This window comes from Actinomadura sp. NPDC000929 (assembly GCF_040492065.1).
Taxonomy (GTDB): domain Bacteria; phylum Actinomycetota; class Actinomycetes; order Streptosporangiales; family Streptosporangiaceae; genus Spirillospora; species Spirillospora verrucosospora.
Genome location: NZ_JBEUPA010000010.1, coordinates 1 through 103,945, shown reverse-complemented (window position 1 = coordinate 103,945; position 103,945 = coordinate 1). Strand labels below are relative to the sequence as shown.

General features: G+C 72.0%; 91 protein-coding genes, 2 tRNA genes and 2 pseudogenes. 42 read left to right on the top strand and 53 right to left on the bottom strand.

Translation table 11 applies throughout. From position 1 onward, the window contains the following. The first annotated feature begins 302 nt into the window (after window positions 1-302). Together ABWI04_RS06430 and nucS are read left to right on the top strand one after the other, a co-directional pair. Window positions 303-1,427, top strand: a complete 1,125-nt coding sequence (locus tag ABWI04_RS06430) for a HEAT repeat domain-containing protein (RefSeq protein ID WP_353831739.1) — start codon at window positions 303-305, stop codon at window positions 1,425-1,427. Window positions 1,428-1,460: 33 nt separating this feature from the next. Further along, entirely contained in the window at window positions 1,461-2,141 is a 681-nt protein-coding gene (gene nucS / locus ABWI04_RS06425) for an endonuclease NucS (protein WP_345184112.1), read from the top strand. A 53-nt stretch (window positions 2,142-2,194) separates the two neighbouring features. Here the strand turns inward: nucS and ABWI04_RS06420 are convergent, their stop codons facing one another. Then, window positions 2,195-4,021, bottom strand: a complete 1,827-nt coding sequence (locus tag ABWI04_RS06420) for a serine/threonine-protein kinase (RefSeq protein WP_353831738.1) — start codon at window positions 4,019-4,021, stop codon at window positions 2,195-2,197. Window positions 4,022-4,180: 159 nt separating this feature from the next. On the opposite strand from ABWI04_RS06420, the gene ABWI04_RS06415 reads away from it, so the two are divergent. The 4 genes from ABWI04_RS06415 (at window position 4,181) to ABWI04_RS06400 (ending at window position 6,731) form a co-directional block, all read left to right on the top strand. After that, entirely contained in the window at window positions 4,181-4,621 is a 441-nt protein-coding gene (locus ABWI04_RS06415; protein ID WP_353831737.1) for a YybH family protein, read from the top strand. A 209-nt stretch (window positions 4,622-4,830) separates the two neighbouring features. Further along, window positions 4,831-5,238 carry a DUF3224 domain-containing protein gene (locus tag ABWI04_RS06410; protein ID WP_345182556.1) on the top strand — a complete coding sequence of 136 codons (408 nt, stop codon included), beginning with the start codon at window positions 4,831-4,833 and terminating at the stop codon, window positions 5,236-5,238. Window positions 5,239-5,269: 31 nt separating this feature from the next. After that, the gene (locus ABWI04_RS06405) at window positions 5,270-5,857 is read left to right on the top strand and encodes a TetR/AcrR family transcriptional regulator (protein WP_345182558.1); all 588 of its coding nucleotides are present in this window, start codon (window positions 5,270-5,272) and stop codon (window positions 5,855-5,857) included. A gap of 52 nt (window positions 5,858-5,909) precedes the next feature. Next, window positions 5,910-6,731 (top strand): site-2 protease family protein, encoded by an 822-nt coding sequence (locus ABWI04_RS06400; RefSeq protein WP_345182561.1) that lies wholly within the window; start codon window positions 5,910-5,912, stop codon window positions 6,729-6,731. Here the strand turns inward: ABWI04_RS06400 and ABWI04_RS06395 are convergent. Next, window positions 6,728-7,351, bottom strand: a complete 624-nt coding sequence (locus tag ABWI04_RS06395) for a TetR/AcrR family transcriptional regulator (protein ID WP_345182563.1) — start codon at window positions 7,349-7,351, stop codon at window positions 6,728-6,730. The genes ABWI04_RS06400 and ABWI04_RS06395 overlap by 4 nt on opposite strands. A gap of 82 nt (window positions 7,352-7,433) precedes the next feature. Here ABWI04_RS06395 and ABWI04_RS06390 point away from each other — a divergent pair, with 82 nt between their 5' ends. Continuing rightward, window positions 7,434-8,255 (top strand): SDR family oxidoreductase, encoded by an 822-nt coding sequence (locus ABWI04_RS06390; RefSeq protein WP_345182565.1) that lies wholly within the window; start codon window positions 7,434-7,436, stop codon window positions 8,253-8,255. Between the two features lie 24 nt (window positions 8,256-8,279). On the opposite strand, the gene ABWI04_RS06385 is transcribed toward ABWI04_RS06390, so the two are convergent. Beyond that, window positions 8,280-8,840, bottom strand: a complete 561-nt coding sequence (locus tag ABWI04_RS06385; RefSeq protein WP_353831736.1) for a PadR family transcriptional regulator — start codon at window positions 8,838-8,840, stop codon at window positions 8,280-8,282. Between the two features lie 95 nt (window positions 8,841-8,935). Here ABWI04_RS06385 and ABWI04_RS06380 point away from each other — a divergent pair, with 95 nt between their 5' ends. From ABWI04_RS06380 to ABWI04_RS06365, 4 genes are all read left to right on the top strand, one after another. Further along, entirely contained in the window at window positions 8,936-9,553 is a 618-nt protein-coding gene (locus tag ABWI04_RS06380) for a hypothetical protein (RefSeq protein ID WP_353831735.1), read from the top strand. Window positions 9,554-9,590: 37 nt separating this feature from the next. Beyond that, window positions 9,591-10,949 carry a carotenoid oxygenase family protein gene (locus ABWI04_RS06375; protein WP_353831734.1) on the top strand — a complete coding sequence of 453 codons (1,359 nt, stop codon included), beginning with the start codon at window positions 9,591-9,593 and terminating at the stop codon, window positions 10,947-10,949. Between the two features lie 65 nt (window positions 10,950-11,014). Next, complete coding sequence (locus ABWI04_RS06370) at window positions 11,015-12,514, top strand: aldehyde dehydrogenase family protein (protein ID WP_345182573.1); 1,500 nt, start codon at window positions 11,015-11,017, stop codon at window positions 12,512-12,514. A 52-nt stretch (window positions 12,515-12,566) separates the two neighbouring features. After that, complete coding sequence (locus tag ABWI04_RS06365) at window positions 12,567-13,046, top strand: GNAT family N-acetyltransferase (RefSeq protein ID WP_345182575.1); 480 nt, start codon at window positions 12,567-12,569, stop codon at window positions 13,044-13,046. 14 nt (window positions 13,047-13,060) lie between these two features. Here the strand turns inward: ABWI04_RS06365 and ABWI04_RS06360 are convergent, their stop codons facing one another. The 3 genes from ABWI04_RS06360 to ABWI04_RS06350 all read right to left on the bottom strand — a co-directional run bounded on the left by ABWI04_RS06360 (window position 13,061) and on the right by ABWI04_RS06350 (window position 16,627). After that, on the bottom strand, window positions 13,061-13,495 hold the full coding sequence (locus tag ABWI04_RS06360; RefSeq protein WP_345182577.1) for a DUF8820 family protein: 435 nt from the start codon (window positions 13,493-13,495) through the stop codon (window positions 13,061-13,063). A 27-nt stretch (window positions 13,496-13,522) separates the two neighbouring features. After that, on the bottom strand, window positions 13,523-14,617 hold the full coding sequence (locus ABWI04_RS06355) for a DUF6745 domain-containing protein (RefSeq protein ID WP_345182579.1): 1,095 nt from the start codon (window positions 14,615-14,617) through the stop codon (window positions 13,523-13,525). Window positions 14,618-15,034: 417 nt separating this feature from the next. Beyond that, the gene (locus ABWI04_RS06350) at window positions 15,035-16,627 is read right to left on the bottom strand and encodes a GMC family oxidoreductase (protein ID WP_345182581.1); all 1,593 of its coding nucleotides are present in this window, start codon (window positions 16,625-16,627) and stop codon (window positions 15,035-15,037) included. A gap of 70 nt (window positions 16,628-16,697) precedes the next feature. On the opposite strand from ABWI04_RS06350, the gene ABWI04_RS06345 reads away from it, so the two are divergent. The 3 genes from ABWI04_RS06345 (at window position 16,698) to ABWI04_RS06335 (ending at window position 19,042) form a co-directional block, all read left to right on the top strand. Further along, window positions 16,698-17,312 (top strand): cob(I)yrinic acid a,c-diamide adenosyltransferase, encoded by a 615-nt coding sequence (locus ABWI04_RS06345; protein WP_353831733.1) that lies wholly within the window; start codon window positions 16,698-16,700, stop codon window positions 17,310-17,312. A gap of 119 nt (window positions 17,313-17,431) precedes the next feature. After that, complete coding sequence (locus ABWI04_RS06340; protein ID WP_353831732.1) at window positions 17,432-18,367, top strand: DUF4097 family beta strand repeat-containing protein; 936 nt, start codon at window positions 17,432-17,434, stop codon at window positions 18,365-18,367. Between the two features lie 108 nt (window positions 18,368-18,475). Beyond that, a complete protein-coding gene (locus ABWI04_RS06335; protein WP_345182587.1) occupies window positions 18,476-19,042 on the top strand; it encodes a DUF4913 domain-containing protein in 567 nt (188 codons plus the stop codon). A 27-nt stretch (window positions 19,043-19,069) separates the two neighbouring features. On the opposite strand, the gene ABWI04_RS06330 is transcribed toward ABWI04_RS06335, so the two are convergent. From ABWI04_RS06330 to ABWI04_RS06265, 14 genes are all read right to left on the bottom strand, one after another. Further along, complete coding sequence (locus tag ABWI04_RS06330; protein ID WP_353831740.1) at window positions 19,070-20,611, bottom strand: M28 family peptidase; 1,542 nt, start codon at window positions 20,609-20,611, stop codon at window positions 19,070-19,072. Between the two features lie 160 nt (window positions 20,612-20,771). Further along, the gene (locus ABWI04_RS06325; protein ID WP_353831731.1) at window positions 20,772-21,236 is read right to left on the bottom strand and encodes a DUF2550 domain-containing protein; all 465 of its coding nucleotides are present in this window, start codon (window positions 21,234-21,236) and stop codon (window positions 20,772-20,774) included. Window positions 21,237-21,258: 22 nt separating this feature from the next. Further along, on the bottom strand, window positions 21,259-21,645 hold the full coding sequence (locus tag ABWI04_RS06320; protein ID WP_345182591.1) for a F0F1 ATP synthase subunit epsilon: 387 nt from the start codon (window positions 21,643-21,645) through the stop codon (window positions 21,259-21,261). A 78-nt stretch (window positions 21,646-21,723) separates the two neighbouring features. After that, a complete protein-coding gene (gene atpD, locus ABWI04_RS06315; RefSeq protein ID WP_353831730.1) occupies window positions 21,724-23,154 on the bottom strand; it encodes a F0F1 ATP synthase subunit beta in 1,431 nt (476 codons plus the stop codon). 7 nt (window positions 23,155-23,161) lie between these two features. Continuing rightward, window positions 23,162-24,058 carry a F0F1 ATP synthase subunit gamma gene (locus ABWI04_RS06310; RefSeq protein WP_353831729.1) on the bottom strand — a complete coding sequence of 299 codons (897 nt, stop codon included), beginning with the start codon at window positions 24,056-24,058 and terminating at the stop codon, window positions 23,162-23,164. A gap of 5 nt (window positions 24,059-24,063) precedes the next feature. Beyond that, a complete protein-coding gene (gene atpA, locus ABWI04_RS06305) occupies window positions 24,064-25,698 on the bottom strand; it encodes a F0F1 ATP synthase subunit alpha (protein ID WP_345182598.1) in 1,635 nt (544 codons plus the stop codon). Window positions 25,699-25,739: 41 nt separating this feature from the next. Beyond that, on the bottom strand, window positions 25,740-26,561 hold the full coding sequence (locus ABWI04_RS06300) for a F0F1 ATP synthase subunit delta (protein ID WP_353831728.1): 822 nt from the start codon (window positions 26,559-26,561) through the stop codon (window positions 25,740-25,742). Then, complete coding sequence (locus tag ABWI04_RS06295) at window positions 26,558-27,115, bottom strand: F0F1 ATP synthase subunit B (RefSeq protein ID WP_345182602.1); 558 nt, start codon at window positions 27,113-27,115, stop codon at window positions 26,558-26,560. The genes ABWI04_RS06300 and ABWI04_RS06295 overlap by 4 nt, the downstream gene beginning before the upstream one ends. Window positions 27,116-27,147: 32 nt before the next feature. Next, window positions 27,148-27,381: an ATP synthase F0 subunit C gene (atpE, locus tag ABWI04_RS06290; RefSeq protein WP_089310093.1), complete on the bottom strand. Its 234-nt coding sequence runs from the start codon at window positions 27,379-27,381 to the stop codon at window positions 27,148-27,150. Between the two features lie 103 nt (window positions 27,382-27,484). Next, complete coding sequence (atpB, locus tag ABWI04_RS06285; RefSeq protein WP_345182604.1) at window positions 27,485-28,276, bottom strand: F0F1 ATP synthase subunit A; 792 nt, start codon at window positions 28,274-28,276, stop codon at window positions 27,485-27,487. Window positions 28,277-28,337: 61 nt separating this feature from the next. Then, window positions 28,338-28,562, bottom strand: a complete 225-nt coding sequence (locus tag ABWI04_RS06280; protein WP_185027641.1) for an AtpZ/AtpI family protein — start codon at window positions 28,560-28,562, stop codon at window positions 28,338-28,340. Window positions 28,563-28,649: 87 nt separating this feature from the next. Further along, window positions 28,650-29,066: a Cg1360 family ATP-synthase-associated protein gene (locus ABWI04_RS06275; RefSeq protein WP_353831727.1), complete on the bottom strand. Its 417-nt coding sequence runs from the start codon at window positions 29,064-29,066 to the stop codon at window positions 28,650-28,652. Between the two features lie 228 nt (window positions 29,067-29,294). Beyond that, window positions 29,295-30,461, bottom strand: a complete 1,167-nt coding sequence (locus ABWI04_RS06270; protein ID WP_345182608.1) for an MraY family glycosyltransferase — start codon at window positions 30,459-30,461, stop codon at window positions 29,295-29,297. A gap of 87 nt (window positions 30,462-30,548) precedes the next feature. Continuing rightward, window positions 30,549-31,628, bottom strand: a complete 1,080-nt coding sequence (locus ABWI04_RS06265) for a DUF2207 domain-containing protein (protein ID WP_353831726.1) — start codon at window positions 31,626-31,628, stop codon at window positions 30,549-30,551. A 238-nt stretch (window positions 31,629-31,866) separates the two neighbouring features. Here ABWI04_RS06265 and ABWI04_RS06260 point away from each other — a divergent pair, with 238 nt between their 5' ends. Continuing rightward, window positions 31,867-32,295, top strand: coding sequence for a hypothetical protein (locus tag ABWI04_RS06260; RefSeq protein ID WP_345182611.1), 429 nt, complete (start codon window positions 31,867-31,869; stop codon window positions 32,293-32,295). Window positions 32,296-32,379: 84 nt separating this feature from the next. On the opposite strand, the gene ABWI04_RS06255 is transcribed toward ABWI04_RS06260, so the two are convergent. From ABWI04_RS06255 to ABWI04_RS06245, 3 genes are all read right to left on the bottom strand, one after another. After that, window positions 32,380-33,543, bottom strand: coding sequence for a beta-propeller domain-containing protein (locus ABWI04_RS06255; RefSeq protein ID WP_353831725.1), 1,164 nt, complete (start codon window positions 33,541-33,543; stop codon window positions 32,380-32,382). Then, complete coding sequence (locus tag ABWI04_RS06250; RefSeq protein WP_345182613.1) at window positions 33,540-34,040, bottom strand: RNA polymerase sigma factor; 501 nt, start codon at window positions 34,038-34,040, stop codon at window positions 33,540-33,542. Before ABWI04_RS06250 ends, ABWI04_RS06255 begins: the two co-directional genes overlap by 4 nt. 88 nt (window positions 34,041-34,128) lie before the next feature. Further along, window positions 34,129-34,866, bottom strand: coding sequence for an AfsR/SARP family transcriptional regulator (locus ABWI04_RS06245; RefSeq protein WP_345182614.1), 738 nt, complete (start codon window positions 34,864-34,866; stop codon window positions 34,129-34,131). Between the two features lie 194 nt (window positions 34,867-35,060). Between ABWI04_RS06245 and ABWI04_RS06240 the strand changes: the two genes are divergently transcribed. The 8 genes and pseudogenes from ABWI04_RS06240 to ABWI04_RS06205 all read left to right on the top strand — a co-directional run bounded on the left by ABWI04_RS06240 (window position 35,061) and on the right by ABWI04_RS06205 (window position 41,764). Further along, window positions 35,061-36,998: a sensor histidine kinase gene (locus tag ABWI04_RS06240; protein WP_353831724.1), complete on the top strand. Its 1,938-nt coding sequence runs from the start codon at window positions 35,061-35,063 to the stop codon at window positions 36,996-36,998. Continuing rightward, window positions 36,995-37,675, top strand: a complete 681-nt coding sequence (locus ABWI04_RS06235) for a response regulator (protein WP_345182617.1) — start codon at window positions 36,995-36,997, stop codon at window positions 37,673-37,675. The genes ABWI04_RS06240 and ABWI04_RS06235 overlap by 4 nt, the downstream gene beginning before the upstream one ends. A gap of 82 nt (window positions 37,676-37,757) precedes the next feature. Next, window positions 37,758-38,093 carry a hypothetical protein gene (locus ABWI04_RS06230; RefSeq protein WP_353831723.1) on the top strand — a complete coding sequence of 112 codons (336 nt, stop codon included), beginning with the start codon at window positions 37,758-37,760 and terminating at the stop codon, window positions 38,091-38,093. 214 nt (window positions 38,094-38,307) lie between these two features. After that, entirely contained in the window at window positions 38,308-38,742 is a 435-nt protein-coding gene (locus ABWI04_RS06225; RefSeq protein ID WP_345182619.1) for a hypothetical protein, read from the top strand. Between the two features lie 106 nt (window positions 38,743-38,848). Beyond that, the gene (locus tag ABWI04_RS06220; protein WP_353831722.1) at window positions 38,849-39,103 is read left to right on the top strand and encodes a hypothetical protein; all 255 of its coding nucleotides are present in this window, start codon (window positions 38,849-38,851) and stop codon (window positions 39,101-39,103) included. A 19-nt stretch (window positions 39,104-39,122) separates the two neighbouring features. Further along, window positions 39,123-40,055, top strand: coding sequence for an ABC transporter ATP-binding protein (locus ABWI04_RS06215; RefSeq protein ID WP_353831721.1), 933 nt, complete (start codon window positions 39,123-39,125; stop codon window positions 40,053-40,055). Further along, window positions 40,052-40,792 carry a hypothetical protein gene (locus ABWI04_RS06210; protein WP_353831720.1) on the top strand — a complete coding sequence of 247 codons (741 nt, stop codon included), beginning with the start codon at window positions 40,052-40,054 and terminating at the stop codon, window positions 40,790-40,792. Before ABWI04_RS06215 ends, ABWI04_RS06210 begins: the two co-directional genes overlap by 4 nt. A gap of 79 nt (window positions 40,793-40,871) precedes the next feature. Further along, window positions 40,872-41,764, top strand: a pseudogene (locus ABWI04_RS06205) (IS5 family transposase). Here ABWI04_RS06205 and ABWI04_RS06200 read toward each other — a convergent pair. The 13 genes from ABWI04_RS06200 to ABWI04_RS06140 all read right to left on the bottom strand — a co-directional run bounded on the left by ABWI04_RS06200 (window position 41,761) and on the right by ABWI04_RS06140 (window position 55,888). Further along, complete coding sequence (locus tag ABWI04_RS06200) at window positions 41,761-42,552, bottom strand: L-threonylcarbamoyladenylate synthase (protein ID WP_353831719.1); 792 nt, start codon at window positions 42,550-42,552, stop codon at window positions 41,761-41,763. The pseudogene ABWI04_RS06205 and the gene ABWI04_RS06200 overlap by 4 nt on opposite strands. Before the next feature lie 91 nt (window positions 42,553-42,643). Next, window positions 42,644-43,504: a peptide chain release factor N(5)-glutamine methyltransferase gene (prmC, locus tag ABWI04_RS06195; protein WP_345182625.1), complete on the bottom strand. Its 861-nt coding sequence runs from the start codon at window positions 43,502-43,504 to the stop codon at window positions 42,644-42,646. A 160-nt stretch (window positions 43,505-43,664) separates the two neighbouring features. After that, window positions 43,665-44,729: a peptide chain release factor 1 gene (prfA, locus tag ABWI04_RS06190; RefSeq protein ID WP_345182626.1), complete on the bottom strand. Its 1,065-nt coding sequence runs from the start codon at window positions 44,727-44,729 to the stop codon at window positions 43,665-43,667. Between the two features lie 111 nt (window positions 44,730-44,840). Further along, window positions 44,841-45,059, bottom strand: a complete 219-nt coding sequence (rpmE, locus tag ABWI04_RS06185; RefSeq protein WP_121434040.1) for a 50S ribosomal protein L31 — start codon at window positions 45,057-45,059, stop codon at window positions 44,841-44,843. Window positions 45,060-45,243: 184 nt separating this feature from the next. Further along, the gene (locus ABWI04_RS06180; RefSeq protein ID WP_345182627.1) at window positions 45,244-45,891 is read right to left on the bottom strand and encodes a response regulator transcription factor; all 648 of its coding nucleotides are present in this window, start codon (window positions 45,889-45,891) and stop codon (window positions 45,244-45,246) included. 40 nt (window positions 45,892-45,931) lie between these two features. Next, window positions 45,932-47,317: a sensor histidine kinase gene (locus ABWI04_RS06175; protein ID WP_345182628.1), complete on the bottom strand. Its 1,386-nt coding sequence runs from the start codon at window positions 47,315-47,317 to the stop codon at window positions 45,932-45,934. Window positions 47,318-47,528: 211 nt separating this feature from the next. Continuing rightward, window positions 47,529-49,619 (bottom strand): transcription termination factor Rho, encoded by a 2,091-nt coding sequence (gene rho, locus ABWI04_RS06170; protein ID WP_353831718.1) that lies wholly within the window; start codon window positions 49,617-49,619, stop codon window positions 47,529-47,531. Between the two features lie 452 nt (window positions 49,620-50,071). Next, window positions 50,072-50,992, bottom strand: a complete 921-nt coding sequence (thrB, locus tag ABWI04_RS06165) for a homoserine kinase (RefSeq protein WP_345182630.1) — start codon at window positions 50,990-50,992, stop codon at window positions 50,072-50,074. A gap of 22 nt (window positions 50,993-51,014) precedes the next feature. Then, window positions 51,015-52,082, bottom strand: coding sequence for a threonine synthase (gene thrC, locus ABWI04_RS06160; RefSeq protein ID WP_345182631.1), 1,068 nt, complete (start codon window positions 52,080-52,082; stop codon window positions 51,015-51,017). Between the two features lie 58 nt (window positions 52,083-52,140). Beyond that, entirely contained in the window at window positions 52,141-53,427 is a 1,287-nt protein-coding gene (locus ABWI04_RS06155) for a homoserine dehydrogenase (RefSeq protein WP_345182683.1), read from the bottom strand. Between the two features lie 14 nt (window positions 53,428-53,441). Then, window positions 53,442-54,833, bottom strand: a complete 1,392-nt coding sequence (gene lysA / locus ABWI04_RS06150) for a diaminopimelate decarboxylase (protein ID WP_345182632.1) — start codon at window positions 54,831-54,833, stop codon at window positions 53,442-53,444. Next, a complete protein-coding gene (locus tag ABWI04_RS06145; RefSeq protein WP_345182634.1) occupies window positions 54,830-55,504 on the bottom strand; it encodes a DALR anticodon-binding domain-containing protein in 675 nt (224 codons plus the stop codon). The genes lysA and ABWI04_RS06145 overlap by 4 nt, the downstream gene beginning before the upstream one ends. Before the next feature lie 21 nt (window positions 55,505-55,525). Next, a complete protein-coding gene (locus ABWI04_RS06140) occupies window positions 55,526-55,888 on the bottom strand; it encodes a response regulator transcription factor (RefSeq protein ID WP_345182684.1) in 363 nt (120 codons plus the stop codon). Window positions 55,889-56,003: 115 nt separating this feature from the next. On the opposite strand from ABWI04_RS06140, the gene ABWI04_RS06135 reads away from it, so the two are divergent. Beyond that, a tRNA-Arg gene (locus tag ABWI04_RS06135) sits at window positions 56,004-56,075 on the top strand. Between the two features lie 1,411 nt (window positions 56,076-57,486). On the opposite strand, the gene ABWI04_RS06130 is transcribed toward ABWI04_RS06135, so the two are convergent. The 3 genes from ABWI04_RS06130 to ABWI04_RS06120 form a co-directional block, all read right to left on the bottom strand. After that, window positions 57,487-57,927 (bottom strand): DUF4259 domain-containing protein, encoded by a 441-nt coding sequence (locus ABWI04_RS06130; protein WP_353831717.1) that lies wholly within the window; start codon window positions 57,925-57,927, stop codon window positions 57,487-57,489. A gap of 47 nt (window positions 57,928-57,974) precedes the next feature. Continuing rightward, window positions 57,975-58,469, bottom strand: a complete 495-nt coding sequence (locus ABWI04_RS06125; protein WP_353831716.1) for a hypothetical protein — start codon at window positions 58,467-58,469, stop codon at window positions 57,975-57,977. Window positions 58,470-58,535: 66 nt separating this feature from the next. Beyond that, window positions 58,536-58,793 (bottom strand): hypothetical protein, encoded by a 258-nt coding sequence (locus ABWI04_RS06120; RefSeq protein ID WP_353831715.1) that lies wholly within the window; start codon window positions 58,791-58,793, stop codon window positions 58,536-58,538. Window positions 58,794-58,948: 155 nt separating this feature from the next. Here ABWI04_RS06120 and ABWI04_RS06115 point away from each other — a divergent pair, with 155 nt between their 5' ends. Continuing rightward, window positions 58,949-60,289, top strand: a complete 1,341-nt coding sequence (locus ABWI04_RS06115; RefSeq protein ID WP_353831714.1) for a hemolysin family protein — start codon at window positions 58,949-58,951, stop codon at window positions 60,287-60,289. Further along, a complete protein-coding gene (locus tag ABWI04_RS06110) occupies window positions 60,286-61,317 on the top strand; it encodes a hemolysin family protein (RefSeq protein WP_353831713.1) in 1,032 nt (343 codons plus the stop codon). Before ABWI04_RS06115 ends, ABWI04_RS06110 begins: the two co-directional genes overlap by 4 nt. Here ABWI04_RS06110 and ABWI04_RS06105 read toward each other — a convergent pair. The 3 genes from ABWI04_RS06105 to ABWI04_RS06095 all read right to left on the bottom strand — a co-directional run bounded on the left by ABWI04_RS06105 (window position 61,312) and on the right by ABWI04_RS06095 (window position 64,265). After that, on the bottom strand, window positions 61,312-62,448 hold the full coding sequence (locus ABWI04_RS06105) for a PP2C family protein-serine/threonine phosphatase (protein WP_353831712.1): 1,137 nt from the start codon (window positions 62,446-62,448) through the stop codon (window positions 61,312-61,314). The genes ABWI04_RS06110 and ABWI04_RS06105 overlap by 6 nt on opposite strands. 132 nt (window positions 62,449-62,580) lie before the next feature. Next, window positions 62,581-62,982, bottom strand: a complete 402-nt coding sequence (locus ABWI04_RS06100; protein WP_345182643.1) for a VOC family protein — start codon at window positions 62,980-62,982, stop codon at window positions 62,581-62,583. Window positions 62,983-63,128: 146 nt separating this feature from the next. Next, a complete protein-coding gene (locus tag ABWI04_RS06095; protein WP_353831711.1) occupies window positions 63,129-64,265 on the bottom strand; it encodes a transketolase-like TK C-terminal-containing protein in 1,137 nt (378 codons plus the stop codon). Window positions 64,266-64,682: 417 nt separating this feature from the next. Between ABWI04_RS06095 and ABWI04_RS06090 the strand changes: the two genes are divergently transcribed. The 6 genes from ABWI04_RS06090 to ABWI04_RS06065 all read left to right on the top strand — a co-directional run bounded on the left by ABWI04_RS06090 (window position 64,683) and on the right by ABWI04_RS06065 (window position 74,609). Further along, window positions 64,683-66,164, top strand: coding sequence for an SCO6880 family protein (locus ABWI04_RS06090; protein WP_345179644.1), 1,482 nt, complete (start codon window positions 64,683-64,685; stop codon window positions 66,162-66,164). Further along, entirely contained in the window at window positions 66,161-67,732 is a 1,572-nt protein-coding gene (locus ABWI04_RS06085) for a putative type IV secretion/conjugal transfer ATPase (RefSeq protein WP_353831710.1), read from the top strand. The genes ABWI04_RS06090 and ABWI04_RS06085 overlap by 4 nt, the downstream gene beginning before the upstream one ends. 73 nt (window positions 67,733-67,805) lie before the next feature. Continuing rightward, window positions 67,806-71,504: a WD40 repeat domain-containing serine/threonine protein kinase gene (locus tag ABWI04_RS06080; RefSeq protein ID WP_353831709.1), complete on the top strand. Its 3,699-nt coding sequence runs from the start codon at window positions 67,806-67,808 to the stop codon at window positions 71,502-71,504. A 60-nt stretch (window positions 71,505-71,564) separates the two neighbouring features. Continuing rightward, entirely contained in the window at window positions 71,565-72,254 is a 690-nt protein-coding gene (locus tag ABWI04_RS06075; protein ID WP_353831708.1) for a hypothetical protein, read from the top strand. 11 nt (window positions 72,255-72,265) lie between these two features. Beyond that, window positions 72,266-72,928, top strand: coding sequence for a hypothetical protein (locus ABWI04_RS06070; protein ID WP_353831707.1), 663 nt, complete (start codon window positions 72,266-72,268; stop codon window positions 72,926-72,928). A 319-nt stretch (window positions 72,929-73,247) separates the two neighbouring features. After that, window positions 73,248-74,609, top strand: coding sequence for a M20/M25/M40 family metallo-hydrolase (locus tag ABWI04_RS06065; protein ID WP_353831706.1), 1,362 nt, complete (start codon window positions 73,248-73,250; stop codon window positions 74,607-74,609). Between the two features lie 25 nt (window positions 74,610-74,634). Here the strand turns inward: ABWI04_RS06065 and ABWI04_RS06060 are convergent, their stop codons facing one another. After that, the gene (locus ABWI04_RS06060; protein WP_353831705.1) at window positions 74,635-76,224 is read right to left on the bottom strand and encodes an MFS transporter; all 1,590 of its coding nucleotides are present in this window, start codon (window positions 76,222-76,224) and stop codon (window positions 74,635-74,637) included. A gap of 205 nt (window positions 76,225-76,429) precedes the next feature. Between ABWI04_RS06060 and ABWI04_RS06055 the strand changes: the two genes are divergently transcribed. Together ABWI04_RS06055 and ABWI04_RS06050 are read left to right on the top strand one after the other, a co-directional pair. Further along, window positions 76,430-77,359, top strand: coding sequence for an RNA polymerase sigma-70 factor (locus ABWI04_RS06055; RefSeq protein WP_345179658.1), 930 nt, complete (start codon window positions 76,430-76,432; stop codon window positions 77,357-77,359). Window positions 77,360-77,526: 167 nt separating this feature from the next. Next, complete coding sequence (locus ABWI04_RS06050) at window positions 77,527-80,343, top strand: glycoside hydrolase family 2 protein (RefSeq protein WP_345179659.1); 2,817 nt, start codon at window positions 77,527-77,529, stop codon at window positions 80,341-80,343. 54 nt (window positions 80,344-80,397) lie between these two features. Here ABWI04_RS06050 and ABWI04_RS06045 read toward each other — a convergent pair whose 3' ends face one another. The 6 genes from ABWI04_RS06045 to zwf all read right to left on the bottom strand — a co-directional run bounded on the left by ABWI04_RS06045 (window position 80,398) and on the right by zwf (window position 86,995). Next, the gene (locus tag ABWI04_RS06045; RefSeq protein WP_353831704.1) at window positions 80,398-81,582 is read right to left on the bottom strand and encodes a serine hydrolase domain-containing protein; all 1,185 of its coding nucleotides are present in this window, start codon (window positions 81,580-81,582) and stop codon (window positions 80,398-80,400) included. A gap of 42 nt (window positions 81,583-81,624) precedes the next feature. After that, complete coding sequence (locus ABWI04_RS06040) at window positions 81,625-82,254, bottom strand: hypothetical protein (RefSeq protein ID WP_353831703.1); 630 nt, start codon at window positions 82,252-82,254, stop codon at window positions 81,625-81,627. A gap of 155 nt (window positions 82,255-82,409) precedes the next feature. Continuing rightward, complete coding sequence (locus ABWI04_RS06035) at window positions 82,410-83,063, bottom strand: response regulator (protein ID WP_345179664.1); 654 nt, start codon at window positions 83,061-83,063, stop codon at window positions 82,410-82,412. After that, on the bottom strand, window positions 83,060-84,271 hold the full coding sequence (locus ABWI04_RS06030) for a sensor histidine kinase (RefSeq protein WP_353831702.1): 1,212 nt from the start codon (window positions 84,269-84,271) through the stop codon (window positions 83,060-83,062). Before ABWI04_RS06030 ends, ABWI04_RS06035 begins: the two co-directional genes overlap by 4 nt. Before the next feature lie 142 nt (window positions 84,272-84,413). Next, window positions 84,414-85,517: a TnsA endonuclease N-terminal domain-containing protein gene (locus tag ABWI04_RS06025; RefSeq protein WP_345179668.1), complete on the bottom strand. Its 1,104-nt coding sequence runs from the start codon at window positions 85,515-85,517 to the stop codon at window positions 84,414-84,416. 107 nt (window positions 85,518-85,624) lie between these two features. Continuing rightward, entirely contained in the window at window positions 85,625-86,995 is a 1,371-nt protein-coding gene (zwf, locus tag ABWI04_RS06020) for a glucose-6-phosphate dehydrogenase (RefSeq protein WP_353831701.1), read from the bottom strand. A gap of 318 nt (window positions 86,996-87,313) precedes the next feature. On the opposite strand from zwf, the gene ABWI04_RS06015 reads away from it, so the two are divergent. Continuing rightward, entirely contained in the window at window positions 87,314-88,657 is a 1,344-nt protein-coding gene (locus tag ABWI04_RS06015) for a cytochrome P450 (RefSeq protein ID WP_353831700.1), read from the top strand. Between the two features lie 15 nt (window positions 88,658-88,672). Beyond that, entirely contained in the window at window positions 88,673-89,767 is a 1,095-nt protein-coding gene (locus ABWI04_RS06010) for a terpene synthase family protein (protein WP_353831699.1), read from the top strand. Window positions 89,768-90,240: 473 nt separating this feature from the next. Here ABWI04_RS06010 and ABWI04_RS06000 read toward each other — a convergent pair whose 3' ends face one another. Further along, the gene (locus ABWI04_RS06000; RefSeq protein WP_353831697.1) at window positions 90,241-91,020 is read right to left on the bottom strand and encodes an AraC family transcriptional regulator; all 780 of its coding nucleotides are present in this window, start codon (window positions 91,018-91,020) and stop codon (window positions 90,241-90,243) included. Between the two features lie 63 nt (window positions 91,021-91,083). Further along, entirely contained in the window at window positions 91,084-92,280 is a 1,197-nt protein-coding gene (locus ABWI04_RS05995) for an RDD family protein (RefSeq protein ID WP_353831696.1), read from the bottom strand. Window positions 92,281-92,665: 385 nt separating this feature from the next. Here ABWI04_RS05995 and ABWI04_RS05990 point away from each other — a divergent pair, with 385 nt between their 5' ends. Then, window positions 92,666-95,059, top strand: a complete 2,394-nt coding sequence (locus ABWI04_RS05990; protein WP_353831695.1) for a glycoside hydrolase family 5 protein — start codon at window positions 92,666-92,668, stop codon at window positions 95,057-95,059. 101 nt (window positions 95,060-95,160) lie between these two features. Here ABWI04_RS05990 and ABWI04_RS05985 read toward each other — a convergent pair. Then, a tRNA-Leu gene (locus tag ABWI04_RS05985) sits at window positions 95,161-95,246 on the bottom strand. A gap of 112 nt (window positions 95,247-95,358) precedes the next feature. Here ABWI04_RS05985 and ABWI04_RS05980 point away from each other — a divergent pair. The 3 genes from ABWI04_RS05980 to ABWI04_RS05970 all read left to right on the top strand — a co-directional run bounded on the left by ABWI04_RS05980 (window position 95,359) and on the right by ABWI04_RS05970 (window position 99,592). Beyond that, entirely contained in the window at window positions 95,359-96,678 is a 1,320-nt protein-coding gene (locus ABWI04_RS05980) for a M20/M25/M40 family metallo-hydrolase (protein WP_353831694.1), read from the top strand. Between the two features lie 79 nt (window positions 96,679-96,757). Beyond that, window positions 96,758-97,468 (top strand): hypothetical protein, encoded by a 711-nt coding sequence (locus ABWI04_RS05975; RefSeq protein WP_353831693.1) that lies wholly within the window; start codon window positions 96,758-96,760, stop codon window positions 97,466-97,468. A 135-nt stretch (window positions 97,469-97,603) separates the two neighbouring features. Then, window positions 97,604-99,592 (top strand): chaplin family protein, encoded by a 1,989-nt coding sequence (locus ABWI04_RS05970; RefSeq protein ID WP_353831692.1) that lies wholly within the window; start codon window positions 97,604-97,606, stop codon window positions 99,590-99,592. Window positions 99,593-100,051: 459 nt separating this feature from the next. On the opposite strand, the gene ABWI04_RS05965 is transcribed toward ABWI04_RS05970, so the two are convergent. Next, window positions 100,052-100,237, bottom strand: coding sequence for a DUF5703 family protein (locus tag ABWI04_RS05965; RefSeq protein WP_179845705.1), 186 nt, complete (start codon window positions 100,235-100,237; stop codon window positions 100,052-100,054). Between the two features lie 254 nt (window positions 100,238-100,491). Here ABWI04_RS05965 and topA point away from each other — a divergent pair, with 254 nt between their 5' ends. Together topA and ABWI04_RS05955 are read left to right on the top strand one after the other, a co-directional pair. After that, entirely contained in the window at window positions 100,492-103,182 is a 2,691-nt protein-coding gene (gene topA, locus ABWI04_RS05960; RefSeq protein ID WP_345179685.1) for a type I DNA topoisomerase, read from the top strand. Window positions 103,183-103,210: 28 nt separating this feature from the next. Then, window positions 103,211-103,945: pseudogene (locus ABWI04_RS05955) on the top strand (dTMP kinase); the annotation flags it as partial.

The following is a 103,945-nucleotide window of genomic DNA, read 5'->3' as shown; positions in this document are numbered from 1 at the left end:
GGCGGCGATCCGCTCGGCGCGCTCGGCCCAGTACTCGCGGGCCCGGCGCACCAGTCGCGCGTCCCGCTCGGCCCCGGCCTCCGCGCGCAGCGCGCGGGCCCGCTCGCTCATGAGCGACTGCATGATCTCGTGGTGGTACACGGCCCCTCCCGAATGGTCCGGGCCGATCGGCACGGCCCGACATCCAAGAGACTCTCGCTAAGGCCCCCGTCCCCACATGGGCACGACGCCTTATATCGCCCGGTCAGTGGTCTTAGGCCTGCTCAGGGCGGACGGTCCAGTGCCGGTGGCATGATCGCTGCATGGGCGAACCGCTGGCGGGGCTGGACGGCATCGACTGGGCGGGCCTCGACCACGCCTACGGGTCTGCGGAGGACGTGCCCGACCTGCTCCGCGCCCTTTCCTCCTCCGACGAGGACGAGCGGGAGGCGGCGCTCGGCGAGCTCTTCACCACCGTCTTCCATCAGGGGAGCCGGTACGGCGCGTCCGCCGCAGCGGTCCCGTTCCTGCTCGGGCTGGCGTCCCATCCCGGCACTCCCGAACGCACCTGGCCGCTCTACCTGGCGGCCGCGCTTGCCGTCGGGTACGACGAGGCGCATCTGCCGTCCGGCGTCGACATCGCGACCTGGCGCGAGGAGGCCGCGCGCCTGCGGGAGACCGGCGACCGGGACCACTTCGACTTCGCGTGGACGCTGCGCTCCGTCGAGGCGGAACTCGCCGCCTACGACGCCGTCCGCGCCGGTCTGCCCACCGTGCGGGCCCTCCTCGGTGATGACGACGCCGGAGTGCGGGCCGCCGCCGCGTACACGGCGGGCTGGTTCCCCGAGGAGGCGGCGGCCACCCTCCCCGCGCTGGAGGCGCTGCTCGAAGCCGAGCAGGACCCGGTCGTCATCGCGCATGCGCTCGTCGCCGCCGGGCTCCTGGAGGGCCGGGCGCTGCTCCCCCGGTTCCGCGAGCACCTGGCCGCCGCCGAGCCACTGCCGCGCTGGGCCGCCGCGATCGCGCTCGCCCGGCTGGGGGCGGCCGACGCACCCGTCATCGCCGAGCTGGCGGCCTCCAGCGCGTCCCCGCCCGAGGGCGAGGCGGCCTTTCTGGAAGGCGACCTGCGCCTCTACCCGGCCCTGACGCTGGCCGCGCTGGACGGGGCGCCGCCCGAAGCCGTCGACGCCGTCCTCGACGGTCTGTCCCGCACGTCCGGCGAGGCGTCGTTCCCGATGGCCGAGGCGGCGCTCCGGCTGACGTTCCGCACACCGGCCCTCCCTCTCCCCCGGTTCGCCGGCCTCGCCTCCGCGCAGCAGCGGACCGTCCGCACGATCGCCGAACTGCCGCCCGAGAGCTGGCGATGGGGAAATCTGCTGGAGATCCTCCGCGCTTGGGGCCTGCCCACCGACCACGACGAGTGCCGCCGGTACGCCGGTCTCGCCTGAACCAGGCCTGACGTCGCACTAAGGTGATGCACCGTGCGTCTCGTTATCGCCCGCTGCAGCGTCGACTACGCCGGCAAGCTCACCGCCCACCTGCCGATGGCCCTCCGCCTGATCCTGATCAAGGCGGACGGGAGCGTGAGCGTGCACGCCGACGACCGCGCCTACAAGCCCCTCAACTGGATGAACCCGCCCTGCTCGCTGCGCGAGGAGGTCTACGAGGAGAACGGCGCCATCGCACGCTGGACGGTCACGCACGGCAAGTCCGGCGAGCGGCTGATCCTCACCATCGAGGAGCTCGTGCACGACACCAGCCACGAGCTCGGCATCGACCCCGGCCTCCAGAAGGACGGCGTGGAAGCGCACCTTCAGGAACTGCTCGCCGAGCACATCACCACCCTCGGCGACGGCTACACCCTGATCCGCCGCGAGTTCCCCACCGCCATCGGGCCGGTCGACATCCTCTGCCGCGACGCCACGAGCGCCACCGTCGCCATCGAGATCAAACGCCGAGGCGAGATCGACGGCGTCGAGCAGCTCACCCGCTACCTGGAGCTGCTGAACCGCGACCCGCACCTGGCCCCCGTCCGCGGCGTCTTCGCGGCCCAGGAGATCAAGCCCCAGGCCCGCGTCCTCGCCACCGACCGCGGCATCACCTGCGTCACCCTCGACTACGACGCCCTGCGCGGCATCGAACACGAGGGCACCCTCTTCTGACGCCCCTCCCGGGCCGCGGTCACGCGGCCCGGGGCGTCCGGTGACGGTGCAGGTCACGCAACGGGCAGCCTGGCCGCGAACTCGGGCTTGAAGAGGTCCTTCACCTTCCCGTACGGGATGGCGAAGTCGTAGCAGCTCGTGCGGCCCAGATCGAACGCCGAGGTCGCCGGGCCGTCGTCCAACCCCGCGTAGATGAGATCGAACCGGTTCTTTCCGAAGAACGGCTGCGCCCACGGCGGCGACTCGGGCTGCCGGGCACTCGGGAAGAACGACGAGCGGTGGAAGGGGTTGAAGAAACCGCCCGATCCGGAGTTGCCGCGCATCAACTGCAGCTTGTCGTCTCCCTCCGGAAGCCCGTCCCACAGCCGTTTCATGCCGGCCACGCCGAATGAGGCGGGCTTGAAGACGTCGTCGGCCGTCAGCGCGCGGCCGGTGCGCAGGTCGACGGTGACGACGAACCCCGGAAAGTGTCCCGGCCCTTCGCCGCACCTGCGCTGGAACTTCGGAACGTAGCGCACCGACACGAGGTCCGGGCCGGTCAGCCCCTTGACGACGGTCGTGCTCAGCAGGTTCGGCCGGCCGCCGCAGGCGGCGCGCGCGGCGGCCGTCCTGCCCCACTCCTTGTAGAACGTGACGGCCTGGTCGAGAGGGACGCGCAGCGCCCTGTTGGCCGCGGTCTGGACCGCCGCGTTCTTCATCCCCTTGACCTGGGCATACTGGCCGCCCTTGACCTCCAGAACCCCGTCGGCGTACGTCCGGTTCAGGGCGGCGAGAGTGACCGCGGGCGCCTCCGCCGCCTCCGGGCGCGTCGTCTCGTAGGTGACCACACCGACGGTGCCCGCCGCGGTCGCCCCCGCGACGACCAGCGCGGCCTTGACCACGCTCGCCTTGGCGAGGAAGCCCGCCGCGGTGTTCCCGGCGCCCGCGGCGACGGTCCCGGCCGTTCCGGCGCCGCCCGCGCCCGCGGTCCCGGCGGCGGCGCCCGCGGCGGCGGTGCCCGCCGGCGCCGAGATCCCCGCGGCGGCGAGCGGGAACAGCATGGACAGCCCCGCCGCTGCCGCGGCCAGCGTGCGGACGCCGCGGCCCTCCCAGTCGTCCCCGTAGGCCGCGCGGGCGATGCTCTCGAGCTCGGCGACGAACTCCATGGCCCCGGCGTGCCGCTCCGCCGGGTTCTTCGCCAGCCCCCGGGCGACCAGCGGGCGCAGCGGGACGGGGAAGTCCTCCAGCGGAACGGGTGCGGTGAGGTGCTGCCCGCGCAGCCCCACGACGCTGTCCGCGCCGAACGGACGCCGGCCCATGACGCACTCGTAGAAGACGCAGGTCGCCGCGTACACGTCGGCGGACGGGCCGGCCTCGCCCGCCTGCCACTGCTCCGGCGCCATGTACGACGGAGTGCCCGACCGCGACGCCGAACCTGCGGCCGACGCGATGCCGAAGTCGATGAGCTTGCTGCGCCCGTCCTCGGGCACCACCACGTTGGCGGGCTTGTAGTCCCGGTGGACGACGCCCACCGCGTGCGCCGCCGCCAGGCCGAGCAGCGACCCCTTCAGGACGGTCAGCGCCGCCTGCGGATCCAGCCGCCCGTGCTCGGCCAGGACCACCTTGAGCGAGACGCCGTCGACCGCCTCCATCACGAGGGCGGCGCCGTGCTCGCCCTCCACCAGCTGGTAGAGCCGGGCCACGTGCGGGCTCTCCACCTGGGCCAGCATCTCGGCCTCGCGCCGCAACGCCTCCAACGGGGCCGCGTCCGGCCCGACGACGACGTACTTCACCGCGACCGGGAACCCGGTCTGCTCGTGCCGCGCCAGAACGACGCGTCCCTGCGCCCCCGCCCCGAGTTCGCGCACCTCGCGAAAACCAGAGATCTTCCACTCGCCCACGTGCTCTCCTCGCCGCCCCGGCCGTGTTGATCATGTGACGCGACCGCCCGCGAGGATGTTCGTACGCGATCGTCTCCGCGCGGGCATCACATTTCGGGCCGCTGCTCCGTCATAGGGGAGAAGGCCGAGGTTCCGCACTGATCGAAGGGGTGGGTGTCCATGAGCGCGCAGCACGAGGTCGACGAGGCCGGGATCCGCGGGCAGGTCGGCAAGATCGTCGAGGGGATCCGCGCCAAGGACCTGAAGGCCCTGGAGCGGCTCTACGCGGAGGACGTCGTGTCCTTCGACGTCGAACCGCCGCTCCAGCACGTCGGGATCGCCGCGAAGCTGAAGAACTGGACGAACGTGTTCACGTTCTTCGAGGAGGTGGATTACGAGGTCCGCGACCTGGCACTCACCGTGGGCGGGGACGTGGCCTTCGGGCACTGCTTCGGCCGGCTCAGCGGCACGCTGAAGAACGGAACGGCGACGAGCGGCATGTGGGTCCGGGCCACCTTCTGCTTCCGGAAGGCCGGCGACGACTGGCTGATCGCCCACGACCAGGTCTCCGTCCCCCTCGACATGGCGACCGGCAAGGGCGTGACCGACCTCCACCCCTGAGACGCGTTGACCGGCCCCGAACCCGCCGGCCGTGCCCCGCTGGAGGCCCTGATCGCCTTTCGGACCCATCCCGCCGAGCGGACGTCCGAGCTCGGCCTGACCAAGTTCGAACGGGCCCACCCGCCGGCCCCGGCCACCGCTGGGGCCGGTCCGTCTCGCGGGGACGTCGGCCTCGCCCGATGTCTCACGGGACGGGCATCATTGCGGGCATGACGTTTCAAGCCAGCGGCAGCTTCGACATCGAGGCATGGGACGCCGACAAGCCCTACGACGAGCAGGGCGGCAACCGGATGACCCGGGTCCACGTGGGCAAGACCTTCCACGGCGACCTCGTGGGGACGAGCTCCACCGAGCTGATCACGGTGGAGTCGCCGGCGGGGCCGGTCGCCTATGTCGGGATCGAGCACGTCCAGGGGATCCTGCACGGCCGGGAGGGGACGTTCGTCCTCCAGCACAGCGCGGGCAGCGAGGACGGCACGGCCGACACCCAGTGGCTGCGGTGGCTGATCGTCCCCACCTCGGGGACGGGGGAGCTCGCCGGGATCCGCGGCGTCGGCCAGATCTCCGTCACCGAGGACGGCGGGCACACCTGGGCGCTGGAGTACACGCTGGACTGAGCGCCGACCGGCGGCCGGTAATGTTCGGGTCATGCCCCCGGTCACCGGCGACGCCACGCGCGAGCGCATCATCGACGCGGCCGAAGTGTGCTTCGGCCGTTTCGGCGTGGCCAAGACCACGGTCGAGGACATCGCCGCCGCCGCGAAGCTGTCGCGGGCGACCGTGTACCGCAGCGTCACCGGCGGGCGGGACGAGCTGATCCTCGCCGTGGTGGTGCGCGACCTGCGGCGGTTCCTCGACCGGCTCGCCGAGCGGCTGCGCCGGGAGCGGTCGGTCTCCGAGGCGATCGTCGAGGGGACGCTGGACGCGCTGAACTACGTCCGCGAGGAGCCGGCGATCGCGCACTTCCTCGTCCCGGAGGCGGCGGGGCACATGCAGGCGGCGGTGGCGGGGGCGGCCGAGCACGTGCTCGCGCTGTGCTGCGAGTACGTGCGGCCCCATTTCGAGCAGGCGCAGCGCCAGCGGACGCTGCGCGCCGACATCGAGGTGGAGGGCACGGTCGAGTTCCTCTTCCGCATCATCACCTCGCTGATCGTGATGGACCGGGACCGGGACGCCGACGGGCTGCGCCGCTTCCTGCGCACCTACGTCGTGCCGGTCATCGCGGCGCCGGCATGACGACCTGGGACGGGACGCCGCGGAGACGGCGCGGCGAGAGGGGCCGGGAACGATGAATGGCACTGCGCGCGAGAGCCGGGGAGGCGCGGCGGTCCGGCCGAGCCCGGTGTTCCTCGCGGTCGTGGGGGCGACGATCCTGTGCGGCCTGATCGCCTGGCGCTACGGGACGATCCTGGACAGGCCCGGCCGGATCGCGGTGTTCGGGTTCGTGATCGCGGCGTGGGTGCTGTCGCTGTCCCTGCACGAGTTCGGGCACGCGTACATGGCGTTCCGCTCGGGCGACCGCAGCGTCGCCGACAAGGGCTACCTCACACTGAACCCGCTGAAGTACTCCGACGTGACGCTGAGCTTCCTCATCCCCGTCGTGTTCATCGTGCTCGGCGGCATCGGCCTGCCGGGCGGCGCCGTGTGGATCGACCGGCACGTGATCCAGGGCCGGCTGCGGCACAGCCTGATCTCGGCGGCGGGCCCGCTGTCGAACGCGCTGTTCGCCATCATGCTCGCGGTGATCTTCAAGAACTTCGCCGACGCCGACCACGCGCTGTTCTGGTCGGGGCTGGCGTTCCTGGCGTTCCTGCAGGTCACCGCCACGATCCTGAACCTGCTCCCGATCCCGGGGCTGGACGGCTTCGGGATCGTCGAGCCGTACCTGCCGCGCCGCCTGGCCGACCAGGCGAACGCCTACGGCGGCTACGCGTTCCTCGTCCTGATCGCGCTGCTGTGGCTGGGCCCGATCAACCAGGGCTTCTTCAACGTCATCTACTACCTCACCGACGCGATCGGCCTCGGCGAGTTCCCGTTCCGCGTCAACGGCTCGGTCGACCACTTCCCGATCGAGCTCGGGCACTACCTGTTCCAGTGGTGGAAGAGCTAGCCCGTCAGCCGGCGGACGATGCGGCGGAGCTGCTCGGTGTAGTGCTCCTGGAACTCGGGTGACTCGGGGTCCATCCCGAAGACGTGGCGGACGGCGAGCGGCTTGGTGACCGGCGCCGACACCAGCGCCATCACGGCGAACATGATCGCGGCCGGGTCCAGGTCGGCGGGCAGTTCCCCGGCGGCCTGGCGGCGTTCGATGTCGGACAGGTCCTCGCGGGGGCCGGGCGGGATGTCGTCCAGGTCCTCGGTGAGGGCGCGCCAGGCGTTCAGCCGCGTGCCGCGGGGATCGTCCAGGACGTGCCGCAGGTACCGGACGACGATCTCGTCGAACGGGGCGGCGGGGTCGTTGAACTCGGCCTCGCGCTCCAGCCAGCGGTGGTGGAGCGCGCAGTACAGGCCGTCCTTGCCGCCGAAGTAGTAGTTGATCAGCTGCTTGTTGACGCCGGCGCGGTCGGCGATGTCCTGGACGCGGGCGCCGGCGTAGCCCTTGGCGGAGAACTCCTCCAGCGCGGCGTCCAGCAGCAGGCGCCGCGAGCGTTCGGCGTCGAGCGCGCGCTCCTCGGGGGCGGGGGCGCGGCGCGCCCGCCTCGTCGCCGGCCGCTTCGTCGGTTCCGTCACGTTCCCCATGGTAGCCGGGCTGCTGAGAAGTTCAACCATCCGACTGTTTGACAACTTCATCCATCTGGTTGAAGCTGGCCGCATGATTCTCGTAACCGGAGCGACCGGCAACGTCGGACGCCATCTCGTCGGCGAACTGCTCACCGCGGGCGCCGCCGTCCGCGCCCTGTCCCGGGACCCCGCCACCGCCGACCTGCCCAGCGAGGCGCAGGTCGCCCGCACGGACGAGATGCCGCTGGACGGCGTCACGTCGCTCTTCCTCAACCCGGCCGTGTTCTGGAACGGCCTCGGCGACGTGCTGGCCCGCGCGGTCGACCACGGCGTCCGGCGCGCGGTGATGCTCTCGTCGGCCGCCGCGCTGGACGACGACCCGTCCAACCAGCTGGCGGTGCACCACCTCGCGATCGAGCGGGCGATCGAGGAGACCGGGATGGAGTGGACGTTCCTGCGTCCCGGCGAGTTCGCCTCCAACGCGCTGGCGTGGCGGGAGGCGATCGCCGCGGGCGAGCCCGTCCGCGAGCCGTACGCGGCGGCGCGCAGCACGCCGATCCACGAGCGCGACATCGCGGCCGTCGCGGCGAAGGCCCTGCTCACCGACGCCCTGGTCGGCGCCAGGCCGGTGCTGAGCGGTCCCGAGCTGCTCTCGCATCCGGAGATGGTCGAGCTGATCGGGGAGGCCGCCGGCCGCCCGGCGCGGTTCGAGGAGATCTCCCCCGAGCTGGCGCGGGAGGAGATGCTCGGCCGCCCCTACATGCGCGAGGGCCTGGTGGACGTCCTGCTCCGCCTGCGCGCCCGCGCCGTCGACCGTCCGATGGAGCCGTCCGGCGAGGTCGAGCGGATCACCGGCCGTCCCGGCCGGACGTTCAAGGAGTGGGCCGCCGACCACGCCCACGACTTCCGCTGACCGCGTCCCGCGGGGCCGCGAGCCTCAGTGCTCGCGGCCCCGCCCGCGCTCGGCGCCGCGCTCGCCGAGCGACTCGATCTCGCGCGAAGCCCACTCGAACCAGTCGCGGCGCATCGCGGCGAACCGCTTGCCGTACTCGATGACCAGCCGCCCGTAGACGGACAGGTCGTCCTCACCCCAGTCGACGTTCTTCTCCAGGGCGGTCAGCTCGTCGAGGTACTCCCCGAGCCCCGCCGCGTGCCCGCGCATGTAGCGCTGGGCCTCCTCCGGCTCGACCATGCCGAGGAAGAAGACGCGCAGCAGCGACTCGTCCTTGCGGCTCCCCTTCGAGGGGACGTCCACCAGCCAGTGGCGCAGCTCCGCGCGCCCGGAATCGGTGATCCGGTACGCCCGGCGGCCGCGGGGCCCCTCCTCGGCGACCTCGATCAGCCCGGCGTCGGCGAGCTTGCCCAGCTCGCCGTAGAGCTGGCTCTGCCGGGCCGGCCAGACGTTCCCCAGCGAGATCTCGAACATCTTCAGCAGGTCGTAGCCGCTGGCGCCGTCCATCTCGGCGATGAGCCCGAGCACCGCATGTCGCAAACTCATGCCCCGCACCCTAACCCTTCACAGTTGACATGTCGAAACTGGAATGTCTATCTTCGACATGTCAAAGTTGGAATGTGAAGCCAGGAGCCCCGGCCATGTCGAAGTACTACGCCCGTACCTTCCTCCCCTGGATCCTGCTCGCGGTCGTCAGCGGATTCGACGACCGCGCCGGGGCCGCCGCCGGGCTCGTCGCCGCGCTGGCCCTGCTCGGCCAGGACCTGCGCCGGGGCCGCCGCGCCGACTCGCTGATCCTGGAGATCTCGACCTCGGCGTTCATGGCCGCGCTCACCGCGCTCGCGTTCGCCGTCCCCGGCTCGCCGGCGCTGAACTACGGCGCCTCCCTGGCGATCGGTTGGCTGGCGCTCACCGCCTGGGCGACGCTGCTGCTCGGACGCCCCTTCACCGCGGGCGTCGCGCGCCGCCAGGTCACCGCCGAGATCGCCGCGACGGACGTGTTCCGGAGCGTCAACCGCGTGCTCACCTCCGTGTGGGCGGCGAGCTTCACCGTGCTGGCGGCCGCCCTCGGCTGCGTCCAGCACTGGACACCGGACGCGACGGCGCTGCTGGTCGCCGTGAAGGTCGCCGGTTTCACGGTCCCCGCCGTCTTCACCGCGCGGTACCCCGGGTTCGCGCGCAGGCGCCACCTCGACCGGCTCGGGCTACCGTGGGCGGAGGCGCCCGCCACGTCGCAGCCCGAGCCGTCCTCCCGCTGACCCCTCGCCGAGGAGCGGCCCGGAAAGGAGCACCGAGATGGGCGAGAACATCACCGAGCGCCCCGCCACCTGGCTGGACGGTCACCTGGCCCCCGTCCCCGACGAGACCGACGCCCGCGGCCTGGAGGTCACCGGCGCGCTGCCCCCCGAACTGACCGGCCGCTACCTGCGCAACGGGCCGAACCCCAAGCCCGGCGAGCCGAGCGGGCACTGGTTCACCGGCCACGGGATGATCCACGGCATCCGGCTGCGGGACGGCCGCGCCGAGTGGTACCGCAACCGGTGGGTGCGGACCGACGCCTACCTGAACGGGACGCCGTTCGTCCGCGACGACCTCACCTTCGACCGCCGCTCGGTGCAGGCCAACACCCACGTCGTCCCGTACGCGGGCCGGATCTGGGCGCTGGTGGAGGCCGGGTTCCCCTACGAGGTGACGCCCGAACTGGAGACCGTCGGCGCCTGCGACTTCGGCGGGCGGCTCACCACCGCCATGACCGCGCACCCGAAGGAGGACCCGGTCACCGGCGACCTGCTGTTCTTCGGGTACGGGGCGTTCGCGCCCCACCTCACCTACCACCGGCTGACGCCGGACGGGACGCTCGCCGAGAGCCGCGAGGTCGAGGTGGCGGGCCCGACGATGATGCACGACTTCGCGATCACCGAGAACCACGTCGTCTGGCTCGACCTGCCGGTGGTGTTCGACGTCGACCTGGCGATGTCCGGGTCGACCGGCATGCCGTACGTCTGGGACGACGCCTACGGCGCCCGGCTCGGCGTGATGCGCCGGGACGGCACGGCCGAGGTCACCTGGTACGACATCGACCCCTGCTACGTCTTCCACGTCGGCAACGCCCACGAGGACGCCGCCGGACGGATCGTGGTGGACGGGGCGCGCTACCGGCCCGAGAACTTCGCCACCCTCTGGGAGGACATCGGCGGGACCGTCGACCCCGCCACCGGCGCGGCGCGCTCGCAGAAGGCGCACCTGCACCGCTGGGTCCTCGACCCCGCGACCCGCCGCGCCAGCGAGGAGCCGCTCGACGACCGCGGCGTCGAGTTCCCCACGCACGACGACGCCCGCACCGGCAGGGAGCACCGCTACCTCTACACGGTGGGCGGCGAGTCGATCGTGAAGTACGACCTGCGCGGGCAGGGGACGTCCGCGCACGAGCTCGGCGACGAAGCGCACGTCGGCGAGGCGGTCTTCGTCCCGGCGGCGGGCGCCCGCGCGGAGGACGAGGGCTGGCTGCTGTCGATCGTCACCCGCGGCCAGGCGTCCGAGCTGCTGGTGCTGGACGCGGCGGATCTGGCGCCCGTCGCGAGCGTCCGGCTGCCGCGCCGCGTCCCGGCCGGATTCCACGGAAGCTGGATCCCCGACGCCCGACCCGGCACATAGGGTGGTTTACTAGCCGGTACTGCTGTGCAAGCAGTCACTTACCAGGCCCTCCCGGGAGGTTCCCCATGTCCGTGGCCACGGAGAACGCCGAGACCTTCGCGTCGCTGAATCCGGCCACCGGCGAGGTCGTCGCCGAGCACCCCGTCCAGGACGGCGCCGCCGTGGCCGCGGCGGTCGAGCGCGCCCGCGAGGCGGCCGGCTGGTGGCGCGCCCTCGGCTGGAAGGAGCGCCGGCTCCGGCTGCTGAACGTCAAGGGGTCGCTCACCCGCAACCTGAACCGGATGGCCGAGCTCATCCACCAGGAGACCGGCAAGCCGGTCCAGGACGCCCAGCTTGAGACGATCATGGCGATCACCCACCTGGACTGGGCGGCGCGCAACGCGCAGAAGGTCCTCGGGCCGCGCAACGTCTACCCCGGGCTCATGGCGATCAACCAGCGCTGCGTGCTGGAGTACCAGTCGCTCGGCGTCGTCGGGGTCATCGGGCCGTGGAACTACCCGATCTTCACCCCGATGGGCTCGATCGCCTACGCGCTCGCCGCCGGCAACGCCGTGGTGTTCAAGCCGTCCGAGTACACGCCGGGCGTCGGCGTGCTCCTCGCCGAGCTGTTCGCCGCGGTGATCCCCGAGCACCCCGTCCTGCAGACGGTCACCGGGCTCGGCGAGACGGGGGCGGCGCTCGCCTCGTCCCCGCACGTCGACAAGATCGCCTTCACCGGCTCGGCCCGCACCGCCAAGCGCGTCATGGCGGCCTGCGCCGAGAACCTGACCCCGATCGTCGCCGAGTGCGGCGGCAAGGACGCCTGCATCGTCGACACCGGCGCCGACCTCGACGCCGCCGCCGACGCCGCGCTGTGGGGCGCCATGTCGAACGCGGGCCAGACCTGCATCGGCGTCGAGCGGATCTACGTCGTGGACGAGGCCTACGACCGGTTCCTCGGCAAGCTGACCGAGAAGGCCCGCGACCTGCGTCCCGGCTTCGACCGCGAGGCCGCCTACGGCCCCATCACGATGCCGTCCCAGCTCGACGTCATCGAGCGCCACATCAAGGATGCGCTGGACAAGGGCGGCAAGGCGGTCGTCGGCGGCGCCGAGTCCGTGCGCAAGCCCTACGTCGAGCCGGTCGTGCTGACGAACGTCCCGGACGACTCGGCGGCGGTGTGCGAGGAGACGTTCGGCCCCACGATCACCGTCCACCGCGTGAAGGACATGGACGAGGCGGTCGAGAAGGCGAACAGGACCGGCTACGGCCTCGCCGGGACGATCTTCTCCGGCGACAAGTCCCGCGCGATGGACGCCGCCCGCCGGATGCGGTCGGGCATGACGTCCATCAACGCGTTCGCCGCCTTCGCCCAGGTCGCCGCCCTGCCGTTCGGCGGCGTCGGCGAGTCCGGCTTCGGCCGCATCCACGGCGCCGACGGCCTGCGCGAGTTCGCCCGCCCGAAGGCCATCACCCGCCAGCGGTTCGCGACCATGAACCTCACCACGTTCGCCCGCACCGAGAAGGAGATGGCGCGCGTCCTCGGCATGATCAACATGATCCACGGCCGCCGCTACAAGCGCTGACCCGGCACCGCCCCCGCCGGTCCCCGGCGGGGGCGCCGCCTAGACTCGGAGCATGAACGACCCCGCGCGGAGCCGCCTGGAGGTGGCCCTGGGCGCGCCGCCCCCGCCCCCGCCCGGTTTCCGGCCGTTCACCGACGCCGACGTCCCGGCCCTGGCCGCCCTGATGTGGGACGCCTACCGCGGCACTCCCGACGAGGCCGACGTGGGGAACGTCCAGGGCGCCGTCCGCGAGATCCACCTCACCATGGCCGGCGAGTACGGCACGTTCCTTCCCGAGGCGTCCTTCGTGGCCGACCATGAGGGCCGCCCGGTGGGAGGGGCTCTCGTCACCCTCTACAGAGCCGTCCCCTTGCTCGCGTTCCTCTTCACCGCCCCGGCCCACGCGGGCCGCGGCCTGGGTCAGGGGCTCGTCCAGGCCGTCATGCACGCCCTGGCCGGGCAGGGCCACGACACCCTCGCCCTGGCCGTGACCCGCCGCAACCGCCGCGCCCGCCGCCTCTACGACCGCCTGGGCTTCATCGAGACCGCCTGACCCAGAGGCGGCGCTCAGTCGGCCACGAGGCGCGAGCCCCAGCCGCCGGGGGCGTACTCGCGCTGGCGGCGGACGACGTAGCGGCCCGGCGCGCAGCCGGACGCGCCGTGCTCGGGGTGCAGCAGGTAGACGGTCGCGGACGCCTCGAAGACGCCGATCGCCAGGCCGCCGGGCTCCGACACCTGCGTCGTCCAGCGGCAGGTGCCGGGGTCGGCGACCAGCGTGTGCGGGTTGCCGCCCGCCACGCCCCGCAGCAGCTCGACGCCCTCGGGCGGCACGTCCGTCCACGTGGCGTTCTGCCAGGCCGACAGGCCCGAGGTCTCGGCCATGGGGACGACGATCAGATCGCCCTGCGCCTGGATCCCGTCGACGACGGGGATGCTCACCGACCGGTCGAGATGGTCGAGGACGGCGAGCCCGGTCTGCTGGGAGAGGGAGTCGAGAGTCACGCTTTCGAAGACCAAAGAGATCACCTTTCAGGTTCGGCGGACGAGTCGTGCGTACTGGCCGGCGGACAGCCCGTAGGTCCATCCGGCGGCGGCGAGCGGGTCGTCGAAGACGCCCGGGACGGCCAGCCCGTACCGGCGGCGGCTCCCGTCGCGCTCGACGGAGCCGTTGACGGCGAGCAGCACCCTGGCCTTCTCGCTCGGGTCGTCGGCCCCGAGGTCGTAGAGCCGCAGCTCCGAGCCGGGGTTGCCGGGATCCGGCGCGGCCGCGACGAGCCGCAGCCCGGCCCGGTCGATGTACTCGCCCCAGCCGATGTTCTCGACCGCGCACCGCCGGACCTCGATGTTGGCCTCCCGCGCGATCCGCTCGACGCTCGGATCCTCCGCCACCCAGGCCGGCACCCTCGTGCCGTGCCAGGCGTGCACGTCCCAGCCGTCGGCGTACCGGAGGGCGGGACCGTCCGAGCGGTGCAGGCGCACCTCGCCCTCGTCGCCCCAGACCTCCGTATGGATCTCGACGGGCCGCTCGGAGACGACGCAGACGTCCTCGCGCGGCCACCACCAGCCGCACGACCGGGCCGGCGTCGCCCACAGGTCGATCAGCCGGTTCTGTTCGGGCGTGAAGACCACACCGGAGGTCCGGCGGACCGCGTCATAGTTCGCGCTCCAGGAGGCGCACAGGGCCCCGTGCCAGGCGGTGCCCCTCTCGACCCTCTCGTGCGGGGACCGGAGCGCCATCCGGACCGTGTTCCTGGCCGAGCCGACGATCGGCATCCTCACCAGCTGCGACAGCATCGGGCCCAGCGACCGGGAGTTCCGCAGGACCTGAGCCTCCAGCTGCACGGACAACCCGCCGATCAGACGGCGGAAGCGTGCCGGAAGAGGCCATTCGGAAAGCCGGTCCGCGCTCTCGGGGGCCCGCGGCCGGACGCCGGGCGGGACGGTCTCCAGGGCCGCCAGCGGCGACGGGACCCAGTGGAAACGGGGTGGATCGAGACCGATCAGCCGGTACAGCTCGGATATGGCCGCCTCGGCGGCCGGACGGTCGGCGGGCGCGGTGGAGAGCAGATGCCCGAGCCACTCCGCGCGGACGGCGGCAGCTTCCCGCTGCGCGTCGCCGCTCACCGGACGAGGGCGGCAGCGCCCCTTTCATTGATCATGCGCAGGATGGTGACACATCGCGCTCCGCCTGTCCATACCCGGGCAGCCCGGACGCGTCTGAGCGTCCTACGCGGTCCTGCCGGCGGGACGGCCGGGTCTAAGGCGTCCTAGGCATGCCTAGATAAGGCGTCGTCCCGATGCTCAGGGTGGGGCCTTAGGACGAACCTTGTACATGTCGGGCCGAGAGGGCCCGGCGGGAACAAGGAGAAGCTGATGTTCAGCCAGGAGTTCATGAAGGTCGTCATCGAGGACCGCGTACGAGTGCTGCGGGCGGAGGGGAAGAACAGCCGCCGCGCCCGTATCGTGAAGGCGCTCAAGCGGTGAGCCCCGCAGCCTGCGTCCCAGCGGCCACGCCCCCGTCGTCTCCGACGGGGGCGTTCCTCATTTCCGGGCGCCCGCGGGCGCGAGGGGGGCGCGGCCCCGGATCAGGTCGGCGGCGCGTTCGGCGATCGCGATGGTCGGGGCATTGGTGTTGCCCCGCGGGACGGCCGGCATGACCGAGGCGTCGACCACGCGCAGGCCCTCGACGCCCCGGACGCGCAGTTCGGTGTCGCAGACGGAGTCGTCCGCGCCCATCGCGCAGGTGCTGGTGGGGTGGAAGAGCGTCGCGGCCTCGCGGCGGACGAAGTCGGCGATGGCCTCGTCGGAGTCGACCTGCTCGCCGGGGGCCCACTCGCCGCCGATCAGGGAGGCCAGCGGCCCGGTGGAGGCGATCTCGCGGGCCTGCCGGACGCCGGCGACCAGGATGTCCAGGTCGGCCTTGTCGGCGAGGTAGGCGGGATCGATCAGCGGCTTGGCATGGGGGCTGGCGGAGCGGAGGGTCAGCGCCCCGCGGCTCGCGATCGCCACCGCGGTGACCATGACCGACAGCAGGCGCTCGGAGGAGTCGGTGAGGCCCTGGTTGACGAACGGGGTCGGCAGGACGTGGTACTGCAGGTCGGGGGCGGGCAGGCCCTCCACCGTCCGGGCGAACCCCCCGGCCTCGGCGACGTTCGAGGCGTAGGGGCCGCGCGCCAGGGCCTGGTAGAGGGCGAAGGACCGGGCGTTCGCCAGTTCCCAGAGGGGCTTGGTGCGGGGCGTGGCGAACATGACGTTCACGAACGGGTGGTCCTGGAGCCGCTGCCCCACCGGGGAGTCGACCAGGACGTCGATGCCGAGGGAGCGCAGGTGGTCGGCGGGGCCGACGCCCGAGAGCATGAGGAGCTGCGGGCTGTTCACCGCGCCGCCCGAAAGGATCACCTCGGCCTCGGCGCGGGCCGACATCGTCTCGCCGCGCGCCTCGTAGCGGACGCCGACGGCGCGGCCGTCCTCGATCACCACGCGGGTGGCGAGGGCGTCGGTGACGACCGTGAGGTTCGGGCGGTGCTCGATCGGGTGCAGGTAGCCGGCGGCGGTCGACCAGCGGCGGCCGCGCTTGTGGGTGACCTGGTAGAAGCCGACACCGTCCTGGTCGGCGCCGTTGAAGTCGTGGTTGGCGGCGAGGCCGTACGCCTTGGCCGACTGCACCCACGCCCGGGTCAGGGGGTGCCGGTAGCGCAGGTCCTCGACGCGCAGCGGGCCCCCGACGCCGTGGTAGGGCAGCTCGCCGCGCTGCTGGTCCTCGGCGCGGACGAAGTAGGGCAGCAGGTCCTCGTAGCCCCAGCCCTCGCAGCCGTAGGAGTCGCGCCAGGTGTCGTAGTCGTGCCGGGCCCCGCGGATGTAGATCATCGCGTTGGTGGACGAGCTGCCGCCGAGCGTGCGCCCGCGCGGCCAGTACACGCTGCGCCCGGCCGCGTGCTCCTGCGGGACGGTCGCGTAGTCCCAGTCGTACGGGCCCTTGATCAGCGCGGCCACCGCGGCCGGGATGTGGATCTCGGGGGCGTCGTCGGGCGGGCCCGCCTCCAGCAGCAGGACCTTCACGGAGGGGTCCTCGGTCAGGCGGGCGGCCAGGACGCAGCCCGCACTGCCCGCTCCCACGATGATGTAGTCGTACACGGCGGCCTCCGGGGTCTTTCCGAAACCCTACCGAACGGGCTTCTGCCAGCGGCAGGGCTAGGCTGCCCCCATGGCGAAGAACAGGGACAATCCCGTCGTGCTCTCCCGGATCTACACCCGCACGGGAGACGACGGCACCACCGCGCTGGGGGACGCGTCCCGCACGTCCAAGACCGATCCGCGCCTCGCCGCGTACGCCGACGTCGAGGAGGCCAACGCCGCGATCGGCACGGCGATCGCGCTCGGATCCCTGCCCGAGGGGCTGGTCGCGCTGCTGACCCGCGTCCAGAACGACCTGTTCGACGTGGGCGCCGACCTGTGCGCGCCCGTCGTCCCCGACCCGCAGTACCCGCCGCTGCGCATCGAGCCGTCCTACGTCGAGCGCCTGGAGGAGGCCTGCGACGAGTACAACGCCGATCTTCCGACGCTGCGCAGCTTCATCCTCCCCGGCGGGACGCCCGGCGCCGCGCTCCTGCACGTCGCGCGGACGGTGACGCGCCGGGCCGAGCGGTCCGCCTGGGCCGCGATCGAGGCCCACGGCGACGCCGGCGACACGCCCGAGGGCGGCGTGAACGCGCTGACGGCCAAGTACCTCAACCGGCTGTCGGACCTGCTGTTCATCCTCTGCCGCGTCGCCAACGCCGAGACCGGCGACGTCCTGTGGAGGCCCGGCGGCGAGCGCTGAGGCGTCACGGGGGTGGGGCTAGCCCCACCCCCGGTTGACCGGCTCCCCTCCTGGCGGGCGCCACCGCGCTGGAGCAGGCTTGCCCTTGACGGGCCACGCCGACGACGGGGAGAGACCACGTGAGGACTCTGACAGCCACGGCCGCCGCGGCCGCCACGGCGCTGACCGCGGCGGCGCTGACGGGCTGCGGCAACGTCAGCGTCGGCCGGCACCAGCAGGACCACTCCTACTCCGCGCCCGCGGGCACCGCCGGGTTGAAGATCACGACGCACGGAGGGCGGGTCGAGGTCACCGCGTCCGACTCCCCCGGCATCAGGATCACCGAGCGGCTGCGCTGGTCCAACGACAAGAACAGGCCGAAGGCACGGCACGTCTCCGAGGGCTCCACGCTCGCCCTGTCGTCCTCGTGCGGCCGGAACGTGATGGGGTTCTCCGCGTGCGGGGTCTCCTACCGCGTCCAGGTCCCGCGCAGCACGTCCGTGCAGGTCGAGAGCGGGGACGGGGCGATCGAGGTGTCCGGCCTCGCCGGGACGGTGCGGCTGCGCAGCGCCAGCGGCGCGATCAGGGCGACGGACCTGCGGGCCGCGACGGTGTCGATCAGCGCCGACGACGGGGCGGTGCGCGTGACGGGCCGCGTGGCCACCGCCGACCTGCGCAGCGGCAGCGGCGCCGTCACGGCCGGGAACCTCACCGCCGACCGGCTGAAGGCCCGCGCGTCCGACGGCCGGATGGAGGTGAGCGGGCGCGTCCGCGTCGCCGACCTCCGCACCGGCAGCGGCTCGATCACCCTGGACGGGCTCGCCGCCGACCGGATCACCGCCCGGAGCGACGACGGCGGGATCACGATGCGGCTGGACTCGCCGCCCGCCGACGTCCGGGCCGTCGCCGGGAGCGGCCCGATCCGGCTGCGCCTGCCGGGCGAGGAGGGCTACGCCATCTCGCTGTCCGCCCAGGGGGCCAGGCGGATCGACCCGGGCGTCCGCCAGGATTCGCGGTCCGCGCGGCGCCTCGACCTGCGCACGCGCGACGGCGACATCGCCGTGACGCCAAACTAGGGCATCACCGTCATACCGGACTAACGGTCACGCCGAACTTGACTCGGTCCACGGTCTCCGGACGGTCATCCATGGCGCTCGCAGCCAGTAGCCCGATGGAGACGCATCATGACCGACTCACCCGACGGCCTCGCCGAGGACCTCGCCGACCTGCGCGCGGTCGTCGAGATCCATGGTCACGGTCTCGCCAGGCACGCGGAGGTCATCAAGGGACTCCGCGATCGGCTCGCCTCGCCCACGTCGATCGACGCCGAGGACCCCGCCGCCCGGCCCGAGGACGAAGGCCCGGTCGTGCCGACCTTCCTCCTGTACCTGGACGGCCCAGAGCACACCCTCGAACTCGAGACCATGGCCACCTGGGTCAACGTCCTCCTGGTCCCCGTCTACGTCACCCAGGTGAGCCCGCTCCGGCCGTGGTGCTCGCGCTGGTGGGAGCATCCCGAGGCGCTCGCCCGCCTCCACGCCCTCTGGATGGCCTGGCAGGGGCTCACCGACGCGCCGGCATGCGGGCACACCGGCCCGAGCACCTGGCACCGCGACCATCTCGACCCCACGCTCGCACGCCTCCGCGCCCCCGACGGCCCCTTCGCGGGGTGCATGACCGATCCCGAGCGGCCCGTCCACAACGCGGGCCCCGCCACCCCGGTCGAAGACTTCGGGTTCCCTTCGGTGTGACGCCGGGCCGGCCGGGCCCGCCCGCCCTCAACGCAGCAGGTACGGGCCCTGCCACAGCGGGGCGTAGGACGGGTCCACGGCCGCCGGGCCGAAGCGGGCGCCGCCGTTCACCGCGACCGTCGTCCGGGCCAGGTGCTGCAGCACGTGCGCGATCCCGTCGGCGTTGCTGTCGAGCATCCTGAGGTTGACGTTCTTCAGGCGGTCGCACCTCGCGTGATAGCACGGGTCGTACGCCTTGCCCGCCCTGCCGCCGAACACCTTGGCCTCGGCGGCGGTCTTCACCCCTTCGGCGCCGGTGTCCATCCCGCCCGCCGGGATGCCCCGCTCGACGAACGGCCCGTAGTCGGAACGCCCGTCGAACCGGCTCTCCGTGACCGGCAGGCGGCGGCCCTGGAAGTACTGCCGGAACATCCGCTCGATCGCCCCCGACCCGGCGGGCGCCCGCGTGCCCGCGCCGGTCGAGTGGTCGCCGTCGTAGACGCCCCGGGTGCCGTTCGGCGAACCGAGCATGTCGAAGTTCAGGTTCAGCGCGATCCGCGCCCGCTGCGACACGGGCAGCGACCGCAGGTACTGCTCCGACCCCTGCAGGCCCTCCTCCTCGGCCCCCCACCAGGCGAACCGCACCCGGTTGCGCAGGCCGTCCCGGCCGAGCTGCTTGATCTTGGCGGCGACGGCGAGCAGGACGGCCGCGCCGGTGCCGTTGTCGTTGATCCCCGGGCCCGCCGGGACGCTGTCCAGATGCGCGCCGGCGACCACGACGTTGTCGGCCCGCCCCTGCGGGGTGTCGGCGATGACGTTGGCCGACGCCCGCCTCCCGTGCACGGCGTCGGTCCTGACCCGCAGCTTCAGGCCGCCCTTCCGCGCGGCCTTCACCAGCGCGGCGCCCACCGCGTGCGTCGGCCCGACGACCGGGACCGCGGCCGGCCGCGACAGCGTCCCGTTCAGCGGCCCCCGCTCCCCCGGCTTGTTGAAGATCACCACGGCGGACGCTCCGGCCGCCCGCGCGTTGGCGGCCTTGGCCGCGAACGTGCAGGTCCCCCGCTGGACGAGCGCGATCGAGCCCTTCGCGAAACCCTTGAAGTCGCCGGCCTCGCAGCCGCTCGTCCCCTCACCCTTGGACGGGACGTCCACCGCCGCCGCCGGCGCCGTCACATCGCCCGAACCCGAGTACGCGAGGGTGAGGAAGTCGGCCTCCCGCCTGTAGGACGCCTTGGACGGCGCCGTCCGCGCGAACGCCGCGGGCGTCCGCTCCCGCCAGTACGGATAGGTGAACTTCTGCACCCTCGGCGCGAACCCGTACTTCTTCAGCCGCCCGGTGACGTACCGCACGGACACGTCGTAGCCGGCCCTCCCCGCCGCGCGGTCGCCGCCGTTGTAGTCGGCGATCTCCTGGAACGCGGCCAGGTGGGGCCTGATGTCCGCCAGCGTGACCAGCGCGGCGAGATCGGGACGCGCCGGCGCGGCCCCGGCCGTCGGCAGGGCGGCGGGCAGGAACAGGGCGGGCAGCGCCACGGCCGTGCCGAACGCGAGCCTGCGGACGGCGGGATGCCTGCGGCCGGTGAGGAGCATGCGCACGTGCACTCCAGCGGACGGAGAAGGGAGCGGACCAGCGCGATCCTCACCCCGCGCCCCGGCCGCCTCAAGCAGCGGCGGCACGGCCAGGCCGATTCGATACCGGGTTCTTACCAGCTCATGCCCGGCCCGTCCCCGATCGCGCCCGCCCGTCCCCTCATTCGGAGGAGTGCAGGTCGACCGGGAAGCCCGGCGGAGCCGCCTCCAGCCAGGCCAGGAACCCGGTCAGGGCCGCAGCGCCCATCGCCAGCTCCACCGCGAGGTCGCCGTTCCTGACCTCGATGACGCTCACGTCCGGCAGCAGGCCCTCGGCCTCCTCCCGGTCCGGGACGCGCCGGTTGGACACGACGAGGCCCCGGCGGTGGATCACCTGCCGGGGCCTTCTGCGGAAACCGAACACGCGGTGCCAGTGCAGGACATCGCCCTTGTAGCGGCCGATGCCGAGCCTCCACACTCCGGGGGCTCCGCCCTCCCGGGGCAGTTCGCGCAGGCTGCACTCCACGGTGCCGCCGCCGCGCGTGAACAGCCAGCGGCGCACCGCCATGGAGGCGAACAGCAGCGCCGCCCCCAGGACGAGCACGGCGAGCACCCCGCCGACGTCCAGTGCCAGGTGCTCGCCCAAGTCCCCCGCCGTTCGCCCGGACCTAGGCCTCGACGCCCGCCGCGCGCAGCCGCGCCCGGGCGCGCCGCTCCGGCGTCGTGTCCTCGCCCTCGGCGGACAGGGCCTCGTCGAGCGCCCGCTTGGCCTCGTCGACGTCGATCTCCTCGGCCCGCTGGACCTGCTCGGCCAGCACCGACACCTCGTTGGCGGCGACGGAGAAGAACCCGCTGCCGACCGCCGCCAGGACCGGCGCACCGCCGTCCGCGGGCTCGATCTTCACCACGCTGCCGTCGAGGAGGACGCCCAGCACCGGGGCGTGCCCCGGCAGGATGCCGAGCGAGCCCTCGATCGTCTGCGCGACCACCATCTTGGCCTCGCCGGACCAGACCTCGCGCTCCGGCGAGACCAGCCCGACCTTCAGGGTTGCCACGTCTTTCCCTCCGACTACTGGAGCGGATCCGGCGGGCCGGCCCGGGCGCGGAGCCCGGGCGCGGCCCGCCGGAGCGGACTACTTCTCCAGCTCCTTGGCCTTCTTCTCGACATCCTCGATGCCGCCGCACATGAAGAACGCCTGCTCGGGGAGATGGTCGTACTTGCCCTCCGCGAGCGCCTTGAACGAGGAGATCGTCTCGTCCTTCGGCACCGTCTCACCGGGCTGGCCGGTGAACTGCTCGGCCACGTACATCGGGTGCGACAGGAAGCGCTCGATGCGCCGCGCCCGCTGGACGGTGACCTTGTCCTCCTCGGAGAGCTCGTCGATGCCGAGGATCGCGATGATGTCCTGCAGCTCCTTGTACTTCTGCAGGATCCGGATCACTTCCTGGGCGACCTCGTAGTGCTCGTTCCCCAGGATCTGCGGGTCCATGATCCGCGAGGTGGAGTCGAGCGGGTCCACCGCCGGGAAGATCCCCTTCTCGGAGATGCTCCGCGACAGCGTCGTGGTGGCGTCCAGGTGCGCGAACGTGGTGTGCGGCGCCGGGTCGGTGATGTCGTCGGCGGGAACGTAGATCGCCTGCATCGAGGTGATCGAGTTACCGCGCGTCGAGGTGATCCGCTCCTGGAGCACGCCCATCTCGTCGGCCAGCGTCGGCTGGTACCCCACCGCGGACGGCATGCGCCCGAGCAGCGTGGACACCTCCGAACCGGCCTGCGTGAACCGGAAGATGTTGTCGATGAACAGCAGCACGTCCTGGTTCTGCACGTCGCGGAAGTACTCCGCCATCGTCAGCGCGGACAGCGCCACCCGCAGCCGGGTGCCCGGCGGCTCGTCCATCTGGCCGAACACCATCGCGGTGTCCTTGAGGACGTCCGCCTCGGCCATCTCCACCCAGAGGTCGTTGCCCTCACGGGTGCGCTCGCCCACTCCGGCGAACACCGAGGTGCCGCCGAAGTTGCGGGCGACGCGGCGGATCATCTCCTGGATGAGGACGGTCTTGCCCACACCCGCGCCGCCGAACAGACCGATCTTGCCGCCCTTGACGTACGGGCACAGCAGGTCGATGACCTTGATGCCGGTCTCCAGCATCTCGGTCCTGGATTCCAGCTGGTCGAACGGCGGAGCGCCGCGGTGGATGCCCCAGCGCTCGTTGACCTCCAGCGAGGCGGTCGGGACGTCCAGCGCGTCGCCGAGGGCGTTCCACACGTGGCCCTTGGTGATGTCGCCGACCGGAACCATGATCGACTCGCCCGAGTCGAACACCGGAGCGCCGCGGACGAGGCCGTCCGTCGGCTGCATCGAGATGGCCCTGACCATGTTGTCGCCGAGGTGCTGCGCGACCTCGAACGTCAGGGTCTTCGCCTCGCCGCCCAGGGTGACCTGGGCGTTGAGGGCGTTGTAGATCTCCGGAATGGCGTCGGCGGGGAACTCCACGTCGACGACCGGGCCGATGACACGGGCGACGCGCCCGGTCGCGGTCGCCGTCTCTACCTGAGCAGTCATACCCTTCTCACTCCCCGCCAGAATCGGCGAGCGCGTCAGCGCCACCGACGATCTCGCTGATTTCCTGGGTGATCGCAGCCTGCCGCGCCTGGTTCATCTGGCGCGTGTAGACCCCGACCAGTTCGTTGGCATTGTCGGTCGCCGACTTCATGGCCCGCCGGACCGACGCCTGGAAGGACGCCGCCGACTGCAGCAGCATGTGGAAGATGCGGCTCTCGATGTAGTTCGGCAGGAGCAGGTCGAGCGCGGCCTGGGCGGACGGCTCGAACTCGTACGCCGGCGGGACCTTGGAGGACTCGGCCTCCTCGATCTCCAGCGGCATCAGCCGGGTGACCCGGACGGTCTGGGTCAGCATCGAGACGAACTCGGTGTAGACCACGTGGATCTCCCCGACCCCGCCCTCGGCGTCGGTCTTGAGGAAGTCCTCGGCCAGCCGCCGCCCGATCCCCTCGGCGTTGCCGAAGTTCGGGCGGTCGCTGAACCCCTTCCAGGACTCGGCGAGGTCCCGGCCCCGGAACCGGTACCAGGTGATGCCCTTGTTGCCGACGACGTAGGGGACCGGCTCGCGGCCCTCGTCCCGCAGCGCCTGGATCAGCGACTCCGCCTCGCGGATGACGTTGGCGTTGTAGGCGCCGCAGAACCCGCGGTCGCTCGTGATGATCAGCACGGCGCTGCGGTTGTCGGCCGGCTGCTCCTCCAGCAGCGGGTGGTCGATCCCGACGTTGTGACTCACCAGCGCGGTCAGGGCCTGCGTGATCTGGTCGGCGTACGGCTTGGAGGCCGCCACCGCCTGCTGGGCCTTGACGATCCGCGACGTGGCGATCATCTCCTGGGCACGAGTGATCTTGGCGGTCGACTTGACCGTCTTGATCTTCTGCCGGAGTTGACGAAGCTGTGCGGCCATGGCCGTCAGCCCTTCTTGACGCGGGTGATCGTCTCCTGCTTGACGTCCTCGTCGTCGATCGCCTCGACGGGCTCCTCAGCGAGCAGCTCGCCCTCGCTGGTCTGGAAGCCCTTCTTGAACTCCGTGATGGTGTTCTTGAGGCTGGTGAGGCCGTCGTCGGACAGCTTGCCGGTCTCGCGGATGGAGGTCAGCAGGCCGCCCTCCTCACGCTCGACGTAGTCGAGGAACTCGCGCTCGAAGCGGCGGACGTCGGCCACCGGGACGTCGTCCAGCGCGCCGGAGGTGCCCGCCCACACGGACACGACCTCCTGCTCGACCGGGAACGGGCTGCCCTGCGGCTGCTTCAGCAGCTCGACCAGCCGGGCGCCGCGCTCCAGCTGGGCGCGCGAGGCGGCGTCCAGGTCGGACGCGAAGGCGGCGAACGCCTCCAGGTCGCGGAACTGCGACAGCGCCAGGCGCAGCGTGCCGGCGACCGTCTTCATCGCCTTGATCTGCGCGTCGCCGCCGACCCGGGAGACCGAGATGCCGACGTTGATCGCCGGCCGGACGCCCTGGTTGAACAGGTCCGTCTCCAGGAAGCACTGCCCGTCGGTGATCGAGATGACGTTCGTCGGGATGTAGGCCGACACGTCGCTGCCCTTGGTCTCGATGATCGGCAGACCCGTCATCGAGCCGCCGCCCATGTCGTCCGACAGCTTCGCGCAGCGCTCCAGCAGACGCGAGTGCAGGTAGAACACGTCACCGGGGTAGGCCTCGCGGCCCGGCGGGCGGCGCAGCAGCAGCGACACCGCGCGGTAGGCCTCGGCCTGCTTCGACAGGTCGTCGAAGATGATCAGGACGTGCTTGCCCTGGTACATCCAGTGCTGGCCGATCGCGGACCCGGTGTAGGGGGCGATGTACTTGTAGCCCGCCGGGTCGGACGCGGGAGCAGCCACGATCGTGGTGTACTCCAGCGCGCCGGCCTCCTCCAGGGAGCGGCGGACGTTGGCGATCGTGGAGCCCTTCTGGCCGATCGCGACGTAGATGCAGCGGACCTGCTTCTTCTCGTCGCCGGACTCCCAGTTCTCCTTCTGGTTGATGATCGTGTCCACGCAGACCGTCGTCTTGCCGGTCTGCCGGTCACCGATGATCAGCTGCCGCTGGCCGCGGCCGATCGGCGTCATCGCGTCGATGGCCTTGATGCCGGTCTGCAGCGGCTCGCTCACCGACTGCCGCTGCACGACCGTGGGGGCCTGCAGTTCGAGCGCGCGGCGCTCGGTCGTCTCGATCGGGCCCTTGCCGTCCAGCGGGTTGCCCAGCGCGTCCACGACGCGGCCGAGGAAGCCGTCGCCGACGGGGACCGAGAGGACCTCGCCGGTCCGGCGGACCTTCTGGCCCTCTTCGATCTTGCTGAAGTCGCCAAGGACAACGGCGCCGATCTCACGCACGTCCAGGTTCAGAGCCAGGCCACGGGTACCGTCCTCGAACTCAAGGAGTTCGTTCGCCATCGCGGAGGGCAGGCCCTCGACGTGGGCGATACCGTCGCCGGAATCGACGACGGTGCCGACCTCTTCGCGCGCGGCGGCCTCGGGCTCGTACGACTGGACGAAGCGCTCCAGCGCGTTCCGGATCTCGTCCGGACGGATCGTCAGCTCCGCCATGATTCCTCTCTTGCTCCCTATGGGGTCAGCTAGCCGGCGGGTCAGCCGGTGCCGAGCCGCCGGCGGACGTCGTCCAGCCGTCCGGCGATCGTGCCGTCGATGATCTCGTCCCCGATCTGGACCGAAAGGCCGCCGATCGCGGTGGGGTCGATCTCGATGTTCAGATGTACTTCGTGGCCGTAGGCGGCGGCGAGCACCGCGGCGAGCCGGGTCCGCTGCGCCGCCGACAACGGCGCCGGCGAGCGGACCAGGGCGACCAGCCGCTGCCTGCGCTGGGCGACCAGCTTGCCGTAGTCGGCGAGCCCGCTTTCCAGGCTACGTCCTCGCGGACGCAGCACGAGTTCCGTGAGCAGCGCCAGTGTCGCGTCGGTGACCTTGCCGTCCACCAGCGCGTTGACCAGCCCGATCTTGCGCTCGGCCGGCAGGCCGGGGTCGGCCAGGGCGCCGCGCAGTTCCGGCTCCCCCTCGACGACCCGGGAGAACCGGAACAGCTCGTCCTCCAGGTCGTCGATGCGGCCGGCGGCCTCGGCGCGGGCCGCCTCGGCGGTGACCGCGAGGATCTCCAGCGCGTCCGACATCTCCGACGGCGTGGACCAGCGCAGCCGGGCGACGTCGGCGACCAGCCCGAGAGCGGCCGGCGACACCTTGCCCTCCAGCAGGATCTGGACGAGCTGCGCCTTCTCGGCCCCGTCGCGCGACGGGTCGGAGACCGCCCGCCGCACACCGTGCTCGCGGTCGATCAGGTGCAGCACCGCGAACAGGTCGCCGCCGAGCCGCGCCAGGTCGGCGGAGGGGATCACGGCCTCCAGCCGTTCCTTGGCCTCGGCCAGCGACGCCCTGCTCACCGCTCCCGTGATGGTCATGATGTGATCTGCTCCTGGGTGCGAGCGCGTTCCTCGAGCTCCTCGAGGAACCGGTCGACGACCCGGCTCTGCCGCGCGCTGTCCTCAAGGGACTCGCCCACGACGCGCCCGGCCAGCTCGACCGACATGGCCCCGATCTCGGCGCGCAGCGACTGCAGCGCCTGCTGCCGCTCGGCCTCGATCTGCGCCTTGGCGTTCTCGACGATGCGGCGCGCCTCGACCTGGGCCTGCTCCTTGGCCTGGGCGATGATCTGCGCGCCCTGCTCCTCGGCCTTGCGCCGCTCGTTCGACGCCTCGACCGCGGCCGCCTTCTGCTGGGCCTTGTACTGCTCGAGGACCTGCTGGGCCTCCTTCTGCGCCTGCTCGGCCCGCAGGAGGCCGCCCTCGATCGCCTCGGTCCGCTCCTCCAGCGTCTGCTGGATGCGCGGCGTCAGGATCTTGCCGAGGACGATCAGCACGACCAGGAACGAGAAGATGCCGACGACCAGCTCGAACGGGTGCGGAATGAGAGGGTTGTTCTCCTCCGCCGCCAGGACGGAAGCTGCTGTGATCATGTCTGCAGCCCTTCCTCAGGTTCGGACGGCTACTACTTGATGCCCTGGAAGATGAACGGCGCGACCAGGCCGATCAGGGCGAGCGCCTCGGTAAGGACGAAGCCCAGCAGCATGTTGGTGCGGATCACACCGGTCAGCTCGGGCTGGCGGGCGATCGCGTTCACGCCCTGGCCGAAGATGATGCCGACGCCGATGCCCGGGCCGATCGCCGCGAGGCCGTAACCGATCGAGGTGACGTTACCGCTGAGGGCAGCGAGGTCTCCCATGTTCTTTCCCTTTTCTGTCGGCCGGCGGAAGCTCCGCCGGTCTGGGCTTACGAGGTTGTCCGATGGGGTCCGCGGAGCCGGGGCGTCGCGTGCCCCGCGGGTCTTAGTGGTCCGCTTCCAGGCCGCTCGAGATGTACATGGCGGCCAGCATGGTGAACAGGAACGCCTGCAGGAACTGGATCAGCAGCTCCAGCGCCGTCATGGCGATCGTGACGATCACACCGATGATGCCGACGCCGAACCCGGCGACCGTGGGCTTCTCGAAGAGGAACCAGAAGCCGACCAGGCTGAAGAACGCCAGGATCGTGTGGCCCGCGAACATGTTGGCGAAGAGCCGGACCGCGTGGGTGAAGGGGGCCAGGACGAAGGTCGAGAGGTACTCGATCGGCACCAGCAGGAAGTAGACCGGCAGCGGGAGGCCGCTGGGGATCATGTTCGAGAAGTACCGGATGCCCTGGTGCCGCAGCCCGAGGTAGATCTTGATGATGTAGACGAAGAGCGCCAGGACGATCGGGAACGCGATGTGCGAGGCGATCGGGAACTGGATGATCGGGACCACCGCGAAGATGTTCCAGACCCAGATCAGGAAGAACATCGACATCAGCATCGGCATCCACCGGTCGGTGTTCTTGCCGAGGAACGGGCGGGCGATCTCGTCCCGCACGAACATGTAGCCGACCTCGCCGAGGTTCTGCACGCCCCGCGGCACGAGCTTCGGCTTGGCGAAGGCGCTCCAGAAGAAGACGCAGATCACCAGCGACCCGACGACCGCGAAGACGACCGGCTTGGTGAGCCACGCGGGGCCGCCGGCGAACAGGGGCGGGAAGTCGAACAGCTCCGGTCCGGGGGCCTGGAACTCTTCTCCGCCGGAGGCGAGGACCGTCAGCGCGTTCACGCGGCGTTCCCTTCATCAATGTGGTGATGTTTCACGAAGGCTTCCTCGGCGGCGGGGCCGCTCAGGAGGAGTGGCGACCGAACTTCACGTAGACCAGGTAGACGGCGAGCACGACGCCGATGACCAGGCCGATCGGGACCAGCCAGGTCTGGTGCGTCCATTTGGACAGCAGCCACCCGAGACCGCCCCAGATGAGCATCCCGGAAAGGAGGTAGCTGGGCACGGACCAGGCGGCGTCGGCGAATTCCCGCTGGCCGTCTTCCGGCCGGCGTTTCTGCTCGCTCATCGCGCTCCGGACGATAGCAGGCCATGCCTGCGGTGGTCATATTGGAGTAGTCCGTCATGGTGGCCGGTACCGTCCGCGAGCGCTTCATCACGGACTCCGGTCCAGCACGTTCTCGGGGTCGTCAATGTAGGGCCTCCGCTGCAGGACGACGCGGAACTCGGCTCCGATCCACAGCAGCGCGAGCCCGATGACCGTCCAGCCGAAGACCTGGGTGTTGAAGATCGACACGCCGTCGATGGCCGTGACCAGCACCATCACCGCGAGGATCTTCACCGCGTAGCTGGCGAGGGCGGCCAGCATCATCGTCTGGGCCGAGAGGCGGGAGGCCCAGGAGACCACCAGCGCGCTCACCGAGAAGAAGGCGATCACCACGACGGAGGCCAGCGCCGCCGCGAGGGCGCCCTTGGCGCCCGCGGTCAGCAGGCCGATCACTACGGCACCCACCCCGACGACCGACGTCGGGATCGCGGCGCCGCGGAGCATCCGGGCGTCGGAGGTATGCATGAGGGCTCCGGCTGGTCACGTTCAGTGGTCGTCTCTTGTTCGTGAAAGGTATCACAAGCGTCCGGAATGTCCACAATTACCCTAGAGGTAATGCGATCCGGCGTGCGCGGCGCTACCGCGCGCGACACCCGCACGAGGGACTGTAGCCGAGCCCGCCCGGTGCCCACGCCCGTTCGGGGCCCGCGGAGCGGTCGGCGCCGCTCCCGCCCGAAGGCGTCCCGGCGCAGGTCAGACGGGCATCGAGGGGCGCTCGGCGGGCTGGTCGCCGGTGCCGGCGTCCGCGGCCTTCCCCCGGGCGGACCTGCGGCGACCGGGGATGCGGAGCATCAGCAGCACGCCCGCGACCGCCACCAGCAGGGTGACACCGAGGGTGATCCAGGCGGCGTCGAACAGCGCGAGGCCGACCAGCCCGGAGGCCAGCAGCCCGACCCAGAAATACATGATCAGCACGGCGCGGCGGGTGGAGTGGCCGAGCTCCAGCAGCCGGTGGTGCAGGTGCTGCTTGTCCGGGGCGAACGGGGAGCGGCCCTGGTTGGTGCGCCGCCACACCGCGAGCAGCATGTCCATGAACGGGACCGCCGCCACCGCCGGGATGAGCAGCACCGGGACGAAGAACGGGAAGAGCCCGTTGGCGAGGACGGCCGCGTCGAACTGCCCGGTCAGCATGATCGTGGAGGCGCTGAGCAGGAGCCCGATCAGCATCGAGCCGGTGTCGCCCATGAAGATCTTGGCCGGGCTGAAGTTGTGCGGCAGGAAGCCCGCGCACATGCCGAACAGGACCGCGGCGGTGAGGGTCGCGGCGGACAGCGTGGTGAGGCCGTGCGCCTTCGACAGCAGGTAGGCGTAGGAGAACAGCGCCAGCGCGGCGATCCCGACGACGCCGGCGGCGAGGCCGTCCAGCCCGTCGATGAAGTTGACCGCGTTGATCGTGGCGACGACGAGCAGGACGGTGAGCGGGACCCCGTAGGCGGGCGGCAGGGACAGCGAGTCGCCGGTGGGCAGCGGGATCACGTAGACCTGGATGCCCTGCATGATGAAGATCCCGGCGGCCGCGACCTGCCCGGCGAACTTGGTGAGCGCGTCCACCTCCCAGCGGTCGTCGGCGATGCCGATCAGCACGATCAGCCCGCCCGACAGCAGGAGCGCCTTGCTGACGCTGATCCCGCCGTCGCCGAGGACCTTGCGCATCTCGGGCAGGCCGGTGGAGACCACCAGCGCCGCCACCATCCCGCCGAACATCGCGAGGCCGCCCAGCCGGGGCGTCGGGATCACGTGCACGTCGCGGTCGCGCGGGACGGCCTGCGCCCCGAACCACACGGCGAACCTGCGCACCGACGGGGTCAGCAGGTAGGCGACGAGAGCGGCGACCAGGATCGTGAGCAGGTACTCCCGCACTCCCCTGCGCCTCCCTTCGCCGATCAACGATGCCTACGTGCCCCGTCCGGGGCTGAGTTCACCTAGGTAGACGACCCGCCGGAACGATCAGTTCACGTCGCGACCGACCAACTGTAGTCCTCCCGGACGGTCTTCCGCCGCAAATCGGGCACTACCGGTCCGCTGAACGCACATGATCCCGACTCCGACGATCACGAGCGCGAGGCCGGCGAGGCACCGGTCGCCCAGCGAGAACGCCCACGGGCCGCTCGCCGCGACGTCGTCCCCCGCGTCGGCGACGACGAGCAGCGCCCCGGCGGCCGCCAGGCCGGCGCCGGTCCCCCGCCGCGGCGCCGGACGGCGCGCGAGCAGGGGCACGGCGGCGAGCGCGAGGGCCAGCACGGCGGTGCCCGTCCAGTGGCCCGTCCATCGCGGCGGGACGTACCGGGGCGGCGGGACGGCGATCGCGCGCTTGGGCAGCCGGACCCGGATCCGCATCCCCTCGTGCGGGGCGAGCGCGTTCTGGACGAAGTCGATCGCGTACGGGCCGTCGCGGTCGCGCAGGCACCGGGTCGTCGCCCCGGGCGCGCCCGCCCGGCAGGTCGCGTGCCGCAGCGGCACCGGCGCCTGCACCCGGACCGCCGCGTTCCCGATGGGGACGTCCCAGCTCGTCCCGATGGCGTCCCACAGCAGGTCGTCGTGGTCGGCGCGGGGGGTGAACGCGCGGCGCACCTCGTACTCGATCACGTAGGCCTGGCGGCCGCGGACCTCGCGGTGCCGGTCGCCGACGCTGATCCGCACGTCGCGCAGGAACCGGGTCGTGCGGACGCGGGCCGGGGCGCCGGTGGAGGAGCTGCTGCTGACGTTGCGGACCTCGTAGAGGCGGTCGCCGCGGCGGAACGGCACGTGCCGGACGATCCCGTGCTCCCCCGCCTGGTCGAAGTCGTAGGTGATCGTCTCCCGGACGTACAGCACGCCGTCGGTGCCGATGGTGATGACGACGTCGTAGGCCGGGATGCTCTCGCCGCGGTAGGCCGGCTCGGGGGGCGGCGCGACGCCCGAGGACCCGGGCGCGGGCTCGGCGCCGGCCGGCCGGCCGGCGCAGGCGGGCAGGCCGAGCACGAGGAACAGCAGCAGCACCCCCGCGATGGTCGCGGAGCGCCGGACACGGCCACGCACGTCGGGCATGTTTCCACCGTTGCCATGATCGTGGCGGCGTAACGCGGTCGATGCGGCCGACCGGTAAGCCCTTTGCCCCTCGCGCGGACGCTCGGGGGCGTCTTGGACGCCTCCGGCGCCGGATCGGTTCGCCGGACGGCCGGATCCGTCCTGCCCCGGTCAGATGGACATCCCTACAGAAAACCGCTGGTAAGGGGCTGCTAGGTTATCGCTCGCTAACCCCCCCAATCCGAACACGGAGGGACCTATGCGGCGAATCGCTGCAGTCGCCCTGACCGCCGGCACGCTGATGGCCGGCATGGCCGCCGTCGGAGCCCCCGCCGAAGCCGCCACCGGCAGCTGGAAGCCCTACAACTCCTACAGCCACGTGGCCGCATGGGGCTCCTACACCCGCAGCGGCGGCAGCACCGCCGTCACGGGCTACCTCGCCGACGACAAGAAGAACGGCTGGACCTCCTGCGTCCGCTTCAAGTTCACCGAGGGCTCCAAGGTGTACTGGTCGCGCTTCAAGATCATCGGCGTGGCGCCCGACGGCACCAAGTACAACTTCGACGGCAAGGCCACCGTCAAGATCAGCGTGAAGTCGTCCTACGGCAGCCACATGTGGGTGCAGGAGTGCGGCCGGAACAAGAAGACCGGCAAGTACTACTACGGCAAGGGCAAGAAGATCTTCTGATCCCCTCCCCCCTTCCGCCTGACGACACAGGCCCCGCCCGGCCCGGCGGGGCCTTCGCGCTTTCCCGGCCCCCGTCGGCCCGGCTCACCAGTCCAGGTCGTAGAAGTCCCCGCCCACCTTGATCCGCGAGATCCCGTCCGGCTTTCCGAGATCGACCAGCCCGTAGCCGGTCACCAGGAACCTTCCGGTGGCGTCGCCCTTCATGGCGGGGTCGCCCGCGAACGAAGCGCTCCGGCGCCGGGTCGACCGCAGGACGCGGCCGTCGCCCGCCGACACCTCCAGAACCTCGAACCCGGCGTCGGCAGTCACCTCCGGGGCGTCGCCCCCGCCGGCGGAAACCGACCCCGCCGCGCCCTCGATCACGAAGACGCGCCGACCGTCCGGAGCGGCCGCGACTCCCTCGAATATCCGCGGCGAGGTCACGGCGCGGACGGGGCGGGCCGTGGACGGCGGGGCGCCGTCCCCTCCCAGCGGCAGGAAACGGATTTCCTGCATGGTCTTTTCCGGCCCCCTGTACCAGGAGCGCACGAAGAACAGCCGGTCCCCGGATCCGTCCCAGGAAAGCCGGTCGGCCAGCGCCACCCGCGATTCCCGCCATTCATGCCGGTCTCCGGTCGCCGAATTCACTATCGCGATTCTGGCGTTCGAGGCGATCCGCGTGATCGGCGGGTCGCCGCAGTCGACCAGGCCGTAGGCCAGCCGGCGGCCGTCGGGGGTGACCGCGAGGGATCCCTGCCCCGCAGGCTCCCCGGAAACGGCCGAACCGCCCACCTCCGTACTCCGGACGATCTTTCCCGACCCGTTGATCGAGAACTTCTCGACCCTCGTCACGCACCTCGTTCTCGCTCGTTTCAGAACGAAGAGCGTCCGCCCGTCGCCGGTGGCGGCGATGCTCAGGAAATTCGTTCCCGCGGGGGCGGATCTCGTGTCCAGGAGGCGGCCGGTGCGGGATTCGCGTACCTCGACGCGGGAGAGCTCCCCGCCTCCGGCCAGGTAGCTGGCGAAGTAGAAGCGGGGCATCGTGGGGACCTTCTGGAGGCGCCGGTCGGGCTCCATCATCTTGCGGACGCCGACGATCCCCGCGGCCAGGGCGAGGACGGCCAGCACCGCGCAGACCGGAACGGCCCACCGCCGCACCGGGGCGCCCCGCCGCGGCCTGCGCTCGGGGAAGGGACGCGGCTTGTCCGCGTCCACCCTGCCGGCCGAAGCGTGCAGGGCGTCCCGCAGGCGGTCCTCAAGCCCGCTCATCGCACCTCCTCCCCCAGTTCGCGGGCCAGCGCGGCGAGCGCCCTGGCCATCGTGGACCGCACCGTGGCGGGCCGGATGCCCATGGCCGCGGAGACCTCGTCGTCGCTCAGATCGAGGTAGTAGCGCAGCACCACGGCCTCGCGCTGGCGGCGCGGCAGCCTCTGGAGGGCCCGCATGACCGCCCGGCGGTCCTCGCCGAGCATCGCCGCCGACTCGGCCGACCAGACCGGCGGCTCATGGGGCTCGGTGTGCCGCCGCATCATCCTGCGGCGGCGCAGGACCATGCGGCAGCCGTTCAGCACCGCAGCGCGGACGTAGGCCAGCAGCTTGCCCTCGCCGTCCAGCCGGGGGGACCTGTCCTGCATGCGCAGGAAGACGTCCTGCACCACGTCCTCGGCGGTGGCCTCGTCCCCGACCAGCAGGACCGCCATCCGCACGAGGCGGAGCTGGTGCTCCTCGTACAGCGCGACGAGATCGCCGGTGCGGGGGATGACCACGGGGCGCGATCTTAACCGCGGGCGCCCGCGGGACGCCCGCGCACGGCCCGCCCGCCGGACGGCCGGTTGAGGCCAGCGCCGCCGCCGGTCATGACACGAGCGTCCGGCCGTGCCGCTCCAGGAGCCTCCGGAACGCGGCGCTGGGCTGGAGTCCCATCTCCTCGTCCAGCAGCCGCCGGTAGCGGGTGAACACCCGCCACGCGCTCACCTGGTCCTCCCGCACCAGGTGTGCGGCGGCCCTGATCCGGTGGGACGCCTCGGCCAGCCCGTCCACGCGCGCGGCCGCCTCCGCCAGGTCGATCGCACCGGTCGCGTCGCCGGCCGCCAGCGCGTGCTCGGCGAGCCGCTCCAGCGCGAGCAGCCGCAGCAGGTTCCACCGGTCCCGCGCGGCCCACACGTCCTCTTCCGGCCAGCAGGGCAGCAGCTCGCCGCCGAGCAGCCGCACCTCGTCCGGCTCCGCGGCCGTGACCGATCCCCCGGCCACCAGCCGCGCTAACCGCTCGCCCCGGCGCAGGTCGACGTCGACGTGGTCCGCGAGCGCGACATGGGACGGGGTCACGGCGAGCAGCCGCGCCCCGGTGTCCCGCCGGACGCGCCACAGCGACTGCCGCAGCCGCTTCGCCGCCTCGGCGGCGCCCGCGTCCGGCCACAGCCGCCCCTGCAGCGACTCCCTGCCCAGCCCGCCCGGCTCCAGCGCCACCGTGACGATCAGACGGCGGGGCGCCGGGGCGAGCCGGACGTCCCGCCCGTCCACCCGGCACCGGAAGAAGGAGAGGAGCCCGAGCCCGGCGTCCTCCGCGGGGACGGCACTTTGATCACCATGCATGCACGGTTGATGCACGCGCCCCGCCGCTCGCTGCTTCCTCCGCCGAAAATTTCTACAGATTCCGCACAGGGATGTCAGAAGCCCTGGTCATGCGTCCGGTGCACCGGCCGTCCGTCCCCCGGGCGCGGGAGCGCCCGGCCGTGCCGCGCCCAGGGCCGGAGACGTCCGGCGGACCCGCGCCTTAGGGTCGGCGTGTGCGCACGGACGAGAGCCTCGGGCGGTGGCCCCGCCCCGCCGACGTGGGCGTCCCGCTCGCCGTCGCGGGCGTCCAGCTCTCCGGCACCTGGTTCCTGGCCGAGGGCGGCGGGGAGCCGCTCGGCGGCGCCCGCTGGCCTCTGGTCGCGGGCTCGATCGTCCTGGCGGCCGCGGCGCTGGTGTGGCGGCGCGTGGCGCCCGTGCCGGTGCTCGCCGCCGCGATCTCGCTGAGCGCATCGGCGATCGTCGCCGCGGGCACGGCGGACACCGCCGTCAGCGGGCTCGCCGACGGCGTCGCCCTGTACTCGGTGGCGGTGCACAGGGAACGCCGGGACGCGGTCCTCGGATGCCTGGCCGCCTACACCGTCGCCTTCGCGGTCTACCTCCCGTACGCGCGAGGACCGGGCGATCTCTTCTCCAACGAGTTCCTGGACGGCGTCCTCTACCTGGGCATCGCCGCGTTCGGCCAGCTCCGCCGGCAGCGCGAGGTGGCGCGGAGCGGCCTGCGGGCGCGGCTGGCCGACATCGAGAGCGAGAGCCGCGCGGCGGCCGAGGCGGAGCGCGAGCGCCTGGCCAGGGAAGTCCATGACATCGCCGGCCACCATCTGAGCGCCGTCGCCGTCCACACGGGGGCGGCGGCCCGCCGCGCCGACTCCGAGCTGGTGGCCCAGGCCCTCGCCGTCGCGGCCGAGACCGGCCGCGAGGTGCTGAGGTCGTTGAGCGGGCTGGTGGACGTCGTGGCCCCCCGGGCGGGCCACGGCGGCCTGAAAGAACTGCTGCCTCCCCTGTGCCAGGGCCTGAACCGGCTGGGCATCCCGGTGTCCCTGCGGGTGGAGGGGCGGGCTCGCAGGCTCCCCGCCGAGCTGACGACGACCGCCTACCGGATAGTCCAGGAGTCGCTCACCAACGCCATGCGCTATTCGGCGGGCGCCGAGGTGCGGGTCTCCGTCCGTTACGCGCCGCGCGCGGTGAGACTGACGATCGAGAACGACGCCGCTGCAACCCGCGCGGCCGTCCCCGCGCTGGGAGGGGGCAGAGGCATCCAGGGCATGCGGGAGCGGGCGGCCGGGCTCGGCGGCGTCCTCACGGCCGGCCCCACGGCGGCGGGCGGCTGGTCGGTCGCCGCGCACCTCCCGTCGGGTCCGCGCCACCGGCGGGGATGGCCGGAGATCCTCGACGGCGTGGCGGTCGCCTTCTGCGCGTTCCTGCCGCTCCTGGGCTTCGTGCCGCCGGACCCGCTGGTCACGGGGCGGCCCGGGGCGGAGCTCCTCCTGCTCGGCGTCGCGCTCACGCTCAGAGCCGTCCCGCTGTGGTGGAGGCGGCACGCGCCCCGCGCCGTGCTCGCGCTGATCGTCTCGGCGGACGCCGCCCTGGCCGTCGCCTGGGGACTGTGGTCACGGGACCTGCTCGGCCTCCTGGTCCTGGGAAGCGCCGCGGAACTGGTCGCCGTCTACTCGCTCGCCTGCTACAGGCCGGACGGGGCGCGCACCTGGCCCGCGGCGCTCGCCGCTCCCCTCCCCTGGGGGCTCGGCCTGGGCTTCCTGCTGGTCGCCGACCATGAGGTGGCGGCGGACGGCCCGACACCTGTCGCGTTCGCGTTCGGGCTGGTGACCGCCGTCGTGTGCACGGCGCCCCTCACGCTCGCGGCCTGGACGCTGGGCGTCACCACCGCGTCCAGGAGCCGCCGGTGGGGGGAGTCCGCGCTCGACGCCGTCTCCGCACGGGCGGGGGACGCCGTGCAGGCCGAACGCGACCGCGTCGCCGCGGGACTGAACGGGACCGTCCTGCACCACACCGTCAGGCTGGTGACGGTCGCCGAGGCGGGCCTGGGCGGTACGGACGGCGACGCGCACGAGGCCGTCGCCCGCGCGGCGGAGCTCGCGCGGGCCGCCCTCACGGAGATGCGCGCGCTACTGGACGCATGGGAGAGGACATGAGCATCCGGGTGCTGGTGGTGGACGACCAGGCCGTCGTCCGCGCGGGCTTCACCGCGATCATCAACGGCGAGCCGGACCTGGAGGTCGTGGGGCAGGCCGGGGACGGCGCCGAGGCGCTGCGCGCCGTCCCCCGGTGCCGCCCCGACGTGGTGCTGATGGACATCCGGATGCCCGGCGTCGACGGCCTGGCCGCCTCCCGGGAACTGGCCGCCACCGGGTCGCTCGCACGGGTGCTGGTGCTGACGACGTTCCACCGCGACGAGTACGTCTTCGGCGCGCTGCGCGCCGGGGCCTCGGGCTTCCTCCTCAAGGACTGCGACCCTCAGGAGCTCGTGGACGCCATCCGCACGGTCGCCGGCGGCGAGGCCCTGCTCGCCCCGGCCGTGACCCGCCGCCTCATCGACGCCTTCGTCACCGGCGCCATCAGCCCGCCGTCGGTCCCCGACGGCCGTCTGAAGGCGCTCACCCCCCGGGAACGCGACGTCCTCGTGCGGATGGCGAGCGGCCTCAGCAACACCGAGATCAGCGCCGCGCTGGGAATCGGCACCGCGACCGTGAAGACCCACGTCAACGCGATCCTCGGCAAGCTGCGGCTGCGGGACCGGGTGCAGGCCACGATCTTCGCCTACGACGCCGGCCTCGTCCGTCCGGGGGCCGCCCCTCCACCCGGGGGTTGAGGCGGCGGCCGACCGCCCGGCCGACCGCGGTCCGTCCCGCCGCAGGACGCGCGGGCGGCACGCGGCGCGCTTTCCTTGATCCATGACCTGCGAACACGACCGGCCGGACGGCGAGGCCACCACCGGAGAGAAGGCGGCCGTCCCCGCGCCGGACGAGGGACTCGACCCGGACGAGGGACTCGATGCGGCATGGATACTTCCGGCACTGCTCATCCTGGCGGCGAAGGGCGTCCGCGCCGGCGGCGAGGGCGGACCGTGGGACGTCCTGGCCATCGGGCTGGCGGCGTCCGCGGCGCTCGCCACCGTCGTCGTCTTCGTCAAGGCCGTCAGGCGGCGCGCCTACGAGACCATGACGACGATCGCGGTCGCGACGCTGTTCGTCGGGGCCGTCGCCTACGCCAGGGGCGACGTCCCCTGAGCGCCCGCCCGCGCGAGGAAGAGGCGAGAACTTCCAGGCCGGGTCCCCCACCTCGGAGGAGGACAAGTCGAAGACCTGGTGGAGACGCCGGGGAGACGTGCACGAGAAGCCGGGAAGACGCCGCGGAGACCCCCTCTTGTTGATCTGATCCCGCGGGCCAGGGCGGCTCGCGGCGGACACCCGTTCCGCCGGATCGATCTGGAGGAAACCTCCCATGAACAAGCAGCGGTTCGCCGCGAAGGCGGCGGGCGTCTCCCTGGCCGCGGTACTGGGCCTCGGGGTGGCGGGCCCCGCCTTCGGCGCCACGGCGGAGGCCGGCCGCACGGCCGCGCCCGTCACGGCGGTCCAGCAGCCCGCCCCGTCCCGGTTCAGCGCCGCCGACACCGCCGCGCTCCGGCAGATCGGCTTCTCCGGTCGCGAGATCCAGCAGCTCCAGCAGGACCTCGCGCGAAAGGGCGGCCTCAGCACCCTCCTGAAGATCCTCAAGAAGGCGGGCAAGCTCAAGTCGGCGATCAAGGCGGCGAAGAAGGGCTGGAAGGCCTTCAAGAAGTGGTACAGCAAGCTGCCGCGGCCCCTGCGGTGGGCCCTGAAGGCGGCCGGCTGGAGCACCAACGCCTGGGACCTCTACAAGCTGCTCCGCGGCTACTAGGAGCACCGGGGCCCCGAAGGGCGCACGGGGCCGGCTCCTCCACGGGAGCCGGCCCCGTGCCGGCGGGGCGGCGGCATCACCCGAACCGATCTCTGGGGACATCATCGTGACCAAGACGCGCGAGCCCGTGCCGGAAGCCGCATGGGTGTTGACCTTCATTCCCGCGGCGGCGTCGTCGCTCGTCCGGACCCTGCTCGACGGCGATCCGGCGACGTACACGGCCGACGCGCTGCTCTGCGTGGCCGCTCCGGCGGCGCTCGTCCTGCTGGTCCGCTCCACAAGGTCCGGCGCGGGGTCGTGGTCGTGGGCCCTGATCACTCTGGCCTCGGTGGCCCTCGGGCTGGCGACCGCCCTCAGGTGACCCGGAGGAGGGCACGACAGTGATCAGAGTCGAAGAACTGACCAAGCGCTACGGACGCCGCACGGTGGTCGACCACCTGTCCTTCACGGTGCGCCCGGGGGTGGTGACCGGCTTCCTCGGCCCGAACGGCGCGGGCAAGTCCACGACGATGCGCATGATCGTCGGGCTCGCCAGGCCCGCGTCGGGCCGGGTGCTGATCGACGGGCGGCGCTACCACGACCTGCCGGACCCCTCCGGAACGGTCGGCGCGCTCCTCGACGCCGGCTGGGTGCGCCCGCATCTCACGGCCCGGAGCCATCTGCGCTGGACGGCGTGCCTGACGGGGGCGGAGCCCGGCCGCGTCGACGAACTCCTGGAGACGGTCGGGCTGGCCGGCGTGGCGGGCAGACGGGTCGGCGGCTTCTCACTCGGCATGCGCCAGCGCCTGGGCATCGCCGCGGCACTCCTGGGAAGGCCCAGGGCGCTTCTGCTGGACGAGCCGATGAACGGCCTCGACCCCGAGGGCATCCGCTGGATGCGGCACCTGCTCCGGCGGGCCGCCGGCGAGGGCTGCGCCGTCCTGGTCTCCAGCCACCTGCTCGCCGAAATGGCCCTGACCGCCGACGACGTCGTCGTGATCGGCGCCGGCCGGCTCATCACGCAGGCCCCCATGCGGGCGTTCGTCGAGCAGGCGGCCGGCGCCGCCGTGATCGTCCGGACCCCGGAGGCGCGGCGGCTCGCGGCCCTGCTCGGCCGGGCGGGCCTCGACGTCCGCCACGGACCCGACGGCGCTCTCCGGGTGCACGGCGGCACCGCCGCCCGGGTGGGCGGGATCGCCGCGGCGCACGGCCTCGAACTGCACGAACTGCGCACCGACCACGGCTCCCTGGAGGACGCTTTCATGGAGATGACCCGCGACGCCGTCGAGTACCAGGCGTCCTCCCCGGTCGACTGCGCGGGAGGGCGGCGATGACGGCGCTGCGCCGGGCGCTCGCCGCCGAGACGGTCCGGTTGTCCCGAAGCCGGTCCACGTGGTGGTGCCTCGGCACGGCCGCGGCCCTGGCGCTCGCCTCGGCGGTCCTCGCGGCCCGCGTCCCGGAGGAGGGAGGCGCCGTCACCGTCGTGGACGTCCTCGCCGGGCTGTCGTTCGGCGAGATGATCCTTCTCGTCCTCGCGGCCCTGTCCGTCACCGGCGAGTACAGGCACGGCACGATCCGCCTCGCCTGCCAGGCGGTGCCGCGACGCTGGCCCCTGACCGCGGCGAAGGCCCTCCTGCTGGCGGCGGCCGGCGCGACCGCGGCCGTCTTCCTGGCCTTCGCGAGCCTGCTGGTGGCGGCCCTCTGCGCGGTGGGGCCCGGTCCGAGCCTCGACACGGCGGCGGAATGGCGCCAGGTCCTGGGGACGGGCGTCCTCTGGGCCTTCACGGCCGTGGCCGGAGTCGCCGTGGGCGCTCTCGTCCGCAACGGAGCCGCCGCCGTCGGCGTCCTGCTCCTGTGGTCGCTGGTGGGAGAGAGCGCCGCCGGGATGCTGCCGCGCGTGGGAGGCGCCCTGGCCGGGTGGATGCCCTTCACCGCGGTCGGCGGACTCGTGGACCCGGACGCGGGGTCGCGCGTCCCCTACGGCGCGGCCGGGCAGGTGGCGTACGCGATCGTCGCCGGGCCGGCGCTGCTGGCCCTCGGCATGGTCGCCGGTCGCCGCAGGGACCCCTGACCGGGCCGTCGCCGGAAGCCCCGGACGGCTCTGGCGCTAGGGCCTGTTTTGCGGATCTGGATCTTTGGTTTGTGGCTTGATGATGGCCATGGTGCGGCGACATGAGTTGACCGATGCGGCCTGGGCGGGGATTGAGCCGTTGCTGCCAGTCGCTTCGGGCCCGGGTGGGCGGTGGCGTGACCACCGGCAGGTGATCAACGGGATCCTGTGGAAGATCCGGACCGGCGCGGACTGGCGGGACGTGCCCGAACGCTACGGGCCCTGGCAGACGCTCTACCAGCGGTTCCGCCGCTGGAGTAGGGATGGGACCTGGGAGCGGCTGCTGGCGCACGTCCAGGTCCACGATGACGCGATCGGGGTGGTGGACTGGTCGGCGGTGTGCGTGGACTCCACCATCGTGCGCGCCCACCAGCACGCCGCCGGCGCCCGCAAAAAGGGGAACGGTCGGGGACGAACCCGGCATCACCAGCCGACGGGCAGGCGCTCGGGCGGTCCCGCGGCGGACTGACCACCAAGATCCACCTGGCCTGCGACGGGCGCGGCCTGCCGCTGGCGTTCACCGTGACCGCCGGCAACGTCAACGACTGCACCCGGCTGATCGAGGTCGTCGAAGCGATCGCGATCAGCCGGACCGGGCCGGGCCGTCCGCGCACCCGGCCCGGGCACCTGATCGCCGACAAGGGCTACTCCACCGGCGTCATCCGCGACTATCTGCGGCAGCGGCGCATCCCGCACACCATTCCCGAACGCAGCGACCAGCTCGCCGCCCGCGCCCGGCGCGGGCACCGCCGCTGCGGCTTCGACCCGGACCGCTACCGCCGCCGCAACGTCGTCGAACGCTGCTTCAACCAGCTCAAACGCTTCCGCGGCCTGGCCACCCGCTACGACAAGCTCGCCGCCCACTACCGCGCCGTCGTCACCATCGCCAGCCTCATCCTCTGGCTCAACCACGATCCACAAAACACGGCCTAGGCGGCGCCGGGGTCGTCCTCGTCCTTGCGGAGCGACGGCTTGGGGTTCGGGGCAGGGGCTTCCTGGAGGGGCTCAGAAGGCTCTCGGGGAGTCTGCGGAGGCTCTTCCTTGGTGAGGGAAGGCTTGGCCGCCTCGGTGATGGAGGGGGCCTCTGCGGGCTTCTCGGGCTCGTCCTCTTCGGTGAGCAGGACGCCGACCACGGCGCGGAGTTTGTCCTCGGAGATGGCGCCGGCGCGCAGGAGCCGGGGCACCGGCCCCGTCAGGTCGATGATCGTGGAGGGGTCGGCGTGGCCGGAGGTGCCGCCGTCCAGGTAGACCGCGACCGAGTCGCCCAGCATCTTCTCGGCCTCGTCGGCCGTGCGGGCCGCCGGACGGCCGGACAGGTTCGCGCTGCTGACGGCGAGAGGCCCGGTCTCCTTGAGCAGTTCGACGGCGAGCTCGTGCATCGGCATCCGGATCGCGACGGTGCCCTTCGTCTCGCCGAGGTCCCACATGAGGTTGGGATTGGCGCGGCAGACCAGGGTCAGCGCCCCCGGCCAGAACTCGTCGATGAGGTCCTGCCCGTAGGTGCCGAGGTCGTCCACGAGCGCCGTGGCGGCGCGGACGGAGCCGACCAGCACCGGCGGCGGCATCTCGCGGCCCCGGCCCTTGGCGTCCAGGAGGGCGGTCACGGCGGGCGGCATGAACGCGTCCACGCCGACCCCGTACACGGTGTCGGTCGGCAGGACGATCAGCTCGCCGCGCCGGACGGCCGAGAAGGCCTCGGCGATCCCCCGGCTGCGCTCCATCGGCTCAGAGCAGTCGTAACGTCGGCTCACGGTCGCCCGTCTTCCCATCTGCACAGCGCTCGCGGGTATGGCACCGACCAGGATAGCGGGGCTAGTCGGCGGCCAGGCGCGCGGTGACGAAGCGGTCCCGGTTCGCCAGGTCGCGCCGGTTGCGCACGTCGCGCCAGCCGTGCTCCTCCGCGAAGACCCAGTACACGCCGTTGCCCTGCAGATCGCTGTGCTCGACCGCCGCGTAGCCGCCGGGGCGCAGGAGGCGCCGGGCGGTGCGCTCCACCACGCGGATCGCGTCCAGGCCGTCGTCGCCGCCGCCCCACAGCGCGTCGGCGGGATCGTGGTCGCGGACGTCGCGCGGGACGTACTCCCACTCGCTCATCGGAATGTACGGGGGGTTGCTGACGACGAGGTCGACGGTGCCGTCCAGCTCGGTGAGGGCGGTCCCGAAGTCGTCCAGGTGCAGGCGGACGCGGCCCCGCTCGTCCAGCTCCTCCACGTTGCGGGTCGCGTGGACGAAGGCGGTCGGGTCCTTCTCGACGGCGTGTACGCGGGCGCGGGGCGCCTCCAGCGCGATGGACAGCGCGATCGCGGCGGAGCCGGTGCCGAGGTCGACGACGAGGGGGTCGCGCACGTCCATGTCGCGCAGCGTCTCCAGCGCCCAGCCGACCATCACCTCGGTCTCCGGGCGCGGCACGAACACGCCGGGCCCGACCTTCAGCTCCAGGTACCGGAAGAACGCGCGGCCGGTGATGTGCTGCAGCGGCTCCCCCGCCTCGCGCCGCGCGACGAACTCCCAGAACCGGGCGTCGAACGCGCTGTCGGGGACGCCGTGCAGCTCCGAGCGCCGCACCCGGTGCACGGCCGCCGCGAGCTCCTCGGCGTCGGCGCGGGGCGAGGCGGCGCCCGCGTCGGCGAGCCGCGCGGTCGCCCTGGCGATCTCGTCGAGCAGCAGGTTCATGATCCTGCCTTCCGAGGGGGGACGACCCCCCACGCCCCCCGGTTCGCCGCGCTCATGCGTGCCTTCCGAGGGGGGACGACCCCCCGCGCCCCCCGGTTCGCCGCGCTCATGCGTGCCTTCCGAGGGGGGACGACCCCCCGCGCCCCCCGGTTCGCTGCGCTCATGACTTCTGGGCTTCGGCCAGGCGGCGTTCCATCTCGGCGTCGACCAGCGCCTGCGTGACGTTGTGGAGGTCGCCGTCCAGCACCTGGTCGAGGTTGTAGGCCTTGTAGCCGACCCGGTGGTCGGAGATCCGGTTCTCCGGGTAGTTGTACGTGCGCACCCGCTCGGACCGGTCCACGGTGCGGACCTGGCTCTTGCGCTCGGCGGAGGCGGCCGCGTCGGCCTCCTCCTGCGCCATCGCCAGCAGCCGGGAGCGCAGGATGCGCAGCGCCTGCTCCTTGTTCTGCAGCTGGCTCTTCTCGTTCTGGCAGGAGACGACGACGCCGGTCGGCAGGTGCGTGATGCGGACCGCGGAGTCGGTCGTGTTGACGCTCTGCCCGCCCGGCCCGGACGAGCGGTACACGTCGATGCGCAGGTCGTTCGGGTCGACCTGGACGTCGACGTCCTCGGCCTCGGGCGTCACCAGGACGCCGACGGCGCTGGTGTGGATGCGTCCCTGCGACTCGGTCGCGGGCACCCGCTGCACCCGGTGGACGCCGCCCTCGAACTTCAGCCGCGTCCAGACCCCCTCCTCCTGGGCGCCCTTGGCCTTCACCGCGACCGTGACGTCCTTGTACCCGCCGAGGTCGGAGGGGTGGGAGTCGAGGATCTCGGTCTTCCAGCCGACGCGCTCGGCGTAGCGGAGGTACATGCGCAGCAGGTCGCCGGCGAACAGCGCCGACTCCTCGCCGCCCTCGCCCGCCTTGACCTCCAGGATGACGTCCTTGCCGTCGCTCGGGTCGCGGGGGACGAGCAGCCGCCGCAGCCGCTCCTCCAGCTCCGTGCGGCGCTTCGCGAGGTCGTCGGCCTCGGCGGCGAACGCGGCGTCCTCGCCGCCGAGCTCGCGGGCCGTGGCGAGGTCGTCCTCGGTCGCGGACAGCTCGCGGTGCGTCTCGACGATCGGGCGCAGCTCCGCGTAACGCTTGCCGAGCTTGCGCGCCAGGCTCTGGTCGGCATGGACGGACGGGTCGGCGAGCCGTTCCTCGATGCCCGCGTATTCGCTGATCAGATCGTCGAGATTCACGCTGTGTCCTGGCCCGTTGCGGTGCGGGGACGGCCGCCCCCGCACCGGTTTCGGACGGCCCGGGGACCGTGGGTCCCCGGGCCGCCCCTGATGTCCGCCGTGCGGCTCGCCCTACTTGTCGGCCTTCTTCTTGCCGAAGCGCTGCTCGAAGCGCGCGACCCGGCCACCGGTGTCGAGGATCTTCTGCTTGCCCGTGTAGAACGGGTGGCAGTTCGAGCACACGTCCGCGTGGATCACGCCGTTCTCGGCGGTGCTGCGGGTCTCGAAGGTGTTGCCGCACGTACACGTCACGGTCGTGACGACGTAGTTCGGGTGGATGTCGGGCTTCATCGGTTCTCCTCGCCTCAGGCGGTCGCCGGGCGCCCCCGATCCGCATGGCGAAGCCATGGGAGATGTGGGAGGCGTGAACCGGTACCGCAGCGGTTGCACACCAAGTGTGCCAGATACCCGAACGTCGCGAGGTCACCGGGCATTCCCGATCCGGGGCGGGAGGCGCGGGGCCCGCCGCCCCCGCCTAGTGCAGCCCCAGGTAGGCAAGGACGGCCATGACGCGCCGGTGGCCGCCCTGGGCGGGCTGCAGGCCCAGCTTCATGAAGATGTTGGAGATGTGCTTCTCCACGGCGCCCTCGGTGACGACGAGGTCCGCGGCGATGGCGCCGTTCGAGCGCCCCTGCGCCATCAGCCCGAGCACCTCGCGCTCGCGCGGGGTCAGCGCCTCCAGCGGGTCGCCGGTGCGGCGCCGGCCGAGCAGCTGGCCGATCACCTCGGGGTCGATGACCGTCCCGCCCGCGGCGATGCGGCGCACCGCGTCGATGAACTCCTCGACGTCCGACACCCGCTCCTTCAGCAGGTAGCCGACCCCCTGGGCGCCGCCGCCGATCAGGTCCGTGGCGTAGCGCTCCTCCACGTACTGCGACAGCACGAGGATCGGCGTGCCCGGGCGGCGCTCCCGGACGCCGAGGGCCGCGCGCAGCCCCTCGTCGGTGAACGACGGCGGCATCCGGACGTCCACGATGGCGAGGTCGGGGGCGTGCTCCTCGACGATCCCGAGGAGGCCGGGGCCGTCGCCCACCGTCGCCACCGTCTCGATCCCGGCGTCGGCGAGCAGCCGGACGAGCCCTTCCCGCAACAGCACCGAGTCCTCGGCGATCACTACCCGCATCCGGCCATTATCGTGCCCGGCGCGCCGCCCCGCGCCGCGATCACCACGTGCAGGGCAGATCCGCGCGGACGATCGTGGGGCCGCCGGGCGGGCTGTCCACGATCAGCATGCCGTCGATCGTCGCCGCCCGGTCGGCCAGCCCGGCCAGGCCGCCGTCCGGCCGCGCGACCGCGCCGCCCACCCCGTTGTCGACCACCTCGACGACCACCCAGCGGTCCTCGCGCGCCACCCGGACGGACGCGCGGGTCGCGCGGGCGTACTTGGCGATGTTGGCCAGCGACTCGGCGACGATGAAGTAGGCGATGCTCTCGACCGCGGCGGGCGGGCGCTCGGGCAGGTCGACCTCCACCTCGACGGGGACCGGGGCGCGCCCGGCCAGCCCGGACAGCGCCGGGTCCAGGCCGCGGTCGGTGAGGATCGCCGGGTAGATCCCGCGGGCGAGGTCGCGCAGCTCGGAGATCGCCTCCCGGGTGCCCGCGTGCGCCTGCTCGATCAGCGCCCGCGCGCCCTCGGGGTCCTCGTCGAGCTTGGCGCGGGCGCGGCCGATGTCCATCGCCACGGCCAGCAGCCGCTGCTGGGCCCCGTCGTGCAGATCGCGCTCGATGCGGCGCCGCTCGAACTCGGCCGCGTCCACCCCGCGGGCGCGGCTGGCCCGCAGGTGCTCGGTCCGCTCGCGCAGCGCCGCGTTCTCCCGCTGCGACGGGCTCGGGCCCAGCATCAGCGCGGCGAACGCCGCGTGCCCCATCGCGATCACGCGCGTCACGTACATCGCCGGGACGAGGAGCACCAGCCCCAGGAGCGAGACCGGCAGCGCCTCCACGGGGTTGCCCGCCCAGTACGAGACCCCGAAGTTGACCTCGGCCCCGCCGGACACCGCCACGATCACCGGGAGGAACAGCAGCGTGCCCGTCCCGGCCCACGCGATCGCCGACACGCCGAACTCGACCAGCGTGATCGGGAACAGCGCGGCGAAGTAGACGAGGTCCTTCCAGGTGCCCGGGTCCCCCGCCATCCCCTTGAGCTTGGTCAGCGGGTTGCGGCCCGCCGGCATGCGCCGGTACGGAGCCGGGATCCGGACGCCGAACGCCGCCAGGACGAAGCGCCGCTCCACCACCGCGCCGAACCGCCACGCGACCATCAGCAGCGCCAGCAGCGGGACGCCCACCCAGATGATCAGCAGCGCCACCGACAGGGTCAGCCCGACGGCGAGGACGACGAACCAGGCCAGCCCCCAGGCCAGGCTGACGCCCAGGTACAGCGCCGAGCGCCACGTCAGTGAGGACCTCACCATCGCGAGCGGATGCCAGGACCGGTTCATGACGGACGCCGACTCCCCGCCGGCCCTCGTCGCCGTCGCCCACCGCGCCGCGGCCCACTGGACGGCGCCGCCGCCCGCGGCGCCGGGGTCCTTGCTCAACTCGCCCACATCGTCCCTCCGTGCCGCTCGGACCTGCGTCGGCCCTCTCCGTCTCGTGTGTCCAAGCGTGCCGGGCGGGACGCGGGGCCGCCATGACGTCCGCCGCCCGATCGGAGGTGGGGCTAACCCCACCCCTTCGCGCGGGGCTCGGACGGCGACGCCCCCGCCCGGAGGACCGGACGGGGGCGTGCGCGGCACTGCTCAGCGATCGCCGGAAGACTCAGCGGTCGTCGGAGACGGTCGTCTTCTGCACCTGGAGCAGGAACTCGGCGTTGGACTTGGTCTCCTTCATCTTCTCGATGAGGAGCTCCAGCGCCTGCTGCGTGTCGAGCGCGTGCAGCACCCGGCGCAGCTGCCAGACGACCCGCAGCTCCTCCGGAGCCATGAGGATCTCCTCCTTGCGGGTGGAGGACTGGTCGACGTCCACCGCCGGGAAGATCCGCTTGTCCGCGAGCGACCGGTTGAGCTTCAGCTCCATGTTGCCGGTGCCCTTGAACTCCTCGAAGATGACCTCGTCCATGCGGGACCCGGTCTCCACCAGCGCGGTCGCGAGGATCGTCAGCGAGCCGCCGTTCTCGATGTTGCGCGCCGCGCCGAAGAACCGCTTCGGCGGGTACAGCGCGGTCGAGTCGACACCGCCGGACAGGATCCGGCCGGACGCCGGCGCCGCCAGGTTGTAGGCCCGGCCCAGGCGGGTGATCGAGTCGAGCAGCACCACGACGTCGTGGCCGAGCTCGACGAGCCGCTTGGCGCGTTCGATGGCCAGCTCCGCGACCGTGGTGTGGTCCTCGGCGGGACGGTCGAAGGTCGAGTGGATGACCTCGCCCTTCACCGTCCGCTGCATGTCGGTGACCTCTTCCGGACGCTCGTCCACCAGGACGACCATCAGGTGGCACTCCGGGTTGTTCTTGGTGATCGCGTTGGCGATCGCCTGGAGCACCATCGTCTTGCCGGCCTTCGGCGGCGAGACGATCAGGCCGCGCTGGCCCTTGCCGATCGGCGACACCAGGTCGATGATCCGGGTCGTCAGGATGCCCGCGTCGGACTCCAGGCGCAGCCGCTCCTGCGGGTACAGCGGGGTCAGCTTGCTGAAGTCGACGCGGCCCTTGGCCTGGTCGGGCTCCACCCCGTTGACGGTGTCGAGGCGGACCAGCGCGTTGAACTTCTCGCGCCGCTCGCCCTCGCGCGCCTGCCGGACGGCGCCGGTGATGACGTCGCCCTTGCGCAGCCCGTTCTTGCGGACCTGCGCCAGCGAGACGTACACGTCGTTCGGGCCGGGCAGGTAGCCGGTCGTCCGGACGAAGGCGTAGTTGTCGAGGATGTCGAGGATGCCCGCGACGGGAATGAGGACGTCGTCCTCGGTGAGCACCGGCTCCTCGTAGCGCTCGCGGCCGCGGCCGCGGTTGCGCTCCCGGAACCGGCGCCCGCGACGGCCCCGGCCGCTGCCGTCGTCGTCGTCGTGCTGGCCGCCGCCGCCCTGACCGCCGCCGCCCTGGCCGCGCTGACGCCCGCCGCCCTGGTCGCCGCGGTCGCCGCGCTCACCCCGGTCACCGCGGTCACCGCGCTCGCCACGCTCGCCACGCTCACCGCGCTCGCTTCGGTCGCCGCGCTCACCGCGCTCGCCACGGTCGCCGCGGTCGCGGCCCTCGCCGCGCTCCCGGCCACCGCGCTGCCGCTGACGGCCGCCGCCTTCGCGGCCCTCACGGCCGTCGCGGTTGCCGTCCCGGCCGCCCTGGGACTCGCCGTCCTCGGAGTTCTGCTCGCGCCCCTGCTCGCGGCCCTGGTCCCGGCCCTGGCGGTCGCCGCGTCCCTCGGAAGCTCCCCGGTCCTGCTTCTCGCCCCGCTGCCGACCGCCCTGCCGCTCGGCCTTCTCCTGCTTGTCGCCCTGGACGGCCTTCTCGGCCGTGCCGGACTGCGCCTCGGGCGCCGCCGCGTTGTCGGACGCGGGCGCGGCCACGGGCGCGGCGTCGGCGATGGTCACCTGCTCGTCGGGCACCTCGCGCTTGGCGGCGGTGCGGCCGCGGCGCGGGCGCTCGGCCGTCACCGGGGCAGCGGCTCCCTGCTCGCCCCCGGCCGAGCCCTGCCCCTGGCCGCCCTGCTTCTCCTGAATGGCGGCGATGAGCTGGCTCTTGCGCATCCCGGTCGTGCCGGTGATGCCGAGGCTGGACGCGAGCGCCTTGAGCTCGGGGAGCACCATGGCCGACAGGCCGGTGCCGCGGCGGCGCCGGGGGGCGGCGGTCTCCGCGCCGGCCGGAGCGGCGGCGGTTTCCGTGCTCGTTGCGTCCGTAAGGAGTTCGCTGGATTCGCTCACTAAGGGTCCTTCCCAGGGCGCGGGCGTTGGCCGGCGTTCGGCCAGTCGACCCGGTGGTGCGGCCCGGCGGGGGCGCCGGATCGGGCTCCGCTGATCACGATGGAACCGGGATCTGCGTGTTCTGGGCACAGCCAGATGGTGGACGGGACGTTCCGCTCGTGCGTGTCCCCGGTACCGCCACGTCCGAAGTTTCGCTGGAATGCCTGACAACGGGAAGTCACGGTGTCGGGGAGCCTGGTACGCGGGACCGGCACGACCGGAGGGCCGAAATGGTGACGCGCGGCTGACGAGCACGCTGCCCCGAACGGGGCATCTGGTGCGGCAATCAGCCTAACATCACCAGGGCACACTGCTATTCCCCAGAGGTCGATGTCTTCGCATTTTACCTAGCCGGATCCTGCCGGACCGGCACCGGCCGGAGCGACGCGCGTCCCCCGCCCACGGCACCGCCGTCAGCTCCGGAACTCCGATTCCGGGGTCATCACGCGTGCGCCGCGGGTCGCGACGTCCAACGGGTGTTCGTGCCACCCTTTACCCACTCCGGCGCCGATCGAATCAACTCGTGATGCGGTTGTGAAGGCCAGGACAGTGGGCCCCGCACCGGAAATCACGGCCGGAACGCCCGCGTCCCGCAACCGCGCGACGAGCGCCGCCGATTCGGGCATGGCCGGGGCGCGGTAGTCCTGGTGGAGCCGGTCCTCGGTCGCGTCGAGCAGGATGCCGGCGTCCAGGCCGCCGGTGAGTGCCGCGACGAGCAGCGCCGCGCGCCCCGCGTTGGCGGCGGCGTCCCCGTGCGGGACGGTCTCGGGCAGCAGGCCGCGGGCCCGCTCCGTCGCGAGCCGCTGCTCGGGGACGAACGCGACCACCCGCGTGACCTGCGACTCCAGCCGCACCGACCGGGGGCCGCCGGGCGTCGTCCAGGCGACCGTCAGGCCTCCGGCGAGGCAGGGGGCCACGTTGTCGGGATGGCCCTCGATCTCCGTCGCGAGGCGCAGCGCCCCGGCGTCGTCGAGGAGCTTCCCGGCGGGGTGCAGCGCCCGGGCCGCGACGATCCCGGCGACGATCGCGGCGGACGAGGAGCCGAGGCCGCGACTGTGCGGGATGCGGTTGCGGCAGCGCAGCCGCAGCCCGTCCGGGCGCGCGGGACCGCTTCCGGCCAGGTCGTCCAGGACGTCGAAGGTCCGCCGCAACACCCGCACGATCAGGTGCCGGTCGCCGCGGTCGGCGACCTCGGCGCCCTCGCCGTCCACCTCGATGGACAGGCCGCCGCCGGTCGCCTCGACCTCGACGTCGTCGTACAGCTCCAGCGCGAGGCCGAGCGAGTCGAATCCTGGGCCCAGGTTGGCGCTGGTGGCGGGGGTCCGCACCAGCACCGGGCCTTCCTGCCAGCCCACCTCAGGTGAGGCCGAGCTCGGACGCGGCCGAGTGCGCGTCGACCTTGATGGTCGTCGGCGCGGGCGCCCCGGAGATGGCCCAGTCGGGGTCCTTGAGGCCGTTGCCCGTGACGGTGCAGACGACCCTGGACCCGGCCGCGACCCCGCCCTGCTCGCTCGCCTGGAGCAGGCCGGCGACGCTCGCCGCGGAGGCGGGCTCGACGAACACCCCCTCCTCCCGCGCGAGGAGCCGGTAGGCGGCGAGGATCTGCCGGTCGGTGACCGAGTCGATCGCGCCGCCGGACTCGTCGCGCGCGGCGACCGCGAGGTCCCACGAGGCGGGGTTGCCGATGCGGATCGCCGTGGCGATCGTCTGCGGCTTCAGGACGGGCTCGCCCTTCACGAACGGCGCCGCGCCGCTCGCCTGGAAGCCCAGCATGCGCGGGGCGCGCGAGGCGAGGCCGTCCTTGGCGTACTCCTGGTAGCCCATCCAGTACGCGGAGATGTTTCCGGCGTTGCCGACCGGCAGGCAGTGGACGTCGGGCGCGTCGCCGAGGGTGTCCACGATCTCGAACGCGGCCGTCTTCTGGCCCTGCAGCCGGTACTTGTTCACCGAGTTGACCAGCGCCACCGGGTAGTCGACCGACAGCTTGCGCGCCAGTTCGAGGCAGTCGTCGAAGTTGCCGTCCACCTGGAGCAGCCGGGCGCCGTGCACCAGCGCCTGCGCCAGCTTGCCCATCGCGATCTTGCCGTTGGGCACCAGGACCGCGCAGGTCATCCCCGCCCGCACCGCGTACGCGGCGGCGGACGCGGAGGTGTTGCCCGTCGAGGCGCAGATGACGGCCTTGGCGCCGTCCTCGGCGGCCTTGCTGATCGCCATCGTCATGCCGCGGTCCTTGAACGACCCGGTCGGGTTGGCGCCCTCGACCTTGAGGAACACCTCGCAACGGGTCATCTGGGAGAGCCGGGGGGCCGGCACGAGGGGGGTACCGCCCTCCAGCAGGGTGACGACGGGCGTCGCGTCCGTCACCGGAAGCCGGTCGCGGTACTCCTCGATAATGCCGCGCCACGCGCGGGCGTTCGCGTTCACTCGGTCTCCTCGGCTGACCTGCGATGTTCGCCCGAAGTCTACCGGGACCGGCCCCGCCTCACTCGTCGCCTTCGACGCGCATGACGCTCGTCACGCCGCGGACGATCTCCAGCTCCCGCAGGCCCGCCACCGTGGCCGACAGCGCGGCGTCCGGCGCCCGGTGCGTCACGACGACGAGCTGCGCCTCCTCGCCCGAGCCCACCTGCCGCACGGCCTGGATCGACACCCCATGCCTGGCGAACTCCTCGGCGACCGTCGCGAGCACGCCGGCCTCGTCCGTCACGTCCACCTCGATGTAGTAGCGGGTGACGGTCTCGCCCATCGGCAGCACCGGCAGCTTCGCGTAGGTGACCTCGACCGGGCCGGGCGTGCCGCCGACCACGTTGCGGGCCACCGCGACGAGGTCGCCGAGGATCGCCGACGCCGTCGGAGCGCCGCCCGCGCCCGCGCCGTAGAACATCAGCGAGCCCGCCGACTCCGCCTCGACGAACACCGCGTTGTACGCCTCGCGGACGCTCGCCAGCGGATGCGACCTCGGGATCATCGCCGGATACACGCGGACCGACACGCCGCGGCCGTTCCGGCCGTCCTCCGAAGGGATCCGCTCGCAGATGGCCAGGAGCTTGACGACGCAGTCCATCCCCTGGGCGCCCGCCACGTCGGCGGCGCTCACCTCGGTGATGCCCTCGCGGTGGACGTCCGCCGCCGTCACCGGCGTGTGGAAGGCCAGTTGCGCCAGGATCGCCGCCTTGGCCGCCGCGTCGAAGCCCTCCACGTCGGCCGTCGGGTCGGCCTCCGCGTACCCGAGCGCCTGCGCCTCGTCCAGCGCCTCGTTGAAGCCGGCGCCGTGCGTGTCCATCTGGTCGAGGATGTAGTTCGTGGTGCCGTTCACGATGCCGAGCACCCGGTGCACGTGGTCGCCGACCAGGGACTCCCTCAGCGGCCGCAGCAGCGGGATCGCGCCCGCCACGGACGCCTCGTAGTACAGGTCGGCGCCGTACTCCCGCGCCGCCGCGAACAGCGTCGCCCCGTCCTCGGCCAGCAGCGCCTTGTTCGCGGTGACGACCGACTTGCCGGCCTTCATCGCCTCCAGCATCAGCGTCCTGGCCGGCTCGATGCCGCCGATCACCTCGATGACGAGGTCGACGTCGTCCCTGGTCACCAGCGTCTGCGCGTCCGTGGTCAGCAGCGCCGGGTCGACGCCCGCGCGCACCCGGTCAGGCCTGCGCACGGCGATCCCGGCCAGCTCCAGCGGAACCCCCACCCGCGCGGCCAGATCGTCCGCCTGCTCGTTCAGCAGCCGGACGACCTCCGTGCCGACCACGCCGCAACCGAGCAGCGCCACGCGCAGTCCGCGTTTCACGCTTCGACCTCCGCATCGAGCCGCAGCAGGTCGTCCGCGCTCTCCCGCCGGACGATCACGCGCGACCTGCCGTCCCTCACCGCCACCACGGCGGGCTTCGGGACATGGTTGTAGTTGCTGGCCATCGACCGACAGTACGCACCGGTCGCCGCCACCGCCACCAGATCCCCCGGCGCAAGATCTTCGGGGAACCACAGGTCCCGCACCACAATGTCGCCGCTCTCGCAGTGCTTGCCGACAAGCCTACTGAGCATGGGGGCGGCCTCGGACGTCCTGCTCGCCAGCACCCCGGTGTACTCGGCGCCGTACAGGGCCGTGCGCAGGTTGTCGGACATGCCGCCGTCCACCGAGACGTACGTGCGCAGCCCCTCGACGTCCTTGACCGTCCCGACCTCGTACAGCGTGACGCCGCCGGGACCGATGATCGCCCGGCCCGGCTCCACGGTCAGCCGCGGCATCGCCAGCCCGTACGCCCGGCACTCGCGCGCGACGATGGCGCGCAGCCCGTCCGCGATCGACTTCGGGTCGTGCGGCTCCTCGCCCGGCACGTACGCGATGCCGTAGCCGCCGCCGAGGTCTAGCTCGGGAAGCTCGACGCCGTGCTCGTCCCGGATGGCCACCAGCAGCTCGGCCAGCCGGTGCGCGGCCACCTCGAACCCGTCCACCTCGAAGATCTGCGACCCGATGTGGCTGTGCAGCCCCACCAGTTCGAGCTGCTCCAGCGCCAGGACCCGCCTGACCGCCTCCAGGGCCGCCCCGGAACTCCGGGAGAACCCGAACTTCTGGTCGTCATGGGCGGTGGCGATGAACTCGTGCGTGTGCGCCTCGACGCCCGTGGTCACGCGCACCATCACCTTGGCCCGGACGCCCATCTCCTTGGCGAGGTACCCCACCCGGGCGATCTCCTCGAACGAATCGAGCACGATCCGTCCGACCCCGACCTCCAGGGCCTTCTCCAGCTCCCAGGACGCCTTGTTGCTCCCGTGCAGCGTGATGCGCTCGGTGGGAAAGCCCGCCGCCAGCGCCACGGCGAGCTCACCGCCGCTGCACACGTCGAGGCCGAGCCCCTCCTCGTTCAGCCACCGCGCGACGGCCGTGCACAGGAACGCCTTGCCCGCATAGTGGACGTCCCCGTCGTGGAACGCCGCCGCGTACTCCCTGGCGCGGCTCCGGACGTCCTCCTCGTCGTAGACGTAGAGGGGCGTCCCGTACTCCTTCGCCAGGTCCCTGACGTCCACTCCCCCGACGGTGAGGGCGCCCTCCTCCCGCTTGGAGTTCCGCGGCCACACGGAGGGCTCGAGCGCGTTCAGGTCCTCCGCCGGCCCGGCCGGATGATCCTCCGGCAGGACGTCGGCATGCCGCGGCCCGGCAGGGTGTACTCGACTCATATCCGCTCTCTAGGTGTTTCACCGATCATGTTCAGCCCGTTGCCGAGGACGACCTTCACGGCCTCCGCCAGGCCGACCCGTCCCGCGTGCACCGCCCCGGGCTCCTCATCGCCCACGGGCAGCGCGGGACAACGCTCGTGCACCTCGTGGTACGCCCCGGCAACGCTCTCCAAGCACAACATCAGGGGCCTGGCGTCGCCTTCCCGCTCCGCCTGCGCGGCCCGTCCGGGAACGTCCCCGAGCGCCCCCACGAGCTCCTCCGCACCACCCTCGAACGGCCCGGCCCCGACCCCGAGTTCCCGCGCCCAACGCCCGACCCAACAGGCCCGCGCATAGGCGTAACGCACCGAGAACCCCGGATTCTCGAACGTCCGGGGCCATTCGCTCCACCCGCCCGACGGCACCCGCGCGACCCCGTAACGAGGATCACGCCGGATGACCTCCACCAGCTCGGGCCCCACCACGATCCTCACGAACCCGGGCCCGGAGACGCTCCCGCCGACCCGACGCGCGATCACCTGCGGATCGACACCGAGCCTCAGCGCCACCGGACTCTCGAAGACCCCGCCGCCCCGCCCGAAGACCACGACCTCCTCGGGAACCGCGACATCGATCTCCCCCGCGTCCACGGCGTCCCGCACCGCCCGCGCGAGAGCATCCCCTGGAGTCACCCTGGTGAGACTAGCCGACCACTATCTGGACACCGCGGCGAGTTTCCGCACCGTCTGGATCAGCTGGTTGGGGTCGAACGGCTTCGTCACGTACGCGTCGACGCCGATCTCGTGCCCCCGCCGCACGTCATGCTCCTGCGCCCGCGCCGTGATCATCACGACCCTGATGTGCGCGGTCCCGGGGTCCTCCCGCAGCCGCACCGCGGTGACCCACCCGTCCAGCCGGGGCATCATCACGTCCAGCGTGATCACGTCCGGCCCGACCTCCGCGACCTTCTCCAGGCAGTCCTGGCCGTCCACCGCGGTCGACACCTCGAACCCCTCCAGTTGCAGGTTCACGGCGATGAGCTGGCGGATCACCTCGTCATCATCGACGACCAGCACGCGTCCCAGTGGCTCGGTCACGGCCTTGAAGTTAGCCCACCGGACCCCCCGAACGCACGGCGAACCTCCCGGTGCGCGTCACCCCGCCAACCCTGGTAACCTCATACCGCGTCGCGCCCCCTTAGCTCAGGGGATAGAGCAACGGCCTCCGGAGCCGTGTGCGCAGGTTCGAATCCTGCAGGGGGCACCTCAGACGACCACCACAAACCCCGGCAGACCAGGCACTCAGCCTGTCGCCGGGGTTTGTCGCATACGCACCCAAGCACCAGCGAAGCCGCTGATTGTCACGCTTCCCGGAACATACGCGGAACGCGTCAAGGGGCGGCGGCGCTCAGGCCTCTGCGTGGCCCCGCCCCAGGCTGCCCGGAGCGTGCGGCCTGGGGCCGGTCACCGGCCGGCCCCGCACCGGACCGCGCACTGTGTCGCGCGCGCCGGCCCCGCCCCGACCGCTCACCGCTAGGGCGCGCCACCGCCCTGACGAATCGACGCCGGAGCTTATGAGCCCGTTCGGCGACGAGGGGCAGGGCGTGACTGTGGTCGGGCGCCGTTGGAGTCGTCGGGGGAGATTGCCGGAAGATCGGCTGAGCGTGCGTTACTGGGGAACCCCGTGGTTCCCCAGACCCCTCTTGGAGCCGGAGGGCGCTCCCGCGCGAATCTGTCTTTCTCGGGGTTCGCTCCGTTCGCGCGGGAGCACCCTCCGGACTGGTCCGTTCGTCTGTTGCGGAGCGTGGGACTACGGCATATGGGAAGCTCCGGAGGCACGTGTGATGTTGTGCAATGCGCTCCAGCAAGGCGAACAAGAGACGGGCCCCACGCGGTTGAAGGGGTCGAGATTCCCGAGTGGGCTCAATTTCCGCTGTTCTACCTCCAGCGCTTCCTGCTCACGAAGCAGCTCAGCTGCTCTGTAAAGCTTCAGCGCCGGCAGCTCATCGTAGGTGTACGCCATGCCTCCGCCAGCAGGGTAGTACGCGCCACTGCGCGAACACAGGGTCCTTGCTCCTACGTACTGCAGGTCATCGGGGCTGTCTGGGGCGATCTCCAGATACCGGACCAGGGCGGCATGGGTCTGTTGGCCACTCGAAGTCTCAAGACCAGCGATGACCATGCCGTCTGTCAGTCTCGCCAAAGCGTAGGACCTGAGCTTCTCTCGCCTACTCATGCCCCTCATCATGGCTCGCTCGGCTGCAAGCAAGCAGGGGTTTCCTGACAGAGAAGCGTGTCCGTTGGAGCGGACGATAAGGAGCACGAGCGGTCGCCAGCGGGGTTAAGGGCAGGCCAGCGGCCGTGCTGGTGGTTGTTGATCTGGAGAAGTGACTTCCCCAAGCTGACAACATCCACTCGAGGAACCATGATCCGGAACATGGACGGAACGGTGGAGTGGGCATCGACGGCGAGCGAGCGTCCACATACAGGTCAGAGGCGCTCCTCGGGTGAGGAGGTATGCGCCCCCTGGAGCCGTGGGCGCAGGTTCGAATTCTGCAGGGGGCATCTCAGACGACCAGCGAGAACCCCGGTTGACCGGGCACGTTGCCTGTCGCCGGGGTTTGTTGCGTATGCAGCCATCTGCCAGCGAGAGCCGAACGGGACGCGAGCCTTCGTCATGGGTCCGATAGTGCCTGTCTGTATGGCTCGAACTCTGCCGTGACCTGGGCGATTCCGTTAGACAGGGTCCACAGGTCGTACCACTTGTTCTCGACCGGGTTGAGCAACCTGTCGAACGTCCGCGCGGCCAGTGACCGAAGATCCTCCGGGCACAGGAACATGAGGCCTCTCAGGTCTTCTTCGGTATCTGGATCCACGACCATGCCTCCGGACCGGACAGCGGTCAACGCCGCAGCCACCAGCGCGTCATCTCCTGCGATCGAATCCACTGGCCCAGGCGCGTCGGCTACCCGCGACATGACCTCGCGGAGGCGATCAACGATGTCGTCCGCCTTCGCCAGATCCTCCAGGAGGTCTTGGGCGTAATCGCTATCGAAAGGCCCATAGCCCCAAGTACCCAAAGCGACCTCACAGTGATCCAGGTCTCCGACCGACAACTTATAGAGGGTGTTTGTTGATTAGCGCCAGGTTTCGGGTTGGGCTGTCATGGAGTTGTGTACTGGTCGTGCGGGAGCGATCCTCGGGGCGGGGCTGCAACTTTGAAGCCCGAGGTCTTGTTCCAGGGGACCGCTGACCACAGGTTTTCCAGAGTTGTCCCTATACGTTCCACCAGTGGCCAGTCGGGACGTTCGCCGCTCACCGTGACTCGCGCCATTAGATCGCTGCCCCATACGCCGTGGTCGTCATCAGGGTCTGCTGCGATCACATCTTCGGCGATGAATTGCATTCCTACATGGATTTCCAACAGGAGATAGTCAGCCGCCGGTCTCATGTCTTCGGTCGCTGTGGCCAGCCTGAAGCTTCGTACGGCGTCGGCCTCGGGGCCTGACCACTCACCCGGGCGAGGCTCAGGCGGGCCGAGGTATTCCCCGACCAAAGGGGGTCCGCTCTCTAGAACGGCGTTGAGAACATGCTCCATCGCCTCTGCGCCGGTTGTCTGTCCGGTTGCCCTGGCGAAGAACGTGAGCTGATATTCCATTGCACATCCCTTACTGCCCTGCTATCTCAGGCGCCCGTGCGCCGCTGCCGCGTTACGGGCAGGCGATCACGATGACGTCGCCTGGTTGGTCGGCGTCCCGAAGGCTTTGGCTACCTTCTGGCGCACTTGGCCGTAGAGATGTGGATGTTGTGAGGCTTCCATGCCTTCAGCCCGGAAAACCGCGGCCGTGAACTCGTCTACGTCATTTGGCGGCGAGTCGCGCAGTGAATCGTGATCGTCCGGGGGTAGGCAGAAACCGAGTTCGACGCAGAGGTCACGGAGCAGGAGAGTGACTTCCTCGGGAGACAGCTTGGCCGGTTCCATGCTTCTACGGTGGCACACCGCCCCCTAGGTGCTTTGGGGGGTGTGCGGGGCGGCGTGGGTGAGGTGTGTGGGGCTGACCTGGGGGAACTCTGTGTTCGCTCGCCGCGTTTTCGGCAGGGGAGGCAGATGACCAGGGGTTCGGGGGCCGGGGCGCAATGGTGATCCTGCTTTCGTTGGTGCTCGGGGTGCTGGTGATCCTGGGGATCACCGGGGTGACGGGGTACTTCGTCGCGCAGGAGTTCGCCTATATGGCCGTGGATCGGTCCAGATTGGCGGCTCTCGCGGGGGGCGGGGACGGTGCCGCCCGGCGGGCGCTCGGGGTGACGCGGCGGACGTCGTTCATGCTGTCGGGGGCGCAGCTCGGTATCACGGTCACCGGTCTGCTGGTCGGGTACGTCGCCGAGCCGCTGGTCGGGCGGGCGTTGGGGGACGTGCTCGGCGGCGTCGGCGTGCCGGACGCGACGGGGATCGCGGTGGGCACGGTGCTGGCACTGGGGCTGTCCACGCTGGTGCAGATGCTGTTCGGGGAGCTCGTTCCGAAGAACCTGGCCATCGCGCGGCCGGAACCGGTGGCGCGGGCGCTGGCACGGTCCACGCTGGTCTACCTGAAGGTGTTCGGGTGGCTGATCCGGGTGTTCGACCAGTCGTCGAACCTGCTGCTGCGGCTGCTGCGCATCGCGCCGGTGCACGACGTCGAGCACGCGGCCACCGAGCGGGACCTGGCGCGCATCGTCGCCGAGTCGCGGCGCAGCGGCGACCTGCCGCCGGAGCTGTCCATCCTGCTCGACCGCATCCTGGACTTCCCGCGGCGGGACGTCGAGCACGCCATGATCCCGCGCTCCCGCGTCGACACGGTGGCGGTGCGCCAGCCGCTCGGCGAAGTCCGCCGCGCGATGAGCGCCGGGCATTCGCGCTACCCGGTGCTGGACGGCGGGCGCGTCGCCGGTGTGGTGCACCTCAACGACGTCCTGGCCGCCGGGACGGAGGGGACGGCGGCGTCGGTCATGCGGCCCGCGACCGTGCTCGCGACCCTCATGACGCTGCCGAAGGCGCTGGACGCGCTGGCCGGCGCGGGTGACGAGCTCGCCTGCGTGGTCGACGAGTTCGGCGGGTTCGCTGGGATCCTGACGCTGGAGGATCTCGCCGAGGAACTGGTGGGCGAGATCACCGACGAGCACGACGTGGCGGAGGCCGGGCCCGCCGCGGTCGCCGGGTCCGACACCTGGATCGTTCCCGGCGACCTCCACATCGACGAGGTCGAGCGCACGCTCGACCTGAGGCTGCCCGAGGGCGACTACGAGACGCTGGCGGGGCTGGTCATCGCCGTCCACGGGGCGCTGCCCGAGGTGGGGACGACGGTCGAGGTCGCGCTGCCTCCGGAGGCCGCCGATCTGGTCCGTGACGACGAGCCGCCGGTCCGGGTCCTGGGGGCCGAGGTCCTGGAGGTGGAGCACCACGTGCCCTCGTCCGTCCGGTTGCGGGTGAGCGCGGAATGACGGCGAACCCGTGGGCGGTGCTCGCCGCGACCGTCGCCGTCATCGCCCTGAGCGCCTTCTTCGTCGCCGTCGAGTTCGCGCTCATCGCGGCCAGGCGGCACCGGCTGGAGGACGCCGCCCTGACCAGTCCGGCCGCCCGGGCCGCGCTGCGCAGCGCCTCCGAACTGTCCGTCCTGCTCGCCGGGGCGCAGCTCGGCATCACCGTCTGCACGCTCGCGCTCGGCGCGATCACCAAGCCGGCCGTGCACCACTGGCTCACCCCGCTGTTCGAACACTGGGGGCTCGCCCTGTGGCTCGCCGACGCGGCCGGGTTCGTGCTCGCGCTGGTCGTGGTGACGTTCCTGCACCTGGTGGTGGGCGAGATGGCGCCCAAGTCCTGGGCGATCGCCCACCCCGAGCGGTCGGCCACGATGCTGGCGCTGCCGATGCGCGGCTTCATGAAGCTGACCCGGCCGCTGCTGTCCGCGCTGAACTCGGCGGCGAACTGGTGCCTGCGCAGGGTCGGCGTCGAGGCGACCGACCAGGTCGTCTCCCGCCAGGACCCCGAGGCCCTGCGCCACCTGGTCGAGCACTCGGCGAACGTCGGGGCGCTCGACGCGGGTTACTCCGCGCAGCTCACCGGCGCCCTCGACCTGCGCGAGCTGCGGGTGGACGACCTGGTGAAGCCCGGGCTGGCGGCCGTTCCGCCGGACGCCACCGTCGCCGATGTCCAGGCCGCCGCACTCGCCTCCGGGCATCTGCGCATCCTGGTCGGCGGGCCCGGCACCGCCTGGAAGGTCGTCCACGTCCGCGACACCCTGACCGAGCCGGAAAGCGCGGGCATCCGCCGTCTGACCCGTCCTGCGCTGCTGTTCCCCGCGGGTACGCCCGTCTACGCCGCGCTTTCTCGCATGCGCGAGAGCGGTAATCAGCTCGCCCTGGTGACACGCGGCGGCGAGATCCTGGGTGTCGTCACCATCACCGACGTGCTCCGCCGCCTCTTCTCGCGTCCGCCGTTGACCGGCCCCGGGGGTTCTCCGTCGTCATGAGATCGATGGGGTGTCCGGCAAGGCGGGTTTTCTGTGGAGTACCAGGAGGGCTACGTCGTCTGCCAGCTTGCTGTGGGCGTACTGCTCCAGGTCGTGGTGGACGGTAGGAGCGATTTCGGCGGGGGGCAGGTGCTCCCAGCGGGACAGGCGCTCTTCCAAGGGGTAGAAGGCGCCGGACGGGTCGCGGGTCTCAGTGATGCCGTCAGTGCATAGGAGGAGCGTGGAATCGGTTGGGAAGTTGAACGGTGTGACGGTTCGTGGTTCTGGGTTGAGGGAGGCTAGGCCCAGCGGCAGGGAGGCCTCTCCTAGGTGAATCTGGCCCGTCCCTTGCTCGGACAGCAGGTAGGGCGGGATGTGGCCGCAGTTGATGGCTTGGGCGGTCGTTTCCGAGCCGATGTCCAGGATGAGGGCTGTGACGAATCGTTGTTCCTCGCCTGTCTGGGCGACGAAGGAGTTGTGCCGCAGAACCGAGTTCTCCAGGGCGTCCACGACGGCGGTCAGCGTCGGCTCTGCCAGGGCCGCCTCGCGGAACGAGTTGAGCACCGCGAAGGCCGCGCTGATGGCGGGAAGGCCCTTGCCCTGGACGTCGGCGATGAGGACGCGGCTGCCGTAGGGGGTCGGCATGGCCTCGTAGACGTCGCCGCCGACCATGCTGTCCTCCTCGACCGGCTCGTACAGGCCGTGGACGACGAGTTCGGCGGTGGCGAGGGGGAACGGGCGCAGGATATGGCGCTGCAGGGCGGCGGCCGCGGAGCGGAGCCGGCTGATCTCCTTTTCCTGGCGGACGCGGCGGACCGCCTGGACGACGCTCAGGCCGTCGAGCGCGAGAGCGAAGATGATCACGCTGGCGGTGGCCGCCGCGCTCGGCAGCGGGCGGCGGATCAGCGAGCCGATGATGACCAGGACCGTCCAGACGGAGGCGACCGCGGTCTGCCGGACCGTCCCGCGGCCGGCGATCAAGGTGGGCAGGAAGACCAGGAACGGGGCCAGGCCGGTCTCCCTGCCGAGCGCGACGCCGGTCACCGCGAGGGCCGCGGTGATCCCCACGAGCCATCCCGTCACGACCCGCCAGGTGAGGCCGCCCTCGCGCGTGACGGCGTTCGCACCGTCCGGATCCTCCGAGATGCCCATCTCCCGCCCCGTCGAGAGCCGACCCTTCCGTGATCATTAGAACACGGAGGGTGGCCAACGGGGTCACGGTCGCCCGACGCGGCGGTCCGGGGCCGACGTGGCGCCGCGTCGGCCCCGGACCCGCGCCGGCGGCTACTCCGCGTAAGGCTGGTCGGCTCCCTGGGCGCTGTAGCCGAGGCTCCAGATGTAGCCCTCGGGGTCGGCGAAGGTGCCGCCGTACCCGCCCCACGGCAGGGCGCCGGCGGGCTTGAGGATCGTGGCTCCGGCCTTCTCGGCCTCGGCCATGACCTCGTCGACGCGGGCCTCGCTGCGGACGACGTAGGTGAGCACCAGCCCGCTGAAGCCGCTGCCCTCCGGGCTCGTCCCGACCTGGTCGGCGAGGCCCTCGCGGCCGTAGAAGCCGACGGGCGAGGCTCCGTCCGACTCGAAGAACACCGAGATGCCGTAGTCGTTCTGGATCTTCCAGCCGAGGCCCTCGGTGTAGAACCGCTTGGCCCGGTCCATGTCGCGGACGGCCAGCAGAATCGAACTCACGTGCGCCTTCATGTCATGTCCCCTCGTGTGCGTGGTGGGTGCCGCGGGCGGCGGTGAGCCGCTCCGCTGCCCGCTTGCATGAATCACGCTACGTAGGGACCGGGGGTGAGCACTTCTCGATTCCTGATCGATCCTCTCGGGTGCTTTCAGGGGGTGTGGAGGTCCAGGGCCGCGCGGATTATCGAGTCCGTGTCGATGCCGTGGTGGCGGTGGACGTCCTCTATGGAGCCGGACTGTCCGAAGGCGGTGACGCCCAAGGTGGTGCAGGGGACGTTGTTCACCCCCGACAGGAAGGCCAGGGTGTGGGGGTGGCCGTCCAGGACGGTGACGAGCGGGGTGGCGCGTGAGGCGGGGAACGCCTGCTCCAGGATCCAGTTCGGGCCGTCGTCCTGGCCCTGGCGGGAGCGGAGGGCCCGGAAGAGCAGGCCGGGGCTGGTCACGCAGACCACGTCGGTGCCGACGCCGGCCTGCTCCAGGCGGTCGGCGGCGGCCAGGGCCTCGGGGACGAGGGCGCCCATCGCCGCGAGGGTGACGTCGGGACGGGCGGAGCGGCGCAGCGGGTAGGCGCCGGCGATCACCTGGCGGCGGCGGCGCTCGCGGGCGGCCGGGTCGGCCGGGACGTCCGCGAGGGTCTGGTCGACCGGGCGGGTCGACAGGCGCAGGTAGGCGGAGCCTCCGTCGGGGCGGCCCAGGCGGGCCATGCTCGCCAGCAGCGTCCACTCGGTGTCGAGGACGAACGCCGGCTCGTAGGCGACGCAGCCCGGCTGCTCGACGCCGATGGACGGGGTGACGATGGACTGGTGAGCGCCGCCCTCGGGGGCCAGCGTGACCCCGGAGGGAGTGCCGATCAGGATCGACTGGCCGCCGGCGTAGATGCCGAACGACCAGGGTTCGAGCGCGCGACCGACGAACGGGTCGTACAGGACGCCGATCGGCAGCAGGGGACGGTTCCAGCGGCTCCAGGTGGCGCCGAGTTCGCCGAGGAGGCCGACCAGGTTGGTCTCGGCGATGCCGAGCTCGATGTGCTGGCCCGCCGGGCCCTCCCGCCAGTGCAGGATCGTCTCGCCGTCGTCGGCGAACCAGTCGCGGCGTTCGGCGGTCGACCAGACGCCGACCTTGTTCACCCAGCCGCCGAGGTTGGTGCTGGAGCTGACGTCCGGGCTCACGGTGACGACGCGGGCGGCGGCGTCGGGCGCCTCGCGGGTGAGGTCGAGCAGGAGGCGGCCGAGGGCGGCCTGGGTGGTGGCGGTGCCCTTGGGGGTGCGGCCGATGTCGTCCGGCACGGCGGGCGGGGCCTGCGGCGCGGCGGGGGGACGGGTGGCGGACCGGCGGGTGGACCGACCGGCGGGCCGACCGGGGCACCGAGCGGTGGCCCGAGCGGCGGGCCGGGCAGCGGGTCGGGCAGTGGCCCGGGGAGTGGCTCGGGCAATGGCCCGGGCGGTGGCGGAGGACCGCAGGGCCCGTCGGGCGCCGACCCTTCTTCCAGCGTCCCGCCGTATGACGTTCCCGCTCCCGACTTTTCCTCCATCGGAGGGAATGGCAGTCAGCCGCCGCCCTACCAGCCCCCCGATTCTGGTTCCTCCTCGAGCGGAGGTACCGGGTACTCGCCTCCGTCCGGGGGCGGTGGCCCGAGCGGCAGCAGCGGAAGCGGAAGCGGTCCCAGTGGCAGTTCGTAGCCGAAGGAATGAGGTGGAGGCGGCGTGACGTCCGACTACCGTGAACCCACGTACGGGAACTGGCGGAAGCCGGTGTCCCCCGGAATCGGGCGGCTGGGACTGGCGGGCACGCTGATCCTCATGGTCGGGCTGATCGTCATCACCCTGATCGCGACGTTGTCGCTGATGCTGGCCCTGCTCGGCGCCGTCGCGCTGGGGGTGGTCATGCTGCCGCTCGTCATCCAGGACGCGCATGGGCGGACCGCCCTCCAGTCGCTCACGGCACGGGTGACCTGGTGGTCGGGCCGCTCCCAGGGGTGGCACCTCTACCGTTCGGGACCGCTGAGCGTCGTCCCGCACGGCACGTGCCGCCTTCCGGGGCTGCTCGCCCAGTCCCGGCTGGTGGAGGGCCGCGACTCCTACGGGCGCCCGTTCGCCCTGGTCGTGATCCCGTCCACGAAGCACTACACCGTGGTGTTCGAGTGCAACGCCGAAGGTGCGGCGCTGGTCGACCAGACCCAGATCGACACGTGGGTCTCCCACTGGGGGCAGTGGCTGGCCTCGCTGAGCTACGAGCCGGGGCTGGTCTCCGCGAGCGTGACCATCGAGACGGCCCCCGACACCGGGACCCGCCTCCGGGAGGAGATCTACGCCAACACCGACCCGAACGCGCCCGAGCTGGCCCGGCAGGCCCTGGACGAGATCGTCTGGAACTACCCGGTGGGCAGCGCGCGGGTCTCCACCCGCATCGCGGTCACCTACGCGGCCCTGCCGCAACTCGGGGGCAAGCGGCGCGACCAGGACGCGATGGTGCGGGAGGTCGGGATGCGCATTCCCGGACTGATCTCCGGGCTGGCGATGACCGGCGCCGGATCCGCCCGCGCGCTGACCGCGAAGGAACTCGCCCGCGCCGTGCGGATCGCCTACGACCCGGACGCGCAGAAGGTCCTGGAGGCCGCCGAGGACCAGGAGATCCGCTGGGAGGACGCCGGGCCGGTCGCGGCGCAGGAGTCGTGGGACCACTACGTCCACGACAGCGGCTGCTCCATCACCTGGGGCATGTCGGAGGCGCCGCGGGGCGAGGTGCTGTCCAACGTGATGACGGGGCTGGTGGCCCCGCACCACGACATCGCCCGCAAGCGCGTCACCTTCCTCTACCGTCCGCACGATCCGGCCTCCGCGGCCCGGATCGTGGAACGGGACCGCCGGGACTCGCGCTTCCGCCTCGACGGCGCCTCCAGCGCCGCCCGGAACGAGATCGACGTGATCAAGAGCGACCAGTCGGCCCTCGAGGAGGCCAGGGGAGCGGGAGTGATCCGGTTCACCGTCCTCATCACCGCCACCGTCCGCTCGGCCGAGGAGCTCCCGGTCGCGGCGGCGGCCGTCGACACCCTCACGGGCCCCGCGCGGCTGCGGCTGCGGCAGATGTACGGGTCGCAGGCGTCGGCGTTCGCGGCCGCCCTTCCGCTGGGCATCGTCATCCCCGACCACCTTCAGGTGCCGGCTCTGGTGCGGGAGGCCCTGTGAAGCGCCCCGCCGAACCGGTCCCCGGAGTGGTCGGAGAGCTCCTCGCCGAACAGGACGGCGAGAAGGGCAAGAAGAGCAAGAAGAAGAAGGAGAAGAAGCCCAGGCCCGAGCTCAAGCCCGGGTTCCGGGGGTTCTCCCGCCGCGGCGGGGGCCGGGCCTCCTACGTGGAGATGCCGTCGGAATGGCGCGGGACCACGGTCCAGGTGTGCGGGCTGTGGCCGTTCGGGGCCGGGTCGGGAACGCCGATGGTGGGGGTGCCGCTCGGCCGCGAGCTGACCACCGGCGCGGCGCTGTGCTGCGACCCGATCTCGTGGTTCCAGCGGGCGAACCTGATCCACAACCCGTCGGCCCTGGTGCTGGGCAAGCCGGGGCTGGGCAAGTCGACGCTGATCCGCAGGATGGTGGTGGGGCTGGTCGGGCAGGGGGTGTTCCCCATGGTGCTCGGCGACCTGAAGCCCGACTACGTCGACCTGGTCCGGGCCATGGGCGGGCAGATCATCAAGCTCGGCCGCGGGCTCGGCTCGCTGAACGTGCTCGACCCGGGGGCGACGGCGCACGCGGCGGCCAGGCTTCCCGGGCCCGCGCGGGCCAAGCTGATCGCCGACGCGCACGGCCGCCGGCTGAACATGGTCAGCGCGCTGGTCACGCTGCTGCGCGGCGCGCCGATCGCCGACACCGAGCGCACCGTTCTGAACGCCGCCCTGCGGGTGCTGGACGAGCGCCACAGCGGCGTGCCCGTCCTGCCCGACCTCATCAAGGTGATCGACGACGGGCCGGAGCGGCTGCGCGCGGTGACCCTCGCGCGCGGGGACGAGGCGCGGTACCGCGCGGCCGTCGACCCGCTGCACGCCTCGCTGCTCGGCGTCCTGGACGGTCCGATGGGCGAGACGTTCGCGCACCAGACCACCACCGCGATCGAGCTCGACAATCCGGGCGGCGTCTGCATCGACATCAGCGGGATCGACGACGCCGACGCCGAGCTGCAGGCCGCCGTCCTGCTGGCGTGCTGGTCGGACGGGTTCGGCTCGATCGAGGCCGCGCACGCGCTGGCCGACGAGGGGCTCGAACCGCAGCGGCACTTCTTCGTCGTCCTGGACGAGCTGTGGCGGGTGCTGCGGTCCGGGCGCGGCCTGGTGGACCGGGTCGACGCGCTCACCCGCCTCAACCGGCAGCGCGGCACGGGGCAGGTGATGATCACGCACACCATGGCCGACCTGCTGTCGCTGAGCGACCGCGCCGACCGGCTCAAGGCCAAGGGCTTCGCCGAGCGCGCGGGCATGGTGATCTGCGGCGGGCTGCCGCAGGCGGAGATGCCGATGGTGAACGAGGTGGTCCGAATGTCCTCCATCGAGGAGCGCATGATCATCGACTGGTCGACGCCGCCGTCCTGGAACCCCGAGCTGAAGCGGGACAGCGAGCCCCCGGGACGCGGGAGGTTCCTGGTCAAGGTCGGCGGCCGCCCGGGCATCCCGTTCAAGGTGGAGCTCACGTCCGTCGAGCGCGATGTCAACGACACCAACAAGCGCTGGACCAACTCGACCACGAGGCCTCCCGCCCAAGCCGTCTGAGGGCTGTTCGCCCGGCCGGCCGTGGAACATCCTTGTACCGGCGTGGTGATGCGCGGCGGATGTGAGGGAAGCCGTGGCGAGACGGACATGGTTGAGGGGCGCGAGCGTCTACCGGCCGCCGCCCGCGCCGACGCTCGTGGACCCCGCCACGTCCGCGGCGGCGGACGGCGTCCCGGAGGAGTGGGCGGTCGGTGACCGCATCCTGGACCTCTACGAGGTCCGCGAGCTGTACGGCGACGGCGGCATGGGGCTGGTCTACCGCGTCCGCCACCTCGGCTGGGACATCGACCTGGCCGTCAAGTGCCCGCGCCCCGGCATGCCGGCGAGCGAGGACCTGGTGCGGCTGTTCGTCCAGGAGGCCGAGACGTGGGTGGCGCTGGGGCTCCACCCCAACATCTGCACGTGCCACTACGTGCAGACGCTGGGCGCGGTTCCGCGGGTCTTCGCCGAGTTCGTCGACGGGGGAAGCCTGCGGCATTGGATCCGCGGGGGACGCCTGTACGAGGGCGGCCCGCGGGCGGCGCTGGAGCGGATCCTGGACGTGGCGATCCAGACCGCCTGGGGCCTGGCGCATGCGCATCGCCTCGGCGTGGTGCACCAGGACGTCAAGCCGGCCAACGTCCTGCTCGACTCGGCCGGGAACGCCAAGGTGAGCGATTTCGGGCTGGCGCGTGCCGGCGAGCTGATGACGGAGCGGTCGTCGGCGGAGCCGGGCGACGGCACGCTTCTGGTCACGACCGGGGGACTGAGCCCTGCCTACGCCTCGCCCGAGCAGGCGGCCCGGCGTCCCCTCGGGCGGCGCGCGGACGTGTACAGCTTCGCCGTCAGCGTGCTGGAGATGTTCACCGGCCGGGTCCGCTGGCGCCTGGGCCCGGCCGCGGCGACGGGCCTCGCCCGCTACCTGGACGGCCGGAATCCCGGCGCGCCCATGGACGCCATGCCCGCCGGGCTCGCCGGCCTGCTGGCCCGGTGCCTGCGCGAGGAGCCGGAGCACCGGCCGCGGGGCATGGCCCCGGTCGCCGAGGAACTGGTCTCCCTCTACGCGGCGGAGTTCGGGACGCCCTACCCGCGGGCCCTGCCCAGGACGGCCGGACTGCGCGCCAACGAGCTCAACAACCGGGCGCTGTCGCTGCTCGACCTCGGGCGGCCGGAAGAGGCGGCGGCGGCCTTCCGGGAGGCGCGCGCCGCCGACCCGCGCCATCCGGAAGTGATCTACAACTCCGGCCTGCTGCGCTGGCGCGCCGCCGGCGTCACCGACGCCGACCTGACGGCCGAGCTGGAGTCGGTTCGCCGCGACGATCCCGAACGGGTGGGACGGCTCCTCCGCCTGGTCGAGCGCGAGCGCGGTGACACCGAGGTCCGCGAGGAGCGCGGCGCCGACATCGAGGCGGAGGTGGAGGAGGACGAGGAGGACACCGAGTTCGAGGCGGAGGTCGAGGACGACGTCGAGTTCGACACGATCGGAACCGAGACCGTCTTCGCCCTGTGCCCCACACCCGACGGCCGGCACATCGTGGGCGCGGGTTCGAGCGGGTGCCTGCTCGTCTGGGAGCTGGACACGGGCCGCCGCGTGCGAACCATCCCGACCGGCAACTGGGTGATCTCCCAGATCCGCGTGACCCGCGACGGGCGGCACGCGCTGGTCGGGAAGGACAGCCTGCAGGCGTGGGACCTGGTCACCGGCGAACGCACCGGTCCCTGGCGGGGGAGGAGATCGGGAACGGACGCGATCTGCCTGACCCCCGATGGAGCTTTCGCCCTGACGGCGGGTCGGCGCGACTCCATGCATCTCTGGGAGGTGGCCACGCTCCGGCGAGTGCGCACGTTCCCTGGGCCGCGGGACGAGAAGGGGCACAGCGTCATGAACGCGGTCTGCGTCAGCCCCGACGGGCGCCATGCCCTGTCCGCGTACGGCGGTCCCCTGCTGTGCCTGTGGGATCTGGTCACGGGGCAGACGGTCTGGAAGACGGAGATCCCGGATGAGATGGACGGCCGCCTCCTGCACAACGCGTCGCTGGTGCACGTCACCCCCGACGGCCGGCACGCCGTCGCGGCCTTCCCCCGGGGCGTCGTCGTCACGCTGGACATGGCCACCGGGCGGATCACGCACACGTTCGCCGATCCCTCGTCCCCCGCGCTGAAGAAGATGTGCGTCACTCCGGACGGGCGCCATCTGCTGATGATCGACGGCGTGCTGCGGCTCTGGGAGCTGGAGACCTGGCGCTGCGTCCGGACGATGAGCGCCCCGCCCGATCCGCGGAGTGCCTGCGTGGCGCCGGACGGCCGCCGCGTCGTGATCGGGCCCGATCACGGTCGGCCGCGAGTCCTGGATCTGGGGCGGCGGCGCCCGGCCCCGCTGCAGATCTGCCGCCCCCGTTCCCACGGCGAGCTGAGCGGGCTCGACTCGCACGTCAGGGCGCAGGTGGCGGAGGCGGAACGGCAGATCGGCGCGCGGCGGTACACCAAGGCCGCGGCCACGCTCGAACGGCTCCGGAGCACGCCCGATCTCGGCGGCAGCGCGCCCGCCCTCGACGCATGGCACAGACTCGCGCTGGTGTCGGCCCGTGTCGGGGTCCGGGCGTCATGGCATCTGGGGACGCTGGCTGCCCATGCCGGGCCGGTGACGTGCCTGGAGGTCACGCCCGACGGCGAACGGGCCGTGTCGGCGGGCGCGGACGGTGCCGTGCGGGTGTGGGACGTCGCCGCGAGGCGCCTCGTGCACCGACTGGTCGAGGAGAGCCCGGGCGTGCGCGCCCGCCTGACCCCGGACGGGCAACGCTGCGTCACCGCGTCGACGGGCGACGAGCTGAACGTGTGGGACCTGTCCGCCGGGCGGCTGGTGCGCACCCTGCGGACCGGCGCGTCCGGGCGCGGGCGGCTCATCGCCGTGTGCACGAGCCCGGACGGCCGCCATGTCGTCACGGCGGGAGCCAGGGAAGGGGGCGGCGAAGAGGTACGGCTGTGGAACATCGAATCCGGCCGCACGACGATTCTGCACGGCGGCCGGGAGGGCGGCCCCGGTGTCCCCCCGGCCTGCGACGTCACGGCGCTGACCGTCACCCCCGACGGCCGCCATCTGATCATCGGTGGCTGGAACGATGTACGGGATCTCTTCGGCGACGCCGAGGCCACCGCGACGAGCTGGGTGGACGACGCCGCGGGCGTCAGCATGACCCGGGACGGCCGCCACGTCCTGAGCGTCTCCCCCGGTACCTACCCCTCCGGGGACTCCGTGCTTCTCCTGCATCCCCTCGGCGACCTCTCGATCGAGGCCTACGGGACCGGGGTCACGGCCGCCTGCGCCACGGTCGACGGGCGCTGGGGGCTGACCGGGTCCGCGAACGGAGCGGTGACCATGTGGGATCTGCGCCGGCCGGGCGGCGGCGAACCCCACCACGTCCTGTCCGACGGCGGGAGCGAGGTCGCCCTGGTGCGCGTCACCGACGCGGGCCGGCACGTCCTCGCCGCGGGTCTCGACGGCACGGTGCGCGTGTGGGAGCTCGACTGGAAACTGCGCGTGCGGAACCCGGCGGACTGGGACGACCGGGCACGGCCGTTCCTGACCGTTTTCCTCACCCTCCGCAGTCTGGAAGGACGGGACGCTCCCGAGTGGACCGAGGACGAATTCGACGCCCTCTGCCGCGAGCTCCGGTACGCCGGATTCGGCCGGCTCCGCCGGTCCGGGGTGAGAGCGGAACTCGACCGCATGGCCGAACGCTGGAACGGCCCGCCCAAGCCGAGATTCGCATGGGATCGGGATCGGACGACGTGACGGCTGAATTGCGGTGATTCCACTAGGATCTCGCCATCACGGTCGGGGGAGGGCGCCGAGATGAGCGGACGCGAGCTCAGCGGGACGCTGGCGGTGCGGCGGCACTGGTGCCGGCCGGACGAGCCCGTTCTGCTGTGCCTGTACTGCCATGGCGCCGCCCTGCGCTTCGACGTGGACGGCCACGACTGGCGGGGCATCCCGGGCGGCGCCGGACGCGCCGTGCTGAACGCCGTCGGAGCCGGTGTGGACTCGGCGTTCCGCGAGGACAGCCTCACTCCGCCGGCGCTGGTGGTCTTCGGCCCCGGCGGGGGCATGGCCGCGCGGGTGACGCTCCCCGACTCCGCGGAGACCCGCTACCTCGTCCTCACCCCGTACCGGATCGGCGTCGTCGCGATGATGCCTGGCGAGGCCGCCGAGTCCGAGGCACGGCGCGAGCCGCAGGCGGGGGTGCTGTCGCGGGCCCGCAGGATCGCCGCCGGGGCGGCGGAGCTCGGGCGCTCGCTCGCTCGCGACCATCCCTACCCACCGGGCGAACCGGTGCCGCTGTCACGCGTCGCGGGCCTCGCCGAGATCCCGGCGGCGCACATCGCGCACCTCGGCCTGGACCGGCGCAAGCTGCCCTCCGGGTTCCGTCCCCGCAAGGTCCCGGTCCTGCGGATCGGGCTCCACGACGGTTCCGGCTTCGACGTCACCGCACCGGACGACGAGGCGGCGGGCCGGCTCCTCCACCTCGCCACGCAACGTTCCTGACGGGCGATCACATGCCGCGCAACGAGCAGAGGCTGTACGAGATCGCCCGCGCGCACTGGTGCGCGCCCGGCGAGAGGCTGGTCATGGGCGACCACGCGGCCGGGCACATCGGCGCGACGGTGCGAGGGCTGAGCACGGCCCCGGCCCCGTCCGCCGTCGCGGACGGCTCGTCCGTCCCGGACCCGTCCTGGCCCCTGCCGACCGATCCGGTCCGGACGGGCCGGTTCTGGTACGACGAATGGGCCGACGACCCGGTGATCTGGGGGTGGGCGCACGCGCCCGGACCGGACGCGGCGGCGGCCGCCGTCGCCGGCCACATGACCGGCTACGCCGACGAGGCGTGGCTGCTGCTCACGGACCGGCGGCTCGCGGTGTCCGTGGAGTCGCGGTTCGCGCGCCCCTCCGGTCGGCCGGGCGGGCTGCGCGGTCGCGTCCGCGGTGCTCGGGGCGATGACTCGGGCGATTCCACCGCGCCCCTGACGACCTGCTGGGAGATCCCGTTCGCGGCGGTCCGCGGATTGCGGGCGGTGCCCCTCGGCCGCACCCCGCAGCCGGAATGGTTCATCCGGATCGACTTCACCGACGGGTCGGCGTTCGACTTCCGGCCCCGCCGCGGCGCCAAGGCCCCGGAGTACGTCGCGTCGGTCTACTCGGGCCTGGCCCCCAGGCCCTGAACCCCGCGTTCATCCGAAACCGGAACCGCCCCAGGACCCAGCCGTTTTCCGCTGGAAGGTCGTAATGCCATTCAATCCGGCCGGTTTCCCTATTGGCCTACCGGGCAAGCCGGGTTGTCCAGCGGAAACCGGTGGTCCATTGGCCTGGGGCGCCTCCCGAACCTGATCACGATCTGGTCTGCGGACGGTAAGAGTCTTGTCGGTTTTATGGCCTTTTTGTATGTTCACTCCCACCGGGGGAAGTCCGTTGTCCCGCCGTCCGCCGCCGACTCGGGATCCGGGCCGGCGACGCCGGCCGCCGATCTCCCGAGGAGACGCCATGTCCGAGGTCAAACGCCGCGATCTGCTGGCCGGGGCCGCCGCCCTCACCGGTTTCGCGACCGCCGGCCTGCTCCCCGGCACCGCCGCCGCCGCGACCCGGCAGCGCCCCGGTGCCCTCCGGCCGCCCTCCCTCACCGCCGGTGACAGGGCCGTGGTCGCCCGCGTCGACGCCCGCCGGGCGCTGCGGCACCTGAAAGTGCTCAGCGACGAGATCGGCTGGCGCATCGCCGGGACGCCGTCGGAGCACCGGGCCGCCCGCTACATCGCCGGATGCCTGCGCGATCTCGGCTACAGGGTCGAACTCCAGCCCTTCCCGGTCGCCGACAAGTACCTGGCCGAGATCCGATCCAAGGGCGAGCGGGTCTGGCAGTGCAGCGCCTCCCCGCAGGGCGCCGTCGCCTCCGTGGACGGCACGGTGGTGGACGTGGGCCGGGTCACCGAGGTCACCGGTGACGTGCGCGGCGGCCTGGTGCTGTTCGACCGGATCCCCGGCATGGAGACCGAGCAGGCCAAGGCCGCCGCGAGCGCGGGCGCCGCGGCGGCCCTCATCGTCAACGCGCGCTCGGTCACCTACCCGGAGCGCAAGGCCGGCGCCTTCGTCCCGACGCTGAAGGAGACGGTCGCGATCCCGGTGCTGGGCCTGGCCGAGTACCACGGCGAGCGGATCCGCGCGGGCGCCCGGCGGCTCTCCTTCGAGATCACCCACCATTCGGGGCTGACCTCGTACAACGTCCTGGCCGAGCGGAAGGCGACGCTGCCCAACCCCACCGGCAAGGCCGTCATCGTCAGCGCCCACTACGACACCGTCCCGGGCTCGCCCGGCGCCAACGACGACGGCAGCGGAACCGTGCTGTGCCTGGAACTGGCCCGCGTGCTGAAGCGGCTGCCGACCCAGCAGGCGGTCCGGGTCTGCCTGTGGGGCTCGGAGGAGTCCGGCCTGGTCGGAGCGCGGCACTACGTGAAGCAACTCGACGCGGAGGGCGTCGGGCAGATCACGGGCTGCTTCCAGAACGACATGGTCGCCACCAGCCATCCCCCGGCGGGCACGTACTGGCTGCTGTCCGTGGACGGCGCGGACAACACCACCACGGCCGCGGTGAACGCCGCCGCGGCCCGCCTCGGCTACTCCGACCAGACCAAGGGCCCCACCGCCCGGGGCTCCAGCGACCACGAGGCCTTCTACGAGCGCGGCATACCGGCGGGCAACTTCAGCTGGCGCGGCGGTGAGGCGCCCAGCCAGCTGGAGCCCGTCTACCACACCCCCGAGGACACGATCGCCCAGAACGTCAGCCTGGAGCGGTTGCAGGTGTCCCTCGAACTGATCGGCTGCGCCCTCTACGACGTCGCCCGCCGCAAGTAGCCCGCGCCCGCGAAGGCCCCCGGGTTCAGCCTGCGGGCGATCCCGCGCGGGCCGGCGCCCCGGCGGCCCCGCCCTCCCGGTCGGCGGCCGCCGGGGCGGAGGCCGGTCCGGCCTGCCGTCCCGGCGCCTTGGCGTTGACGAAGACGCCCGCGACCAGTGCGGCCAGCAGGATGATCCCCGCGGAGGTCCAGGTCGCCACGGAGTAGCCGTGCACGGTCGCCTCGGCCAGCGCGGCCCTCACCTGCGGCGTCCGCTGGGCGAGGTCGACCTCGTGGCCGGTCAGCCAGTCCGCGGTCGCGCTCGCCGCGATCGTGTTGAGGAGCGCGGTGCCGACCGATCCGCCCACCTGCTGCATGGTGTTGAGGGTCGCCGAGGCCGCCCCCTGCTCGTGCGGGGCGACGCGGCCGGTGGCCGTGGACATGGCCGCCATGAAGGTGACGCCCATGCCGAGGCCCATCATGCAGATGCCGGGCAGGACGCGGCCGGGGTACGTGGCGTGGACGTCCATGGAGGCCAGGACGGCCAGCCCGCCGGCGGCCAGCGCCAGGCCGGGGATGATCAGCGCCCGGACCGGCACCCGGGGCAGCAGCCGCACCGAGATCTGCGTGGAGCCGATGACCATGCACACGGTCATCGGCAGGTAGGCCGTGCCGGTCTTCAGCGGCGACCACCCCTTGATGCCCTGCAGGTAGAAGGTCAGGAAGAGGAAGACGCCGAACATGGCGACGGTGACCAGGGCCATCGTCAGGTAGGCGCCCGCCCGCTGCCGGTCCTTGACGATGTGCAGGGGCAGCAGCGGCGTCCGGGCGCGGGTCTGCCACAGGGAGAACAGCCCGAGGACCAGCACGCCGCCGATGAGCAGGGCCAGCACCCGGGGGTCGTCCCAGTCCCGGGACTCGGCCTCGCTGAAGCCGTAGACGATGGACAGCACGCCGGCGGAGCCCAGCGCGGCGCCGAGGACGTCCAGCTGCGCACCGGCCTTGCGGCCGGGGTCGTCGAGCAGCACGACCGCGCCGAGCACTGCGACGGCCGCCACCGGGGCGTTGACGTACAGGCACCAGCGCCAGTCCAGGTACTCGGTCAAGAGGCCGCCGAGCAGCATGCCGATCGCGCTGCCCGCGCCGGCGATGGCGCCGAACACACCGAACGCCCTGCCGCGTTCGCGCGGGTCGGTGAAGGTCGTGGTCAGCAGGGACAGCGCGGCGGGGGCCAGCAGCGCGGCGAAGACGCCCTGCAGGGCGCGGGCGGCGAACAGCATGCCGGGGCCGGTGGCGGCGCCGCCGAGCGCGGAGGCCGCGGCGAAGCCGAGCAGGCCGGTGATGAAGGCGCGCCTGCGTCCGAACAGGTCGCCGAGGCGCCCGCCGAGCAGGAGCAGGCCCCCGAAGGCGAGGGTGTAGGCGGTGATGGCCCACTGCCGGTTGCCGTCGGTCATGCCGAGGTCGCGCTGGGCGGACGGCAGGGCGATGTTGACGATGGTCATGTCCAGCACCACGATCAGCTGGGCGAGGGCGATGACCACCAGCCCCCACCAGCGGCGGGAGCTCGAACCGGGTGGAGCCTCCGTCGTGGTGCCGGAGCGGGTGGGGATGTTCTCGGGTGAGGCCGTCTCGGCCATGTGGCGGATGCCTTCCACTCGTATCGCGAGCCGCCCGGACCGTTCGCCGCGCGGCGTCCTGACGAACACGAGACGCCGCCGCACCGGCCCCCGTAACAGCGGAGGCGATGTGACGTAGGCCACCCGAGCGCGGGTGTTACAAAACGGCGGGCTGCGACGTCCAGTGCACGAGGCAGGGGTGGCAACGCACAGTCAGGAGCCGGGGATGAGCGAGCGCACGGAACGGACCGCGGGGACAGCCGAGCCCGCGACCTCGGTGGACTCCGCCACCGAGGTGTTCGTCGTCCACCGCAACCTGCTGTTCACCGTCGCCTACGAGATGCTCGGCTCGGCCGCCGACGCCGAGGACGTCCTGCAGGAGACCTGGCTCCGCTGGGTGGACGTCGACACGGCCACCGTGCGGGAGCAGCGCGCCTACCTGGTGCGGATCGTCACCCGGCAGGCGCTGGACCGCCTGCGCGCGCTCGGCAGGCGCAAGGAGTCCTACGTCGGTCCGTGGCTGCCCGAGCCGCTGCTGACCACGCCCGACGTGGCCGAGGACGTCGAACTCGCCGAGAGCGTCTCGATGGCGATGCTGCTGGTGCTGGAGACCCTCGCGCCGACCGAGCGGGCGGTGTTCGTGCTGCGCGAGGTGTTCGGCCTCGGCTACGACGAGATCGCCGACGCCGTCGGCAAGAGCCCCGCCGCGGTCCGCCAGCTCGCCTACCGGGCGCGGGCGCACGTGGCCGCGCGCCGACCGCGCGGCGTCGCCTCCCCGGACGAGACCCGAGCGGCGCTCCTGGCCTTCCAGCGAGCGGTCGAGACCGGCGACCTGCAGAACCTGCTCGACGTCCTCGCACCGGACGTCGTCGCCCTGAGCGACGGCGGCGGAGTGAGGCACGCCCTGCCGCGGCCCGTCTCGGGCGCGGAGAACGTGGCCCGCCTGCTGGCCGCGGGCTGGTGGAAGCGCGACGCCGAGAGGTCGGTCGAGCTGGTGCAGGTCAACGGCGGCCCGGGGCTGCTCGTCCGAGTCGACGGCGAGGTCGACGGCGTGTTGGCGGTGCGGGTCGAGGGCGGCTGCGTCACCGGCGCGTACCACGTGCGCAACCCGGAGAAACTGTCGCACGTGGACCACGAGACCGCCCTGAGCCGCTGAGGCCGGAACGTCCACGGCCCACCGTCCCGGAGATCGCGGAGTGGGCCTAGCACTACCCCCATTGGCGTCCTGCCCCTACGGCCCGAGGGCCGCCTCCGGCCCGAGCATGGGTGTCATCGGCCCCCGGGAAGCGCCCGGCTCCGGCCGCACGAAGGGGAGATGGACACATGAGCGGGTCCAGGACTCGAACCACGGCGCTGTGCGCCGCGCTCGCCCTCGCCGGGACGCTCGCCCCGGCGATGCCGGCCCACGCCTTCGCCGGGCACCGGCCCGCCGCCCAGAGGATCCGGTCCTCCGGGACCACGGAGCTGACCTCCGGCTGGGCGATCCGATCGTCCGCCGACACGGACGACACCGGCGCCGAGATCTCCATGCCGGACTATTCGACCAAGGGGTGGCTGCCGCTGTCCCGGCCCCAGACGCTGATGGCGGGCCTGCTGGAGAACGGCCGGTACCCGAACATCTTCCACGACGACACCATGGCGAAGGTCCCGGCCAAGCAGTTCGACGTGAACTGGTGGTACCGCGACCAGCTCACCGTCCACCCCCGGAAGGGCGGCCGCACCTTCCTGGTGATGAACGGCGTCTCCGGAAAGGCCGACCTCTGGATCAACGGCAAGAAGATCGCCGGCGGCGCGCAGCTGCAGGGCTCCTACGCCCGGCTGGAGTACGACATCACGCCCTACGTCCGGGACGGGGCGAACGCCATCGCGCTCGACGTCTCCCGCAACGACGCCGACATCACCAAGTTCGACACGCCCATGCGGTACCTGACCCAGAACCAGGTCGACTGGAACCCGATGGCGCCCGACCAGAACACGGGGCTCCAGTACGCGCCGCAGATCGTCCAGGAGGGCCCGGTCTCGGTCCGCAACCTGCACGTCCTGCAGGACAACGCCCGCGACCTGTCCACCGCCGACCTGACCGTCAAGGCCGACGTGCGCAACAACACCGGGTCGGCTCAGCGGGTGGTCGTGTCCGGCGCGGTGACGCGCGGCTCCGCCCGCATCGCCTGCAAGACCACGGTCACGGTGCCCGCGCACGCGACCCGCACCGTCGCGATCGGCAAGGCGGACTGCCCCGGCCTGCACCTGGTGCGCCCGGCCGTGTGGTGGCCGTACCAGATGGGCGCCCAGCCGATGTACCACCTCGCGCTGAACGCGTCCGTGGGCGGAACGGTGTCCGGCGCCGCCGCCGAGGACTTCGGCATCCGGACGGTGACGTCCCGGCTCACCAAGCCCGTCCCCGGCAAGACCCACGGCAAGGACGGCTACCGGCAGTTCATCGTCAACGGCAAGCCGCTGGTCATCCGCGGCGCCGGATGGTCGCCGGACCTCTTCCTGCGCTACTCCCCGTCCAACGTCTCCGACCAGATCTCCTACATCCGGAACATGGGCCTGAACGCGGTCCGGTTCGAGGGCAACTTCCCGCCCGACGACATGTTCGCCCAGCTTGACAAGGCCGGCGTCCTCGCGATGCCGGGCTGGCAGTGCTGCGCCCTCTGGGAGGGCAAGTCGTCGACCTGGTCGGACGACGTCAAGGCCAACGCGTCCAACCAGGCGGGCACGATGGCGGAGCGGCTCCGCGACCACCCGAGCGTCTTCACCTTCTTCCAGGGCAGCGACGACGCGCCCGACCCGGAGAAGGAGGCCCTCTACCTGAAGGCGTTCGAGCGGGCCGACTTCCGGCTCCCGCAGGTCGCCGCGGCGGAGTACAAGGCGTCGCCCAAGCTCGGCCCCGCCGGAACCAAGGAGGGCGGCTACAACTACTTCCCGCCCAACGCCCTGTGGAACAACAGGCGGGAGACCGTCAACACCGACGACCCGACGCTCAGCATGACCGGCAGCGCCTGGGGATTCGACACGGAGGTCAGCACCGGGAACACCATCCCGACGCAGGACTCGCTGAACCGCTTCCTCCCCCCGGACGAGCAGAAGAAGATCTGGGACCCGGCGACCGCGCAGGGCCAGACCGCCGGCCAGGACATGTACCACACGTTCTTCTACTCCGACTACACGCGCCTGTCCCGGATGGGCGTCTACAACACCCCGCTGTGGCACCGGTACGGCCCCTGGAAGGACGCCGCCTCCTACCAGAAGACCGTCCAGCTCGGTCAGTACGAGGTCACCCGCGCGCAGTTCGAGTCGTACGTCGGCAACTCCACCGACAAGGCGAACCCGAGCACCGGGATCATCTACTGGATGCTGAACAAGGCGTGGCCGTCGCTCCAGTGGAGCATGTACGGCACCGACTTCGACCAGCCGGGCGTCTACTTCGGCGCGAAGAAGGCCAACGAGCCCCTTCACGTCATGTACTCCTACGACGACGGCTCCGTCAAGGTCGCCAACCTGACCGGCGCCCGGCAGGACGGCCTGCGCGCCACCGCCCAGATCATCGACCTCGACGGCAAGGTCCGCGCCACCGCCACCGCGCCCGTCGGGGCGCTGGGCAGCCAGGACGTCCGGACGGTGCTGCGCCCGAAGGTCCCGGCCGGGATCTCCACGACCTACTTCGAGAAGCTCACCCTCACCCGCGGCTCCGAGGTCGTCAGCCGCAACGTGTACTGGCTGTCGACGAAGGCCGACAAGGTCGACTGGCCGAAGACGCACGCGCCCGGCCAGTACACCCCGTCCAACGGGTTCGCGGTCTTCCAGAAGGACGGCTACGCCGACCTGACCGGCCTGCGTTCGCTCGGGTCCGCCGACATCAAGGTCGAGGCCGCCACCCACCGCGAGGGCCGCGAGATGGTGACGAGCGTGACCGTCCGCAACGTCGGCCACGGCGGCACTCCCGCCCTGTTCACCCGGGCCGACCTGTTCGCGGGCGGCAAGCAGGTGCTGCCGATCCGCTGGAGCGACAACGACGTCACGCTCTGGCCCGGCGAGGAGCAGACCATCACCGCCCGCTACGCCGCCACGTCCGCCAAGCCCGACGTCCGCGTCAACGGCTTCAACGTCCCCACTCAGACCCGCCACGCCGGCTGACCGGCAGAACGAAGGCCGGACGGGGCCCCGCCCCGTCCGGCCTTCGCGCGTGCGCTACCGGGAGGTCATGGACCGGCCCTGGCAGAGCGCCGTCTGGACGGCTCTCTTCATGTCGTCGCTCTGCGCGTCCGAGCCGCCCGGGTCGAGGTTCACCATGACCGTCGCCTGGCTGCCGCCGACCGTGGCGCCGCTCGCGGTCTCGTACCCGAAGACGTCGCCGCCGTGCCCCCAGTACAGGCCGCCGCAGGGCAGGGGCCTGCTCTCCAGGCCGAGGCCGTAGGCCCGGCCGTCCGGGGCGCCGGTCGGCCGCGTCCTCATCATCTCCCGCAGCTGGGCCGGGCGCAGCAGCTCGCCGCCGACGAGCGCGCCCAGGAACCGGTCCACGTCGCCGCCACTGGAGATCATCCCGCCGGACGCGCCCGCGACCGAGGGATTGAACGCGGTGAGATCGACGAGCGGCGCGTCCCGGCCCGGCCGCACGTACCCGCGCGGGTGCGGTCCGGGGATCGCCGAGGCGTCCCCCGGCACGGACGTCCCGCGCAGGCCCAGCGGGGCGATGACGCGCTCCTGGACCTCCTCGCCCCAGGTGTGGCCGGTCACCTTCTCGATGAGCATGCCGGCCAGCAGGTAGTCGGTGTTGGAGTAGCTCCAGCCGGTGCCCGGCGCGAAGACCGGCGGACGGGCGAGCGCGAGGTCCACCAGGTCGCGGGTGTCGTGGTGGGCGAGCGGATCCTTGAGGATCTCCTGCGGGTCCAGGGAGGCGAGGTAGTCCGGTACGCCGCTGGTGTGCTGCAGCAGCCGGCGGACGGTGATCTTCCGCCCGGGGTCGCCATATCCGCGGAGGACACCGGGCAGATACCGGTCCACCGGCGCGTCGAGCGAGACGCGGTGCTCTCCCACCAGCTGGAGCACGACCGTGGCCACGAACGGCTTGGTCATGCTCCCGATCCGGAAACCGCTGTCGCGGGGGACCGGCGCCTGGCTGTTCACGTCCGCGACGCCGCTGGTCAGCACCGTGCTGCCGCGCTGCTCCCGCAGGTGGAGGAGCGCTCCGGGGCCGCCGTCGACCGTGGTCAGCCGGTTCAGAAGCCGGCGCAGCTCCGCCTGGTCGGCGGCGCCGCCGACTCCCGCGGCGCCGTCGGCCCGCGACGTGCCGGTGCCGGTCAGCGCGCTCACCGCGACACCGGCCGCCACGGCCAGGGTGATTGCGCCGCGCAGCGCACGCCTCTGCTTGATCATGTTCGCTCCCTGAGTTCGGTGGTGACGGGTGGTCGCGTCCGGCTAGGCCGCCGCGGAGGCCTTGGCCGCGCGGTGCGCCGGAATGGACTGCCTCTGCTCCCGGGTGTGCGGGAAGAGGGCGAGCCAGATCAGGGCCGCACCCGCCGGCAGAAGGTCCAGGTCGGCCGTGATGACCACGAAGGCGAGGACGACGAGGACGGGGCTCGCGGCGACCGGCGCGCGCCGGGGGCCGACGACCGCGTGCTGGACGAGCAGCGCGGTCAGGCCCAGCATGAAGAGCACCGGCCCGATCTCGTAGAACGCCTGGGGGAGCACGGCCGGAACGTCCGCGTACCGGTCGGAGAGCGCGCTCTTCTCGGCGGAGTCCGCCGCCCGCAGGCCGACGACGATGTCGATGATCGCGACTCGGACGAAGGTGACCAGCCCGACGGCGGCCATCGCGGTGAGGGCGCCGGCGGTGACCCGGCGCGCCCTGCCGCCCTCCGCGACCGGCATGCGCCGCCACAGGCCCGCGATCACCGCCCCGTACAGGAGCAGCGACCCCAGGAAGAGCAGGTGGCCCACCGTCCAGGCGGGGCCGGGCCCGTGCCGCCCGTCGCGGCCGTCGATCAGCCGGACGGCGCCGTAGGCGAGCATGAGGGCGGGGGCGAGATGGAAGGCGATCCTGGTCATGAGCGGTTCTCCCGGAGGTCGAGGCTTGCGTCCCTGCGTTCTCGATCTTCAGGGAGGGCGGTGGTCCGGGGGATCGCCGTCGCGAGGGGTCTTCGGGCTTCGGTGATGCGGGGGAGAACCGGGGTGCGGCTCCCCCGCGCGAGGGAGCCGCACCTTCAGGAGGGCTCGATCAGCCGGGTCTCGTACGCGGCGATGACGGCCTGGGTGCGGTCGCGGATGCCGAGCTTGGCCAGGACGTTGCTCACGTGGGTCTTCACGGTGTGCTCGCTGACGACCATGGCCGCGGCGATCTCCGCGTTCGACAGGCCGCGGCCCAGCAGGCGCAGGGTCTCGCGCTCCCGCTCGGTCAGGACCGACAGGCGGTCGGAGACCGCCGCGCCGGCGCGCGGGCGGTTGCGCGTGATGTCGGAGATCAGGCGGCGGGTGACGGTGGGCGCGAGCAGCGACTCCCCGGCCGCCACCACCCGCACCGCGTGCACGAGGTCGTCGCGGCGCACGTCCTTGAGCAGGAACCCGCTCGCCCCGGCGTAGAGCGCGTCGTAGACGTAGTCGTCCTGGTCGAACGTGGTGAGCATGATCACGCGGGTGCGGGTCCCGGCGCACACGGCCTTCGCGGCCTCGATGCCGTCCATGCCCGGCATGCGGATGTCGAGCAGCGCGACGTCGGGGTCGTGCTCGCCCACGGCGGCGACCGCGGCGGCGCCGTCCTCCGCCTCGCCCACCACCTCGATGTCGGGCTGCGCGTCCAGGATCATCGCGAAGCCGGTGCGGACGAGCTCCTGGTCGTCGGCGAGCACCACCCGGATCACGCGGCCACCGCCGCGGCGCAGGGCAGCGTCGCCGAGACCCGGAACCCGCCGCCCGGCAGGGGACCGGCCTCGGCCGTGCCGCCGCAGGCGGCGGCGCGTTCACCGATGCCGATGAGGCCGTCGCCGCCCCGCCGCCAGCCCGGGTCGGCCCCGGCCCGGCCCCGCCCGTCGTCGGTCACCGTGATCTCCAGTTCGTGGTCGGTCCAGCGGAGCAGGACCTCGGCCGTCCGCGCGCCGGCGTGCTTCACCGTGTTGGTCAGCGCCTCCTGTACGATGCGGTACGCCGCCAGGTCGGCGTCGGCGGCCAGGCCGCGGCGCACGCCCTCGACCGTGAGCCGCACGCGGACCTGGGTGCGGTTGACGTGCTCGACCAGGCCGGGCAGCGCGCCGATGGTCGGCTGAGGCGCGCGTACGCCGTGGTCCTGCTCCTCCTTCAGCACGCCCAGCGTGCGCCGCAGCTGGGTCATCGCGTCCCGGCCCGCGTCGGCGATCGCGTCGAAGACCCGTTCGGCCTGGCCGGGATCGGTGTGGACGACCACCGGACCGGCCTCCGCCTGAACGACCATGAGGCTGACGGCGTGCGCGAGCACGTCGTGCATGTCGCGGGCGATGCGGGCCCGTTCCTCCGCCGCCGCCCGCGCCGCCTCGGCCTGGCGCTCGCGTTCGAGCGCCTCGCGTTCGCGTTCGAGCTGCGCGGAGCGTTCCACCAGCGCGTTCGACCGCTCCCGCGCGGTCCGCGCCAGCGTGCCGAGCAGGAACGCCGTCATGGGGAGCAGCAGCGTGAACATGAACTCGCCCGCGTCGTTGTTCTTCACGAGCAGCGCGCCGGGCGGGATGGACGCCACGATCACGCCGATGAAACCCCACCTCTGCCAGCGGTGCCGTCCCAGGTCGGCAAGGGTGTAGATGGCCACCAGCGCGCCGTACTGCAGCATCTGGCCCGGCCGGTGGTGCAGCGACACCCCCATGGCGAAGCACGCGACCACCAGCGCGATCGCGAACGGCGCCCGGCGCCGCCACACGAGCGGGACGACCGTGCCGAGGTTGAACACCACTCCGAGCGGCGTGACCTCCGGCGCCGTGGCGAACGGCACGAAGACCGGGACGGCGACCGCCGCGGCGACCAGCACGTCCACCAGGCGGCCGCCCTCCCCAGGCCGCCGCCGCAGCCACCTGGGGAAACCGAAACCGCGCAACCGATCTGACATCCCCCCAGTATCGGCCGCCGCACGACACGTCCACCTCGCTCGCACGACGGATCTTCACAACCTCCGACGCCGCGACATCGCCGCCCGGCACCTGTGACTCCGTCGAAGGACTACGGCCGAGAACCAAGGCTCGAAGACGAGATCAGCGCGGGGCAGGTAGCGGCGGTGTGCCCAGCCGGTAGGGCATGAGCTGCAAGTGGACGTCGTGTTGGAGCGCGTAGGCGGAGACGTCCACAAGTCTGAGCTCGCTGCGTTCACGCAGTGCCTGCACCTGTGCCCACGACAGGCTGCCGTTTGCGGCGAGCGCCGTGGAAAGGGCGTGGTGCCCGCTGGGCGGGATCGTCCGGTCGATCAGGTCACGTTCCGTTCGGAGACCCGCGACCGACAGCCACCCCCAGCCGTTGCGGTGTGCCATCGACCGTGCCGCCCGCGCCTTGGCGCGGTTGATGCTCAGAGCGATCTCCCACAGAGGCTTGACCTCGATGAGCACTGTCCGCCCGTCGTCGGTGACGATCAGAAGGTCGGGGTGGTACCGCCGCGCCCTCGTTCCGTAGTGGTAGTCGACGACGCAGGGCTGTTCCTGGAAGTAGGCGATTCTCTCGCAGTGCTCAAGGGCGTCGATGACGTTCCGCTCCAACCCCGATTCGAAGGCCACCTTGCGGCCGAGCTTGGTGGACGGATAGAGGCCGGCCAGCTCGTCCATCTCGATCCCCCGAGAGGCGCGCAGGCTGTCACGGGAGGGCGGGGAACTTAGATCCGCAGGCCAGTGCGTGTGCGCAAGCCACCTTGCGACCCACCGCTCCGCACGGCCGCCTTCCGCTCTCTGATCGGCCTTGGCGGACGCGCTACGGGCACTGGCCCGTTGAAGAGCAAGGGCTGCGATCCGTGTGGCGTCGGCTCGGTAGAACCCGGCAGCAGCCAGCAGCAGCGGCAGGCTGGTCCGCTGACTTACGGTGAACGTCGTAGCAGCCAGCTCGTAGATTCGGTCGGCGAACTCCTCGTCTGAGCCGTCGCCGCCATGCCGCTCGAGCAACGTGGCGAGGGAGGCCCCCGGAGTGCCCGGCTGCCGAGCCCGACGGACCAGCCTGCCGGCCGCCTTGTTCTGGAGCTGGCGCACGCGTTCGCGTGAGACCCCGAGGTGATCTCCGATCGCCTGGAGAGTGCGGGCGTCTCCTCGCAGCCCCAACCTCGCTGCCATGATCTCGCCCAGCCGCCGGTCGGGAAGCCCGGACAGGGCCTCGGCCACGAGGCCACCCAGCTCTGCGGCGAGATCGGATTCGGCAGCGGCGTCCTCAGAACCGGCGCGTGTCACTCCCCACCGTCGCGAAGCACCCACCTCCAGGTCCGTGCGCCTCAGTCGAAGGTGGTGGAGATCTCGTGCCAGCCGCCGGGAACGAGGGCGGCGGCTTCGTCCGGCCCCCAGGAGCCTTTGGCGTAGGGGAGGGGCTGGGTGGGGAGGTCGAGGACGGGCTGGATGATGCGCCAGGACTCTTCAGCCAGGTCGAAGCGGACGAACCGGCGGGGGTCGCCGGTCACGGCGTCGGTGAGGATCCGCTGGTAGGCCGCCTCCATCGGGCCCAGGACCTTGGTGAAGTCCACGCTGAGCGGGACTTTCCGTGTGCTGTCGCGTCCGGGGACCTTGGCGAGCAGGTCGAACGTGACCCCCGCGTCGGGCTGGATGCGGAAGCGGATCAGATTGGGCTCTGGGGCGCCGTCGAAGTAGGTGGTGGGCGGGGTGCGGAGTTGGGCGACCACTTCCAGGTCGGTGGTGCCCAGTGCCTTGCCGGAACGGATGTAGAACGGGACGTCGGCCCAGCGCCAGTTGTTGATGCGCAGGCGCAGCGCCGCGTAGGTCTCGGTGGTCGAACCCTCGCGGACGCCCTCGGTGGTGAGATAGCCGTCGTACTGGCCGCGGACGACATCGCCGGGCGCGACGGTCTCGACGGCGCGCAGCACCCGCCACTTCTCGTCGATGAAGGCGCGTGCGTCGGTCGACGGCGGCGGGTCCATGGCCAGGAGCGCCAGGATCTGCAGAAGGTGGTTCTGAACGACATCGCGGATCGTGCCGTTGGCGTCGTAGAACGAGCCGCGGTCGGCGACGTCGAAGTCCTCGGCCATGGTGATCTGCACGTTGTCCACGTAGTGACGGTTCCAGATCGGCTCCAGGAGCATGTTCTCGAACCGGAACATCAGCAGGTCCTCGATCGGCTCCTTGCCGAGGAAGTGGTCGACGCGCCTCAGATGGTCCTCGTCGAAGAACTCCAGCAACTCGGCGTTCAACGCCCGCGCCGACTCCAGGTCATTGCCGAACGGCTTCTCGACGACCATTCGGGCGTTCCTGTTCAGGCCCACCTTGGCCAGGCCCCCCGCGACCGTCGCGAACAGCGAAGGAGGAACCGCCAGGTAGTGAGTGAGGAATCCCGCGTCGCCGACCTCGCGACGGATCGCATCGAAGGTGGCGCCGTCGGTGTAGTCGCCCGCGACGAGTCGCAGGTTCCCTGCGAACTTGTTGAACGCCGCGTCGTCCACCTTGTCGTACTTGGCCTCGCAGGCCTCACGGGCCCGACTTCGCAGCCCGGCCAGGTCGAGGTCGGTCTTGGCGACCCCCACGACCGGCTGGTCCAGCACCCCGTCCGCCGTCAGCCGGTACAACGCCGGCAGCAGCATCTTGTACGCCAGGTTCCCGGTGATCCCAAACAGCACCAACGCGTCGGCCCGCTCCATCGCCAGCCCCCTCTCGTCGGCTCACAGCTTGCCGTCCCGGCCATGCGGTGAACAAGGCCCGGGGGCGCGGGTGCCTGTCACTCGGCGAGTTGATTGTCGTTGACACAAGCGACTTTCATAAATATTGTGTGAGTGCGTTGTTGCGAGTCTTTGTCGTGCGAATAACCCTCGATGGCTCCGATCAGTCACCACCTGTCCGTGCCGTGTCGCCAGATCGTCGGCACTAGCTGGGCTGACCGCTGAGCTACTTGTCCGTTCGTATTTGGAGCGGTCCAGCCTCGAATTGACGCTGCGCAACTGTACGGAGCCGCCGTGCGCATGCCATCGCCACCGCCGACCCGGATACCCAGCCCACCCGGAAGACTGCCGGTCATCGGCCACAGCCTGTCCCTGATGCGTGACCCGCTGGCCTTCATGGAGTCACTACGACCGTACGGCGACGTGGTCCGCGTCTTCATCGGCCGCCTTCCCGTGTACGTGGTGACCTCGTCGTCGCTCGTCCATCACCTTCTCGTGGCCGAGGCGGGCAACGTGGAGAAGGGGAAGCTCTTCGACAAGGTCCGGCCTCTGATCGGCAACGGCGTCTTCACCTCGAACGGCGCCTTCCACATGCGTCAGCGGCGGCTGCTCCAGCCCGCCTTCCATCGCGACCGCATCGCCGGTTACACCCGCGTCATGAGCGAGGAGACCGCGCGGCGGGCCGGGGAATGGCGGCCGCGGCAGGTGCTCGACGTCCAGCGGGAGCTCTTCGACCTGACGTTGAAGATCATCGCCGCCACGCTGTTCGCCACCGACCATGCCCGCGAGGTCGTCGCGGAGTTCCAGCAGAACTTCCCGCGCATCGTCGCGGGGATCGGCTGGCGCACCATCGCGCCGACGCCGCTGGTCGAACGGCTTCCCGTGCCGGCCAACCGCCGGTTCGACGAGGCGACGCGGGGACTGCGCCGGGCGATCCAGGAGACGATCGCGAGGTATCGGGCCGACGGTCGCGACCACGGCGACATTCTCTCCATGCTGCTCGCGGCCAAGGACGAGCGCACGGGTGAGGGCATGAGCGACGAAGAGATCCACGACGAGGTCATCGCGTTGCTCGTGGGGGGCACCGAGAGCACCGCGCTGACCCTGTCCTGGCTGTTCTACGAACTCGGACGGCATCCGGAGCTGGAGGCACGGCTCCACGCGGAGATTCGTACCGTTCTGGGAGACCGGCAGATCGGGTTCGAGGACGTCGGTGAGATGACCTTCGTGCGGGCCCTCATCACCGAGACGCTCCGGCTCCACCATCCCATCTGGATCGTGATGCGCAGAGCGCGATCGCCGATCGACCTCGGAGGCGTGCGGATTCCCCGGGGAGCGGAGATCGTCTTCAGCCCCCACACGCAGCAGCTGGACCCCGACCTCTTCCCCGAGCCTCATCGGTTCGTGCCCGGCCGCTGGCTGTCATCGTCCGCTCCCGTGCCCCGGGAGTGTTTTCTGCCGTTCGGGGCGGGTCGCCGCGTGTGCCTGGGCGATGCTTTCGCCTGGACCGAGATGACGGTGACCGTCACCACCATCGCCGCCCACTGGTCGCTGACCCCTGCCCCGGGGAGCCGCGTGCGTCCACTCGCACTCGCGACCGTGTACCCCCGCGACCTGCGAATGGTCCTCGATCCGCGTCCCTAGTGAGTGATCTTCCTCATGAGCGATCCTGCCCTGACCGTTGAGATACCTTCGCTGTACTGTCCGCTGCGCACCCGGACACACCCGATGCTCGCCGAGCTGGAACAGCGCGGAAACGACTGGATGGCCGCCCACGGATTCCACGAGAACGAGCGCCTGTGGCGGCGTGTCCAGGAGAGCAACGCCGCCGAGTTCTTCGCCCGGATCTGCCCGGACGCCGCGCCCGAACGGCTCCAGATGGCCATCGACTGGAGTTACCTCATGTTCGTCTTCGACGATGTTCTGGACGAGGCCCAGGTGACCGGGGCCTCACAGGGATTCGTCGACATCGCGTCGCGCGTCGTGCGGACGCTGGCGGATCCGGGCTGCGAGATGATGGCCGACGACGACCCGTTCCGCGCTCCCGTCCAGGACCTGGCGCACCGCCTCCGGCGATACGCCACCCCAGCCCAGGTCGGCCGCCAGCTGGACGCGCACCGCGCGTGGCTGCTCGGGGTCGCGTGGGAGATCAACTGCCGGCTCAGAGGCACCGTGCCGACTCTCAACGACTACACCGCCATGCGCCCGGTGTTCGCCGCCGCCGATCCGACGCTGGTATGGGCCGAGATCGCGCTCGGCGCGCCCATCCCGGAGGGCGAGATGTTCTCCCGCGAAGTATCCGCACTGCAGGAAATGACGGCGACCTACGCCGCCTTCAGCGACGATCTGTACTCGCTCGGCAAGGACCTGTGGTTCGCACAACGCCAGGGAGGCGGGAATCCGAGCGGGCTGAACCTGGTCAATGTCTTCGTCGCGCACGAGCACTGCACGATTCAGGAGGCCATCGCCAAGGCGGTGGACCTGTGCAACCGCATCGCCCGCCGTTTCGTCGACGTCCGCGACAACGTCGAGCCGCACGCCAGTGAACGGCTCCGGCCCTATGTCGCCAACCTGGGCTATCTCATGCGCGGCAACATCGAATGGGGCCTGGCGACGCCGCGTTACAGCAATCCCGACGGGGAGCACCCCGGAGCCGTCAGGACCACCTGCACCTGGTCGGACACGCCACCGCCCGGAACGGACCAGCCTCCGAAGATTCCCTCGATCGCCTGGTGGTGGGAGGAGCTTCCCTAGGCGTTGCGGCGCTGGGGTGAGCGCGGCGGGACGAGGAGCGGGCCTTCCCCGGAGGCGGGATGACAAGGCGAATCTCTACGCGCCTGGGCTGAAACCGCGTCCCGGTGGGACAGCTATCCGCCTACCCGTCGTAGCAACATCCCGGGCTAGTACGCGGCGTAACCGTGTACGGGCCCCGACCCTACGGGCGTGCTGCGGGATGGGGCACGCTCTGGGGCTCGGCTCCTGTCGCGGCAAGGTCGCTGCGGACTGGGATGACACGCTGGACGCTGATCCGCCCTCCACCATCGCGGGGCACGTGTGATGATCGACCTGGCGCCCGATGGCGACGATGTCCTCGGCCGGTCCGCGCCGAGGCGGGGGGTGCGTCACGTCCGTGCCGTGCGGCGGAACCGTCCGGGTGGGACGCCGTACTGCCGCTTGAACGCGTTGGCGAGAGCGAACTGCGACGAATAGCCCACCTGGGCGGCGATCTACTCCAGCGGGGCGTCGGTCTCGCGGAGGATGCTGGCCGCGGCGGTCAGCCGCCACCAGGTCAGGTAGGCCAGCGGCGGCTGGCGGGTCGCGGCGGTGAACCGGCGGGCGAACGCCGCCCGCGACAGCCCCACCTGATCCGCGAGCGACTGGACGGTCCAGGCGTGCGCGGGATCCTGATGGATGGCGTGCAGCGCCGAGCTGATCGGCGGGTCGGCCAGTGCCGCGGCCCAGCCCGCGCCACCGGGATCGCGCGGCCGGTCCTCGAACCAGGCGCGCAGCACGTGCAGCAGCAGCATGTCGAGCAGGAGCGGGACGAGTGCCGCGCCGCCGGGACGGGACGACCCGAGTTCCCGGCCGAGAGCGTCGAGTGTCGTGCGCAGGTCGTCGTGCCGTCCGACCAGCGCGGGCAGGTGGAGCACCGCGGGAATGTCGCGCAGCAGCGGGTGGGTGCGGTCCGGGTCGAGCCGGTAGCCGCCGCACAGCGTCACCACATCGCCGTCTTCGGCTGGCCGCCGCGGCGGGTGCGCGGCCTCGACCAACGGTGTGGCCGGGTCGTCGGCCATGCCGTAGCCGTCTCCGCGCGGTGTGAAGATCACGTCGCCGGGTCCGACTGCGACCGGCGCGCGGCCGTCGACCAGCGCGGGACACTCGATCCGTACGAGGGGTCCTGCGGTCCCTGGTCCGCCATACCCTCCTTTCCGCTCAAGATCCCCCCGCAGTCCCGTAGCACGCAGGGGATCTTGAGAGGCGCCACCGCCGTGCGCCCCCGCGGTCACCGGCAGGCCGACACGCCCGGACAGCCCATGGCCCGCCGGACTCCCGCTCGGCGCGCCCTTCTGTTAGAGCCAGAGGATGACGTTGAGGGTGGGGACGTGGATCAGGAGGAAGGCGTTCTTCGCCTTCGCCGTCGCCTCCGGCTGGCGTGGGGAGACGGCGGTCGTGACGACCACGTAGCGGTCCTGGGTTCCGACATCGCCGATGCGGGCGCCTCCCGGCGGGTCGACGTCGCCGTCCGGAACGAAGCGCAGGTCGGTGTGCCGCAGACGAGGCCGGGCGCCGGCGGCGGAGGCCCGGTCGGGGAACTTGAGAACGTGGCTGCTGACCAGGACGCCGTCCGTGGTTCTGAACGCGATCTCGATCCGTCCCTCGCACCGGGTCCGGCGCAGGACGGCGCGGGCTTGCCCACTGGTCGCTCCCGCCAGACAGCCCTTCTCATCGTCCAGGACCTTGGCGGCCGTGCGCTCGTAGGTCTCGGACCGCCCCTCGAAGCGGTTCTCGAACCCGGTGGCGTCGTCGTAGAAGGTGTCGACCTCGAACGCCGGGCCGCCGATGGCGGATGGCCCGGCGGTCATGAGCACGACGGCGAACGGTGCGGACAGAACGGTCGCCCCGAGAACACCTAACGTGGAGCCGAGCGCGATGCGCTGCTTACGTTCGCGCGCCTCCCAGCGGCGCACATGGTCGGGAAGCCCGGTTGGGCTTGGAGACCCAAGGGTCGCCGGCCCGCCGGTCTCCGCGGGCGCCGGGGGAGCCTGGGCCCGGACGACCACCGTCCCGGCGCGCCGGTCGTGCAGGCACTGTCTCAGCCGCTCGTCTTTCCCGCACACCCAGGGATCGCTGATCAGCGGTAGGGACGCGGAGTTCCTCGGGAGGGCATACCGCCGGAAGGACCGCCGCCAGTTCGGGGGCCGTGTTCCGTCCTCCTCGCGCACCACCCGGATCCCGGCGACTCGTTGGCCCAGGGTGCAGCCCCACCGCACGATCCCCCCGACGCGCAGCAGCAGCGGGCCGGCCATGCCGAGGACCACGACTGGGGCGGTCGCCCAGAGGAACGAGGTGGAGGAGCCATCGGACAGCAAGGCGGCCGCGTAGACCGGCGACACAGCCGCCATGACCACGAAGAAGGCGGCCAGCAGGTCGAGCACGCGGGCCGCGACCCGCTGCCGAGTGCTCGCCAACACCCGCACGACGCGGCCGTCATCGCCCGGTACCCGCTCTGGGGGCGTCCCTGCCGGGACATACAGGGGCGTCGTCACGGGCGTACATGCAAGCACACCCCAACTCCACCCGCGCGGCCGAGTCGACCGTGAAGTTGCGAAAAATGATGACACCGTTCCTGCGGGCGGTGGCCAAGGACTCCTATGCCGCGCTGCCCGCGCGGAAGCCGGCCTGTCCGCGGGCGGCGACTGGCCGGTGAGCACCCCGGATCCGCTGCGGGCGTGCACGTCGCCGTCAACCGGGTGGCGCCCGGCGAGAAGGCCGCCTTCGCCGAGGGCGAGCGGGTCCATCCGGCGCCGCCTTGACCGACCGGCGACTCGTCGGTTCCGGAAAGGCTAGCAAACATGAGGAAATCTCATGTATTTTGGCGCTTCTCGGCGCCTGGAGGCCACATTGGGTTCGCGACGTCTCGTGTCAACGGCCGTGGGTGCCGTTCTGGTACTGGTCGCGGCGGGGGCTCTGATCGATCCGGTCGGGTACTTCGCGTTGCTGGGAATGCCCGGACGGGTGGTACCGGCGGCGCGCTGGCAGATCGTCCCCCTGGTGGTCTACGTTCCGTTGCTGCTGACGGGCACGGCGTGGGTCGTGGCCGCCTTCGGGCATCTGGAACGGCGGGCGCGCTTCGCGACGGTGTGGGCGGGGTTCGTGCTGACCGCCGTGGTCGCGAAGGCCGCCATGTCGGTCGCGGCGACGGCACCTGAGCTGGACGTCGCCGACCTGCTGTGGTCGACGAGTTTCACCGTGCCGAAAGCGGCCCTGTACGCGCTGGTCCCGGCGGCGGTCACCCTCCTTGCGCGTGCGGGAGAGCGTGAGGACGGCGAGCCCGCCCGCCGGGCGCACTGGCCGGTCGCGGCCATCAGCGTCTCGGTGGTGGCGGTGACCGGGATGTGGGTGGCGTCGCACTGGTCGCGGGACCTGCCGGACGGACTGCCGTCGGCGTCCCCGCAGGGTGGGGCGGCCGGGCTCCTCGCCGGGCTGGTGACGCTCTTCCTGGCGCTCGCCCGCACCCAGCGAACCTTCGCACGCCGATCCCGCACGCCCTCGGGGGCCTTCATCGGCGGATGGCTGGCCGCGCTCTGGGCGGGCATCGTCCTCGGCGCCGTCCAAACCGCCGGACTCCTGGTCCTGGACGGGCCGGGCGCTCCCCTGCAGACGCCCGCGGCCCTGTGGACCAGGCTCGGCGAGGGCGCGTCCCTCGGCGTCGCCTTCGGCTGGCTGCCCGCACTGCTGGCCTTGCCCGCCACCGGCCGCGCGTTCAGGCGGGCGGCTGGTGGCGCCTCCGCCGCGACTGCCCTGAGCTTCGCGGTCGCGGTGGCTGCGATGGCCGGAGCCGTGGCCCTCGCCGGGCCGGAGCCCGCGCCCGTCGCCCGCAGACCCGCCGCCGCGCCGGAGACGGGGCTGTCACCGTTGCGGGCCGTCCGGGGGAAGCGGCCTCGCATCGTCGACAGTGAAGGCCGGCAGGTCCTCCTGCGCGGAGTGAACGTCAACCAGTTGGTGGACTTCTATTCGCCGCGCCCGGGAGTGCCGGCGACACTGCCACTCGGCGAGGACGATTTCGCGCAGATGGCGGCGCTCGGCCTGAACGTGGTGCGGCTGGGGGTGTCATGGTCACGTATCGAACCGCGCCCCGGCCGGTACGACGAGGGCTACCTGCGGCAGATCGCCCAGGCCGTGGCCTGGGCGAAGCGGCACGGGCTGTACACGGTGATCGACATGCACCAGGACGGCTGGAGCAACGAGCCCACCCCGGCCGGAACCTCGTGCCCCTTCGGCACGTCCCGGATGGACGGCTACGACGGCGCGCCCGCGTGGGCGACCAAGGCCGACGGCGCGCCGCGCTGCCAGTTCACCGGACGCGACATCTCGCCCGCGGGGAACCGCGCGTTCACGAACTTCTACTATGACCGCGACGGTGTCCAGGGCCGCCTGGTGAAGGTGTGGAGCATGCTCGCCGCCCGCTTCGGCGACGACCCCGCGGTGGCCGGGTTCGACCCGCTCAACGAACCGGGCTTCGGTGAGCAGGCGCCGCTGACATCGACGCTGCTGCTCGGCCGTTTCTACGACCGTGTCCTGCGGGCGATCCGCTCCGCCGAGGCCCGTCCCCATCTGCTGTTCGCCGAGCCGAGCATCTTCTGGTCCGGCACCGGGTTCGACGCGATCCCGCGCGGCTCCTTCCGGTCCGATCCCGACGTCGTCTTCGCGCCCCATCTGTACGCCGAGTCGATCACCATGGACGCTTCGCTCGGGCTGCCCGTCATGACCTCCGTCGAGCACGGCTTCGCCCTCGCGCGGCGGGCCGCCGGCGACATGCCGGTCTGGAGCGGCGAGTGGGGGTTCTGGGGCGACGCCGGCTCGGTGGCCGGCAGGCTTCGCCGCTACGCCCGCCAAGAGGACGACAGCAGGATCGGCGGAGCCTTCTGGGTGTGGAAACAGGCGTGCGGCGATCCGCAGAACGGCGTCGAGCCGATCGGGAACGGGCTCAACAACCTCGACTGCGCGACGGGACGCTTCCTGCGCCGCGACGCGGTGGCCGAACAGGAGATCTCGCGCGCCTACCCGCGCGCGGCCCCGGGCGTCCTCACCTCGCTGCGGTCCCTTCCCGGCGGACGGCCGGGCGGAAAGGCCGCCGGGCCGCAGGAACTCGCGCTCACCGGAAAGACAACGGGCGGCGGCTGTGAACTGGACATCTGGGTGCCGGGAGAAGACCGTCCCGCTCCCGCGGTCACCGGCATCGAGAGGATCGAAGCGAGAAAGGCCGAGGGCGGCTGGCGCGTCACCGGCTGCGCCCGCGGCTCGTACCGGCTGACGATCAGCTGACCGGCGGCCCGTCCACTACTTGGACGCCGACGTCCCTCCCCGGAAGAACCCCAGAAACGCAAAGTGGGACAGATGAGCATCTGCCCCACTTTGTCGTGAAGTGTCCGAGGGGGGACTTGAACCCCCATGCCCCGTAAAGGGCACTAGCACCTCAAGCTAGCGCGTCTGCCTATTCCGCCACCCGGACCGGTCGCAGGCCGCAGCGGGGCTGCGGCGGCGGAGTTCACCATACCAAAGGTGGCGAGTCGCGGCGAAGTCGATCGACGGGGCACCATGGGACGGTACGCGAGCGACGCGAGGTGATCATTGTGGTGCGGCAGCCGACCGCCGAGGACGAGGTCGTTCAGCTCTGCCAGGAGCTGATCCGGATCGACACCAGCAACCCGGGAGATCACTCGGGCCCGGGGGAACGGGCGGCGGCGGAGTACGTCGCGGAGAAGCTGGAGGAGGTCGGGCTGGAGACCCGGATCTTCGAGTCGCATCCGGGGCGCGCCAGCCTGGTCGCGCGGATCGAGGGCGAGGACCCGGGGCGCGACGCCCTGCTCCTGCACGGGCATCTCGACGTGGTGCCGGCGCGCCGGGAGGACTGGACGCGCGACCCGTTCGGCGGGGAGATCGCCGACGGGTGCGTCTGGGGGCGCGGCGCCGTCGACATGAAGGACATGGACGCGATGATGCTCGCAGTGGTGCGGCAGCGCCTGCGGGAGGGGCGAAAGCCCCCGCGGGACGTGGTGCTCGCCTTCCTGGCCGACGAGGAGGCCGGGGGGAAGTGGGGCGCGCACTGGCTGGTGCGGGAGCATCCCGAGCTGTTCGAGGGGTGCACCGAGGCCGTGGGGGAGGTCGGCGGGTTCAGCCTGACGGTGCCCGGGGACCGGCGGATGTACCTCATCGAGACGGCGGAGAAGGGCATCGCGTGGATGAACCTGACCGCCTCCGGGACGGCCGGCCACGGGTCGATGGTGCATCCGGACAACGCGGTCACGGCGCTGGCGGCGGCGGTCGCGCGGCTGGGAGCGCACGAGTTCCCGGTGCGGCTGACGAAGTCGGTGCGGGCGTTCCTGGAGCGGGCCTGCATGGCGTACGGCGTCGAGTTCGATCCGGAAAATCCGGAAAAATGCCTTAAAGAGATCGGGCCGCTCGCGCGAATGATCGGCGCGACGCTGCGGAACACGCTCAATCCGACGCGGCTGGATGCCGGTTACAAGTCGAATGTGATCCCGCAGACCGCCACCGCTCAGGTGGACGGACGATTCCTTCCCGGGCACGAGACGGAATTCTTCGCCGTAGTGGACGAACTTCTCGGGCCGGACGTCAAGCGGGATTTCGTCCACCATGACCGCGCGGTCGAGACGGACTACGAGGGTGCGCTCGTCGCGGCGATGGAGGCGGCGCTGACCTCGGAGGACGCGGGTGCGCTGCCGGTGCCGTACTGCCTGAGCGGCGGGACGGACGCCAAGGCGTTCTCCACTCTGGGCATGCGGTGCTTCGGTTTCGCGCCGCTGAAATTGCCCCCAGAGTTGGACTTTTCCGGAATGTTCCATGGGGTCGACGAGCGCGTTCCCGTGGACGGTCTGCGCTTCGGCGTGAGGGTTCTCGACAAATTCCTTGATCGCTCCTGAATTTGCCATCGCTAGAGCTTTCCGTGGTGCTATCGTCACCATTCGTTGAGGACGGATCGGTCGCAGCGGAGGGTGTCCGGTGGCAGGTGGCGCGGTGCGGGTCGGGGCGGTATCCGCCCTGCTGCGCCGTGCCGCCGTCGGGCGTTCCGTGCGGCGCCTGCTGGTCCTCGGCGGGCTGCTGATCGCCGGCTGGCTCCTCGGGTGCGCGGCGCAGGTCGCGCACGCCGACGAGCCGCCGACCGCGCCCGTGACGGGGGTCGTCGAGAAGACGCCCCTGCTGGGGGACGCGGTCCAGACCGTCCGCGACCGCCGGCCCGTGCGGGAGGCGCCCGGCGTCGCCGCCCCGGTCGAGGTCGTGGGCGTCGTGGCACCGCAACCGCCTGAAGAGAAGACCGCGCACGACGTGCCGCCGCCCCCGCCTGAAGTTCGGGTCGAGCCGTCCGTCAAGCGCAAGCCCAGGCCGGTCGTGACCGAGGTCGCCGCCGTGCCCGAGACGCACCGCGAGGCGTCCGCGCCCACTGTTTCCAGCCTTTCCCGGACGCGACCCGGCGCCGGCCATGCCGCCCGCCACGTCGTCGTCCGGCACCACCCCGCACCGAGCCCGGCGCCCGAGAAGCCGGGCACCCATTCGGCGACCGGCGGCTTCATCGCGTCCACCGTCGCCGCGGGGTTCCCCTCTGCCGGGACTCCTGTCCCCGCACCTCGTCGGGCATCGCTGCGCCCCGTCTTCGGCGCCGTGCCACCGGCCGTCCGCACCGCTGCGGACGAGCCCTCCTTCGCGCCCGACTAGTTCCCGACTCCAGTCTCCGGACGCGTGCCCGTGCGGCTCGGGCGCGCCGATCCGGTCTTCCGCCGTGCCCTCATGCGCGGCCTTCCCCCGAGACGCACCTGTCTCTTCCTTCACCAACTCTCCCCTAGGAGCATCATGCAAACGTGGGCAAAGGGCACCTCCCGTGCCGTGCTGACCGCGGGCTTCGTCGCCCTCGGCGTCAGCGCCATCCCCGTCAACGCCTTCGCCGACGTCACGTCCGGAAACGGCGGCGTCCTGAGCGGCAACCAGGTCAACGCCCCGATCTCCGCGCCCGTCGACGTGAGCGGCAACGCCGTCTCGCTGGTGGGCGGCAGCCAGGCGGCGTCCCGCGGCGGCGCCAAGGTCGAGCAGGGCGGCAGCGGCGGCGGCCAGAAGACGTCCGGCAAGCGCGGCGTCGCGTCCGGCAACCAGGTCAACGCCCCGATCTCCCTGCCGGTGAACGCCTGCGGCAACGCCGTCGCCGTCGTCGGCGGGTCGCAGGCCGGCTGCGAGGGCGGCGCCAAGGTCAAGGGCAGCGGCAAGGGCGGCCAGACCACCGACGGGACGGCCGGTGTCCTGAGCGGCAACCAGGTCAAGGCCCCGATCTCCGCGCCCGTCAACGCGTGCGGCAACGCCGTCGCCGTGGTCGGCCGGGCGCTCGCGGGCTGCGAGGGAGGCTCGAAGGTCAAGAGCGGCGGGAACACCGGGTCGAAGCAGCAGACGTCCGGCGTCCGCGCCGTCGGCGGCGGCAACCAGGCCGACGTCCCGATCAGCGTGCCCGTGGACGTCTGCGGCAACGCGGTCGGCAACGCGGTGGCGGCGTGCGAGGGCGGCGCCTCCGTCCGCAACGGCGGCCACCGGACGGGACAGCAGACCACCTCCGGCGTGCGCGGCATCCTCTCCGGAAACCAGGGCAACGCGCCGATCAGCATCCCGGTGACGGCCTGCGGGAACGCCGCGGCCCTCGTCGGGGAGGCCGGGGCGATCTGCGAGGGCGGCGCGCACGTGCGCAGCGGCTCCGGCGGCGACCAGAAGACCTCCGGGACGCGGGGGATCCTGTCCGGAAACCAGGGCAACGCCCCCATCTCCGTTCCCGCCGAGGTCTGCGGCAACGCGGCCGCCGTCGTCGGCGGCGCGGCGGCGGGGTGCAACGGCCAGAGCCTCGTCCAGGGCCCGCACGGCTCGGGGTCGAAGACGTCCGGCGACCAGGGCACCGGCTCCGGGAACCAGGCGAACGCGCCGGTCCAGGCCCCGGCCGTGGTGTGCGGCAACGCCGCCGCCGCGGTCGGCCTGGCCTCCGCGGTGTGCGACGAGCCCGGGAACGGCGGGTACGAGCCCTACTCCCGGACGACCGGCACCGCGCCCCGTCCCGGCTCGAAGATCGACCCGCCCGCGGTCGGCGGCCTCCCCGTCCTCGACGGCCTGCCGGCCCAGGGCGGGCCCGCGGGGCGGAACCAGCGCACCGCGCTCGACGGTGACGGCGCGCCGGCGGCCGTCTCGCTCCTGGACACGCAGGCCCTGCCGGGCGGCGCCGGGCTGCCCAAGGTGAACGGCCGCAGCGCGCCGGTCGACGGCGGCCTCCCCGTGCTGGGGAGCCCGCGGTCGCTGAGCGGCACCGCGTCGAAGCTGGGCCCGGTCGAGCTGCCCAAGGGCGCCTCGCTGGTGGGGACCCTCCTCCAGGACCAGCCGGCCCGGGGCGCGATGTCCAGGTCGAAGGGGCTGCCGAAGGGCACCGGCCTGCCGCAGGTGGGCGTCCTGCCGAACGTGAACGGCGCGTCGCAGGTTCTCCCCGCGGAGAAGGTGCTTCCCCAGGTCCAGGGCCTGGCCGGGAAGAGCGCGCCGGTGAAGGTCGGCGCGGAGCGCGTCCGTCCGGCCGAGGCGGCGCCGGGCACGGTCTCGCTGCCCGTGAAGCCGGTCCTGCCGGTCGACGTGCGCGGCGTGGCGACCGCCGAGATCGCGGACGTGCCCGACCGGATCGGCCCGATGAGCCCGGTCGCGTCCACCCAGAAGATCACGCCGGGGACCAGGACGGGCGCGACGCTGCTCGCGGCGGTCTCCGGGGTGCTGGCCGCCGCGGCCGGGGCCCTGGTGCTGGGCCGGCGGATGCGGGTGAGCCGCCGCTAGATCCACCAGACCGCGGGTGAGCCGGCCTCGGGCCGGCATGCGAAAGACCTTCGCCCGTCCCGGAGGCGCGGACCGGGGCGGGCGAAGCCATACCCTCAACCAGATGGCCGTGCCGTGAGCGGGCGAAGTCGTGCCCGACGCGCGGATGTAGCCGTGCCCGTGGACGGGTGCGGCCCTACCTGTGACAGGCGCGCGAGCCTCCTGCACGCCCGGCGGGGGCTGGTGTAGCGCGGCGCTCGCCCCACCGAAGCCGTACCCGTGAGGCGGCGCGGCCGTTCACGGGTACGGTGAGGCTGCGTTCGCGGGACGCTGAGGGCGAGTCCGCAGGCCGCGACGCCGCGTCCGTGTGCCGGGGGCGCTGTGTTCGTGGGCGGTGGGGCGAGGGGGCGGCGGACACAGTAACGTCACGTCAAGGAATCCGTACGCAGTGCTACGCTCCGGACAGGCCGCTGGGAACGGTCAGAAAGTACGGACCGCGCGGATGACCTTGCGGCGCAGTTGAATACGACGGCGGCCGTCCGGGTACAGGCGCAAGCGATCGAGTTCCCAGCCGCCGTGCTCCGCGTGCTCGGTCATGATCCGCCGGGCGGCGTCACGGGTGGTACCGCGCGGCAGTGACAGGACGAGGTAGGTGTACTCCGCCATTGCGACCATTATTACTTGGTCTACCGGCCGTGCGGCACCGTACCGTGGCCTCCCGGTCCGCGCGGTGCGCGGCGGCGTGTCATCCTGTCGGGGGCGTGCGGCGGTGAGAATCCCGCCCCTCCGTGGGGGCGGCACGATGATCGCAGGGCGGCGGCGGGAAGGCGCGGGCACAAACACGCCGCCATGCGACGTTGTACGAAGCCGGTAGGAAGAGCCTGAGTCAGAGGACCCGAGACAGCGAGGTTGGAGCGACTGTGCCAGCCAAGAACGGCACCGCGAACAGTGGCCGGGGCAACGGCCCGGGGACGCGCCTGGTGATCGTCGAGTCGCCCGCGAAGGCGAAGACGATCGCCGGTTACCTGGGCCGCGGTTACATCGTGGAGTCCAGTATCGGCCATATCCGGGACCTGCCCGGAAGCGCCTCGGAGGTGCCGGCCAAGTACAAGGGCGAGCCGTGGGCGAAGCTCGGCGTGAACGTCGAGCACGAGTTCGAGCCGCTGTACGTGGTCAACTCCGACAAGCGCCAGCAGGTGCAGAAGCTCAAGAAGCTGCTGGCCGAGGCCGACGAGCTCTTCCTCGCGACGGACGAGGACCGGGAGGGCGAGGCGATCGCCTGGCACCTCCAGGACGTCCTGAAGCCGAAGGTCCCCGTGCACCGGATGGTCTTCAACGAGATCACCAAGGACGCGATCCAGCGCGCCGCCGCGAACCCGCGCCAGCTGAACATGCGTCTGGTGGACGCGCAGGAGACGCGCCGCATCCTGGACCGCCTCTACGGGTACGAGGTCAGCCCCGTCCTGTGGAAGAAGGTCATGCCGAAGCTGTCGGCGGGCCGCGTGCAGTCGGTGGCGACGCGGCTGGTCGTCGAGCGGGAGCGGGAGCGGATCGCCTTCGTCCCCGCCCACTACTGGGACATCGCGGCCCAGTTCGACACCGGCAAGGACGAGGAGCCGACGGCCTTCAAGGCCGGGCTCGTCTCGGTGGACGGCAGGCGCGTCGCGCAGGGCCGCGACTTCGGCTCCGACGGCGTCCTGAAGACGAAGGACGCGCTGCACCTGGACGAGGCCGCGGCGACGGCCCTCGCCGAGCGCCTGCGCGGCCGCCCGTACGAGGTGAAGTCGGTCGAGCGCAAGCCGTACACGCGCCGCCCGTACCCCCCGTTCCGGACGACGACGCTCCAGCAGGAGGCCAGCCGCAAGCTGAGCTTCTCCGCGAAGTACACGATGTCGGTCGCGCAGAAGCTGTACGAGAACGGCTTCATCACCTACATGCGAACCGACTCGATCACTCTGTCGGAGACCGCGATCACGGCGGCGCGGCGGCAGGCGGCGTCGCTGTTCGGCGGCGAGTACGTCCCGGACAAGCCGCGCGTCTACACGTCCAAGGTGAAGAACGCGCAGGAGGCGCACGAGGCGATCCGCCCGGCGGGCGACACGTTCCGCACGCCCGCGGAGACGGGCCTGTCCGGCGACCAGTTCCGGCTGTACGAGCTGATCTGGAAGCGGACGATCGCGTCCCAGATGAAGGACGCCGTCGGCCAGTCGGTGTCGATCCGGGTCACCGGGACGTCGACGCGGAACGAGCGCGCGGAGTTCGGCGCGACCGGCAAGACGATCACGTTCCACGGTTTCCTCAAGGCCTACGTGGAGAGCGCCGACGACCCGTCCACGGACCGGGACGACCAGGAGCGGCGGCTGCCGAACCTGGCCGAGGGCGACCCGCTGACGGCGAGCGCGGTGGACGCCGAGGGCCACTCGACCCGCCCGCCGGCCCGCTACACCGAGGCCAGCCTGGTCAAGGAGCTGGAGGAGCGGGAGATCGGGCGCCCGTCGACCTACGCCTCGATCATCGGAACGATCCTGGCGCGCGAGTACGTGTTCAAGAAGGGCACGGCGCTCGTCCCGTCGTTCCTGGCGTTCGCCGTGGTGAACCTGCTGGAGCAGCACTTCGGCAACCTGGTCGACTACGACTTCACCGCCCACATGGAGGACGGCCTCGACGAGATCGCGCGCGGCGAGGCCGAGCGCGTCCGCTGGCTGACCCGGTTCTACTTCGGCGACACCGGCGAGGAGGGCCTGAAGGAGCTGGTCGGCGACATCGGCGACATCGACGCCAAGGGGATCAGCTCGTTCCCGATCAAGGGCACCGACATCATGGTGCGGGTCGGCCGGTACGGGCCGTACCTCGACCGGGACGGCGAGCGCGTCAACATCCCCGAGGACATCGCGCCGGACGAGCTGACCGCCGAGAAGGCCGAGGAGCTGTTCGCGCAGCCGTCGGGCGACCGGGAGCTCGGCGTCGACCCCGAGACCGGCCACACGATCGTCGCCAAGTCGGGGCGGTTCGGTCCCTACGTCACCGAGATCCTGCCCGAGCCGGCGCCGCCGGCCGACGGCAAGAAGCGGACGAAGAAGGCCGAGGCCGCCAAGCCGCGCACGTCGTCGCTGTTCAAGTCGATGTCGCTCGACACGATCACGCTCGACGACGCGCTGAAGCTGCTGTCGCTGCCGCGCACGCTGGGCGAGCTGGACGGCGAGCCGGTGACCGCGCAGAACGGCCGCTTCGGCCCGTACATCAAGCGGGGCTCCGACAGCCGGTCGCTCGGCTCGGAGGAGGAGCTGTTCACGGTCACGCTGGAGCGGGCGAAGGAGCTGCTGGCGCAGCCCAAGCAGCGCGGCCGCCGGGCCGCGGCCGCCGCGCCGCTGCGCGAGCTGGGCAAGGACCCGGCGAGCGGGGAGCCGGTCGTGGTGAAGGAGGGCCGGTTCGGCCCGTACGTCACCGACGGCGAGACGAACGCCAGCCTGCGCAAGGGCGACGAGGTCGAGTCGATCACGATCCAGCGCGCCGCGGAACTGCTCGCGGAGCGCCGGGAGAAGGTCGCCGCGGGCGGCGGGAAGAAGAAGGCGGCGCCGCGCCGTCGAACCTCCGCAAAGTCCGGTTCATAGGGACATCTACGCCGATACCCTGACCGACATGACCAGAACGGGCGCACCCCGGCCGCACCCCGCAGCGTCACCGCCGCCGGGCGTTTCGTCGCTTTCGTCGATCGGGCCGTTCCGGCGGCTCCGGATGGCGCTGGCGCTGTCCAGCGCCGCCCAGTGGATCGGCGTACCCGCGCTGACCGCCATGGCGGCGATGCTGACGCGCGGCGACGGCGCCGCCGCGCAGGCGCAGGCGATCGGCGGCACGCTGGCGCTGATGCTGCTGCCCGCGGTGGTGCTCCCGCCGGTCGCCGGGCTGCTCGCGGCCCGCGTCGACCGCCGGCTGATGCTGATTATCGCCGACGCGCTGCGGCTGGTGGTCGTCGTGACGGTGCCGCTCGTGCACGCGCTGCCGTGGACGCTCGCCGCCGCCTTCCTCGTCTCGTGCCTGAGCCTGCTGTGGATACCGGCGGCGCGCGCGTCCCTGCCCGCCGTGGTCCCGGACGAGGAGGCGCGGCCCGCCGCGCGCCGCGCCGCGACCCGCGTCCTCTACGGTCCGGCGCCCGCCGCCGCGCTGCTGTTCGCCGTCCTCGCGCTCGTCGCGAACGGGACGCTCGGCGCCGGTTCTCGCGCCGACCTCGCCCTGTACGTGACGGCGGGCCTGTTCCTCGTGGCGGCCGCCGCCGTGGCGACGGCCGGCGAGATCCCGGCGACCGAGCCGGTCGCGGCCGGGTCGCCGCTGAAACTGATCTTCCAGGGCCCGGGGTCGGCCGCCGCGCGCGGCGCC

Excerpts from the sequence above, each read along its gene's own strand:
- atpA (WP_345182598.1), bottom strand. The coding sequence starts at position 25,698 with ATGGCGGAGCTGACGATCCGTCCGGACGAGATCCGGAACGCGCTGGAG.
- ABWI04_RS06345 (WP_353831733.1), top strand. The coding sequence starts at position 16,698 with ATGGCGAAGAACAGGGACAATCCCGTCGTGCTCTCCCGGATCTACACC.
- ABWI04_RS06050 (WP_345179659.1), top strand. The coding sequence starts at position 77,527 with ATGAGCGGGTCCAGGACTCGAACCACGGCGCTGTGCGCCGCGCTCGCC.
- ABWI04_RS06275 (WP_353831727.1), bottom strand. The coding sequence starts at position 29,066 with ATGCATACCTCCGACGCCCGGATGCTCCGCGGCGCCGCGATCCCGACG.
- ABWI04_RS06200 (WP_353831719.1), bottom strand. The coding sequence starts at position 42,552 with ATGGAGCGCAGCCGGGGGATCGCCGAGGCCTTCTCGGCCGTCCGGCGC.
- ABWI04_RS06415 (WP_353831737.1), top strand. The coding sequence starts at position 4,181 with ATGAGCGCGCAGCACGAGGTCGACGAGGCCGGGATCCGCGGGCAGGTC.
- ABWI04_RS06075 (WP_353831708.1), top strand. The coding sequence starts at position 71,565 with ATGAGCGGACGCGAGCTCAGCGGGACGCTGGCGGTGCGGCGGCACTGG.
- ABWI04_RS06110 (WP_353831713.1), top strand. The coding sequence starts at position 60,286 with ATGACGGCGAACCCGTGGGCGGTGCTCGCCGCGACCGTCGCCGTCATC.
- ABWI04_RS06235 (WP_345182617.1), top strand. The coding sequence starts at position 36,995 with ATGAGCATCCGGGTGCTGGTGGTGGACGACCAGGCCGTCGTCCGCGCG.
- ABWI04_RS05970 (WP_353831692.1), top strand. The coding sequence starts at position 97,604 with ATGCAAACGTGGGCAAAGGGCACCTCCCGTGCCGTGCTGACCGCGGGC.
- ABWI04_RS06265 (WP_353831726.1), bottom strand. The coding sequence starts at position 31,628 with ATGCCCGACGTGCGTGGCCGTGTCCGGCGCTCCGCGACCATCGCGGGG.
- ABWI04_RS06330 (WP_353831740.1), bottom strand. The coding sequence starts at position 20,611 with ATGCTCCTCACCGGCCGCAGGCATCCCGCCGTCCGCAGGCTCGCGTTC.
- ABWI04_RS06335 (WP_345182587.1), top strand. The coding sequence starts at position 18,476 with ATGACCGACTCACCCGACGGCCTCGCCGAGGACCTCGCCGACCTGCGC.
- ABWI04_RS06390 (WP_345182565.1), top strand. The coding sequence starts at position 7,434 with ATGATTCTCGTAACCGGAGCGACCGGCAACGTCGGACGCCATCTCGTC.
- ABWI04_RS06365 (WP_345182575.1), top strand. The coding sequence starts at position 12,567 with ATGAACGACCCCGCGCGGAGCCGCCTGGAGGTGGCCCTGGGCGCGCCG.
- ABWI04_RS06310 (WP_353831729.1), bottom strand. The coding sequence starts at position 24,058 with ATGGCCGCACAGCTTCGTCAACTCCGGCAGAAGATCAAGACGGTCAAG.
- ABWI04_RS06105 (WP_353831712.1), bottom strand. The coding sequence starts at position 62,448 with ATGGGCATCTCGGAGGATCCGGACGGTGCGAACGCCGTCACGCGCGAG.
- ABWI04_RS06410 (WP_345182556.1), top strand. The coding sequence starts at position 4,831 with ATGACGTTTCAAGCCAGCGGCAGCTTCGACATCGAGGCATGGGACGCC.
- ABWI04_RS06210 (WP_353831720.1), top strand. The coding sequence starts at position 40,052 with ATGACGGCGCTGCGCCGGGCGCTCGCCGCCGAGACGGTCCGGTTGTCC.
- ABWI04_RS06120 (WP_353831715.1), bottom strand. The coding sequence starts at position 58,793 with ATGGAACCGGCCAAGCTGTCTCCCGAGGAAGTCACTCTCCTGCTCCGT.
- ABWI04_RS06010 (WP_353831699.1), top strand. The coding sequence starts at position 88,673 with ATGAGCGATCCTGCCCTGACCGTTGAGATACCTTCGCTGTACTGTCCG.
- ABWI04_RS06245 (WP_345182614.1), bottom strand. The coding sequence starts at position 34,866 with ATGCATGGTGATCAAAGTGCCGTCCCCGCGGAGGACGCCGGGCTCGGG.
- ABWI04_RS06060 (WP_353831705.1), bottom strand. The coding sequence starts at position 76,224 with ATGGCCGAGACGGCCTCACCCGAGAACATCCCCACCCGCTCCGGCACC.
- rpmE (WP_121434040.1), bottom strand. The coding sequence starts at position 45,059 with ATGAAGCCCGACATCCACCCGAACTACGTCGTCACGACCGTGACGTGT.
- ABWI04_RS06030 (WP_353831702.1), bottom strand. The coding sequence starts at position 84,271 with ATGTCAGATCGGTTGCGCGGTTTCGGTTTCCCCAGGTGGCTGCGGCGG.
- atpE (WP_089310093.1), bottom strand. The coding sequence starts at position 27,381 with ATGGGAGACCTCGCTGCCCTCAGCGGTAACGTCACCTCGATCGGTTAC.
- atpD (WP_353831730.1), bottom strand. The coding sequence starts at position 23,154 with ATGACTGCTCAGGTAGAGACGGCGACCGCGACCGGGCGCGTCGCCCGT.
- ABWI04_RS06065 (WP_353831706.1), top strand. The coding sequence starts at position 73,248 with ATGTCCGAGGTCAAACGCCGCGATCTGCTGGCCGGGGCCGCCGCCCTC.
- ABWI04_RS06055 (WP_345179658.1), top strand. The coding sequence starts at position 76,430 with ATGAGCGAGCGCACGGAACGGACCGCGGGGACAGCCGAGCCCGCGACC.
- ABWI04_RS06230 (WP_353831723.1), top strand. The coding sequence starts at position 37,758 with ATGACCTGCGAACACGACCGGCCGGACGGCGAGGCCACCACCGGAGAG.
- ABWI04_RS06070 (WP_353831707.1), top strand. The coding sequence starts at position 72,266 with ATGCCGCGCAACGAGCAGAGGCTGTACGAGATCGCCCGCGCGCACTGG.
- zwf (WP_353831701.1), bottom strand. The coding sequence starts at position 86,995 with ATGGAGCGGGCCGACGCGTTGGTGCTGTTTGGGATCACCGGGAACCTG.
- ABWI04_RS06180 (WP_345182627.1), bottom strand. The coding sequence starts at position 45,891 with ATGCGGGTAGTGATCGCCGAGGACTCGGTGCTGTTGCGGGAAGGGCTC.
- ABWI04_RS06115 (WP_353831714.1), top strand. The coding sequence starts at position 58,949 with ATGGTGATCCTGCTTTCGTTGGTGCTCGGGGTGCTGGTGATCCTGGGG.
- ABWI04_RS06370 (WP_345182573.1), top strand. The coding sequence starts at position 11,015 with ATGTCCGTGGCCACGGAGAACGCCGAGACCTTCGCGTCGCTGAATCCG.
- prmC (WP_345182625.1), bottom strand. The coding sequence starts at position 43,504 with ATGAACCTGCTGCTCGACGAGATCGCCAGGGCGACCGCGCGGCTCGCC.
- ABWI04_RS06125 (WP_353831716.1), bottom strand. The coding sequence starts at position 58,469 with ATGGAATATCAGCTCACGTTCTTCGCCAGGGCAACCGGACAGACAACC.
- ABWI04_RS06280 (WP_185027641.1), bottom strand. The coding sequence starts at position 28,562 with ATGAGCGAGCAGAAACGCCGGCCGGAAGACGGCCAGCGGGAATTCGCC.
- ABWI04_RS06380 (WP_353831735.1), top strand. The coding sequence starts at position 8,936 with ATGTCGAAGTACTACGCCCGTACCTTCCTCCCCTGGATCCTGCTCGCG.
- ABWI04_RS06300 (WP_353831728.1), bottom strand. The coding sequence starts at position 26,561 with ATGACCATCACGGGAGCGGTGAGCAGGGCGTCGCTGGCCGAGGCCAAG.
- ABWI04_RS06015 (WP_353831700.1), top strand. The coding sequence starts at position 87,314 with ATGCCATCGCCACCGCCGACCCGGATACCCAGCCCACCCGGAAGACTG.
- ABWI04_RS06295 (WP_345182602.1), bottom strand. The coding sequence starts at position 27,115 with ATGATCACAGCAGCTTCCGTCCTGGCGGCGGAGGAGAACAACCCTCTC.
- ABWI04_RS06040 (WP_353831703.1), bottom strand. The coding sequence starts at position 82,254 with ATGACCAGGATCGCCTTCCATCTCGCCCCCGCCCTCATGCTCGCCTAC.
- ABWI04_RS06430 (WP_353831739.1), top strand. The coding sequence starts at position 303 with ATGGGCGAACCGCTGGCGGGGCTGGACGGCATCGACTGGGCGGGCCTC.
- lysA (WP_345182632.1), bottom strand. The coding sequence starts at position 54,833 with ATGAGTCGAGTACACCCTGCCGGGCCGCGGCATGCCGACGTCCTGCCG.
- ABWI04_RS06375 (WP_353831734.1), top strand. The coding sequence starts at position 9,591 with ATGGGCGAGAACATCACCGAGCGCCCCGCCACCTGGCTGGACGGTCAC.
- ABWI04_RS06255 (WP_353831725.1), bottom strand. The coding sequence starts at position 33,543 with ATGAGCGGGCTTGAGGACCGCCTGCGGGACGCCCTGCACGCTTCGGCC.
- ABWI04_RS06405 (WP_345182558.1), top strand. The coding sequence starts at position 5,270 with ATGCCCCCGGTCACCGGCGACGCCACGCGCGAGCGCATCATCGACGCG.
- ABWI04_RS05965 (WP_179845705.1), bottom strand. The coding sequence starts at position 100,237 with ATGGCGGAGTACACCTACCTCGTCCTGTCACTGCCGCGCGGTACCACC.
- ABWI04_RS06260 (WP_345182611.1), top strand. The coding sequence starts at position 31,867 with ATGCGGCGAATCGCTGCAGTCGCCCTGACCGCCGGCACGCTGATGGCC.
- ABWI04_RS06385 (WP_353831736.1), bottom strand. The coding sequence starts at position 8,840 with ATGAGTTTGCGACATGCGGTGCTCGGGCTCATCGCCGAGATGGACGGC.
- ABWI04_RS06045 (WP_353831704.1), bottom strand. The coding sequence starts at position 81,582 with ATGATCAAGCAGAGGCGTGCGCTGCGCGGCGCAATCACCCTGGCCGTG.
- ABWI04_RS06225 (WP_345182619.1), top strand. The coding sequence starts at position 38,308 with ATGAACAAGCAGCGGTTCGCCGCGAAGGCGGCGGGCGTCTCCCTGGCC.
- ABWI04_RS06400 (WP_345182561.1), top strand. The coding sequence starts at position 5,910 with ATGAATGGCACTGCGCGCGAGAGCCGGGGAGGCGCGGCGGTCCGGCCG.